The organism is Streptomyces sp. NPDC088785, from assembly GCF_044750685.1.
Classification (GTDB): Bacteria; Actinomycetota; Actinomycetes; order Streptomycetales; family Streptomycetaceae; genus Streptomyces.
Genome location: NZ_JBIVKH010000011.1, coordinates 1 through 111396, shown reverse-complemented (window position 1 = coordinate 111396; position 111396 = coordinate 1). Strand labels below are relative to the sequence as shown.

The 111396-nt window shown below is 72.1% G+C and carries 108 protein-coding genes, 4 tRNA genes and 1 riboswitch (1 of these 113 only partly in view); of the genes, 74 read left to right on the top strand and 38 right to left on the bottom strand.

The features are described 5' to 3' along the window. The 5 genes from ACIP5K_RS26435 to ACIP5K_RS26415 form a co-directional block, all read left to right on the top strand. Window positions 1-624, top strand: the end of a protein-coding gene (locus ACIP5K_RS26435; protein ID WP_401413324.1) for a beta-N-acetylhexosaminidase. The gene continues 1002 nt to the left of window position 1, outside the view; the window shows 624 of its 1626 coding nt (coding positions 1003-1626); its start codon lies off the left edge, out of view; its stop codon occupies window positions 622-624. A 320-nt stretch (window positions 625-944) separates the two neighbouring features. Beyond that, entirely contained in the window at window positions 945-1841 is an 897-nt protein-coding gene (locus ACIP5K_RS26430) for an FAD binding domain-containing protein (protein WP_401413323.1), read from the top strand. Continuing rightward, window positions 1838-3628 carry a 2Fe-2S iron-sulfur cluster-binding protein gene (locus tag ACIP5K_RS26425; protein WP_401413321.1) on the top strand — a complete coding sequence of 597 codons (1791 nt, stop codon included), beginning with the start codon at window positions 1838-1840 and terminating at the stop codon, window positions 3626-3628. The genes ACIP5K_RS26430 and ACIP5K_RS26425 overlap by 4 nt, the downstream gene beginning before the upstream one ends. After that, complete coding sequence (locus ACIP5K_RS26420) at window positions 3625-5952, top strand: xanthine dehydrogenase family protein molybdopterin-binding subunit (protein ID WP_401413319.1); 2328 nt, start codon at window positions 3625-3627, stop codon at window positions 5950-5952. The genes ACIP5K_RS26425 and ACIP5K_RS26420 overlap by 4 nt, the downstream gene beginning before the upstream one ends. Before the next feature lie 48 nt (window positions 5953-6000). Then, window positions 6001-6141 carry a hypothetical protein gene (locus ACIP5K_RS26415; protein ID WP_401413318.1) on the top strand — a complete coding sequence of 47 codons (141 nt, stop codon included), beginning with the start codon at window positions 6001-6003 and terminating at the stop codon, window positions 6139-6141. Window positions 6142-6184: 43 nt separating this feature from the next. On the opposite strand, the gene ACIP5K_RS26410 is transcribed toward ACIP5K_RS26415, so the two are convergent. After that, a tRNA-Cys gene (locus tag ACIP5K_RS26410) sits at window positions 6185-6259 on the bottom strand. 196 nt (window positions 6260-6455) lie between these two features. Here ACIP5K_RS26410 and ACIP5K_RS26405 point away from each other — a divergent pair. From ACIP5K_RS26405 to ACIP5K_RS26390, 4 genes are all read left to right on the top strand, one after another. Further along, window positions 6456-7895, top strand: a complete 1440-nt coding sequence (locus ACIP5K_RS26405; protein WP_401413316.1) for an MFS transporter — start codon at window positions 6456-6458, stop codon at window positions 7893-7895. A gap of 152 nt (window positions 7896-8047) precedes the next feature. Beyond that, window positions 8048-9871 (top strand): DEAD/DEAH box helicase, encoded by a 1824-nt coding sequence (locus ACIP5K_RS26400; protein WP_401413315.1) that lies wholly within the window; start codon window positions 8048-8050, stop codon window positions 9869-9871. 309 nt (window positions 9872-10180) lie between these two features. Then, window positions 10181-10822 carry an IclR family transcriptional regulator gene (locus ACIP5K_RS26395; protein WP_401413313.1) on the top strand — a complete coding sequence of 214 codons (642 nt, stop codon included), beginning with the start codon at window positions 10181-10183 and terminating at the stop codon, window positions 10820-10822. 415 nt (window positions 10823-11237) lie between these two features. Next, window positions 11238-12029 (top strand): S16 family serine protease, encoded by a 792-nt coding sequence (locus tag ACIP5K_RS26390; protein ID WP_401413311.1) that lies wholly within the window; start codon window positions 11238-11240, stop codon window positions 12027-12029. A 34-nt stretch (window positions 12030-12063) separates the two neighbouring features. Here ACIP5K_RS26390 and ACIP5K_RS26385 read toward each other — a convergent pair whose 3' ends face one another. The 5 genes from ACIP5K_RS26385 to ACIP5K_RS26365 all read right to left on the bottom strand — a co-directional run bounded on the left by ACIP5K_RS26385 (window position 12064) and on the right by ACIP5K_RS26365 (window position 16398). Then, complete coding sequence (locus tag ACIP5K_RS26385) at window positions 12064-13041, bottom strand: glycine betaine ABC transporter substrate-binding protein (protein WP_401413310.1); 978 nt, start codon at window positions 13039-13041, stop codon at window positions 12064-12066. Then, window positions 13038-13850 (bottom strand): ABC transporter permease, encoded by an 813-nt coding sequence (locus ACIP5K_RS26380; protein WP_401413479.1) that lies wholly within the window; start codon window positions 13848-13850, stop codon window positions 13038-13040. The genes ACIP5K_RS26385 and ACIP5K_RS26380 overlap by 4 nt, the downstream gene beginning before the upstream one ends. A 74-nt stretch (window positions 13851-13924) precedes the next feature. Further along, a complete protein-coding gene (locus ACIP5K_RS26375) occupies window positions 13925-15190 on the bottom strand; it encodes a betaine/proline/choline family ABC transporter ATP-binding protein (protein ID WP_401413477.1) in 1266 nt (421 codons plus the stop codon). A 31-nt stretch (window positions 15191-15221) separates the two neighbouring features. Further along, window positions 15222-15869 (bottom strand): ABC transporter permease, encoded by a 648-nt coding sequence (locus ACIP5K_RS26370; protein WP_401413308.1) that lies wholly within the window; start codon window positions 15867-15869, stop codon window positions 15222-15224. Between the two features lie 58 nt (window positions 15870-15927). Continuing rightward, on the bottom strand, window positions 15928-16398 hold the full coding sequence (locus tag ACIP5K_RS26365; protein WP_401413306.1) for an Lrp/AsnC family transcriptional regulator: 471 nt from the start codon (window positions 16396-16398) through the stop codon (window positions 15928-15930). A gap of 122 nt (window positions 16399-16520) precedes the next feature. Here ACIP5K_RS26365 and hppD point away from each other — a divergent pair, with 122 nt between their 5' ends. Then, the gene (gene hppD / locus ACIP5K_RS26360) at window positions 16521-17666 is read left to right on the top strand and encodes a 4-hydroxyphenylpyruvate dioxygenase (protein WP_401413305.1); all 1146 of its coding nucleotides are present in this window, start codon (window positions 16521-16523) and stop codon (window positions 17664-17666) included. A gap of 99 nt (window positions 17667-17765) precedes the next feature. Here the strand turns inward: hppD and ACIP5K_RS26355 are convergent, their stop codons facing one another. Further along, window positions 17766-19295: a tetratricopeptide repeat protein gene (locus ACIP5K_RS26355; RefSeq protein WP_401413303.1), complete on the bottom strand. Its 1530-nt coding sequence runs from the start codon at window positions 19293-19295 to the stop codon at window positions 17766-17768. Window positions 19296-19382: 87 nt separating this feature from the next. Between ACIP5K_RS26355 and ACIP5K_RS26350 the strand changes: the two genes are divergently transcribed. Continuing rightward, complete coding sequence (locus tag ACIP5K_RS26350) at window positions 19383-20753, top strand: FAD-binding oxidoreductase (protein WP_401413301.1); 1371 nt, start codon at window positions 19383-19385, stop codon at window positions 20751-20753. A 24-nt stretch (window positions 20754-20777) separates the two neighbouring features. On the opposite strand, the gene ACIP5K_RS26345 is transcribed toward ACIP5K_RS26350, so the two are convergent. Beyond that, on the bottom strand, window positions 20778-21248 hold the full coding sequence (locus ACIP5K_RS26345; RefSeq protein ID WP_401413300.1) for an SsgA family sporulation/cell division regulator: 471 nt from the start codon (window positions 21246-21248) through the stop codon (window positions 20778-20780). Between the two features lie 270 nt (window positions 21249-21518). Here ACIP5K_RS26345 and ACIP5K_RS26340 point away from each other — a divergent pair, with 270 nt between their 5' ends. Beyond that, entirely contained in the window at window positions 21519-22844 is a 1326-nt protein-coding gene (locus tag ACIP5K_RS26340; protein ID WP_401413298.1) for an RDD family protein, read from the top strand. Window positions 22845-23477: 633 nt separating this feature from the next. Continuing rightward, window positions 23478-24134, top strand: a complete 657-nt coding sequence (locus tag ACIP5K_RS26335) for an RDD family protein (RefSeq protein ID WP_401413297.1) — start codon at window positions 23478-23480, stop codon at window positions 24132-24134. Between the two features lie 33 nt (window positions 24135-24167). Here ACIP5K_RS26335 and ACIP5K_RS26330 read toward each other — a convergent pair whose 3' ends face one another. Further along, window positions 24168-24425 (bottom strand): hypothetical protein, encoded by a 258-nt coding sequence (locus tag ACIP5K_RS26330; protein WP_401413295.1) that lies wholly within the window; start codon window positions 24423-24425, stop codon window positions 24168-24170. Window positions 24426-24771: 346 nt separating this feature from the next. Here ACIP5K_RS26330 and ACIP5K_RS26325 point away from each other — a divergent pair, with 346 nt between their 5' ends. After that, window positions 24772-27117 (top strand): immune inhibitor A domain-containing protein, encoded by a 2346-nt coding sequence (locus ACIP5K_RS26325; RefSeq protein ID WP_401413293.1) that lies wholly within the window; start codon window positions 24772-24774, stop codon window positions 27115-27117. Between the two features lie 123 nt (window positions 27118-27240). Next, the gene (locus ACIP5K_RS26320; RefSeq protein ID WP_401413291.1) at window positions 27241-27558 is read left to right on the top strand and encodes a hypothetical protein; all 318 of its coding nucleotides are present in this window, start codon (window positions 27241-27243) and stop codon (window positions 27556-27558) included. A gap of 30 nt (window positions 27559-27588) precedes the next feature. On the opposite strand, the gene ACIP5K_RS26315 is transcribed toward ACIP5K_RS26320, so the two are convergent. Then, the gene (locus tag ACIP5K_RS26315; protein WP_401413290.1) at window positions 27589-28179 is read right to left on the bottom strand and encodes an isochorismatase family protein; all 591 of its coding nucleotides are present in this window, start codon (window positions 28177-28179) and stop codon (window positions 27589-27591) included. Between the two features lie 133 nt (window positions 28180-28312). Further along, entirely contained in the window at window positions 28313-29641 is a 1329-nt protein-coding gene (locus ACIP5K_RS26310) for a nicotinate phosphoribosyltransferase (protein WP_401413288.1), read from the bottom strand. 80 nt (window positions 29642-29721) lie between these two features. Here ACIP5K_RS26310 and clpS point away from each other — a divergent pair, with 80 nt between their 5' ends. From clpS to ACIP5K_RS26275, 7 genes are all read left to right on the top strand, one after another. Next, the gene (gene clpS, locus ACIP5K_RS26305) at window positions 29722-30039 is read left to right on the top strand and encodes an ATP-dependent Clp protease adapter ClpS (RefSeq protein ID WP_401413287.1); all 318 of its coding nucleotides are present in this window, start codon (window positions 29722-29724) and stop codon (window positions 30037-30039) included. Beyond that, window positions 30040-30642 carry a DUF2017 domain-containing protein gene (locus ACIP5K_RS26300; RefSeq protein WP_401413285.1) on the top strand — a complete coding sequence of 201 codons (603 nt, stop codon included), beginning with the start codon at window positions 30040-30042 and terminating at the stop codon, window positions 30640-30642. It abuts the gene before it with no gap. Window positions 30643-30960: 318 nt separating this feature from the next. Then, the gene (locus ACIP5K_RS26295; protein WP_401413284.1) at window positions 30961-32421 is read left to right on the top strand and encodes an amino acid permease; all 1461 of its coding nucleotides are present in this window, start codon (window positions 30961-30963) and stop codon (window positions 32419-32421) included. Window positions 32422-32512: 91 nt separating this feature from the next. Continuing rightward, window positions 32513-32929, top strand: coding sequence for a Mov34/MPN/PAD-1 family protein (locus ACIP5K_RS26290; RefSeq protein WP_401413283.1), 417 nt, complete (start codon window positions 32513-32515; stop codon window positions 32927-32929). 101 nt (window positions 32930-33030) lie between these two features. Next, window positions 33031-33132, top strand: coding sequence for a putative leader peptide (locus tag ACIP5K_RS26285; protein WP_401413281.1), 102 nt, complete (start codon window positions 33031-33033; stop codon window positions 33130-33132). 92 nt (window positions 33133-33224) lie between these two features. Next, window positions 33225-33503, top strand: a complete 279-nt coding sequence (locus ACIP5K_RS26280; RefSeq protein ID WP_401413279.1) for a MoaD/ThiS family protein — start codon at window positions 33225-33227, stop codon at window positions 33501-33503. 20 nt (window positions 33504-33523) lie between these two features. Beyond that, a complete protein-coding gene (locus tag ACIP5K_RS26275) occupies window positions 33524-34474 on the top strand; it encodes a PLP-dependent cysteine synthase family protein (RefSeq protein WP_401413278.1) in 951 nt (316 codons plus the stop codon). Between the two features lie 566 nt (window positions 34475-35040). On the opposite strand, the gene ACIP5K_RS26270 is transcribed toward ACIP5K_RS26275, so the two are convergent. After that, window positions 35041-35475, bottom strand: coding sequence for a type II toxin-antitoxin system PemK/MazF family toxin (locus ACIP5K_RS26270; protein ID WP_401413276.1), 435 nt, complete (start codon window positions 35473-35475; stop codon window positions 35041-35043). 205 nt (window positions 35476-35680) lie between these two features. On the opposite strand from ACIP5K_RS26270, the gene ACIP5K_RS26265 reads away from it, so the two are divergent. Next, window positions 35681-36433, top strand: coding sequence for an MBL fold metallo-hydrolase (locus ACIP5K_RS26265; RefSeq protein ID WP_401413274.1), 753 nt, complete (start codon window positions 35681-35683; stop codon window positions 36431-36433). A gap of 80 nt (window positions 36434-36513) precedes the next feature. Here ACIP5K_RS26265 and ACIP5K_RS26260 read toward each other — a convergent pair whose 3' ends face one another. Together ACIP5K_RS26260 and ACIP5K_RS26255 are read right to left on the bottom strand one after the other, a co-directional pair. Continuing rightward, complete coding sequence (locus ACIP5K_RS26260; RefSeq protein WP_401413273.1) at window positions 36514-37770, bottom strand: PTS transporter subunit EIIC; 1257 nt, start codon at window positions 37768-37770, stop codon at window positions 36514-36516. A gap of 239 nt (window positions 37771-38009) precedes the next feature. Then, window positions 38010-39296, bottom strand: coding sequence for a PTS transporter subunit EIIC (locus ACIP5K_RS26255; protein WP_401413271.1), 1287 nt, complete (start codon window positions 39294-39296; stop codon window positions 38010-38012). Window positions 39297-39530: 234 nt separating this feature from the next. On the opposite strand from ACIP5K_RS26255, the gene ACIP5K_RS26250 reads away from it, so the two are divergent. From ACIP5K_RS26250 to rdgB, 4 genes are all read left to right on the top strand, one after another. Continuing rightward, window positions 39531-39764: a glucose PTS transporter subunit EIIB gene (locus ACIP5K_RS26250; protein ID WP_100593980.1), complete on the top strand. Its 234-nt coding sequence runs from the start codon at window positions 39531-39533 to the stop codon at window positions 39762-39764. Between the two features lie 100 nt (window positions 39765-39864). Continuing rightward, window positions 39865-40602 (top strand): ribonuclease PH, encoded by a 738-nt coding sequence (gene rph / locus ACIP5K_RS26245; RefSeq protein ID WP_401413268.1) that lies wholly within the window; start codon window positions 39865-39867, stop codon window positions 40600-40602. 138 nt (window positions 40603-40740) lie between these two features. After that, on the top strand, window positions 40741-41133 hold the full coding sequence (locus ACIP5K_RS26240) for a hypothetical protein (protein ID WP_401413267.1): 393 nt from the start codon (window positions 40741-40743) through the stop codon (window positions 41131-41133). Between the two features lie 22 nt (window positions 41134-41155). Continuing rightward, window positions 41156-41761, top strand: a complete 606-nt coding sequence (gene rdgB, locus ACIP5K_RS26235; protein WP_401413265.1) for an RdgB/HAM1 family non-canonical purine NTP pyrophosphatase — start codon at window positions 41156-41158, stop codon at window positions 41759-41761. Window positions 41762-41831: 70 nt separating this feature from the next. On the opposite strand, the gene ACIP5K_RS26230 is transcribed toward rdgB, so the two are convergent. The 3 genes from ACIP5K_RS26230 to bcp all read right to left on the bottom strand — a co-directional run bounded on the left by ACIP5K_RS26230 (window position 41832) and on the right by bcp (window position 44095). Next, window positions 41832-41915: transfer RNA gene (locus ACIP5K_RS26230), tRNA-Leu, on the bottom strand. A gap of 83 nt (window positions 41916-41998) precedes the next feature. Further along, on the bottom strand, window positions 41999-43501 hold the full coding sequence (gene proP, locus ACIP5K_RS26225) for a glycine betaine/L-proline transporter ProP (RefSeq protein WP_401413263.1): 1503 nt from the start codon (window positions 43499-43501) through the stop codon (window positions 41999-42001). Between the two features lie 126 nt (window positions 43502-43627). Then, window positions 43628-44095, bottom strand: coding sequence for a thioredoxin-dependent thiol peroxidase (gene bcp / locus ACIP5K_RS26220; protein WP_401413261.1), 468 nt, complete (start codon window positions 44093-44095; stop codon window positions 43628-43630). Between the two features lie 136 nt (window positions 44096-44231). On the opposite strand from bcp, the gene ACIP5K_RS26215 reads away from it, so the two are divergent. From ACIP5K_RS26215 to sugE, 3 genes are all read left to right on the top strand, one after another. Next, entirely contained in the window at window positions 44232-44567 is a 336-nt protein-coding gene (locus tag ACIP5K_RS26215) for a DUF3618 domain-containing protein (RefSeq protein ID WP_401413260.1), read from the top strand. 82 nt (window positions 44568-44649) lie between these two features. After that, on the top strand, window positions 44650-44952 hold the full coding sequence (locus ACIP5K_RS26210) for a co-chaperone GroES (protein WP_086020378.1): 303 nt from the start codon (window positions 44650-44652) through the stop codon (window positions 44950-44952). Between the two features lie 43 nt (window positions 44953-44995). Further along, a riboswitch (guanidine-III (ykkC-III) riboswitch) is annotated at window positions 44996-45066 on the top strand. Window positions 45067-45098: 32 nt separating this feature from the next. Next, the gene (gene sugE / locus ACIP5K_RS26205; protein ID WP_401413258.1) at window positions 45099-45419 is read left to right on the top strand and encodes a quaternary ammonium compound efflux SMR transporter SugE; all 321 of its coding nucleotides are present in this window, start codon (window positions 45099-45101) and stop codon (window positions 45417-45419) included. Here sugE and ACIP5K_RS26200 read toward each other — a convergent pair. Next, window positions 45364-47667 carry a transglycosylase domain-containing protein gene (locus tag ACIP5K_RS26200; protein WP_401413254.1) on the bottom strand — a complete coding sequence of 768 codons (2304 nt, stop codon included), beginning with the start codon at window positions 47665-47667 and terminating at the stop codon, window positions 45364-45366. The two genes, sugE and ACIP5K_RS26200, sit on opposite strands and share 56 nt — an antisense overlap. 78 nt (window positions 47668-47745) lie before the next feature. Between ACIP5K_RS26200 and ACIP5K_RS26195 the strand changes: the two genes are divergently transcribed. From ACIP5K_RS26195 to ACIP5K_RS26180, 4 genes are all read left to right on the top strand, one after another. Continuing rightward, window positions 47746-48600, top strand: coding sequence for an ABC transporter permease (locus tag ACIP5K_RS26195; RefSeq protein ID WP_401413253.1), 855 nt, complete (start codon window positions 47746-47748; stop codon window positions 48598-48600). A 43-nt stretch (window positions 48601-48643) separates the two neighbouring features. Further along, a complete protein-coding gene (locus tag ACIP5K_RS26190; RefSeq protein ID WP_401413475.1) occupies window positions 48644-49420 on the top strand; it encodes an ABC transporter permease in 777 nt (258 codons plus the stop codon). 102 nt (window positions 49421-49522) lie between these two features. Then, window positions 49523-50506 carry an ATP-binding cassette domain-containing protein gene (locus tag ACIP5K_RS26185; protein ID WP_401413251.1) on the top strand — a complete coding sequence of 328 codons (984 nt, stop codon included), beginning with the start codon at window positions 49523-49525 and terminating at the stop codon, window positions 50504-50506. A 19-nt stretch (window positions 50507-50525) separates the two neighbouring features. Continuing rightward, window positions 50526-51392 carry a DUF1707 domain-containing protein gene (locus ACIP5K_RS26180; RefSeq protein ID WP_401413249.1) on the top strand — a complete coding sequence of 289 codons (867 nt, stop codon included), beginning with the start codon at window positions 50526-50528 and terminating at the stop codon, window positions 51390-51392. A 265-nt stretch (window positions 51393-51657) separates the two neighbouring features. Here ACIP5K_RS26180 and ACIP5K_RS26175 read toward each other — a convergent pair whose 3' ends face one another. Continuing rightward, the gene (locus tag ACIP5K_RS26175; RefSeq protein ID WP_401413247.1) at window positions 51658-52488 is read right to left on the bottom strand and encodes a helix-turn-helix transcriptional regulator; all 831 of its coding nucleotides are present in this window, start codon (window positions 52486-52488) and stop codon (window positions 51658-51660) included. 102 nt (window positions 52489-52590) lie between these two features. Between ACIP5K_RS26175 and ACIP5K_RS26170 the strand changes: the two genes are divergently transcribed. From ACIP5K_RS26170 to ACIP5K_RS26160, 3 genes are all read left to right on the top strand, one after another. Then, window positions 52591-53439, top strand: coding sequence for an NAD(P)-dependent oxidoreductase (locus ACIP5K_RS26170; protein WP_401413245.1), 849 nt, complete (start codon window positions 52591-52593; stop codon window positions 53437-53439). 34 nt (window positions 53440-53473) lie between these two features. Continuing rightward, a complete protein-coding gene (locus ACIP5K_RS26165; RefSeq protein ID WP_401413243.1) occupies window positions 53474-53662 on the top strand; it encodes a hypothetical protein in 189 nt (62 codons plus the stop codon). A 124-nt stretch (window positions 53663-53786) separates the two neighbouring features. Further along, on the top strand, window positions 53787-54563 hold the full coding sequence (locus tag ACIP5K_RS26160) for an SDR family NAD(P)-dependent oxidoreductase (protein WP_401413241.1): 777 nt from the start codon (window positions 53787-53789) through the stop codon (window positions 54561-54563). A gap of 86 nt (window positions 54564-54649) precedes the next feature. On the opposite strand, the gene ACIP5K_RS26155 is transcribed toward ACIP5K_RS26160, so the two are convergent. After that, window positions 54650-55810: a low temperature requirement protein A gene (locus ACIP5K_RS26155; protein WP_401413240.1), complete on the bottom strand. Its 1161-nt coding sequence runs from the start codon at window positions 55808-55810 to the stop codon at window positions 54650-54652. A 234-nt stretch (window positions 55811-56044) separates the two neighbouring features. Then, window positions 56045-57367 (bottom strand): SGNH/GDSL hydrolase family protein, encoded by a 1323-nt coding sequence (locus ACIP5K_RS26150; RefSeq protein WP_401413238.1) that lies wholly within the window; start codon window positions 57365-57367, stop codon window positions 56045-56047. Window positions 57368-57592: 225 nt separating this feature from the next. On the opposite strand from ACIP5K_RS26150, the gene ACIP5K_RS26145 reads away from it, so the two are divergent. The 4 genes from ACIP5K_RS26145 (at window position 57593) to ACIP5K_RS26130 (ending at window position 61993) form a co-directional block, all read left to right on the top strand. Continuing rightward, window positions 57593-58951, top strand: coding sequence for a DUF445 domain-containing protein (locus tag ACIP5K_RS26145; RefSeq protein ID WP_401413237.1), 1359 nt, complete (start codon window positions 57593-57595; stop codon window positions 58949-58951). Window positions 58952-59065: 114 nt separating this feature from the next. After that, on the top strand, window positions 59066-60604 hold the full coding sequence (locus ACIP5K_RS26140; RefSeq protein WP_401413236.1) for an MFS transporter: 1539 nt from the start codon (window positions 59066-59068) through the stop codon (window positions 60602-60604). 13 nt (window positions 60605-60617) lie between these two features. After that, a complete protein-coding gene (locus ACIP5K_RS26135) occupies window positions 60618-61595 on the top strand; it encodes a GlxA family transcriptional regulator (RefSeq protein ID WP_401413234.1) in 978 nt (325 codons plus the stop codon). Between the two features lie 5 nt (window positions 61596-61600). Next, window positions 61601-61993: a VOC family protein gene (locus ACIP5K_RS26130; RefSeq protein ID WP_401413232.1), complete on the top strand. Its 393-nt coding sequence runs from the start codon at window positions 61601-61603 to the stop codon at window positions 61991-61993. 19 nt (window positions 61994-62012) lie between these two features. On the opposite strand, the gene ACIP5K_RS26125 is transcribed toward ACIP5K_RS26130, so the two are convergent. Beyond that, on the bottom strand, window positions 62013-62321 hold the full coding sequence (locus tag ACIP5K_RS26125; RefSeq protein WP_401413231.1) for a hypothetical protein: 309 nt from the start codon (window positions 62319-62321) through the stop codon (window positions 62013-62015). 245 nt (window positions 62322-62566) lie between these two features. Between ACIP5K_RS26125 and ACIP5K_RS26120 the strand changes: the two genes are divergently transcribed. From ACIP5K_RS26120 to ACIP5K_RS26105, 4 genes are all read left to right on the top strand, one after another. Further along, window positions 62567-62995, top strand: coding sequence for a hypothetical protein (locus tag ACIP5K_RS26120; RefSeq protein WP_401413230.1), 429 nt, complete (start codon window positions 62567-62569; stop codon window positions 62993-62995). A gap of 19 nt (window positions 62996-63014) precedes the next feature. Further along, the gene (locus ACIP5K_RS26115) at window positions 63015-63608 is read left to right on the top strand and encodes a VanZ family protein (RefSeq protein ID WP_401413228.1); all 594 of its coding nucleotides are present in this window, start codon (window positions 63015-63017) and stop codon (window positions 63606-63608) included. 310 nt (window positions 63609-63918) lie between these two features. Continuing rightward, a complete protein-coding gene (locus tag ACIP5K_RS26110) occupies window positions 63919-65130 on the top strand; it encodes a DUF262 domain-containing protein (protein ID WP_401413226.1) in 1212 nt (403 codons plus the stop codon). An 8-nt stretch (window positions 65131-65138) separates the two neighbouring features. Further along, window positions 65139-65756, top strand: coding sequence for a HEPN domain-containing protein (locus tag ACIP5K_RS26105; protein WP_401413473.1), 618 nt, complete (start codon window positions 65139-65141; stop codon window positions 65754-65756). 47 nt (window positions 65757-65803) lie between these two features. On the opposite strand, the gene ACIP5K_RS26100 is transcribed toward ACIP5K_RS26105, so the two are convergent. Further along, window positions 65804-66274: a very short patch repair endonuclease gene (locus tag ACIP5K_RS26100; RefSeq protein WP_401413224.1), complete on the bottom strand. Its 471-nt coding sequence runs from the start codon at window positions 66272-66274 to the stop codon at window positions 65804-65806. A gap of 19 nt (window positions 66275-66293) precedes the next feature. Continuing rightward, a complete protein-coding gene (locus ACIP5K_RS26095; protein ID WP_401413223.1) occupies window positions 66294-67331 on the bottom strand; it encodes an SEC-C metal-binding domain-containing protein in 1038 nt (345 codons plus the stop codon). Window positions 67332-67524: 193 nt separating this feature from the next. On the opposite strand from ACIP5K_RS26095, the gene ACIP5K_RS26090 reads away from it, so the two are divergent. Genes ACIP5K_RS26090 through ACIP5K_RS26080 form a run of 3 tightly spaced genes read left to right on the top strand, consistent with a single transcriptional unit; the run spans window position 67525 to window position 70143 of the window. After that, window positions 67525-68412 carry a class E sortase gene (locus tag ACIP5K_RS26090; RefSeq protein WP_401413221.1) on the top strand — a complete coding sequence of 296 codons (888 nt, stop codon included), beginning with the start codon at window positions 67525-67527 and terminating at the stop codon, window positions 68410-68412. Between the two features lie 26 nt (window positions 68413-68438). Next, complete coding sequence (locus tag ACIP5K_RS26085) at window positions 68439-68663, top strand: DUF3311 domain-containing protein (RefSeq protein ID WP_401413219.1); 225 nt, start codon at window positions 68439-68441, stop codon at window positions 68661-68663. Further along, window positions 68656-70143: a sodium:solute symporter gene (locus ACIP5K_RS26080; protein WP_401413218.1), complete on the top strand. Its 1488-nt coding sequence runs from the start codon at window positions 68656-68658 to the stop codon at window positions 70141-70143. Before ACIP5K_RS26085 ends, ACIP5K_RS26080 begins: the two co-directional genes overlap by 8 nt. A 544-nt stretch (window positions 70144-70687) precedes the next feature. On the opposite strand, the gene ACIP5K_RS26075 is transcribed toward ACIP5K_RS26080, so the two are convergent. Beyond that, window positions 70688-72115: an MFS transporter gene (locus ACIP5K_RS26075; protein WP_401413217.1), complete on the bottom strand. Its 1428-nt coding sequence runs from the start codon at window positions 72113-72115 to the stop codon at window positions 70688-70690. Window positions 72116-72225: 110 nt separating this feature from the next. Between ACIP5K_RS26075 and ACIP5K_RS26070 the strand changes: the two genes are divergently transcribed. The 5 genes from ACIP5K_RS26070 to ACIP5K_RS26050 all read left to right on the top strand — a co-directional run bounded on the left by ACIP5K_RS26070 (window position 72226) and on the right by ACIP5K_RS26050 (window position 76632). After that, window positions 72226-72753 carry a winged helix-turn-helix transcriptional regulator gene (locus ACIP5K_RS26070; RefSeq protein WP_401413216.1) on the top strand — a complete coding sequence of 176 codons (528 nt, stop codon included), beginning with the start codon at window positions 72226-72228 and terminating at the stop codon, window positions 72751-72753. Between the two features lie 127 nt (window positions 72754-72880). Then, window positions 72881-73198 carry a DUF6412 domain-containing protein gene (locus ACIP5K_RS26065; protein WP_401413213.1) on the top strand — a complete coding sequence of 106 codons (318 nt, stop codon included), beginning with the start codon at window positions 72881-72883 and terminating at the stop codon, window positions 73196-73198. Between the two features lie 88 nt (window positions 73199-73286). Further along, window positions 73287-74051, top strand: a complete 765-nt coding sequence (locus tag ACIP5K_RS26060) for a YidC/Oxa1 family membrane protein insertase (RefSeq protein ID WP_401413212.1) — start codon at window positions 73287-73289, stop codon at window positions 74049-74051. A gap of 146 nt (window positions 74052-74197) precedes the next feature. Further along, window positions 74198-75055: a fumarylacetoacetate hydrolase family protein gene (locus ACIP5K_RS26055; RefSeq protein ID WP_401413210.1), complete on the top strand. Its 858-nt coding sequence runs from the start codon at window positions 74198-74200 to the stop codon at window positions 75053-75055. Between the two features lie 203 nt (window positions 75056-75258). Continuing rightward, on the top strand, window positions 75259-76632 hold the full coding sequence (locus tag ACIP5K_RS26050) for a choice-of-anchor A family protein (RefSeq protein ID WP_401413208.1): 1374 nt from the start codon (window positions 75259-75261) through the stop codon (window positions 76630-76632). On the opposite strand, the gene ACIP5K_RS26045 is transcribed toward ACIP5K_RS26050, so the two are convergent. Together ACIP5K_RS26045 and ACIP5K_RS26040 are read right to left on the bottom strand one after the other, a co-directional pair. Further along, window positions 76616-77095 (bottom strand): heme-degrading domain-containing protein, encoded by a 480-nt coding sequence (locus ACIP5K_RS26045; RefSeq protein WP_401413206.1) that lies wholly within the window; start codon window positions 77093-77095, stop codon window positions 76616-76618. The two genes, ACIP5K_RS26050 and ACIP5K_RS26045, sit on opposite strands and share 17 nt — an antisense overlap. After that, on the bottom strand, window positions 77092-78174 hold the full coding sequence (locus ACIP5K_RS26040) for a Gfo/Idh/MocA family oxidoreductase (RefSeq protein ID WP_401413204.1): 1083 nt from the start codon (window positions 78172-78174) through the stop codon (window positions 77092-77094). The genes ACIP5K_RS26045 and ACIP5K_RS26040 overlap by 4 nt, the downstream gene beginning before the upstream one ends. Window positions 78175-78230: 56 nt before the next feature. On the opposite strand from ACIP5K_RS26040, the gene ACIP5K_RS26035 reads away from it, so the two are divergent. The 11 genes from ACIP5K_RS26035 to ACIP5K_RS25985 all read left to right on the top strand — a co-directional run bounded on the left by ACIP5K_RS26035 (window position 78231) and on the right by ACIP5K_RS25985 (window position 89480). After that, complete coding sequence (locus ACIP5K_RS26035; RefSeq protein WP_401413202.1) at window positions 78231-79388, top strand: ROK family protein; 1158 nt, start codon at window positions 78231-78233, stop codon at window positions 79386-79388. Between the two features lie 223 nt (window positions 79389-79611). Then, on the top strand, window positions 79612-80415 hold the full coding sequence (locus ACIP5K_RS26030) for a hypothetical protein (protein ID WP_401413200.1): 804 nt from the start codon (window positions 79612-79614) through the stop codon (window positions 80413-80415). 226 nt (window positions 80416-80641) lie between these two features. Beyond that, a complete protein-coding gene (locus ACIP5K_RS26025) occupies window positions 80642-81418 on the top strand; it encodes a GntR family transcriptional regulator (RefSeq protein ID WP_401413198.1) in 777 nt (258 codons plus the stop codon). Window positions 81419-81619: 201 nt separating this feature from the next. Beyond that, window positions 81620-82684, top strand: coding sequence for an ABC transporter ATP-binding protein (locus tag ACIP5K_RS26020; RefSeq protein WP_401413196.1), 1065 nt, complete (start codon window positions 81620-81622; stop codon window positions 82682-82684). Beyond that, window positions 82677-83567, top strand: a complete 891-nt coding sequence (locus ACIP5K_RS26015) for a 2-aminoethylphosphonate ABC transporter permease subunit (RefSeq protein ID WP_401413194.1) — start codon at window positions 82677-82679, stop codon at window positions 83565-83567. The genes ACIP5K_RS26020 and ACIP5K_RS26015 overlap by 8 nt, the downstream gene beginning before the upstream one ends. An 87-nt stretch (window positions 83568-83654) precedes the next feature. Beyond that, entirely contained in the window at window positions 83655-84452 is a 798-nt protein-coding gene (locus ACIP5K_RS26010; RefSeq protein WP_401413193.1) for an ABC transporter permease, read from the top strand. Between the two features lie 57 nt (window positions 84453-84509). After that, window positions 84510-85571 (top strand): 2-aminoethylphosphonate ABC transporter substrate-binding protein, encoded by a 1062-nt coding sequence (locus ACIP5K_RS26005; protein ID WP_401413191.1) that lies wholly within the window; start codon window positions 84510-84512, stop codon window positions 85569-85571. 219 nt (window positions 85572-85790) lie between these two features. Beyond that, window positions 85791-87290 (top strand): alkaline phosphatase family protein, encoded by a 1500-nt coding sequence (locus ACIP5K_RS26000; RefSeq protein WP_401413189.1) that lies wholly within the window; start codon window positions 85791-85793, stop codon window positions 87288-87290. 83 nt (window positions 87291-87373) lie between these two features. After that, complete coding sequence (locus ACIP5K_RS25995; RefSeq protein ID WP_401413187.1) at window positions 87374-88153, top strand: HAD-IIA family hydrolase; 780 nt, start codon at window positions 87374-87376, stop codon at window positions 88151-88153. A 72-nt stretch (window positions 88154-88225) separates the two neighbouring features. Continuing rightward, window positions 88226-88804: a hypothetical protein gene (locus tag ACIP5K_RS25990; RefSeq protein WP_401413186.1), complete on the top strand. Its 579-nt coding sequence runs from the start codon at window positions 88226-88228 to the stop codon at window positions 88802-88804. 7 nt (window positions 88805-88811) lie between these two features. Then, complete coding sequence (locus ACIP5K_RS25985; protein WP_401413184.1) at window positions 88812-89480, top strand: class F sortase; 669 nt, start codon at window positions 88812-88814, stop codon at window positions 89478-89480. A 284-nt stretch (window positions 89481-89764) separates the two neighbouring features. Here ACIP5K_RS25985 and ACIP5K_RS25980 read toward each other — a convergent pair whose 3' ends face one another. Beyond that, window positions 89765-90517, bottom strand: coding sequence for an ANTAR domain-containing protein (locus ACIP5K_RS25980; RefSeq protein ID WP_401413182.1), 753 nt, complete (start codon window positions 90515-90517; stop codon window positions 89765-89767). Window positions 90518-90679: 162 nt separating this feature from the next. Between ACIP5K_RS25980 and ACIP5K_RS25975 the strand changes: the two genes are divergently transcribed. Next, a complete protein-coding gene (locus ACIP5K_RS25975; protein ID WP_401413180.1) occupies window positions 90680-91684 on the top strand; it encodes a glycoside hydrolase family 6 protein in 1005 nt (334 codons plus the stop codon). A 9-nt stretch (window positions 91685-91693) separates the two neighbouring features. Here the strand turns inward: ACIP5K_RS25975 and ACIP5K_RS25970 are convergent, their stop codons facing one another. From ACIP5K_RS25970 to ACIP5K_RS25960, 3 genes are all read right to left on the bottom strand, one after another. Beyond that, window positions 91694-93634 (bottom strand): galactose oxidase-like domain-containing protein, encoded by a 1941-nt coding sequence (locus ACIP5K_RS25970; RefSeq protein WP_401413178.1) that lies wholly within the window; start codon window positions 93632-93634, stop codon window positions 91694-91696. Next, entirely contained in the window at window positions 93631-95565 is a 1935-nt protein-coding gene (locus ACIP5K_RS25965; RefSeq protein WP_401413176.1) for a glycosyltransferase family 2 protein, read from the bottom strand. The genes ACIP5K_RS25970 and ACIP5K_RS25965 overlap by 4 nt, the downstream gene beginning before the upstream one ends. 579 nt (window positions 95566-96144) lie before the next feature. Further along, a tRNA-Lys gene (locus ACIP5K_RS25960) sits at window positions 96145-96218 on the bottom strand. A 207-nt stretch (window positions 96219-96425) separates the two neighbouring features. Between ACIP5K_RS25960 and ACIP5K_RS25955 the strand changes: the two genes are divergently transcribed. From ACIP5K_RS25955 to ACIP5K_RS25930, 6 genes are all read left to right on the top strand, one after another. Then, window positions 96426-97730: a peptidoglycan-binding protein gene (locus ACIP5K_RS25955; protein ID WP_401413174.1), complete on the top strand. Its 1305-nt coding sequence runs from the start codon at window positions 96426-96428 to the stop codon at window positions 97728-97730. 56 nt (window positions 97731-97786) lie between these two features. Continuing rightward, the gene (locus tag ACIP5K_RS25950) at window positions 97787-98887 is read left to right on the top strand and encodes an SPFH domain-containing protein (RefSeq protein ID WP_401413173.1); all 1101 of its coding nucleotides are present in this window, start codon (window positions 97787-97789) and stop codon (window positions 98885-98887) included. Window positions 98888-99058: 171 nt separating this feature from the next. Continuing rightward, window positions 99059-99655 carry a lytic polysaccharide monooxygenase gene (locus ACIP5K_RS25945; protein ID WP_401413172.1) on the top strand — a complete coding sequence of 199 codons (597 nt, stop codon included), beginning with the start codon at window positions 99059-99061 and terminating at the stop codon, window positions 99653-99655. A 117-nt stretch (window positions 99656-99772) separates the two neighbouring features. Next, window positions 99773-100264 carry a DUF3592 domain-containing protein gene (locus tag ACIP5K_RS25940; protein ID WP_401413170.1) on the top strand — a complete coding sequence of 164 codons (492 nt, stop codon included), beginning with the start codon at window positions 99773-99775 and terminating at the stop codon, window positions 100262-100264. Between the two features lie 26 nt (window positions 100265-100290). Further along, on the top strand, window positions 100291-101961 hold the full coding sequence (locus tag ACIP5K_RS25935) for an AMP-binding protein (protein ID WP_401413168.1): 1671 nt from the start codon (window positions 100291-100293) through the stop codon (window positions 101959-101961). Window positions 101962-102023: 62 nt separating this feature from the next. Further along, window positions 102024-102097 (top strand) — tRNA-Lys (locus ACIP5K_RS25930). Window positions 102098-102197: 100 nt separating this feature from the next. On the opposite strand, the gene ACIP5K_RS25925 is transcribed toward ACIP5K_RS25930, so the two are convergent. The 5 genes from ACIP5K_RS25925 to ehuB all read right to left on the bottom strand — a co-directional run bounded on the left by ACIP5K_RS25925 (window position 102198) and on the right by ehuB (window position 106265). Beyond that, window positions 102198-102968, bottom strand: a complete 771-nt coding sequence (locus tag ACIP5K_RS25925; protein ID WP_401413166.1) for an IclR family transcriptional regulator — start codon at window positions 102966-102968, stop codon at window positions 102198-102200. A gap of 172 nt (window positions 102969-103140) precedes the next feature. Beyond that, on the bottom strand, window positions 103141-103956 hold the full coding sequence (ehuA, locus tag ACIP5K_RS25920; protein ID WP_401413164.1) for an ectoine/hydroxyectoine ABC transporter ATP-binding protein EhuA: 816 nt from the start codon (window positions 103954-103956) through the stop codon (window positions 103141-103143). Beyond that, window positions 103946-104614: an ectoine/hydroxyectoine ABC transporter permease subunit EhuD gene (ehuD, locus tag ACIP5K_RS25915; RefSeq protein ID WP_401413162.1), complete on the bottom strand. Its 669-nt coding sequence runs from the start codon at window positions 104612-104614 to the stop codon at window positions 103946-103948. The genes ehuA and ehuD overlap by 11 nt, the downstream gene beginning before the upstream one ends. Next, the gene (ehuC, locus tag ACIP5K_RS25910; RefSeq protein WP_401413160.1) at window positions 104611-105360 is read right to left on the bottom strand and encodes an ectoine/hydroxyectoine ABC transporter permease subunit EhuC; all 750 of its coding nucleotides are present in this window, start codon (window positions 105358-105360) and stop codon (window positions 104611-104613) included. The genes ehuD and ehuC overlap by 4 nt, the downstream gene beginning before the upstream one ends. Beyond that, window positions 105357-106265: an ectoine/hydroxyectoine ABC transporter substrate-binding protein EhuB gene (ehuB, locus tag ACIP5K_RS25905; protein WP_401413158.1), complete on the bottom strand. Its 909-nt coding sequence runs from the start codon at window positions 106263-106265 to the stop codon at window positions 105357-105359. Before ehuB ends, ehuC begins: the two co-directional genes overlap by 4 nt. Window positions 106266-106374: 109 nt before the next feature. Between ehuB and ACIP5K_RS25900 the strand changes: the two genes are divergently transcribed. Beyond that, on the top strand, window positions 106375-106896 hold the full coding sequence (locus ACIP5K_RS25900) for a DUF3830 family protein (RefSeq protein WP_401413156.1): 522 nt from the start codon (window positions 106375-106377) through the stop codon (window positions 106894-106896). Window positions 106897-106928: 32 nt separating this feature from the next. Here ACIP5K_RS25900 and ACIP5K_RS25895 read toward each other — a convergent pair whose 3' ends face one another. Both ACIP5K_RS25895 and ACIP5K_RS25890 read right to left on the bottom strand, forming a co-directional pair. After that, entirely contained in the window at window positions 106929-108323 is a 1395-nt protein-coding gene (locus ACIP5K_RS25895; protein ID WP_401413154.1) for an amidase, read from the bottom strand. A 44-nt stretch (window positions 108324-108367) separates the two neighbouring features. Then, window positions 108368-109342, bottom strand: coding sequence for a D-2-hydroxyacid dehydrogenase (locus tag ACIP5K_RS25890; protein WP_401413152.1), 975 nt, complete (start codon window positions 109340-109342; stop codon window positions 108368-108370). A 273-nt stretch (window positions 109343-109615) separates the two neighbouring features. On the opposite strand from ACIP5K_RS25890, the gene ACIP5K_RS25885 reads away from it, so the two are divergent. Together ACIP5K_RS25885 and ACIP5K_RS25880 are read left to right on the top strand one after the other, a co-directional pair. Then, a complete protein-coding gene (locus ACIP5K_RS25885; RefSeq protein ID WP_401413150.1) occupies window positions 109616-110419 on the top strand; it encodes an aspartate/glutamate racemase family protein in 804 nt (267 codons plus the stop codon). Between the two features lie 3 nt (window positions 110420-110422). Next, window positions 110423-111154 (top strand): decarboxylase, encoded by a 732-nt coding sequence (locus ACIP5K_RS25880; protein ID WP_401413148.1) that lies wholly within the window; start codon window positions 110423-110425, stop codon window positions 111152-111154. Window positions 111155-111396: the final 242 nt, after the last annotated feature.

The following is a 111396-nucleotide window of genomic DNA, read 5'->3' as shown; positions in this document are numbered from 1 at the left end:
GGCCTGAAGGACGAGGACGAGCTCCAGTCCTGGTTCATCCGGCACTTCGACACCTGGCTGAGCGAGCGCGGCCGCCGGCTCGTCGGCTGGGACGAGATCCTGGAGGGCGGGCTCGCCCCGGGCGCGACGGTCTCCTCGTGGCGCGGCTACGAGGGCGGGATCACCGCCGCCCGCGCCGGCCACGACGTCGTCATGTGCCCGCTCCAGCAGGTCTACCTGGACTACCGGCAGTCCGACGGCGCCGACGAACCCGTGCCCATCGCGTACGTGCGCACCCTGGAGGACGTCTACCGCTTCGAGCCGGTTCCGCCGCAGCTCACCGAGGACGAGGCCCGCCATGTCCTGGGCACCCAGGCCAACCTGTGGACCGAGGTGACGGAGAACGCCCAGCGCGTCGACTACCAGGCCTTCCCCCGGCTGTCCGCCTTCAGCGAGGTGGCCTGGAGCGCACTGCCCGGGCCGGCCGAGCGCGACTACGCGGACTTCGAGCGCCGGATGACCGCCCACTACCGCCGACTTGACGCCCTGGGCGTCGACTACCGGCGCCCCGAGGGCCCGTTGCCGTGGCAGCGGCGCCCCGGCGTGCTCGGCCGGCCGCTCGAAGGGGAGCCGCCGAACGTGTGAGCCGGACCGCCTCACCCGCCGCCCGCGCGGGTGAGGCACCCGCACGAGGACGCCCCATATGTCACCGAAGAGTGCCAATTCGTGCGCACGGGTGATGTGCTGCCATTTCAGTCATCTCCCAGGTGGAAGGGGCGAATGCCTCCTACCGGACCCCCTCTCCGGGCTCCGGGGAAGATGTGCCAGAGTTGCCACGTCCGGCCTGTCAGCACGTACCGTACGGCGGAACAGGCGTAACGGCGGGAACGGCGGTCGCACGCGGACCACGCGGGGACCGGCGCGCCGCCCGGCGCGCGGCCGGACATCGGGAAGGGGCAGCCGGTTTGACCACGCACGCACCGCAGGCGACACAGGCCGCGGTACTTCCGGGTTCGCTGGACGAGGCGGTCGCGGCGCTCGCCGCCATGCCCGCGGCCGTCCCCGTGGCCGGCGGCACCGACCTCATGGCGCAGGTCAACGCGGGTCAACTCCGCCCGGCCGCGCTGGTCGGCCTCGGCCGGATCAGCGAGATCCGCGGCTGGCAGTACCAGGACGGGCACGCGCTGCTCGGCGCCGGTCTGACCCACGCGCGCATGGGCCGCCCCGACTTCGCCGCGCTCATCCCGGCCCTCGCCGCGTCCGCCCGCGCCGCGGGCCCGCCGCAGATCCGCAACGCGGGCACGCTCGGCGGGAACATCGCCTCGGCCGCCCCGACCAACGACGCGCTGCCCGTACTGGCCGCCCTCGAAGCCACGTTGATCATCGCGGGGCCCGGCGGCGCGCGCCGCGAGGTGCCCGTGTCGCACCTGCTCGCGGGCATGGAGGTGCTCCGGCCCGGCGAGCTGATCGGCTTCGTGCGGGTGCCGCTGCTGCACGCCCCGCAGGTGTTCCTGAAGGCGACCGGGCGGACCGGCCCCGGCCGGGCGACCGCCTCGGTCGCGCTCGTCCTCGACCCGGCCCGGCGCGGGGTGCGCTGCGCGGTCGGCGCCATCGCGCCGATGCCGCTGCGCCCGCTGGAGGCCGAGCAGTGGGTGGCCTCGCTCATCGACTGGGACGGCGAGCGCGGCGCGCTCGTGCCGGAGGCGGTCCAGGCGTTCGGCGAGTACGTCGCCGCGGCCTGCATCCCGGACCCGGCGCCGGCCCCGGACGGCACGCGGGAGGCGCTGCCGCCCGCCGTACTGCACCTGCGGCGCACCGTCGCCGCGCTGGCCCGACGGGCACTCGGGAGGGCGCTGTCGTGACGAACGAGTACCCCGGACCCGACGAGGGCGACGGCTGGCAGCCACTGCCGCGGGGCGAGTACGACTCCGACGCCACGGCCTTCGTGCAACTGCCCCCCGACAGCTTCCCGGACGCGCCGCTGGCCGCGCCCGGCCACGGGTACGTCCCGCCGCAGATAACGGTCGGCCCGGCCACCGGCGCCGCCGCCACCGACCCGGCGGCGACCGGCGTGTGGGTGCTGCCGCCCGGCCTGACCGGCGTCGCCCCGCAGCAGTCCGACCCGCAGCAGTCCGACCCGCGGCATCCCGACCCGCAGCAGTCCGCCGGGAGCCGGGACGTCAGCTGGCCCGAGGCGAACCGGGACCCGTACGGGAGCGGCGCCGCCGGGGCCGCGCAGGGGGCCACCGGCCAGTGGTCGATCCCCCTCGCGGGCGGTGAGATCCCCGACGACTCGGGGGAGTTCACGACGTCGGCGCCGGCCTCCCGGTGGGGGGACCGGACGCCGCCCGCGACGCTGCCGGGCGGCGCGCCCGCACCGTGGGCGACGCAGGAGTGGGCCGCCGAGGCGCCGCCCGCACCGCTTCCCGACCACGCGCCGCGTCCCGACCACGCACCCCTTCCCGACCACGCACCGCGTCCCGACCACGCACCCCTTCCCGACCACGCACCGCGTCCCGACCACGCACCGGGTCCCGACCACGATTCGTTCACCGGCCACGAGCAGTTCCCCGACCGCGAGCAGTTCCCCGGCGCCGGGCCGCTTCCGGACGCCGCGCAGCTGCTCGACCGCGGGCCGCTCGCCGGCCCCGGCCCGCTGCCGGAGCCCGTCGAGCGGGCCGAACCCGCCGTGCTGCCCGAGCCGCGGGCGCCGGAGCCGCAGGTGTCCGCCCGGGCGTGGGTCCAGGAGGCGCCCGAGGCCGTCGCCGACGAGCCGGAGCCGGAGCCGGACCCGCAGCCGGACCCGCAGCCGGAGGCCGCGCCCGAGCCGGTCGCCGACGAGCGGCCCGCGCCCGACGGACCGGCCGAGCCCGCCGCCGAACCATCCGGGCCCGCGGCCGAGGAGCCGGAGCCGGTCGCCGACGGGCGGACCGGCACGGACCGGCCCGAACCGGCCGCCGAGCCCGCGCCCACGCCCGAGCCCGCGGCCGAACCGGAGCCGGAGGCCGGGCCCGAGCCGGCCGCCGCACCCCTGCCCCTCCACGACGACCACCCCCTCGCCAGCTACGTCCTGCGGGTCAACGGCGCCGACCGCCCCGTCACGGACGCCTGGATCGGCGAGTCGCTGCTGTACGTGCTGCGCGAGCGCCTCGGCCTCGCAGGCGCCAAGGACGGCTGCTCGCAGGGCGAGTGCGGCGCCTGCAACGTCCAGGTGGACGGCCGGCTCGTCGCCTCCTGCCTGGTCCCGGCGGCGACGGCGGCGGGCAGCGACGTCCGGACCGTCGAGGGCCTCGCCGAGGAGGGCCGCCCCTCCGACGTGCAGCGCGCGCTGGCCGCGTGCGGCGCCGTCCAGTGCGGGTTCTGCGTCCCCGGCATGGCGATGACGGTGCACGACCTGCTGGAGGGCAATCCGGACCCCACCGATCTGGAGGCCCGCAAGGCGCTGTGCGGCAACCTGTGCCGCTGCTCCGGCTATCGCGGCGTCCTGGACGCGGTGCGCGAGGTGGCGGCCGAGCGCCGGGCGTCCCGCGCGGCGGCGGCCGAGCAGGGCGAGCCGGGCGAGCGGACCGAGGACGGCGAGGAGCCCCGCATCCCGCGGCAGGCGGGACCGGCCAGTGGTGACCTGTTCCAGGACGGAGGCCAGGCGTGACGAACGAGACCACCGAGGCCCCTGCGGGCCTGACCCCCGAGGCGGAGGGGATCCCGCACGGCCTGGGCACCACCCTGCCCTCCGCGGAGGCCAGAGCGAAGGCGGAGGGCACCTTCCCCTACGCCGCCGACCTGTGGGCCGAAGGGCTCCTGTGGGCGGCGGTGCTGCGTTCGCCGCACGCGCACGCGCGCGTGGTCTCCATCGACACCTCCCACGCGCGCGAGATGCCCGGCGTGCGCGCGGTCGTCACCCACGAGGACGTGCCCGGCGGCCCGCCGGCCGGCCACCGCACCGCCGACCGCCCGGTCTTCGCCGCCGACGTCGTCCGGCACCACGGCGAGGCGCTCGCGGCGGTGGCGGCGGACCACCCGGACACCGCGCGGATGGCCGCCGCGGCGATCATCGTCGAGTACGAGGTCCTCGAACCGGTCACGGACCCCGAGCAGTCCTTCGGCGCCGAGCCGCTGCACCCCGACGGCAATCTGGTCCGGCACATCCCGCTCAGCCACGGCGACACCGAGACGCAGGGCGAGGTGATCGTGGAGGGCCTGTACCGCATCGGCCGCCAGGACCCGGCGCCGATCGGCGCCGAGGCGGGGCTCGCCGTGCCGCGCCCCGACGGCGGCGTCGAGCTGTACATCGCCTCGAACGACCCGCACGGCGACCGCGACGCGGCGGCCGCCCGCTACGGCCTGGAGCCGGAGCGCGTCAAGGTCGTCGTCACCGGCGTGCCCGGCGCGACCGGCGACCGCGAGGACCCGAGCTTCCACCTCCCGCTGGGCCTGCTGGCCCTGCACACGGGCTGCCCGGTCAAGCTGACGGCGAGCCGCGAGGAGTCCTTCCTCGGCCACCCGCACCGCCACCCGACCCTCCTGAGATACCGCCACCACGCCGACGCCGAGGGCAGGCTGGTGAAGGTGGAGGCGCAGATCCTGCTGGACGCGGGCGCCTACGCCGACACCTCGTCCGACGCGCTCGCGGCGGCCGTCGCCTTCGCCTGCGGCCCCTACGTCGTGCCGCACGCCTCGATCGAGGGCTGGGCGGTGCGCACCAACAACCCGCCCTCCGGGCACGTCCGGGGCGAGGGCGCGATGCAGGTCTGCGCCGCGTACGAGGCCCAGATGGACAAGCTGGCGAAGAAGCTCGGCGTCGACCCGGCCGAGCTGCGCATGCGCAACGTGCTGGCGACTGGCGACGTGCTGCCCACCGGCCAGACCGTGACCTGCCCCGCGCCGGTCGCCGAACTCCTCGACGCCGTACGGGAGTTCCCGCTCCCGGCGCTGCCCAAGGACACCCCGGAGGAGGACTGGCTGCTGCCCGGCGGGCCCGAGGGCGCGGGGGAGCCCGGCGCCGTCCGGCGCGGGGTCGGCTACGGCATCGGCATGGTCCACATGCTCGGCGCCGAGGGCGCCGACGAGGTCTCCACCGCCACGGTCAAGGTCCACGACGGCGTCGCCACGGTCATCTGCGCCGCCGTCGAGACCGGCCAGGGCTTCGCGACGCTGGCCCGCCAGATCGTCCAGGACACGCTCGGCGTCGACGAGGTGCACGTCGCCCCCGTCGACACGGACCAGCCGCCGGCCGGGCCCGGCTGCCGGGGCCGGCACACCTGGGTCTCGGGCGGCGCCGTCGAACGCGCCGCGAAGATGGTCCGCACCCAGCTCCTGCAACCGCTGGCCCACAAGTTCGGCATGTCCACGGAGCTGCTCCAGATCGCCGACGGCAAGATCACCTCCTACGACGGCGTGCTGTCCACCACGGTCGAGGAGGCCATGGACGGCAAGGAGCTGTGGGCGACGGCCCAGTGCCGCCCGCACCCGACGGAGCCGCTGGACGCGCAGGGCCAGGGCGACGCCTTCGTGGGGCTCGCCTTCTGCGCGATCCGCGCGGTCGTGGACGTCGACATCGAGATCGGTTCCGTACGGGTCGTGGAGCTGGCGGTGGCGCAGGACGTCGGCCGCGTCCTGAACCCCGGGCAGCTCGCCGCCCGCATCGAGGCCGGGGTCACGCAGGGCGTGGGCGCCGCCCTCACCGAGAACCTGCGCACCCCGAAGGGCATCGTGCGCCGCCCCGACCTGACGGGCTACGCGCTGCCCACCTCTCTGGACGCCCCGGACATCCGGATCGTGAAGCTCGTGGAGGAGCGCGACGTGGTGGCCCCCTTCGGGGCGAAGGCGGCCGGCGCGGCGCCGGTCGTGGCGTCCCCCGCGGCGGTGGCCTCGGCGGTGCGCGCGGCGACGGGCCGCCCCGTCAACCGCCTGCCGATCCGCCCGCAGGCGGCCGTGGTGACCCCGGACCCGGCGCCGGTCATGGAGCCCCAGTAGCGGGTGCCCGGTGCCGGCCCGCTCCGGGCGGGGTCCTACGGTGGAGCCATGCCATCCGACCCGGATCCGGAGCAGCCCAGGTCCTACGAACCGGCCCCCTCGGCGGGAAAGCTGTTCCTCTTCGTGCTCGCGTTCGTCGCCTTCGCGATCGTCGTCGTGGGCGGCGGCGTGCTCCTCGTCACGGGCTGAGCACGCGAGGACCCCGGCGCCCTGAGGGCTGACGGGGTCCCGGTGGAGGCCGTAACCGGAATCGAACCGGTGTGCTTCGCTTTGCAGGCGAATCCCTAAGCCACTCGGGCATACGGCCAAGCTGTTGCTGCTGTCCCCGACCGTAGGCGCTGCTCCCGCGGGCCTCAAGGGTTCCGGCCGCCCCGCAACGGGACCGCCACACGCCGTTCATGAACGCGCGGGCCGCGGGACCCGGGGTCGTACGACCAAGGGACCAGGGGATGCCCGACTCCGGACAGGGGTCAAGGTCGCCCACGCCCCTTACGCTGAGCGGCATGACCGCCCTCGACGACGCCGACACCGCCGCCCCGGCCACCCAGGCCCCCGCCCCCGACGGGGGCGTTCTCGGGCACGGGTACCGGGCGCTGAGCATCGGCATCGTCACCGTCGTCGTGCTCATCGCCTTCGAGGCGACCGCCGTCGGCACCGCGATGCCGGTCGCCGCGCGGGACCTGGACGGGGTGCCGCTGTACGCGTTCGCCTTCTCCGCGTACTTCACCACCAGCCTCTTCGGCATGGTCCTCGCGGGGCGGTGGGCCGACCGGCGCGGGCCGCTCGGGCCCGTCGGCGCCGGGATCGGCGCGTTCGCGGCGGGACTGCTGCTGGCCGGGACCGCGACGAACATGTGGACGTTCATCGCGGGCCGCGCCGTGCAGGGCCTCGGCGGCGGGCTCGTCATCGTCGCGCTGTACGTCGTCGTCAGCCGCGCCTACCCGGCACGGCTGCGCCCCGCGATCCTGGCGGCGTTCGCGGCGGCCTGGGTCGTGCCGTCCGTCGTGGGGCCGCTGGCCGCCGGGGCCGTCACCGAGCACCTCGGCTGGCGCTGGGTCTTCCTCGGCATCCCGGTCCTGGTCCTGCCGCCGCTCGGCCTGGCGCTGCCACAGATCCGGCGGCAGGCGGGCGGCCCCCCGCGGGGCGGCGCGCCCGAGCCGACCGGGCGGCGCCGGATCGTGCTCGCGCTGGGCATCTCGGCGGGCGCCGCACTGCTCCAGTACGCGGCCCAGGACCTGCGCCCGCCCGCCCTGCTGCCCGCCGCCGCGGGCGCCGCCCTCCTCGTGCCGTCCGTGCTCGGCCTGCTGCCGCGCGGCACCTGCCGGGCCGCGCGCGGACTGCCGTCCGTGGTGCTGCTGCGCGGCATCGCGGCGGGCTCGTTCATCGCGGCGGAGTCGTTCGTGCCGCTGATGCTCGTCACCCAGCGGGGCGTGTCGCCGACGATGGCCGGGTTCTCCCTCGCCGCGGGCGGCGCCACCTGGGCGATCGGCTCATGGGCGCAGTCCCGGCCCCGCATGGAGCCCCACCGCGAGCGCCTGGCGGCCGCCGGCATGGTGCTGGTCGCCGCCGCCATCGCCACCGTGCCGCTGGTGCTGCTCGACGGCGTCCCGGTCTGGCTGGCCGCCGTGGCCTGGGCGTACGGCTGCCTGGGCATGGGCGTCGTGACCTCGGCCACCAGCGTGCTGCTGCTCCAGCTGTCCGCTCCCGAGGAGGCGGGCACGAACTCCGCCGCCCTCCAGATCTCCGACGGCCTCTCCAACGCCCTGCTGCTCGCCGCGGGCGGCGCCGCCTTCGCGGCGCTCGGCGGGGGAGCGGTCGGCCACGGGACGGTCGGGGGCGCGGGCGGCGCGCACCCGGCCGCGTTCGTCGCCGTGTTCCTGCCGATGGCGGCCGTCGCGCTGATCGGCGTAGGGGTGGCGACCCGGCTGCGGGCGTCTCGGTGACGCCCTCCTGACTACCGGTGAAATGCGGGGAGTTGATCTGTGACACACATCGCACCCGGCGTCCGCCCGGCCTCGTGAGGCGCGATCGCCGACCTCCCCACCGGTAGGGTGGACCGGTTGTCATACGCCCCCGATGTGCCGAGCCGGAGACCGTGACCACCGCCAACGACGCCAGCGCCGCCGCCCCGACCACCGCCCCGACCCCGTCCAGCCACCTCTCGCCCGCCTTCCCCGGCCGCGCCCCCTGGGGCACGGCCAACAAGCTGCGTGCCTGGCAGCAGGGGGCCATGGAGCGGTACCTCCAGGAGCAGCCCCGCGACTTCCTCGCGGTCGCCACCCCGGGCGCCGGGAAGACCACCTTCGCGCTCACCCTCGCCTCCTGGCTGCTGCACCACCACGTCGTGCAGCAGGTGACCGTGGTCGCGCCGACCGAGCACCTGAAGAAGCAGTGGGCGGAGGCGGCCGCGCGCATCGGCATCAAGCTGGACCCGGAGTACAGCGCGGGCCCGCTCAGCAAGGAGTACGACGGCGTCGCCATCACGTACGCGGGCGTCGGCGTGCGCCCGATGCTGCACCGCAACCGCAGCGAGCAGCGCAAGACCCTCGTCATCCTCGACGAGATCCACCACGCTGGTGACTCCAAGTCGTGGGGCGAGGCGTGCCTGGAGGCCTTCGAGCCCGCCACCCGCCGGCTCGCGCTGACCGGTACGCCGTTCCGCTCCGACACCAACCCGATCCCCTTCGTCCAGTACGAGGAGGGCAACGACGGCATCCGGCGCTCCTCGGCCGACTACACCTACGGCTACGGCAGCGCGCTCGCCGACGGCGTCGTGCGGCCGGTGATATTCCTCAGCTACAGCGGCCAGATGCGCTGGCGCACCAAGGCCGGCGACGAGATCGCCGCCCGCCTCGGCGAGCCGATGACCAAGGACGCGGTCAGCCAGGCGTGGCGCACCGCGCTCGATCCGCGCGGCGAGTGGATGCCGAGCGTGCTGCGCGCCGCGGACGCCCGCCTCACCGAGGTCCGCAAGGGCATCCCCGACGCGGGCGCCCTCGTCATCGCCTCCGACCAGGAGCAGGCCCGTGCCTACGCCAAGCTGATCCGCGAGATCACCGGCACGAAGGCGACCCTGGTCCTGTCCGACGACACCGGCGCCTCCAAGCGGATCGATGCCTTCAGCGCGAGCGAGGACCGCTGGATGGTCGCCGTCCGCATGGTGTCCGAGGGCGTCGACGTCCCGCGCCTGGCGGTCGGCGTGTACGCGACGACGATCTCCACGCCCCTCTTCTTCGCGCAGGCCGTCGGCCGTTTCGTGCGCTCCCGCCGGCGCGGCGAGACCGCGTCCGTGTTCCTGCCGACCGTCCCCGACCTCCTCGGCCACGCCAACGAGATGGAGGTCGAGCGCGACCACGTCCTCGACAAGCCGAAGAAGGAGGGCGAGGAGGACCCCTACGCCGAGTCCGAGAAGGAGATGGACGAGGCCAACAAGGAGCAGGACGAGGACACCGGCGAGCAGGAGCAGTTCTCCTTCGAGGCCCTGGAGTCCGAGGCCGTCTTCGACCGCGTCCTCTACGACGGCGCCGAGTTCGGCATGCAGGCCCACCCGGGCAGCGAGGAGGAGCAGGACTACCTCGGCATCCCCGGCCTGCTCGAACCCGACCAGGTGCAGCTGCTGCTCCAGAAGCGGCAGGCCCGGCAGATCGCGCACAGCAGGAAGAAGCCCGACACCGAGGCCGACCTGCTCGAACTGCCCGCCGAGCGGCGGCCCGTCGTCTCCCACAAGGAGATGATGGAGCTGCGCAAGAAGCTCAACACGATGGTCGGCGCGTACGTGCACCAGAGCGGCAAGCCGCACGGCGTCGTCCACACCGAGCTGCGCCGGGTCTGCGGCGGCCCGCCGAGCGCCGAGGCCACCGCGGGGCAGCTGCGCCAGCGCATCACCAAGGTCCAGGAGTGGGCGACCCGGATGAAGTGAACCCGGTTGCCAAGTGCGGGCAATCAGCCACAACTCCGGCTCGCCGCTGACCGGATTCTGGACGGAGTCTTCCGCTCAGCGGGACGACCTCGCTACATTCCGGGCAACGCACACGCCCCGTGGCAGCGCCGCCGCGGAGCGCAGCCGGTATGCACGGAATGTGGAACGTACGCAGAAGTGGTCGCATGCAGCCGTATGCAGCCCAGCGCCTGATATCCGACCGGCGGCCTCTGACGCGCGTCGCCACGGGACCGGCGGCGCGACCGCCGCACAGGGACCGCCGACCCTCACCACTAAGGAGTGGGCGTCGTGACCGCGGAGACCTCCCAGACGCTCGACCGGGGACTGCGCGTCCTCAAACTGCTCGCCGACACCGACCACGGGCTGACCGTGACCGAGCTCTCGACCAAGCTCGGCGTCAACCGCACGGTCGTCTACCGTCTGCTGGCCACGCTCGAACAGCACGCCCTCGTCCGCCGCGACCTGGGCGGCCGCGCCCGGGTCGGGCTCGGGGTGCTGCGGCTCGGCCGGCAGGTGCATCCGCTGGTGCGCGAGGCCGCGCTGCCCGCGTTGCGGTCGCTCGCCGAGGACATCGGGGCGACGGCGCATCTGACGCTGGTCGACGGGACCGAGGCCCTCGCGGTCGCCGTCGTCGAGCCCACCTGGACCGACTATCACGTGGCGTACCGCACCGGGTTCCGGCATCCGCTCGACCGGGGTGCCGCCGGGCGGGCCATTCTCGGGGCGCGGCAGGGCGTCCTGCCCGAGACCGGATACACCCTCACCCACGGTGAGCTGGAGGCCGGGGCCAGTGGGGCCGCCGCGCCGCTGCTCGGGGTGAGCGGGGTCGAGGGCAGTGTCGGGGTCGTCATGCTGGCCGACGCCGTTCCCGAGCGGGTCGGGCCCCGGGTCCTGGACGCGGCCCGAGAAGTCTCCGACGCCCTCCGCTGACCCACGCCCCCGGATCCGTCCTCGAGGCGCGCCACCGTCGTGGCCGGTCGCGCAGTTCCCCGCGCCCCTGGGCCCGTCTTCGAGGCGCGCCACCGTCGTGGCTGGTCGCGCAGTTCCCCGCGCCCCTGGGTCCGTCTTCGAGGCGCGTCACCGTCGTGGCTGGTCGCGCAGTTCCCCGCGCCCCTGGGTCCGTCTTCGAGGCGCGCCACCGTCGTGGCTGGTCGCGCAGTTCCCCGCGCCCCTGAGGCATGCGCTGCGCGCAGCCTCCCCGGGCCGAGGGAGGGCCCGGCGATGAGATGGCGCACGCAGTGCGCATCTCAGGGGCGCGGGGAACTGCGCGAGAAGCGGCCACCGGGCCGCGCGGGGGGAAACGACCCGGAGGGAGCCGTGATGCGGAGGGCGTTAGATTGGGGGCGTGCTCAATCGCCTCAGTCGTCCCAAGGCCCTCGCCCTCTGCGCGCTCCCGGCGATCGCGCTGCTCGCGATCACCGCCCTGGCCCCGCTGCCGTTCTCGGTGGCCCAGCCGGGCCCCACGACGAACGTGCTGGGCACCTCCGACGGCAAGCCCGTCATCAAGATCTCCGGCGCCGGCACCCGCGACACCAGCGGCCAGCTGCGCGCGGTGACGATCCTTGCGACCGGCCCCGACGCCCCGATCCACCTGTCGGACGTGCTCGACAGCTGGTTCCGCGACGACCGCGCCGTCATGCCCCGCGACGCCGTGTACCCGGCGGGCGACTCCACCCGGGAGATCGAGCGGCACAACCAGCGGGAGATGAAGGGCTCGCAGGACGCCGCCACCGAGGCCGCCCTCGGCTACCTCGGCGACCGCGGCGACGACGTGCGGGTCAGCCTCCAGCTCGGCGACGTCGGCGGCCCCAGCGCGGGCCTGCTGTTCTCGCTCGGCATCGTCGACATGCTCGACGGCGACGGCAGCGGCGGCGACCTGACCGGCGGGAGGTCCATCGCGGGCACCGGCACGATCGACGCGGGCGGCAAGGTCGGCGCGGTCGGCGGCGTCTCGATGAAGGTGCAGGCCGCCGACCGCGACGGCGCCACCGTCTTCCTCGTACCGAAGGCGGAGTGCGCGGACGCGAAGGCGTCGGCGCCCTCGTCGATGCGCCTGGTCCCGGTGACCACGCTCAAGGGCGCGGTCACCGCGCTGACCCACCTGGAGAAGAAGACCGGCGCGGTCCCGGCCTGCTGACCGGCCTGCCGGTCGGCCTGGAGGAGGAGAACGGCTAGCCGTCCCCCTCCTTCACGAACCCCTCCTTCACCAGCCAGTCCAGGGCCACCTCGTGCGGGTCCTGGCCGTCGACGTCGACCTTGGCGTTGAGCTCCTGCGCGACCGGGTTGGTCAGCTTCTTCGAGATCGGGTCGAGCACCCCGGCCAGCTCGGGATGCTTGTCGAACGCCTTGGAGTTGATCGCGGGCGCCGCGTTGTAGTTCGGGAAGAAGTGCTTGTCGTCCTCCATGACGTGCAGGTTCATCGACTGGATGCGGCCGTCGGTGGTGTACACCTCGCCGAAGGTGCAACTGCCCTTCTTCACCTGCGTGTAGATGATGCCGCTGTCCATCTGGGTGATGTTCGACGCCGGAATGCTCATCCCGTACGCCTTCTCCATGCCCCGCAGCCCGTCGGCCCGGTTGGCGAACTCGCTCTCCACGCACACCGAGACGGCCTTCGGGTCCGACTTCGCGAGCGCGGCGACCTCGGAGAGCGTCCGCGTGCCGTACTTCTTGAAGTTGGCCGAGTTCATCGCCAGCGCGTAGGTGTTGTTCAGCGGGGCGGGCGGCAGCCAGGTGATGCCGTTCCGGGCGTCCGCGTCCTTCACCGCCCGCCACTGCCGCTGCGGGTCGGCGATCGGGTCCGAGTTGCCGAGGTACGTGATCCAGGCGGTGCCCGAGTACTCGTACATGGCGTCGGCGTCCCCGCTGCGGATCGCCTCGCGGGCGCCGACCGAGCCCTGGATGCCGGTGCGGTCGATGACGTCGGCGCCCGCCGCCTCGAAGGCGATGCCCATGATCGCGCCGAGGATCAGCTGCTCGGTGAACTCCTTGGAGGTGACGACGAGGTCAGCGCCCTTGAGCGGCTCGCCCTTGCCGATGGAGCCGGGGGAGACGTCGTCGACCATCGGGCTGCCGCTGGTCAGCCCGCACCCGGCGAGCAGGGCGAGGCCGGCGGCCGCCGCCGCGGTCACGCGTACGCGGTGCTTCATGTTCGCGCCTCCAGTCCGCGCGGGCTGAGCAGCACCTCGGCCAGCGACGCCAGCCAGTCCACCAGCAGCGCGAGCGCGATCGTCAGGATGGAGCCGAGCACCAGGATCGGCATGCGCTGATTGGTGATGCCGGCCTGGATGAGCGTGCCGAGGCCACCGCCGCCGCCGAACACCGCGAGGGTGGCGGTACCGACGTTGAGGACGAGCGCGGTGCGCACCCCGGCCAGGATCAGCGGCACCGCCAGCGGCAGCTCCACCCGGGCCAACACCATCGCCGGGGACATGCCGATGCCGCGCGCCGCCTCCATCAGGGTCGGGTCATTGGCCTTCAGGCCCGCGATCGTGTTGGAGAGCACCGGCAGGATCGCGTAGATGATGATGCCGATGAGCGCCGACCGCTGCCCGGTGCCCAGCCAGATCACCAGCAGCGCCAGCAGGCCGATCGCGGGCGTCGCCTGCCCCATGTTGGCCAGCGCCAGCGCGAACGGCGTCGCCCTGCGGAACATCCTGCGCGTCAGCAGGATCCCCAGCGGGATCGCGATGATCAGCACGAAGAACGTGGAGATGACGGTCAGCTGGACGTGCTGCCTGAGGTCCTTCCAGACCTGTCCGCCGGAGAGCGCGTTCTTCGAGATGGTGTCGAGGTCGGCGTTGCGGAACCACAGCCAGGTCAGCAGCAGCACCACGGCGATCAGCGCGGGCAGGAACGTCAGCTTCTGCCAGGTGAGGCGGCGCGGCTCCTTCGGCGCGGGCGGGGTCGCCTCCCGCTCGGCGGCGTCCTCGCCGTCGTCGCGGAACGCGAGGCCCATCACCTCGTGCTCGCCGTCGGGCCTGGCTCCCTTCGGGGGCGCGCCCTTGCGGTGCCGGCCGGTCGGGGTGTCACTCACGCCTGCGCCTCCCCGTCCGGGGCGCTCACGCCCTCCTGTTCCGCGTGCGTCTGCTGGGCGCGGACGTTCTCCAGCTCGTGCTGGCTCTCGATGGCCTCCAGGCGGTCGGCCTCCAGCAGTTCGTGCACGGAGTTCATCAGCGTCTCCATGTCGACGACGCCCTCGTACTCGCCGCGCCGGCCGGTGACCGCGACCCGGCCCGCGTTGTCGGTGAGGACCGCCTCCAGCGCGTCGCGCAGCGTCGCGTCGTAGGTCACCGTGTCGTGGACCAGGGTGCCCGCGCGGGCCAGCGAGCCCTTGGCGCGCATCAGGTCGCCGCGCCGCAGCCACTTGTAGGGGCGGCCGCGCCGGTCGAGCAGCAGCAGTTCGTTGGTGCCCGCCGCGCGCAGCTTGTTGAAGATGTCCTGGAGCGGGTCGTCGACGCTCACCGTCGGATAGTCGGTGACCTCCACGTCCCGTACGCGGCTGAGGTTGAGCCGCTTCAGGGCCGCGCCCGCGCCCACGAACCCGGAGACGAAGTCGTCGGCCGGGTTGGTGAGGATCGCCTCCGGGGTGTCGAACTGCGCGATGTGCGAGTGCTCGCGCAGCACCACGATCCGGTCGCCGAGCTTGATCGCCTCGTCGAAGTCGTGGGTGACGAACACGATGGTCTTGTGCAGCTCGTGCTGGAGCCGGATCAGCTCGTCCTGGAGGTGGTCGCGGGTGATCGGGTCCACGGCGCCGAACGGCTCGTCCATCAGCAGCACCGGCGGGTCGGCGGCGAGCGCCCGGGCCACGCCCACGCGCTGCTGCTGACCGCCGGAGAGCTGGCGCGGGTAGCGGCCCTGGAACTCGCCCGCGTCCAGCCCGACCAGGTCGAGCATCTCCTCGACCCGCGCCTTCACCCTCGACTTCGACCAGCCGATCATCTTCGGCACCAGCGCGATGTTCTGGGCGACCGTCATGTGCGGGAAGAGCCCGGAGGACTGGATCGCGTAGCCGACCTTGCGGCGCAGCTTCACCGGGTCCATGTCGGTGACGTCCTCGCCGCCGATCCGGATGCGGCCGCTCGACGGCTCGATCAGCCGGTTGATCATCTTCAGGGTGGTGGACTTACCGCAGCCCGAGGGGCCGACGAAGATGATGAGTTCGCCCGCCTTGATCTCCATGTTGACGCCGTCGACGGCGGGCTGCGGGTTGCCCGGGTAGATCTTGGTGAGGTTCTCCAGCTCGATGGAGGCGCCGGAGGCCGCCGGGGCCGGGGCCGGCTCGCCGGCGGGCATGGTCGGTGGGGCAGGCGTGGACGGCGTGGTCTCAGACACGGATCCCCCTCGGGATGGTCAGCCGCCCGATCAGGACGTAGACGGCGTCGAAGAGCAGGGCGAGGATGATGATGCCGAGGGTTCCGGCGAGGACCTGGTTCAGCGCGTTCTTGCTGCCCAGCGAGGCGATCCCGCGGAAGATCTCGTTGCCGAGCCCCGGTCCGGAGGCGTAGGCGGCGATCGCGGCGATGCCCATCAGCATCTGGGTGGAGACCCGGATGCCGGTCAGGATCGGCGGCCACGCCAGCGGCAGCTCCACCCGCACCAGCCGGGCCGTGCGGGACATCCCGATGCCCTTCGCCGCGTCGATCAGCGCCGGGTCGACGCCGCGCAGGCCCACGATGGCGTTGCGGACGATCGGCAGCAGCCCGTACAGGGTCAGCGCGATGACGGTCGGCGCCACCCCGATGCCGACGACCGGGATGAGCAGACCCAGCAGGGCCAGCGAGGGGATGGTCAGGATGGTGGAGGTCGCCGAGGTGGCGAGATTGCCCGCCCAGTCGCTGCGGTACGTGACGACGCCGATCAGCGCGCCGATCACGGTCGCCAGCAGCATGCACTGGAAGACCTCGCTGGCGTGCTGGTACGCGTCGAACAGCAGCTGCTGGTGATGGCTGCCGAGATAGTCCCAGAAGTTCATCGCGCCTCGCGCCGGGCGCTGTTCGTACAGCCGCCGGGAATCTCCCGGCGGCCCCACGTCAGGAGTCGCCCGACGCCTGCTCCACCAGCGGGATCACGCGCAGTGGAACGGGGTTCTCCATGACGATCGCGGTGGAAGCCCGGACAATGCCATCAAAACCGACAACCAGGTCGATCACCCGCTGGAGATCGGCGTTGGAGCGGGCCACCAGCCGGCACAGCATGTCGCCGCTGCCCGTCGTCGTGTGCAGCTCCAGCACCTCCGGGACGGTCGCCAAGTGGGCCCTGACGTCGGCCCCTTGCCCCTGCCGGATCTCCAGCGTGGCGAACGCCGTGACCGGGTAGCCGAGCGCCGCCGGGTCCACCTGCGGACCGAATCCCCGGATGACTCCGTTCGAGGTAAGCCGGTCGAGCCGCGCCTGCACCGTGCCGCGCGCCACCCCGAGCCGCCGGGACATCTCCAGGACCCCGATCCGCGGCTCCCGCGCCAGCAGCACGATGATCCGGCCGTCCAGTCGATCGATCGCCATGCCCGCCTCCGCAGTGGTCACCCTGTACACAAAGCCCGCCGATACCGGCCGTTTACTGGCCGGATTGTCCAGTGGATACGCAAACTATTGCGCACCTTGTGGATCGGCGGGAGCCTCCAGACATGACTGAGACAGCAGCCCACACTCCCAGCACCGCGCGCGAGGCCGACCCCTTCCCGGTGAAGGGAATGGACGCCGTCGTCTTCGCCGTCGGCAACGCCAAGCAGGCCGCGCACTACTACTCCACCGCCTTCGGCATGAAGCTCGTCGCCTACTCCGGACCGGAGAACGGCAGCCGCGAGACGGCGTCCTACGTCCTGACCAACGGCTCCGCCCGCTTCGTGTTCACCTCCGTCATCAAGGCCGCCACCGACTGGGGCCACTTCCTGGAGGAGCACGTCGCGGCGCACGGCGACGGCGTCGTCGACCTCGCCATCGAGGTGCCGGACGCGCGCGCCGCGTACGCCTACGCCGTCGAGCACGGCGCCCGCGGCGTCGTCGAGCCGCACGAGGTCAAGGACGAGCACGGCACCGTCGTCCTCGCCGCCATCGCCACCTACGGCAGGACCCGGCACACCCTGGTCGAGCGCTCCGGCTACGAGGGCCCGTACCTGCCCGGCTTCCAGGCCGCCGCCCCGATCGTCGAGCCGCCCGCCAGGCGCACCTTCCAGGCCGTCGACCACTGCGTCGGCAACGTCGAACTCGGCCGGATGAACGAGTGGGTCGCCTTCTACAACGAGGTCATGGGCTTCACGAACATGAAGGAGTTCGTGGGCGACGACATCGCCACCGAGTACTCCGCCCTGATGTCCAAGGTGGTCGCCGACGGCACGCTCAAGGTCAAGTTCCCGATCAACGAGCCGGCCATCGCCAAGAAGAAGTCCCAGATCGACGAATACCTGGAGTTCTACGGCGGCGCCGGCGTCCAGCACATCGCGCTCGCCACGAACGACATCGTCGCCTCGGTCCGCACCATGCGCGCCGCCGGCGTCCAGTTCCTCGACACCCCCGACTCGTACTACGACACCCTCGGCGAGTGGGCGGGCGAGACCCGGGTGCCGGTCGAGACGCTGCGCGAGCTGAAGATCCTCGTCGACCGCGACGAGGACGGCTACCTGCTCCAGATCTTCACCAAGCCGGTCCAGGACAAGCCGACCGTCTTCTTCGAGATGATCGAGCGGCACGGGTCGATGGGCTTCGGCAAGGGCAACTTCAAGGCGCTCTTCGAGGCGATCGAACGCGAGCAGGAGAAGCGCGGCAACCTCTGATCCCCGCTTCCCCGCTTCCCCGGCTTCCCCGGCTTCCCCGGCTTCCCCGCGCCCCCGCCCAGGGGTGCGGGGAAGCGCGCGGGCGGGACCGGGTCCCGGTCAGCGGCGCTTCGGCGGGGTCTGGGCGCGGGCGGGGACCGCCGCCGGCTTCGGGGGCCACATCTGCGGAACCCCGCCCTCGGGCGGCGAGCCCAGCGCGGTCAGCGCCGCCCGCGCCTCGGGCCCGTACAGCGGCGAGAACCCGGGATTGATGCGCAGCGCCTCCCCGAGATGCCGCCGGGCCGCCCCGTACAGCCCCGACTCCCGCTCCACGGCGCCCAGATGGAACGAATACCGGGCGTTGCGCACCGTCCCGCCCTTCTGCCGGTCGGTGGCCCGCCGCAGGAACCAGCGCGCCGCGTCGTCGTCCCCGGCCCGGTGGTACGCCCACCCCAGCGCGTCCGCGACCGCGATCCCCGGCGCCCGCGACCACTCCGCGCGCAGCCGCGCCACGGCCGCCTCCGGATCCCCGTGATCGGCCTCGAACCGCCCGAGCACCAGCGCGTCGTCCACCCCGTCCGCCCGCTGCGCGGCGACCCGCGCCCGCAGCGCCGCGTACTGCGCGCCGGCGGCCCGCTCGTCGCCCAGCGACTGGTACAGCTCGCCCAGCTCCAGCGCGTACCCCGGCTCCGGCCGCCGCGCCAGCGCCGCCCGGTACGCCGTCACCGCCTCGGCCGTGCGCCCCAGCGAGGCCAGCGCCCGGGCCCGCCCGGCCAGCGCCCCGTGCGCGGCCGGATCGGCGGCGAGCGCCGCGTCCTGGTGCCGCAGCGCGTCGGCCGGCTCCCCCCGCTCCCAGGCGAGGTCACCGCCCCGCTGCGACAGCGCCGCCCGCTCCGCGGGCGTACCCGCCCGCGCCGTCGCGTCGGCCAGCACGGCGGCGGCGTCCTCCCGCCAGCCCCGGTCCCCGTACACGGCGGCCGTGCGCAGCGTCACCGAGGTCCCGGCGCCCGAGGACAGCCCGGTCAGCTTCTCCAGGGTGCGGTCCGCCGCCTTGTAGTCGCCCACCCCCCGATAGGCGTCCACCAGCGCGACGTACGACGACCAGCGCTTCGGCGCCACCCGCACGGCAGCCTCGCCCCACTGCCGGGCCCCGCGCCAGTCGCCGCGGGCCGCCGCGAGGGCGGCGAGCCCGTCGAGCGCCTCCACGTTCCCCCCGGGCCGCACGGCCAGCGAACCGCGCAGCGCCCGCTCGGCCCTCGGGTAGTCCGTGGTGCGCGCCGTCCGCGAGCCGCGCTCGACGTAGGCGGCCCCGAGCGCCGCCCACGCCAGCCCGTCCCGCGGCCGGGCCCGCACCCGCGCCTCCTGCTCGCCGATCAGCGCGGCCAGGTCCGGCAGCGCGGCCGGCGCCCCCGCGGCGGCCGCGATCACCGCCCGCCCGGCCGGCCCGGGCAGCGCCGCGGGCCGCTCCGCCCCGCCCGGCAGCAGCACCAGGACCCCGCCGAGCACGGCGCACCCGGCGACGGCCGCGACGAGAGCGCGCCGCACGGCGGGGGAGCGGCGGCGGGGGGCGACGGGCCCCGGCACGGGCGCCACGGCCCGCGCGCAGGCCTGGACGTCCTCGGCGTTCTCGACGTTCTCGGCGATCTCCATGGCGCATACTGTGCGTCAATACGAAGAGCACACGGTGGAGGCCACCGACGGGTTCACACCGATGGCCCCGGGTGCGACGCTGTGATCATGAGCCGCACCCTCATCGAACTGCTCGGCGACGGGCTGCCCGCCGAGGCCCTCCTCACCGACCCCGACGTCACCGCCGCCTACGCCCACGACATGGCGAGCTTCTGCGCCGCGGGTGCCCCGGCCGTCGTCGTCCTGCCCCGCACGGTCGAACAGGTCCAGCACGTGATGCGCACGGCCACCGCGCTGCGCGTCCCGGTCGTCCCGCAGGGCGCCCGCACGGGCCTGTCCGGCGCGGCCAACGCCAGCGACGGCTGCGTCGTGCTCTCCCTCGTCAAGATGGACCGCATCCTGGAGATCAGCCCCGTCGACCGGATCGCCGTGGTCGAGCCGGGAGTGATCAACGCGACGCTCTCGCGGGCCGTGGACGAGCACGGCCTGTACTACCCGCCGGACCCCTCCAGTTGGGAGATGTGCACCATCGGGGGGAACATCGGCACGGCCTCCGGCGGCCTGTGCTGCGTGAAGTACGGGGTGACGGCGGAGTACGTGCTCGGGCTCGACGTCGTCCTCGCCGACGGCCGCCTGCTGTCCACCGGCCGGCGCACCGCCAAGGGCGTCGCGGGCTACGACCTCACCCGCCTCTTCGTCGGCTCCGAGGGCAGCCTCGGCATCGTGGTCCGGGCGACGCTGGCGCTCAGGCCGCGCCCGCCCCGGCAGCTGGTCCTCGCCGCCGAGTTCGCCTCCGCCGCGGCCGCCTGCGACGCCGTCTGCCGGATCATGGAGGCCGGCCACGGCCCCTCACTCCTCGAACTCATGGACCGTACGACGGTCGAGGCCGTCAACGACATGGCCCACATGGGACTCCCCGAGACCACCGAGGCCCTCCTCCTGGCCGGCTTCGACACCCCGGACCCGGCGGCCGACCTCGCCGCCGTCGGCGCCCTGTGCGAGGCCGCGGGCGCCACCCAGGTCGTGCCCGCCGAGGACGCCGCCGAGTCCGAACTCCTGCTCCAGGCGCGGCGGCTGTCCCTCACCGCGCTGGAGGCGGTCAAGGGCACGACGATGATCGACGACGTGTGCGTGCCGCGCTCCCGGCTCGGCGAACTCCTCGACGGCGTCGAGCGGATCGCCGAGAAGTACGCGCTGACCATCGGCGTCTGCGCCCACGCGGGCGACGGCAACACGCACCCCACGGTCTGCTTCGACGCGCAGGACGCGGACGAGGGCCGGCGGGCCCGCGAGTCCTTCGACGAGATCATGGCGCTCGGCCTGGAACTGGGCGGCACCATCACCGGCGAACACGGCGTCGGCGTCCTGAAGAAGGAGTGGCTGGCCCGCGAACTGGGCCCGGTCGGCGTCGAGATGCAGCAGGCGGTGAAGGCCGCCTTCGACCCGCTCGGCCTCCTCAACCCCGGCAAGCTCTTCTGACCGCCCCGCGGACACGTCCGCCCCTCACTGACCGTCCGACTCGTCCGACCCCCACGGGTCGCGCAGATAGAGGTCGTCGGCCGGGGTGGGCGTGAGCAGCTCGGCGAGGCCGGCGTCGATGCCGAGCTGCTCGGACTCAGAGCCCGGGGGGACCGCCCGCAGCGTCCGCTCCAGCCAGGCCGACACCTGGGCGGTGGGCGCCTCCAGCAGCGCGTCGCCGTCCGGTGACGTCAGCGCCATCAGCACGACCGCGTGCCCGTCCACCGTCGTCGGCCACACCCGCACGTCCCCGTGCCCGCACGGCCGGAACACGCCCTCCACCAGCAGCTCGCGCGCGAACGTCCAGTTGACCGGGTGCTCGGACCCGATGTGGAACGTGATGTGGACGGCGTAGGGGTCGTCCGTCCGGTACGTCAGCCGGGCCGGGACGGGGATGCTTCGCTCGGGCGACAACACCAGCTTCAGCTCTAGTTCGCGTTCCACCACGGAGTGCATGTCGTGCGCTTCCTCTCCACGCGTACGAGTCCTGCTCGCACGAGGTCCGTACGGGGCCACGAGCGGGCCCGTACCGAGTGAGAGGCCGATGCGGCCGTGGCATTACGCGAGTTCGCCGAAGTTTTTTCGCGGCCGGCCGGGACGGCCCGCCGCCGGGTTCACGAATGCCCGGAAAGTGGTCCGTAACGGCGGAGCGGCACGGGCGGGCGCGGCGGTCTGATAGACGTAGAGGCCACAACAAGACCCCCGAGCAGATACGGGACGACGGACATGAGCGCCCCAACCCCGGCCCCCGGTGACGACAGGCCCCGCGAAGGCTATTACCCCGACCCGTCCATTCCCGGATATGTCCGGTACTGGAACGGGGCCGCCTGGGTCCCCGGCACCAGCCGCCCCGCCCCGTCCGACGGCGAGAACCTGCCGGCCCCGGCGGGCGCGGGCGCCCGGCCCGGGCCCGTGGCACCGCCGTCCGCCCCCACCACCGAGGAGACCGGGCCGGTCTTCCTCGACGAGGAGCCCTCCGTCCGCACGGTGACCGGACCGGACGAGCCCGCCGCCCGGCCGGAGCTCCCCGCGCCGGAGACCGCCGCGCCGCCCGAGCCGGCGTCCGTCTGGCAGGCCGACGCGTCCCGCCAGACCGGGTTCGGCGGTGAGCAGGACCGCCGGGTGTCCTGGGGCGCGGCCGATGCCGGGGCGGTCGCGGACGAGCCGCAGCAGCGGCCGGACAGCACCGTCTCGATCCGCGCCGTGCGGCCGGGGGCGGCGGCTCCCGTGCGCACCGAGGGGACGATGGCGATGCGCGCCCTGCCGAAGCAGCAGTCGGCGCCGGCCCCGGCGCCCGCGCCCGTCCAGCCGCAGCAGCCGGCATACGGCTACCCGCCCCAGCAGCAACAGCCGCAACAACAGACGCCCTCGCCCACTCCCACTCCCTCGCCCACTCCTTCTCCTGTGACGCAGGGGCCGGGGGGCGGGCAGCCGTCCTGGGCGCAGCAGGTGCATCAGCTGGCGACGCCGGAGACCGGGGGGCAGATCGGGGGGCAGGCCGGGGGTCCGGTCACCCCGTTCAAGCCGGTGGTCACCGATCCGTTCCTCGCCGCCGCGCAGGCCCAGGCGAGTGCGCGGCCCGCGGGGCTCGGCAAGCGGTTCGCGGCGCGGCTCATCGACTCGGTGGTGCTGGGGGCGGTCACGGCCGGTGCCGCCGTGCCGCTGAGCGGGCGGGCCGTCGATCACATCGACGGGAAGATCGACGCGGCCAAGGCCTCCGGCCGGCAGGTCACCGTGTGGCTGCTCGACGGCACCACGGGCGCCTATCTCGGCATCGTCGTCGGGGTCCTGCTGGTCTTCGGGGTGCTGTACGAGGCCGTGCCGACCGCTCGCTGGGGGCGCACGCTCGGCAAGAAGGTGCTGGGCCTTTCCGTCCGCGACATCGAGGAGCACAGCTCCCCGACCTTCGGCGCGGCCCTCAAGCGCTGGCTCGCCTACAGCGTGCCCGGGGTTCTGGTGATCGGGGTCGTGGGCGTCCTGTGGTGCACCTTCGACCGTCCGTGGCGCCAGTGCCTCCACGACAAACTGGCCCGCACTTTCGTGTCCGACTGACCCCTCGGCGCAGCCAAGCCCCGCGCCGTGGGCCTCAGTTGGTCTTCTGCGGCCCGGTGCGGGAGTTCCCCGCGCCTCTGGCCAGTCGTCCACCTGCGACCCGGTGGCCGCGTCGCGCGCAGTTCCCCGCGCCCCTGAGTCGTCCGCGGGCCCGTCGTGGCTGGTCGCGCAGTTCCCCGCGCCCCTGAGGCATGCGCTGCGCGCAGCCTCCCCTTGAGGCTGCGCTCCGCGCGCCTCTCTAAAGAGGCGGGACGGTGACGCGCCTCTCTGATGAGATGCCGCACGCAGTGCGCATCTCAGGGGCGCGGGGAACTGCGCGCCCAGCCACGGCGGTGGTGCACCCGGAAGACGGCCCCAGGGGCGCGGGGAACTGCGCGCCCAGCCACGGCGGTGGTGCACCCGGAAGACGGCCCCAGGGGCGCGGGGAACTGCGCGCCCGGCCACGGCGGTGGTGCACCCGGAAGACGGCCCCAGGGGCGCGGGGAACTGCGCGGCCGGCCGCGGCGGTGGTGCAGCCGGGAGACGGACCTGGGGCGCGGGGTGTCGGTGGGGGTGGCCGGAAAGGGGTGGGTGGGTCATCCGGACGGCGGCCCGCCGGGTGCGTTCATGGACGGATCGCGGTCCACTCGGGCCATGAGTACCGAACCGCCGCCCACCGGATCCGGCCAGCCGCCGGACGACGACCCGTTCCGCAAGCCGCCGCCGACGAACCAGGGTGGCGGCTCGCCGTACGACAGCGGACCGGGCCAGAACCCCTACGACAACACCGCCCCGCCCCCGCCCCCGTACGGCGGCACCCCGTACGGAGCCGGAGGCCCGGGTCAGGGCGACCCCCTGGCCGGCATGCCCCCGCTGGCGGAGAGCGGCCGCCGCGTCCTCGCCCGCATCATCGACATGATCCTGGTCGGCATCGTCGTCGGCCTGCTGTCCTGGGCGTTCGACATCACCAGCTTCAGCACCGACGGCGACAGCATCAACGCCGGCAAGCAGGCCGGGTCCTCGATCCTGACGGCCGTCCTCTACATCGCGTACGACGTGTTCCTCACGGCGAGGACCGGCCAGACTCTCGGCAAGCGCCTGATGAAGCTGCGCGTGGCCAACCTCGACAACGGCGCCACACCGAACATGCAGGCCAACCTGATCCGGGCGCTCGTGCTGTGGGTCCCGTTCGCCTTCTGCTGCGCCTGCATCTGGACCGCGATCTGCGGCGGCTGGAGCTTCTTCGACAAGCCCTACAAGCAGGGCCTGCACGACAAGGCGGCCAAGACCGTGGTGGTCAGCAGCGGCTGACCGCGCGGCGCGTACGACCGGCGGGTCCGTGGCTCACGGGCCCGCCGTCTCGTGCACCGGCTCCCGCTCCCGCTCCCGCGCGGCCCCCGGCGGGTCGGCGGGCTCCGGCGCGGACGGCTGCTTCGGCCTGGGCACGCTCAGTGCCACGAACAGGCCCAGGATGACCGCCGACATGGCGATGACACCGACCCCCGGCCCCGAACTGGTCTGCGACAGCAGCAGCATGGCGAGGGTGGAGAGCACGACGGTGGCCGAACCGTAGGCGAGCTGTGCGACAGTCGGTCGAGGCATGACGACACATCCGTCCTCGTGACAGCGGGGGAGCAGTGCGGGACGTCCGGGGGCGGTGACCCACCGCGCCCGACTCTAATCCGACGTGTGCCCGACTGGGACGACCAGTAAGCGTCACCTTACCCTCGGTGCAGGGGCACGGGGGGCGCACGGAGTCATTCAGTCCACCAAGTGGACGTTCGAGCGCGCCCGTTGTACTGGCAGGGCCGTCCGGATACCGGATCCGCCGCGCTGCATAATGCAACTCACATGTCACAGTCAAGGTCTGTTAATTCTTTCCCGCCTCCGGTCAAATGGCGTCACTTGTGATGCGTGGCTTTCCGCCACGGAGGAGGGAAACACCCAAGTGACCACGAAGAGACGGGCGTTGAGATCCGCCGCCGTGCTGGTGACCCTGGCCGCCACCGCTGCCACCGGCTCCATAGCGGCGACCACCGCGCAGGCCGACAGCCCGGCCGCGCCGCCGAGCGGCTCGCACGGTGACAGCTACCAGGGCAAGGGCCACGTCATCGACGGCCCCTTCAGCCGGCAGCAGTCCGAGCAGCGGCAGACCGCGCTCGAACAGGTGATCAAGGGCAGTTCGAAGGTCGAGGAGAAGAACGGCTCCAAGGTCGTCAGGCTCGGCAAGGACAAGTACGTCGAGCTGGGCCGCGAGCGCACCGACCAGATCTTCACGATCCTGGTCGAGTTCGGCGACAAGGTCGACAGCAAGTACGGCGGCGACGCCGGCCCGCTGCACAACGAGATCGCGGAGCCGGACCGCAGCAAGGACAACAGCACGGCCTGGCAGTCGGACTACAACCGGGACCACTTCCAGGACCTGTACTTCGGTTCCGGCAAGGGCGTCGACTCCCTCAAGACCTACTACGAGAAGACCTCCTCGGGCCGCTACTCGGTCGACGGCGAGGTCTCCGACTGGGTCAAGGTCGACTACAACGAGGCCCGGTACGGCTCGAACTTCTGCGGCGCCTCCAACTGCCCCACCGTCGAGGACCTGGTCCGCGACGGCGTGAACGCCTGGGTCGCCCAGCAGAAGGCGGCCGGCAAGTCGGACGCCGCCATCAAGGCCGACCTCGCCACGTACGACCAGTGGGACCGCACGGACCACGACAACGACGGCAACTTCAACGAGCCCGACGGCTACATCGACCACTTCCAGATCGTGCACGCCGGCGAGGACGAGTCCGCGGGCGGCGGCGTCCAGGGCGAGGACGCGCTGTGGGCCCACCGTGGTTACGCCTACAGCCGCGACGACGGCGACACCGGCCCCACCGGCTTCAAGGCGGGCGGCACCCCGGTCGGCGACACCGGCATCTGGGTCGGCGACTACACGATGCAGCCGGAGAACGGCGGCCTCGGCGTCTTCGCCCACGAGTACGGCCACGACCTGGGCCTGCCCGACCTGTACGACACCACGTACATCGGCGAGAACTCGGTCGGCTTCTGGTCGCTGATGTCGGCCGGCTCCTGGCTCGGCACCGGCAAGGACGCCATCGGCGACATGCCGGGCGACATGACGGCCTGGGACAAGCTGCAACTGGGCTGGCTCAACTACGGCAAGGCCAAGGCCGCCACCACCTCGGTGCACAAGCTGGGCGTCTCGGAGTACAACACCAAGCTGAAGCAGGCGCTGGTCGTCGAACTGCCCAAGAAGAACGTCACCACGAACATCGTGCAGCCCGCGCAGGGCAGCAAGCAGTGGTGGTCGGACTACGGCGACGACCTCGACAACACCCTGTCGCGCACGGTGGACCTGACCGGCAAGACGTCCGGGTCCCTCGAACTCGACGGCTGGTACGACATCGAGAAGGACTACGACTACCTGTACACGCAGGTGTCCACCGACTCCGGCGCCAGCTGGAAGACGATCGACGGCACCGCCGACGGCCAGCCCATCCCGCGCGACGGCGGCGACAAGCCGGCCCTGACCGGCACCAACGGGAAGTTCCAGCACCTGGTCTACCCGCTGAACGCCTACGCGGGCCAGAAGATCGACGTCCGCTTCCGCTACAAGACCGACGGCGGCGTCGCCCAGATGGGCTTCGCCTTCGACAACCTCGCGGTCAAGGCCGACGGCGCGACCCTGTTCGCCGACGACGCCGAGACCGAGCAGGCGGGCTGGACCTCGCACGGCTTCTCCCGGGTCGGCGCCTCGGTCAACGGCGACTTCCCGCAGTTCTACATCGCGGAGAACCGCCAGTACGTCAGCTACGACAAGACCCTGAAGGTCGGCCCGTACAACTTCGGTTGGCGCGACGGCGGCGCGAAGAACAACTGGGTCGAGCACTACCAGTACCGTCCCGGCCTGGTCGTCTGGCAGTGGGACACCTCGCAGCGCAACAACAACGTCGGCCAGCACCCGGGCGAGGGCCTGATCCTGCCGATCGACGCGCACGCGAAGCCGATGAAGTGGGCGGACGGCAAGCTGATCTCCAACAAGATCACGCCCTACGACGCCGCCTTCGGCTGGTACCCGGTGCCGGGCATGACCCTGCACAAGCTGGGCGTCGCCACCAAGATCAAGGCGCAGCTCGGCAACCCGGTGTTCGACGACCACAAGGGCACCTACTGGTACGCGGAGAACCCGACGGGCAGTGTCAAGACAACTGACACCAACACCCGGCTCACCGTGCTGAACCAGCCCCTGGACGGCTCCTCGATCACGGTCGCGGTGGGTCGCTCCACTCGCTGATCTTGTAAAGCCGCAGGTCAAAGACGTATCGGCCGTGACCCCCTGGCGGGTCGCGGCCGATCGTGTTTAGGTGCGTCCTGTGAGTTCCTTATTGACGCGACGTCTCACGGGGGTGTGACAGGTATGTCCGCAGGAGGGTTCTGCAAGCTGCCCGGCGGCAGTGTGGTGGTGGCGCTGACGCTGCCCGCGCCCGGCCCCGGGGAGGGCGCCGTGCGGGTCCTGGTGCACGCCGTGAACCGCGCCCGTGCCCTGACCCGCCTGCGCAATCTGGGCCTGCGCGCCGTCTACCTGCGGGGGAACTCGCACCCGCCGACCCCGGACGAGATCACGGCGGTCCTGCACCATCCGGACGGCCTGGTGTGGCGCGAGGCGCCGGACCTGTCGGAGGCGGCCCTGTGGCGCTCGATACGCGCGCTGAAGATCAGCCACTCCGGCGTCTGAGGAGCCGGGTCCGGGATACGGGCCCGCGGCCTACGCCACGACGGGACTGCCGCTCAGTGCGACCCCGGCGTCCTTCATCTCGGACAGCGCGGCCTCGGTGGTGGCGGCGGCGACCCCCGCGGTGAGGTCGAGCAGCACCTGCGTACGGAACCCCTCGCGCGCGGCGTCCAGCGCGGTGGCCCGCACGCAGTGGTCGGTGGCGATCCCGACCACGTCCACCTCGGTGACCTCCCGGCGGCGCAGCCAGTCCGCCAGCGGCACCCCGTTCTCGTCCGCGCCCTCGAACCCGCTGTACGCGGCCGCGTACGCCCCCTTGTCGAAGACGGCGTCGATCGCCCCGGAGGCGATGACCGGCGCGAAGTTCGGGTGGAACCCCACGCCCTCGGTCCCGGCGACGCAGTGCGCGGGCCACGAGTGCCGGTAGTCCGGGGCGTCCGCGAAGTGGTTCCCCGGCGCGATGTGGTGGTCGCGGGTGGCGACGACGTGCTGGTAGCCGCCCCCGCCGGCCTGCCCGATGAGGTCGGTGATCGCGGCAGCGACGTCGGCACCTCCCGCCACCGCGAGGCTGCCGCCCTCGCAGAAGTCGTTCTGCACGTCTACGACGATCAGGGCGCGGCGCATGGGCGGATTCCTTAGCGAGAGGGTGTGACCGTGGGGCTACGAGCGTAGAAGCTTCACGTGGCTTGCGGGAGGGGGCGGTCGGGCCCCGCCGGTGCGCCGCGCGGCGGACCGGCGGACCGGCAGGACCGGCGGGTTAGAGGTACTCCGTCGGGATCACGGCCTCGCCGCGCGACAGCTGCGTCGCCGACAGCGGCAGCCCGTCGCGCACGGCGATGTGCCGCTCGCGCACCGCGTCGAGGGGCTCGCGGGCGACGACCTCGCCGCCCTTGACCAGCTCGACGAGGAGCTGGCGGTCGGCCAGCTCGGCGGGGACGGCGCCGGTGCCCAGCACCTCGGCCTCCGCCACCCCGTCCCGGTCGACCCGGCGCGCGGCCCACTTGCGGCCGCCGACGGACGTCTTGCCGCCCGCCGACTTCTTCGCGACGGCCGTCAGCGGCGCGTCCGGATCGGCGGACTCGGCGCGCGCCACGAGCTTGTAGACCATGGAGCAGGTCGGGTGCCCCGAGCCGGTCACCAGCTGGGTGCCGACGCCGTACGCGTCCACCGGCGCGGCGGCGAGCGAGGCGATGGCGTACTCGTCGAGGTCGGAGGTGACCACGATCCTGGTGTCCGTGGCGCCGAGGTCGTCGAGCTGCTGGCGCACCCGGTGCGCGACGAGCAGCAGGTCGCCCGAGTCGATCCGGACGGCGCCGAGCCGCGGCCCGGCGATCTCGACGGCCGTGCGGACCGCCTCCTGGACGTCGTACGTGTCCACGAGCAGCGTCGTGCCCTCGCCGAGGGAGTCGATCTGGGCCCGGAAGGCGTCCCGCTCGGAGTCGTGCAGCAGGGTGAAGGCGTGCGCGCTGGTGCCGACCGTCGGGATCCCGTACCGGAACCCGGCCGCGAGGTCCGAGGTCGTCGCGAATCCGCCCACGTAGGCGGCGCGCGAGGCGGCGACGGCGGCCAGCTCGTGGGTGCGCCGGGCGCCCATCTCGATCAGCGGGCGGTCCCCGGCGGCCGAGGACATCCGGGAGGCGGCGGCGGCGATCGCCGAGTCGTGGTTGAGGATCGAGAGGATCACCGTCTCCAGGAGCACGCACTCGGCGAAGGAGCCCTCGACGCGCAGCACGGGGGAGCCGGGGAAGTACACCTCGCCCTCGGGGTAGCCCCAGATGTCGCCGGAGAACCGGTAGTCCGCGAGCCAGGCGAGGGTCGGCTCGTCCACGACGTTCCGCTCGCGCAGGAAGCCGAGGACGTCCGCGTCGAACCGGAAGTTCTCCACGGCGTCCAGGACGCGCCCGGTGCCCGCCACGACGCCGTAGCGGCGGCCCTCGGGCAGCCGGCGGGTGAAGACCTCGAAGACCGATCGCCGCTCGGCGGTACCCCCGTGCAGGGCCGCCTGGAGCATGGTCAGCTCGTACTGGTCGGTGAAGAGCGCTGTCGACGGAACATCCACCGGCAGGCCAAGGTCCGCTGTGTTCATGACGATGATGCTACCCCGGATTAGCGTCAGTGTGACGATTTCTGGGTCCGTTTGTGCGATGCGCCCCTCCTGGTGGCAGCATGGGCCGTGTGACGGCTCCAGCACCCCTTGAGATCGAAAGCCCCGAGACGACGGAGGATCTCTCCGTGGTCCCCGAGCCGGACGTCCCCTGGATCACGCTCGTCCACAACGACCCGGTCAACCTCATGAGCTACGTGACGTATGTCTTCCAGTCGTACTTCGGGTACTCCAAGGACAAGGCCACCAAGCTGATGCTGGACGTCCACCAGAAGGGGCGCGCGGTCGTCTCCTCCGGCAGCCGCGAGGAGATGGAGCGGGACGTCCAGGCCATGCACGGCTACGGCCTGTGGGCCACGCTGCAACAGGATCGGAAGTAGATGCCCGGGCACTTCGAGCCGGTCCCCGGCGGCGGCGCGGCCGTCGCCCTCGACGAGGTCGAGATCTCCATCATCCGCTCGCTGGCCGTCCAGCTCCTGGAGCTGATCGGGCCCGGCCCCGGCGGCGAGGTGTCCGACGACCCGCTCGCCGAGCTGTTCGCCGAGGGGCCCAGCGAGCCGCCCGCCGACCCGGTGCTCCACCGTCTCTTCCCGGACGCCTACGGCGGCCCGGGCGCCCCCGAGGGGCGGGCCGCGCAGGACGAGTTCCAGGCGCACTCCGCCGAGTTCCGGCGCTTCACCGAGAACGACCTGCGGGCCGGCAAGCGCGACGACGCCCTCGCGGTGGTCCGCTCCCTCGACGGCCTCGGCCCGGTGGCCGGCGCCGGCGCGGTCCTCCAGCTCACCCCGGAGGACTCGGTCCGCTGGATGCGCGCGCTCAACGACCTGCGGCTGGCCATCGGCACCCGCCTCGACATCACCGACGAGGAGGACACCGACCTCCTCTACCGGCTGCCCGACGAGGACCCGCGCAAGCCGATGGTGATGGCCTACCTGTGGCTCGGCGGCCTCCAGGAGACGCTCGTGGAGACCCTTCTCCCGTGACCCCGGTGTTCGCTCAGCGGACGCTCAAATCCGGATAACGATCAGGTCACCGCCCCGGCTGCCTATGACGCGCCAAGGGCAGTTTGACCGCTTTTTCCTGTGCCGTACGCCACAGTCGGCGGAGTCGATCACCGAGAACGGCGTGATAGATCTTCACGACCGCCCGGCGGACGCCACCCCTGTCCGGCGGGGGCGCCCTTGCCGGCCGACCCCGGCAGGCAACAGCTCCATCCATCCAGGGCCGCAGCGCCCTAAGGATCGTCACAGTCGATCCGAGCCGCGTACGGCACGGATCGGCATGGAGAAAGGCGCAACAACATGACCTCAGCGCAGGTCGAGCAGGACGGCAAGGACTCTGCCGGCAATGAGGCCGTGCGGGACGACGCGGCGTCCCCCGGGTCCGGCGAGGGCTACCAGCGGGGCCTCGGCTCCCGGCAGATCCAGATGATCGCCATCGGCGGCGCCATCGGCACCGGCCTCTTCCTCGGCGCGGGCAAGGGCATCTCCAAGGCCGGGCCCAGCCTGATCCTCGCCTACGCCGTCGCGGGCGTCGTCATCTTCTTCATCATGCGCGCGCTCGGCGAACTCCTCATGTACCGGCCGGTCTCCGGCTCCTTCTCGGAGTACGCGCGCGAGTTCATCGGCCCCTTCGCGGGGTTCGTCACCGGCTGGACGTACTGGCTGTTCTGGGTCATCACCGGCATGACCGAGGTGACGGCCGCCGCCGTCTACATGACGTTCTGGTGGGACATCCCGCAATGGCTGTCCGCACTGGTCTTCACCGTCATCCTCTACGGCGCCAACCTGATCTCCGTGAAGCTCTTCGGCGAGCTGGAGTTCTGGTTCTCCACGGTCAAGGTCACCGCCATCATCGGCATGATCCTGATCTGCGCCGGCATCCTCACCATCGGGTTCTCCGACGCCGGTGACACCGCGTCCGTCACGCACCTGTGGGACCTCGGCGGCTTCTTCGCCGGCGAGAACGGCATCGGCTCGACGCTGATGACCCTCCAGATGGTCATGTTCGCGTTCCTCGCGGTCGAGCTCGTCGGCGTCACCGCGGGCGAGGCCAAGGACGCCAGGACCGTCCTGCCGCGGGCCATCAACACCGTGCCGTGGCGCATCGCCGTCTTCTACGTCGGCGCGCTCATCATGATCCTCTCCGTCGTGCCGTGGACGTCCTTCAAGGCCGGCGAGAGCCCGTTCGTGCACGCCTTCGACGAGATGGGCCTGGGCATCGGCGCCGCCATCGTCAACTTCGTCGTGCTGACCGCCGCCCTGTCCTCCTGCAACTCGGGCATGTACTCCACCGGCCGGATGCTGCGCGACCTCGCGCAGAACGGCCAGGGCCCGGCCCTCTTCACCCGGCTGAGCAGGAACGGCCTGCCGGTCGTCGGCACCACGTTCTCCGCCGCGATGATGATGATCGGCGTCTGGATCAACTACCAGTGGCCGGGCGAGGCGTTCAACTACGTCGTCTCCTTCGCCACCATCTCCGGCATGTGGGCCTGGATCGTCATCCTGATCTCCCAGATCCGCTACCGCCTCAAGTCCGACCGCGGCGAGCTGCCCAGGTCCACCTTCCGCGCCCCGGGCGGCGTCTGGACGAGCGGCTTCTCGCTGGCGTTCATCGCGCTGGTCGTCGTCACGATGGGCATGGACAAGGACAACCGGGTCGCCCTGTACGGGGCCCCCGTGTGGGGCGCGATCCTCGCCGTCTCCTACCTGGTCCTCAAGGCGCGCAGGCCCGCCGACGCCGCGCCCGCGCAGCAGCCGTAGTCCCCGCGGGCGCCGCGACCGGCGTCTCACCAGCCGGGCTGTCGCATATCGCACACCGATACGCGGCGGCCCGGCTGCTTATCCTGACGGCATGCTGACAATCTCCCAGGCCCTGTACGACCAGATCGTGGAGCACGGCCGCAAGGACCACCCCGACGAGGCCTGCGGCGTCGTCGCCGGACCGGTCGGCGAGGGCCGCCCCGAGCGCTTCATCCCGATGCTGAACGCCGCGCGCTCGCCCACGTTCTACGAGTTCGACTCCGCCGACCTGCTCAAGCTCTACCGCGAGATGGACGACCGCGACGAGGAGCCGGTGATCATCTACCACTCGCACACGGCGACCGAGGCCTACCCCTCCCGCACCGACATCTCCTATGCCAACGAGCCGAACGCCCACTACGTCCTGGTCTCCACCGCGGACACCGACGGCGAGGGCCCCTTCCAGTTCCGCTCGTTCCGCATCGTCGACGGCGCCGTGACCGAGGAAGAGGTCCAGGTCACCGCCTGATCCGGCCGCTCTCGCCCCCCGGTCTCGACCGGCGGACGCTTTTCGACCGCATGGTGAGATCACACTCCGGGGTCCGGGCCGGGAATCGATACGATGAGCCCATGGTTTTCCACGACGTGAGCGAAAAGACGCCGGGCGCCCTGCTCGTGGCGCGGCTGCACGTCGACCTGTGCCGCCTCGCCAGCGCCGTCTGTCCGCGCTGAGCCGCACCGCCGTACGTCCGGACGCCCGCCCGTACGCAAGCGCCCACCGCGCGCTCATCCACTCGACTTCCGACTCCTGACAGGAGCCCAGCATGGCCATCGAGGTCCGCATCCCGACCATCCTCCGCACCTACACCGACGGCGCCAAGGCCGTCGAGGCGAGCGGGGACACCCTCGCCCAGCTCTTCGCCGACCTGGACGCGCGGCACGCGGGCATCGCCGACCGCATCGTGGACAACGGCCAGCTGCGCCGGTTCGTGAACGTGTACCTGAACGACGAGGACGTCCGCTTCCTCGACGGCATCGACACCAAGGTCGCCGACGGCGACAACGTCACCATCCTGCCGGCCGTGGCCGGCGGCATGCGCTGAGCGCGGGAACGAAGCAACCCATGCGCTACGACAGCCCGTTGGCCGCGGTGGGCAACACCCCTCTGGTGCGCCTGCCGCGGCTCAGCCCGTCCGACGACGTGCGGATCTGGGCGAAGCTGGAAGACCGCAACCCGACCGGCTCGATCAAGGACCGGCCCGCGCTCCACATGATCGAGCAGGCCGAGAAGGACGGCCGGATCAAGCCCGGGGACACCATCCTCGAACCCACCTCCGGCAACACCGGCATCTCGCTGGCGATGGCGGCCCGCCTCAAGGGCTACCGCATCGTCTGCGTCATGCCGGAGAACACCTCGCAGGAGCGGCGCGAGCTGCTCGCCATGTGGGGCGCCGAGATCATCCCCTCGCCGGCCGCGGGCGGCTCCAACACCGCCGTCCGCATCGCCAAGGAACTGGCCGAGCAGCACCCGGAGTGGGTGATGCTCTACCAGTACGGCAACCCCGACAACGCGGGCGCGCACTACGCGACGACCGGCCCCGAGATCTTCGCCGACCTGCCGTCCGTCACCCACTTCGTCGCCGGGCTCGGCACCACCGGCACCCTCATGGGCGTCGGCCGCTACCTGCGCGAGCAGAAGCCCGACATCAAGATCGTCGCGGCCGAGCCGCGCTACGACGACCTGGTGTACGGCCTGCGCAACCTCGACGAGGGCTTCGTCCCCGAGCTGTACGACGCCTCCGTGCTGACCACGCGCTTCTCCGTGGGGTCCGCCGACGCCGTGACGCGCACGCGCGAGCTGCTCCAGCAGGAGGGGATCTTCGCCGGGGTCTCCACCGGGGCCGCGCTGCACGCCGCGATCGGGGTGGGCCGCAAGGCCGTGCGGGCCGGTGAGTCCGCCGACATCGTGTTCGTCGTCGCCGACGGCGGCTGGAAGTATCTGTCGACGGGGGTGTACACCGCCGCGACGACGGAGGACGCCATCGAGGTCCTCCACGGCCAACTCTGGGCCTGACCCCCCACGGTGCCCCGCGCCCCTGGACGGTTCTTCGTCCGCGGGCCGGTGGCCGCGTCCCGCGCAGTTCCCCGCGCCCCTGGAATGCGCACTTCGTGCGACATCTCCAGGGCCGCGGCAGGGGAGCCCGCGCGCCAGCGCACGCCTCAGGGGCGCGAGGAACTGCGCGAGAAGCGGCCACCGGGCGTCAGTCGACCGACCAGCTCATCAGGGGCGCGGGGAACTGCGCGAGAAGCGGCCACCGGCCCGCGGGTGATCGGCTACCTCAGGGGCGCGGGGAACTGCGCGAGAAGCGGCCACCGGGCGTCAGTCGACCGACCGGCTCATCAGGGGCGCGAGGAACTGCGCGAGAAGCGGCCACCGGCCCGCGGGTGGCCGGCAACCTCAGGGGCGCGAGGAACTGCGCGAGAAGCGGCCACCGGCCCGCGGGTGATCGGCTACCTCAGGGGCGCGGGGAACTGCGCGAGAAGCGGTCACCGGGCGTCAGTCGACCGACCGGCTCATCAGGGGCGCGAGGAACTGCGCGAGAAGCGGTCACCGGGTCGCAGGCAGCCGATCGGAGGAGGTCACCAGCCCTGGCGGCGGACCTGGTCCCAGAGCGTCGGATCGACCACCCCGGCCCGCCGCCGGAAATCCCGCACCGGAACCTCCCGCACCTCATCGGTCTCCAGAAAACTGGCCCGCCCCCGCGCATCCCCCACGGCCCCCGGCGGCAACGGAATCACCCCGGGCCGCTCGGCGTGGTTCCGGCTCGTGATCTTCGCGACGAGCACCGTGCGCCCCCGGGGATCGAGCACCAGACAGGGCCGGTCCTTGCCGCCGGGCCCGTCCTCGTAGGGCACCATCGCCCACCAGATCTCCCCGGCCGCCGGCCCACCCGGCACCCGCCCCCGCCGCCCGGAGCGCCGCAACCGCGAACCGCGCCCCCACCCGTCGACGAGCGTGGCGACCAGCGCGAGGAGAACGACGGCCGCGAGCGCCAGCCACCATGACGTGTCCATACGGATAGACGGTACCGGCGGCGCGCACGGCGCGCGCTGCCGACCACCCCGCGAACGCACGCCCCCCGAACCGGTGACAGCGCAGGTGAGTTCGCCCACAACAGCCGGTGACGGAGGAGCCACCCGCGCTTTCGCGCCTTACGCTCGAAAGAATCCACAGGTTCCACCCCGCATCCCGACCGCCAGCGCGGAGGTTCCCCTTCCTATGAAGCTCACCGTCGTCGGCTGCTCAGGGTCGTTCCCGTCCGCGGAATCGGCCTGCTCGAGCTACCTCGTAGAGGCCGACGGCTTCCGGCTGCTCCTCGACATGGGCAACGGCGCCCTGGGCGAGTTGCAGCGCCACACCGGTCTGTACGACCTGGACGCGATCTTCCTGAGTCACCTGCACGCGGACCACTGCATCGACATGTGCGCCTACTTCGTCGTCCGCTACTACCGGCACGACGGCGGCCGTTGCGCCCCGATGCCGGTCTACGGCCCCGAGGGCACCGAGCAGCGTCTGACGACCGCGCACGCCGACACCCCCTCGGCCTCCGCCTTCAGCGAGGTCTTCGACTTCCACACCGTGAAGCCGGGCTCGTACGAGATCGGGCCGTTCTCCGTGCGGATGGAGAAGGTCTGCCACCCGGTCGAGTCGTACGCCATCCGCATCGAGCACGGCGGCCGCTCCCTGACGTACTCCGGTGACACCGGCCCGTGCGAGGCGCTCGACGAACTGGCCACGGACAGCGACCTGTTCCTGTGCGAGGCCGCGTTCACGCACGGCAAGGAGAACATCCCGGCCCTGCACCTCAACGGCGTGGAGGCGGGCGAGGCCGCGCAGCGGGCCGGCGCGCGCAAGCTGGTCCTCACCCACATCCCGCCGTGGACCGACCCGCAGGTGAACCTGGCGGACGCGCGCACGGTGTACGACGGGCCGGTGGACCTGGCCCGCCCCGGGCTGACCTTCGACCTCTGAGGCACGCGGAAGGCCCCCGGAACCTTCGCGGTTCCGGGGGCCTTCTGCGTACGGGGGGAGGGATCACCCGTGAGCGGGGCTCACTTGGTGATGTCCTCGATCTCCTCCTCGGGCTCGCGGCCCGGGGTGGTGAGGTTGAACTTGGTGATCGCGAAGCGGAACAGGACGTAGTAGATCGCCGCGAAGACCAGGCCGATCGGGATGATCAGCCAGGGCTTGGTCGCCAGGTTCCAGTTCAGCGCGTAGTCGATGAAGCCCGCGGAGAAGGTGAAGCCCGCGTGGACGCCGAGCGCCCAGGTGATCGCCATCGACAGGGCGGTGAGCACCGCGTGGATCGCGTACAGCAGCGGCGCGATGAACATGAACGAGAACTCGATCGGCTCGGTCACACCGGTGACGAACGAGGTCAGGGCCAGCGAGACCATCATGCCCATCACGGCCTTGCGGCGCTCGGGGCGGGCGCTGTGCGCGATGGCGAGCGCGGCGGCCGGCAGGCCGAACATCATGATCGGGAAGAAGCCCGACATGAACTGGCCGGCGGTCGGGTCGCCCGCGAAGAAGCGGTTGAGGTCGCCGTGCACGACCGCGCCCGTGGCGTCCTTGAAGTCGCCCAGCTGGAACCAGGAGACGGTGTTCACGAACTGGTGCATGCCGACGGGGATCAGCGCGCGGTTGATCAGGCCGAACAGGCCGGCGCCGACGGCACCGAGGCCCGTCATCCACTCGCCGAAGTTGGAGATGCCCTCACCGATCGGCTCCCAGATGAGGCCGAAGAAGACACCCATGACCACGCCGACGAAGGCCATGATGATCGGGACGAGGCGGCGGCCGTTGAAGAAGCCGAGCCAGTCGACCAGCCGGGTGCGGTGGTACTTCTGCCACAGCATCGCGGCCAGCAGGCCCATGATGATGCCGCCGAGGACACCCGGGTTGTTGTAGGTGGCCGCGACGTCGACACCCTTGTTCGCCGTCGTGTTGACGACGGCGTCGGTGACCGGGAACGCCTTCAGCACGTTGCTGTAGACCAGGAACCCGACGAGGGCGGCGAGCGCGGTGGAGCCGTCGGCCTTCTTGGCGAAGCCGATGGCCACGCCTATGCAGAAGAGCATCGGCAGGTTGTCGAAGACGGCGCTGCCCGCGGTCGCGAAGACGGCGGCGACCTTGTGCCAGCCCAGACCGTCGTCGCCGAACACGTCGGGCTGCCCCAGCCGGAGCAGGATGCCGGCGGCCGGCAGCACCGCGATCGGCAGCTGCAGGCTGCGACCCACCTTCTGAAGGCCCTGGAACAGGCCGGAGCCCCGCTTCTTTGCGGGTGCCGCCGTAGCGGTGCTGCTCATGAATTTCCTCCATGTGCTGGGGTGCTGCCGGGGACGGTAAGGAAGAAAAACGGGGGTGGGCAGCAGCCAGATGGTCTACACCACCTCAGTGGTGTAGACCTGTTGTAGCACGGTGAAGGCGGGATAAGGAACCCGTCTTTTTTGTGGGCTGGAACATATGTGGGGCGTACGACTCATACGTGACGAAGGGCCCCCGGACCGATGGTCCGGGGGCCCTTCGCGTGGGGCTGACGGCGGGGTCAGGCCTTGGTGATGTCCTCGACCTCCTCCTCGGGCTCGCGGCCCGGGGTCTTGAGGTCGAACTTCGTGATCGCGAACCGGAACACCGCGTAGTAGACGACCGCGAAGACCAGGCCGATCGGGATGATCAGCCAGGGCTTGGTCGCCAGGTTCCAGTTGATCAGGTAGTCGATCAGGCCCGCGGAGAAGCTGAAGCCGTCCTTGACGCCGAGCGCCCAGGTCACCGCCATCGAGACACCGGTCAGCACCGCGTGGACCGCGTAGAGCATCGGCGCGATGAAGACGAACGAGTACTCGATCGGCTCGGTGATGCCGGTGACGAACGAGGTCAGGGCCAGCGAGAGCATCATGCCGCCGACCGCCTTGCGGCGTTCCGGGCGGGCGCAGTGCACCATCGCCAGGCAGGCGGCCGGCAGCGCGAACATCATGATCGGGAAGAAGCCCGACTGGTAGATGCCGGCGCTCGGGTCGCCGCTGAGGAACATGTTGATGTCACCGTGCACGGTCGTGCCGTCCGGCTTCGTGTACGAGCCGAACTGGAACCACAGCGGCACGTTCAGGAACTGGTGCAGGCCGATGACCAGCAGCGCACGGTTGGCGACACCGAAGATGCCGGACCCGATCGCGCCCAGGCCCTCCAGCCAGTTCGAGAAGCTCTCCAGTGCGTCGCCGATCGGCGGCCAGATCCACAGGCAGATGACCGCGAAGAGGATGCCGATGAACGCCATGATGATCGGCACGAGCCGGCGGCCGTTGAAGAAGCCCAGCCACGAGACCAGCTTCGTGCGGTGGAAGCGGACCCAGAAGAACGACGCCAGCAGCCCCATGATGATGCCGCCGAACACGCCCGGGTTCTGGAACTGGAACGCCGAGACGGTGTTGTCCGCCGCCTGGCAGCCCACCGCGACGGCCTTCGCGCCGTCGGCGCAGTCGATCGGGAACTGGCGCAGCACGCCCCGGTAGACGAGGAAGCCGGCCACCGCGGCGAGCGCGGTCGAACCGTCCGCCTTCTTGGCCATGCCGATCGCGACACCGATGCAGAACAGCAGCGGCAGACCGAGGTCGGCGTCCAGCAGCGCGCCACCCGCACCCGCGAACACCTTGGCCACATTGGTCCAGCCGAGACCGTCGTCGCCGAACACGTCGGGCTGGCCGAGCCGGTTGACGATACCCGCGGCCGGAAGCACGGCGATGGGCAGCTGAAGACTGCGCCCCATCTTCTGGAGCCCCTGGAAGAAGGAGCTCCAGGGGCTCGGCCGAGGTACGGCGGCGGCGTTCGTGCTCATGGACGGTCCTCCCGGAACAAGCCACGATGGGCGGGTGTTGGGTACTCTGGCGACTGGTGTAGACCAGTTGCGGGGCGTTGTGGCCGGACACGGCACGCACGCCTGGCACAGACACGGCGCCGTGATCGTCATCATTCGGCACAGGTCACTTGACCGCCCGCGAAGTTGGGCCAACCGTGGGTTACCGTGACAAAGCGGCCCAAAGGCGGGCCCGGGAAAAACAGGGAGAACGAAATGGCCACCAAGGCTGAGAAGATCGTCGCCGGGCTCGGCGGGCTCGACAACATCGAAGAGGTCGAGGGCTGCATCACCCGCCTGCGCACCGAGGTCATCGACCCGTCCAAGGTCGACGAGGCCGCCCTCAAGGCCGCCGGCGCCCACGGCGTCGTCAAGATGGGCACCGCGATCCAGGTCGTCATCGGCACCGACGCCGACCCGATCGCCGCCGACATCGAAGACATGATGTGATCCGGTCCGCCGCCGCCCGCTGACCGCGGACGACAGCACGCCGAAGGCCCCGCCCCTTCACCGGAGTGGGGCCTTCGCCGTACCGGATACGCTCGACCCCATGTCTCGCATCGACGGCCGCACCCCCGACCAGCTCCGCCCGATCACCATCGAACGCGGCTGGAGCAAGCACGCAGAAGGCTCCGTCCTCGTCTCCTTCGGCGACACCAAGGTCTTCTGCACCGCCTCCTTCACCGAAGGCGTCCCCCGCTGGCGCAAGGGCAGCGGGGAGGGCTGGGTCACCGGCGAGTACTCGATGCTGCCCCGCGCCACCAACACCCGCGGCGACCGCGAGTCCGTCCGCGGCAAGATCGGCGGCCGCACCCACGAGATCAGCCGCCTCATCGGCCGCAGCCTGCGCGCCGTCGTCGACCCCAAGGCCCTCGGCGAGAACACCGTCGTCCTCGACTGCGACGTCCTCCAGGCCGACGGCGGCACCCGCACCGCCGCCATCACCGGCGCCTACGTGGCCCTGGCCGACGCCGTCGCCTGGGCCCAGGGCAAGAAGATCGTCAAGGCCGGACGGCAGCCCCTCACCGGCACCGTCTCCGCCGTCTCCGTCGGCATCGTCGGCGGCGTCCCGCTCCTCGACCTCTGCTACGAGGAGGACGTCCGCGCCGACACCGACATGAACGTCGTCTGCACCGGCGACGGCCGCTTCGTCGAGGTCCAGGGCACCGCCGAGGCCGAGCCGTTCGCCCGCGACGAGCTCGACTCCCTGCTCGACCTCGCCGTCGCGGGCTGCGAGGACCTCGCCGCCGCCCAGCGCAAGGCCCTGGACGAGATCCTCGCCGGGTAACGCGGCGCCCGCCAGGTAAAGGGATCCCCAAGCGGGGTGGCAACCGAACCGCCACCCACTGCGTCACTACGAACGGGTGGACGGCATGCGACACGGCCCGCCGTCCGCCCGATTCGTACCTCAGGGGAGGACCGTTCCATGGCCGCGCGCCGTCACCGTCGTATCGCACTGCTCGCCGTCGCGGCGGCCCTGACGGCGGTCCCGGCCGCCGTCGGCTGCTCGGCCGTCGACAAGGCACTCGACTGCGTACAGACCGCCGACTCCATCGCCGACAGCGTCACCGACCTCCAGCAGGCCGTGGAGAACGCGTCGAACGACCCGTCACGGACGGACGAGGCGCTCGCCTCCATCGACCGCAACCTCGACGACATCGGCGACCGGACCGACAACGCCGACGTGTCCCGGGCCGTGGGCGACCTCGGCCGGGCCGTCGGCGACGTCCGTACGTCGATCAGGAACGGCGACGAGACCCCCGACGTCACCCCGGTCACCGACGCCGCGGGCGAACTGACCAAGGTCTGCACGCCGTAGCGCTCCTCGTAGGCTGGTCGGCATGACCCGCCTCATCCTCGCCACCCGCAACACCGGCAAGATCGTCGAACTCCGCGCCATCCTCGCCGCCGCCGGCCTGCCGCACGAGCTGGTCGGCGCCGACGCCTATCCCGAGATCCCGGACGTCCGCGAGACCGGCGTGACCTTCGCCGAGAACGCCCTGCTCAAGGCGCACGCCCTGGCCCGGGCCACCGGACTGCCCGCCGTCGCCGACGACTCCGGCCTCTGCGTCGACGTCCTCGGCGGCGCGCCCGGCATCTTCTCCGCCCGCTGGGCCGGCCGCCACGGCGACGACCGGGCCAACCTGGACCTGCTCCTCGCCCAGCTCGGCGACATCGACGAGGACCGCCACCGCGGCGCCCACTTCGCCTGCGCCGCCGCCCTCGCCCTGCCCGACGGCACCGAGCGCGTCGTCGAGGGGCAGCTCCGCGGCACCCTGCGGCACGCCCCGGCGGGCACGGGCGGGTTCGGCTACGATCCGATCCTCCAGGTCGAGGGCGACACCCGCACCTGTGCCGAGCTGACCGCCGACGAGAAGAACGCGATCTCCCACCGCGGCCAGGCGTTCCGCGCGCTGGTGCCGGTCGTGCGGGAGCTGCTGGGCTGAGACACCCCCAGTCATCGGGGGGCACACGAATGGCCTGTGTTTCGAACCTTCGAAACACAGGCCATTTAAGTGCGGCGGAAGGGATTCGAACCCTCAAGCCCGATCAAGGGCCACAGATCCTAAGTCTGCTGCGTCGCCGTTGCGCCACCGCCGCTCGGCCGCCATGCTACCCGGCACGCTTCTGCCCGCGGCACCGGATTTCCGTCCCGGCATGACGGCCCTACGAGGGCGGCGCGGTCAGAACTTCGGGGACGGGGACTGGGACTCGACCAGCTCCGCGGCCTCTTCGTCGGTCTCCACCGACGGCGGCGAACCGGCGAGCGGCTTCTGCGCCGTCTCCTTCATGCAGGCCACCGCGATGACGCCGACGAGGGCCGCGGCCATCGAGTAGTAGGCGGGCATCATCTCGGAGCCGGTCAGGCCGATCAGGGCGGTGATGACCAGGGGGGTCGTGCCGCCGAAGATCGAGGCCGAGAGGTTGTAGCCGACCGAGAGGGAGCCGTAGCGGACCTGGGTCGGGAACAGCGCGGGGAGCGCGGCCGACATGGTGCCGAGGAGGCAGACCAGGGAGAGGCCGAGCAGCACCATGCCCAGCGAGACGGCCCACAGGGCGCCGTTCTGGACCAGGAGGAAGGACGGGATCGACAGGACGAAGAAGCCGAGCATGCCGGTCATCAGGAGCGGCTTGCGGCCGAAGCGGTCGGAGAGCTTGCCGATCTGGCTGATGATGCACATCAGCAGCACCATGGTGCCGATGAGGATCAGCAGGCCGTGCGCCTCGGAGTAGCCCATCTCGTCCGACAGGTACGTCGGCATGTACGACAGCAGCATGTAGTCGGTGATGTTGTACGCGCCGACCAGGCAGATGCACAGGATCAGGGTGGGCCAGTAGTCGCGGAAGATCGTGGCCAGGTCGCCCTTGGCGGTGGTCTCCACGGTGGAGGCGGCGTCGGACGCCTTGTGGGACGACTCGTCCTCCAGCTTCTGGAAGGCCGGGGTCTCGTCGAGCTTCAGCCGCAGGTAGAGGCCGACCAGGCCGATCGGGCCCGCGACCAGGAACGGCACGCGCCAGCCCCAGGACTCCATGCCGTCGCTGCCGAGCCAGGCGGTCAGCGCCGTGACGAGACCGGCCGCGCCGACGTACCCGGCGAGCGTGCCGAACTCCAGGAAGCTGCCGAAGTAGCCGCGGCGCTTGTCCGGCGCGTACTCGGCGATGAAGGTGGACGCGCCGCCGTACTCGCCGCCGGTGGAGAAGCCCTGGACCAGCCGGAAGAGGATCAGCAGCACCGGCGCCCAGAAGCCGATGGTGGCGTAGGACGGGATCAGGCCGATGGCGAAGGTGCCGACCGCCATCAGGATCATGGTCATCGCCAGGACCTTCTTGCGGCCGATCTTGTCACCCATCGGCCCGAAGACCATGCCGCCGATCGGCCGTACCAGGAAGGAGACGGCGAAGGTGGCGAACGAGGAGATCAGCTGGACCGTGTCGTTCCCGGACGGGAAGAAGACATGGCCGATGGTGACGGCGAGGTAGGAGTAGATGCCGAAGTCGAACCACTCCATGGCGTTGCCGAGCGAGGCCGCCTTCACCGCCCGCTTGACCGCCGACTCGTCGGTGACGGTGATGTCGGTGCGGCGCAGGGGCGGGTTCTTGCGCCTTCTGACGGCGCGGAACAGCGCCCGGTGACGCTTGACCGCCTCCGGGTCGGGCGCCTGCCCTTCCTCGGTGTCGGTGGTCATGGGGTGGATCCCTTCTCTGGACATGGAACGTATCCAGGGGATCACTTGCTCGATCGTGGCGCCTGCAAACGAAAGTCCCCGGGCGGGGGGACTTTCGTCACAGGGCGGGTACCCGGGCGGGCCGGTTCAGATGCCGAGGTCCTTGATGATCTTCGCCACGTGTCCGGTCGCCTTCACGTTGTACAGGGCGTGCTCGACCTTGCCGTCCTCGTCGACGACGACCGTGGAGCGGATGACCCCGGTGACGACCTTGCCGTAGAGCTTCTTCTCGCCGAAGGCGCCGTAGGCCTCCAGGACCTTCTTGTCGGGATCGCCGACCAGAGTGACCCTGAGCTGCTCCTTCTCGCGGAACTTGGCGAGCTTCTCGGGCTTGTCGGGAGAGATTCCGATGACGTCGTAACCGGCCTCGGCGAACACGTCGAGGTTGTCGGTGAAGTCGCAGGCCTGCTTGGTGCAGCCCGGGGTGAGCGCGGCCGGGTAGAAGTAGACGATCGTCTTGCGGCCCCTGTGGTCGGCGAGGGAGACCTCGTTGCCGTCGGCGTCGGGCAGGGTGAAGGCGGGGGCCGTGTCGCCGGGCTTCAGTCGCTCGCTCATGTCGCTCGTTCTCCTCGCGGTAGGGGACTCCCGTTGAGCGTAATGGGGGTGCCGAGGGGTAACCGTGGCGGCGAGCTGACAGACTGTCCATCACCACACACACAGCTAGTTACGCAGCGACCACGGAGGCAGCGCGGTGTCGGACACGGATACGCCGGATACGCGGACGCCGGCGCAGATCGAAGCGGACATCAGGCGCCGCCGCGAGACCCTGGCCGAGACGCTCGACGAGCTCGGGGTGCGGGTGCACCCCAAGACGATCGTCGGCGACGCGAAGGCCAGGTTCGCCGCCCAGGTGGACCACACGGTCGGCCGGGCCTATGTCAGTGCCAATCGGCTGGTCTCGGACGTGAAGGGGCAGCTGGTCACGGAGGAGGGCGCGCCGCGTCTGGAGCGGCTGGTGCCCGCCGCGCTGGTCGTGGTCGGCGTCGTCGGCCTGCTCACGCTGACCACCCGGCGCCGCAAGCGCTGACCCGCGCGCACCCGGGAGCGGGCGGGGCGGGTATTTTCGTGGCGTGAGCGAGAAGAGCCAGCACGACAAGTTGCCCATCCGGATGCTGCACGACCGCGTGCTCGTGCGGCAGGACTCGGCCGAGGGCGAGCGGCGCAGCGGCGGCGGCATCCTGATCCCCGCGACGGCGGCCGTCGGCAAGCGCCTGGCGTGGGCCGAGGTCGTCGCCGTCGGGCAGAACGTGCGGGCGGTGGAGCCGGGCGACCGGGTGCTGTTCGACCCGGAGGACCGGGCGGAGGTCGAGGTGCGCGGTGTCGCGTACGTGCTGATGCGCGAGCGGGACCTGCACGCGGTGGCGGCCGACCGGTTCGAGGGCTCGGAGGACTCGACGGGCCTGTACCTGTAGAACGCCGCGCAGGGGCTGGTGACCATGGTCACCAGCCCCTTTTGCACGCCCTTTGCTACCGTGGGGGGTACCCGACGAGACGCGCCGTACCGGGATCCGCAAAGACGACGCACCCCTGTTGAGAACCACTGACGGAGGTGCCAGTCATGGCCTGGATCCTGATCGTGATCGCCGGATTTCTCGAAGTCGCCTGGTCGATCGGCATGAAGTACACCGACGGTTTCACCCGGCTCTGGCCGAGCGTGTTCACCGGCGCGGGCATCGTCGCGAGCATGATGCTGCTGTCCTACGCCGCCAAGTCGCTGCCCATCGGTACCGCGTACGGCGTCTGGGTCGGCATCGGCGCCGCGGGCGCGGCCGTGGTCGGCATGCTGCTGCTGGGGGAGCCGGCGACGGCCGCGCGGATCTTCTTCATCGGTCTGCTGCTCGTGGCGATCGTGGGCCTGAAGGTGACGTCAGGCCATTGAGCACGTCGCCGCCGTCGCCGCCCCCGTCGCCCTCGTCCGGCCGGTCCGGGTCGGGCTCGTCGGTCTGCGGGCTCTCGGGGGGCCGCGACGACGCGTCCGTCGGGGAGGCCGGTTCGCCGGTGGGCTCCCCGGACGGCTCGTCGGAGGCGGACGGCTCCTCGGACGCGGGCGCCGAGGAGGTCCCGGGCGCGGTGGCGGTGGGCAGGAGGGGCGGCTGTCCGGCGCCCTCCTCCAGCTCCAGGTCGAAGTCGCCGACCGGGGTGCCGGACAGCGCCGTGCGGGTGAACTGCGCCCAGATCTGCGCGGGGAACCCGCCGCCGTTGATCCGGGGCAGGCCCGCGGCGCCGTAGAGCGAGGTGTGCGCGCCGGACTGCGGGTCCTGGCCCATGACGGCGACGACGGTGGCGAGCTCGGGGGTGTACCCCGCGAACCAGGCCGCCGTGTCCTCCTCCGCGGTGCCGGTCTTGCCGGCGGCGGGGCGGCCCGCGGCCCGGGCGGCGGTGCCCGTGCCGGAGTCGACGACCGACCGGAGCACCGAGGTGGTGGTGTCGGCGGCCTCCCGGTCGACGGCCCGCCGGGTGTCCCGCTCGGGCAGGCCGACCTTCTCGCCGTCCTTGCTGACGGAGGCCAGGATCGTGTACGTGCCGTGCCGGCCGTGATGGGCGAGGGTCGCGTACGCCTCGGCCATGTCGAGGACGCTGGCGGTCGCCGGGCCGAGCGCGATCGAGGGGGAGGCGGTGAGGTCCGGGGTGTTCTCCGGCAGCCCGAGGCCGACCGCGGTCCGCTTCACCTCGGCGGGGCCGACGTCGACGGCCATCTGGGCGTAGACGGAGTTGACGGACCGGTCGGTGGCGGTGCGCACGGTGATGTCGCCGTAGGAGACGCCGTCCTCGTTCTCGGGGGCGTAGTAACCGCCGTCCCAGCCCTGGACGGGGCGCTTGTCGGTGCCGTCGTACAGGGTGTCGGGCGTGATGGTGCGGCCGTCCTGCGTCGTCGAGCCGTCGGCGACGGCGGAGGTGAGGACGAACGGCTTGAAGGTGGAGCCGACCTGGTAGTCGCGGCGGGTGGCGTTGTTGACGTACTGCTTCGTGTAGTCGACGCCGCCGTACATGGCGACGACCCTGCCGGTGGCGGGGTCGATGGCGGCGCCACCGGCCCGTACGTTCTTGTCGACGTCGCGCGCCGAGGTGTCGAGCCGCGACATCAGCTGGTCGTCCACCGCGTCGACGAAGGCGTCCTGCTTCTTCTTCTGGAGCGTGGTGGTGATGCGGTAGCCGCCGGTGGCCAGGGTGTCCTCGTCGAGGATCTTGTTGCTGGTGATGTAGTCCTTGACGGCCTGCACGATGTAGCCGCGCTGGCCGGACATGCCGGCCGCCCCCTTGGCCTCCTTCGGCATCGGGAACGTCGTGTTGCGCCGGTCGGAGGCGCTGAGCCACTTCTTCTTGACCATGCCGTCGAGCACGTAGTTCCAGCGGGCGAGGGCGCGGGCCTTGTTCTCGGGGTGCGCGACCACGTCGTAGGCGCTCGGCGCGTTCAGCAGGGCCGCCAGGTAGGCGCCCTGGGCGGTCGTCAGGTCCCCGACGTCGACGCCGTAGTAGGCCTGGGCGGCGGCCTGGATGCCGTACGCGTTGCGGCCGAAGTAGCTGGTGTTGAGGTAGCCGGTGAGGATCTCGTCCTTGGACGCCTCGCGGTCCAGCTTGATGGAGATGAAGAACTCCTTCACCTTGCGCGTGACCGTCTGCTCCTGGCCGAGGTAGTAGTTCTTCACGTACTGCTGCGTGATGGTCGAGCCGGACTGCTTGCCCCGGCCGCGCAGGGTGTTCCAGGCGGCGCGCAGCATGGCCTTCGGGTCGACGGCCGACTCGGAGTAGAAGTCCCGGTCCTCGGCGGCGAGCGCGGCGTGCTGGACCGTCCTGGGGATCTGGGCGAGCTGGACGTTCTCGCGGTTGACGTCGCCGTCGCGGGCGATCTGGGCGCCGTTCGCGTACAGGTACACGTTGCTCTGCGCGGTGGCCGCCGAGTTGGCGGGCGGGATGTCCACGAGCGCGTAGCCGAGGGCGAACAGGCCGCAGCACAGCACGACGAGGCCGATGAGCGTGCCGAGCGCCATCCGCCAGGTGGGGATCAGCCGCCGCCAGCCCGTGCGCCGGGGGCGCCTGCCCTTGCCCTTGCCGGTGGGCCCGGCGGGGTCCCGGTCCGGCCCGGGACCGGGGCCGGGGTCCTGCGGGGGCGGCTCGTCGCTGCTCATGTCCTGTGGAACTCCTGTTTCGCGTCGTACGTCACGTACGCCTCGTATGACACATAAGCCTCCTACATCACTGGAAAAATGCATGGCAGGCGAGGCCAGGCCGCCCCTAGGCTGGCGCCGGTGGACGCTCTCCGGCTATACGCGGCCGTCGCCGCCGGTGGACTGCGCAGGTACGCCACCTATCGCACGTCCACCGCGGCCGGCGTCGTCACCAACACCGTCTTCGGCGTGATCATCGCCTCCACCTATCTGGCGCTGTGGGACGAGCGCCCCCACCTCGGCGGCTACGACCAGTCGCAGGCGCTCACCTTCGTCTGGGTCGGCCAGGCGCTCTTCGCCGTGATGATGCTCGGGATGCCGTCCGGCGTGGAGGCCGAGCTGATGGCCCGGATCCGCAGCGGGGACATCGCCGTCGACCTGTACCGGCCCGTCGACCAGCAGTGCTGGTGGCTCGCCCTGGATCTGGGACGGGCGCTGTTCCAGCTGCTCGGGCGCGGGGTGGTGCCGCTGGCCGTCGGCGCGCTCGCCTTCCCGCTCGCGCTGCCGCACGACGTCCTGCGGTGGGCGGCTTTCCTGGTGGCGGTGGCGCTCGGCTGCGTGGTGAGCTTCGCACTGCGCTATCTCGTGGCGATGTCCGCGTTCTGGTTCATGGACGGCAACGGCGCGGTGCAGATGTACGGCATCGTCGGCACGTTCTTCTCCGGGATGCTGCTGCCGCTGAACGTGTTCCCGGGCACGATCGGCGACGTGGCCCGGGCGCTGCCCTGGTCGGCGCTGCTCCAGGTGCCGGCGGACGTACTGATGGGCACGCACCCCGGGCGGGGCGTGCTCGGCAGCTTCCTCTTCCAGGCCGTGTGGGCGGCGGGGCTGCTCGGGGCGGGCCGGCTGGCGCAGCGGGCGGCGACCCGGCGGGTGGTGGTGCAGGGTGGCTGAGCGCCTCCGGGAGCGGGTGCTGACGGCCTCGCGGGTGTTCCGCATGATCAGCGGGGCGTGGATCCGCTCCACCATGTCCTACCGGGCGTCGTTCGCGCTGACCGCCTTCGGCAACTTCGCGATGACCGGCCTGGAGTTCTGCTCCATCCTGCTGATGTTCTCGCAGGTGGACCGGCTCGGCGGGTACGCGCTGCCCGAGATCGCCTTCCTGTACGGCACCGCGGGCGCCGCCTTCGGGCTCGCCGATCTGGCCGCCGGGTCGCTGGGGCGGACCGGGCAGCGGGTGCGGGACGGCACGCTCGACGTGTTCCTGGTGCGGCCCGCGCCGGTCCTGGTGCAGCTCGCCGCGGACCAGTTCGCGCTGCGCAGGACCGGCCGGATCACCCAGGGACTGGTGGTGCTGGTGTGGTCGGCGGTGGCGCTGGACGTGTCGTGGACGCCGGTGAAGGTGCTGCTCGTGCCGCTGCTGGTGGTCAGCGGGGCGGCCATCTTCGTCGCGGTGTTCATCGCGGGCGCGGCGTTCCAGATCGTGGCGCAGGACGCCGCCGAGGTGCAGAACGCGGCGACGTTCGGCGGCAACGCGCTGTTGCAGTACCCGCCGACCGTCTTCGGCGACGGCCTGCTGCGCGGCGTCACGTTCGTCCTGCCGCTGGCCTTCGTGAACTGGGTGCCCGCGCTCTACGTCCTCGGCCGCCCCTACCCGCTGGAGCTGCCGCGCTGGGTCGCCTTCGCGCCGCCGCTGGTGGCGGCGGTCTGCCTGGCGGCGGCGGGGTGGGCGTGGCGGGCGGCGCTGCGGGGTTATCGGAGTACGGGGAGCTGAGCGCCGGTGCCGGGCCCGGTGCCGCACGCCGGTGCCGCTCGGGGAACGCGAAAGGCGCAAAAGGCGCGAAGGGCGCGAAGGGCGCGAAGGGAAGGAGACGGCATGGTGGCCGGTCCGGGCGAGCCGCTCATCGAGGTGGACGGGATCGAGAAGGTCTTCGACGTGCGCCGCAGGACGGGGTTCCTGCGGCGGGAGCGGCGCGAGGTGCGGGCGGTGGACACGCTGACGTTCACGGTGCCGCGCGGCGAGATGGTCGGCTACATCGGGCCGAACGGCGCGGGCAAGTCGACCACCATCAAGATGCTGACCGGCATCCTGACGCCGAGCGCGGGCCGGCTGCGCGTCGCGGGCATCGACCCCTCGCGCGAGCGGGCCCGGCTCGCGCACCGCATCGGCGTCGTGTTCGGCCAGCGCACCACGCTCTGGTGGGACCTGCCGCTCATCGACTCGTACCGGCTGATGCGCCGCATGTACCGCATCCCCGACGCCCGGTATCGGGAGAACCTCGACCGCTGTGTCGAACTCCTGGAGATGGCAACGCTGTTGGAGGTGCCGGTGCGGCAGCTCTCGCTGGGCCAGCGGATGCGCGGCGACATCGCGGCGGCGCTGCTGCACGACCCGGAGGTGCTGTACCTGGACGAGCCGACGATCGGCCTCGACGTCGTCTCCAAGGTCAAAGTACGGGGATTCCTGCGGGACTTGAACGCCGAGCGCGGCACCACCGTGCTGCTGACCACGCACGACCTCACCGACATCGAGCAGCTCTGCCGCCGCGTCATGGTCATCGACCACGGGCGTCTGATGTACGACGGCGATCTGGACGGGCTGCACGAGCGGGGCGGCGGCGAACGCACCCTCGTCGTGGACCTGGAGCGTGAACTCCCGCCGATCGAGGTGGAGTCGGCGCGGGTGGTGAAGGTCGAGGGGGTGCGGCAGTGGCTGGCGTTCCCCGCCGCGCACTCCGCTGCGCCGCTGGTCGCCGCGATCGCCGGGCGCTATCCGCTGGCCGACCTGTCCGTGCGCGAGCCCGACATCGAGAGTGTGATCGCACGGATGTATGCCGGGGGAGCTTCCCTGACGTGGTGACGCCCGTAGGCTGAAACCCATGACGGACGCAGCGCTCCCGGACCGCCCCGACGAGTCCGGCCCCCAGGACGACGGCCTCGATCTGCGGGCCTCCGACGCCGACCGCGAGCAGGTCGCCGAACGGCTGCGCGACGCGCTGGCCGAGGGCCGCCTCGACATGGAGGAGTTCGGCGAGCGGCTGGAGGAGACCTACAAGGCGCGCACGTACCGGGAGCTGCTGCCGGTCACCCGCGACCTGCCCGGCGCGCGGACGCCCGCGCCGGTCAACCTGACGAAGGAGCCGCTGCCCGCCGGTGCCGCCGACTGGGCGGCCCGGATCGGGGGGACGGCGGGCGGGTCCGCGTGGGGGGTCGGCATCCTCTCCGGGTTCGAGCGCAAGGGGCGGTGGACGGCGCCGAGCCGGTTCGACTGCGTCGCGATCATGGGCGGCGGTGAACTCGACCTGCGCGAGGCGAACTTCGCGTCCCGCGAGACCGTCATCAACTGCGTCGCGATCATGGGTGGCGTCAATGTGGTCGTGCCGCCGGGCGTCGAGGTCGTCGTGCGCGGCATCGGCATCATGGGCGCCTTCGACCACAGCGAGTCCGGGGTGCCGGGGGAGCCCGGGGCGCCGCGCGTGATCATCACCGGGTTCGCCTTCTGGGGCGGCGTCGGCGTCGAGCGCAAGCTGCCCCGGTCCGAGCGGCAGCGCCTGAAGGAGGAGCGGCGCCGGGAGCGTCTGGAGCGCCGGGAGGAGCGTCGCGGGCTCCTCGGGGGCCATGGTCAGGGCCCTCATGACGCCCGGCTCGAACGCCACCTGGAGCGTCACCGCGAGCGCATGGAGGAACACCTGGACCGCCTGGACCAACGCCGAGAACGCCGCCAACGCCCCCGCGACGACATCTAACCCACCGCCCCCTGACCACCCGGGCCGCGTCCGTCCCTGCCGGGGGAGTCATGGTGCGGGCTGCTTCCGGCGAGTCCTCGATCCCGGCCTCCGCCCGTACGAGGTTCAGCCGGTCGGCAGCCGTCATCGGATCTCAGGGGATCTGCGCCGCCGTCAGACCCGCGAGATACCGGGTCCATTGGACGCCCCGGTGCCTGTCGTTCCTCGTTCGTCCGCCGACAGGGTGGTCGGTTTCGCAGGAGGGAGCTGCGGTGGCGTGCGGGTTTCAGCCGGTGAGTGTCTGGATTCCCAGGACGGAGAGCAGGGCGAGGCGTTGGGCGTCCTCCGTGGCGGGCTTGGCGGTGTAGGCCATGATGCGCAGGTGGTTTCCGGCGACGTGGAGTACGTCGCAGTCCAGGGTGAGGGTGCCGACGGTGGGGTGGTCGATGGTTTTGCGGCTCGACCGGTGTTCGGCGGTGGTGCCGGTGTCCCAGAGGTCGGCGAAGCGGGCGCTCCGCCGTCGGAGCCGGGTGATCAGTTCGGTGAGCGCGGCGTCGTCCGGGTAGAGGGCCCTGGTGCGGCGGAGGTCGGCGGCGAGGAGCTGTTGGAGGGCGCCATTGGATTCAGGGGTGTGGCGTACGCGGGTGGTGGAGGTGACGAAGGCGCGCCAGGCGGCGTTGAGGTCGGGGCCGGTGCACTCTCCTATGAGGGCGGTGTGGAGGGGGTTGGCGAGGAGCTGGGTCCAGGTGGCGTCGTGGACGGCGACGGGGGTGGTGGTGAGGCGGTCGAGGATGCGGTGGACGCCGGGGGTGATGTGACGGGGGACCGTGCCGGGGCCGGGCACGGCGAGTCCGGCGAGGCGGAAGAGGTGTTCGCGTTCGCTGCTCTCCAGGCGCAGGGCGCGGGCGAGGGCTTCGACGATCCGGACCGAGGGATGGTGGGCCCGTCCCTGTTCGAGGCGGACGATGTAGTCGGCGGAGATCCCGGCGAGGTGGGAGAGTTCTTCGCGCCGCAGCCCCGGGGCACGTCGGCGGCCACCGGCGGGAAGGCCCGCCTGGTCGGGTGTGACACGGTCGCGCCAGGCGTGCAGGGCTTCGCCGAGTTCGGTCGAGGACATGCCGTCATTGTGGCAAAGGTGAATATTGCTTTTCCTGGTACTGATAGTCCCAGGAAGGCGGGTCTACTACCTAATGATGTGAATCGTGCTCATGCTGAATGCATGAGCGAAACGAGAGCACCCCAGGACACTCCCGTCGTCGGCTTCATCGGCCTGGGTGATCAAGGTCTGCCGATGGCTCGGGCGATCGCCGGGGCCGGATTCCCCTTGCGTGTGTGGGCCCGCCGCCCGGCCTCTCTCGAACCGCTGGCCGATGTCCCGCACGAGGCGGCCGACTCGGTCGAGGCGCTGGCTGCCGCGTGCGACGTCGTCGCGCTGTGTGTGGGCACGGACGAGGACGTCGAGCGGCTGGTCGGGCAGATGCTGCCCCGCCTGCGAGAGGGCGCGGTCGTCGTCAACCACGGCACGGGCGTTCCGGCCACCGCCGCCCGTCTGGCCGAGCGGTGCTCGGCCAGGGGTGTGGCGGTCCTGGACGCCCCGGTCAGTGGTGGACGCCCGGCGGCCGAGGAGAAGCGCCTGATCTGCATGGTCGGCGGTCCGCATTCCGCTGCCGAGCGGTGCCGGCCGGTGTTCGAGGCATTCTCCGCGCACGTCGTGCACCTCGGGCCGTCCGGTGCGGGGCAGACGGCGAAGCTGTTCAACAACGCGCTGCTGATGCTCAACCAGCGGTCCATCGCCGACATCGTCACCCTGGCCGCCCGGATGGATGTCGAGCTCGGCCCGCTGGTGGAGGTCCTCGAACTCGGCAGTGCCTCCAGCGCCGCGCTGAGCCTGCTGAACACGATGGTCCGCCCCGACAACGTCGAGCACCTCTCCCAGGTCGAGGCCCTGGACATGGAACTGTTCGACCGGGCCGTGCGCGATGCCGGCACCGACCCGGGCGAGGTCACCGAGCGGGGCCTGTCCGGGGCCCGCGGCCTGCCCGCGCTGCTGTCCCGCCTGAACGGCTGACCCGGACATGGGCAGGGACACGAGCATCGCCGAGGTGACCCAGCTGGTTCCGCGTGAACGACACAACCGCGGCGATATCGCCGTGCACCGGTTGGACCCGCCCGCCGTCCATGTGGCCGGCGACGGGGCGCCGGCCGAACTGCCGCTGGTCATCGAGTGGCGTATCGACGTGAACGGCGTCGAGGCCGACCCCGCTTCTTCCTGCCCCTCCCCGTACGGGTGACGGCCTGGGCGACGACCGGCCCGGACACGTCCGCCGACCAGTACCGCCGCGCGTTCGCCTGGCCGCACCACACCCCCACCGCCCCGGCCGCCCGAGCCGGACCTCTCGAAAGGAAACACTCCCCATGAGCAAGCTTGCCCTCGTCACCGGCGCGACCTCCGGCATCGGCAAGGCGTTCGCCGAGCGTTTCGCCGCCGACGGCTACGACCTGATCATCGTCGGCCGCCGCCAGGAACGCCTGCACGAGTTCGTCTCCGCCCACCCCGAAGTCGACGTCCGCGCCGTCACCGCCGATCTCTCCACCGAAGAAGGCATCGACACCCTCGCGGCACTGTGCGCCACTGAGCCGCTGGACATGCTCGTCAACAACGCCGGCGTCTCCCACTACATGCCGTTGGCCGACCTGCCCGCCGACCGGGCCCGCGAACTGGTCAACGTCAAGGTCCTCGCCCCCACTCAGCTGATGCGCGCCGCGGTGGGCCCCATGCAGCAGCGCGGAACGGGCACCATCCTCAACGTCGCCGGCATGATCGCCTTCTCCGGTCCGGCGGGACCCGAGGTCATGCCGCGCCGGGCCGTGTACGCGGGAACCCTGGCCTACCTGGTCGCGATGACCCAGACGCTGGCCGCCGAGGTCGAGGGTTCCGGCGTCACGGTCGGCGTGGTCTGCCCCGGCGTGGTGGCCACCGAGTTCCACTCCTCCCAGGGCCTGGACATGAGCGCCGTGCCCCGCATGAGCGCCGACGACCTCGTCACCGGCGCCCTGCGTGGCCTGGAACTCGGTGAGACCGTCAGCGCCCCGGGCGTCGAGGACTCCCAGCTCCTGAAGGACGTGTTCACCGCCGACCTCGCCGCCTTCGGCGGCCAGTCCCCGGCCCTCGCCACCCGCTACACCGAGTAGCCTCAGCGGGCGACGGCCCTGGGGCCGCACCCTCGCCCCGTCCGGGCGCCACACCCTCACCCGGGGTGGCGGCGCCCGCCGCCTGCTCAGCCGGCGCGGGAACCGGAAGCCTCGTCGATGATCTGGGCCGCGAGCAGCACGGCGAGCGCCGCGCAGACCGCCGCCAGCGCCCACACCGGCCCCCACGACCCCGCGCCCGTCCCCGCGCCGAGCACCACGGCGGCGGCACACAGCCACCAGCCCCGCAGCCGCGCCCCGGCCGCCGCGCGCATCAGCGAGGCGATGAGAAGGAACACGCCGACCGGCGCGGCCAGCGTCAGCCCCACACCCCAGCCCGGCAGCGCCGACTCCGTCTCGGCGATGGCGTCGATGAGCGCCCCGAGAGCCCCGTCCGCCGCCGCCAGCGACGCGAACACGAAGTAGTGCCCGAATCCCCAGATGAACGCCGTCCGGTTGTCACCGAGGTCGTAGTGGCCCAGGAACCCGAAGTACAGCCACCACAGCAGAAAAGCGAGCACCGCGCAGAGCACCGCCGCCGTCACCAGCGGCCACGAATGGGCGTGGTCCTCCAAGGCGCCGTTGAACGCCTCGGACGCGCCCAGCACCATCTCACCCAGGATGATCAGCGTGAACAGCCCGTACCGCTCTTCGATGTGCTCCGGATGCGTCACCGCACGCCGCCCCGGCGGCAGCCGGTTCGCCCACACCGGCACCGCCAGCTCTCCCGCACACCCGACCAGCACCATCACCACCGCCACAGCCCCCGGCCAGTGGCCGAAGGCGAAGACGACCCAGAAGACCTGACACGTCCAGATCCCCGACGCCCACCGCAGGCTGTACCGCCGCAGCTGCGGGTTCGCGCGGCCCGCACGCAGCCACTGGACGGACATCGCCACACGCAGCAGCACGTAACAGCCGGTCATGACCCGGAAGTCATCGTCCTGGAACACGTACGGGATCCCGGAGGCCAGACCCAGCGACGCCAGCAACTGCACGAAGACCAGCAGCCGGTAGGCGACGTCATCGGTGTCGAAGAAGTTCGCGAACCACGTGAACCCCATCCACGCCCACCACACCGCGAACATCACCACGGCCAGCGACACCAGCCCCGACGCGACATCCCCGCCCGCGATCGCGTGATGCCACTGCCCGGCGATCGCACTGACCGTCACCACGAAGACCAGGTCGAAGAACAACTCCAGATTCGTCGCCGTGCGCCCCTCCTCGGAGGGATCACGCAACATCATCCGCCGTACGAATCTCCCAGAAGGTGGCATTTCGGTATCAAATCACCCATGCTCAGCTGCCCGCTCCGTGTCGGCGGCGGCGCTGCCCATCGGTCCGCGGGCCGCCCGGACGGACCGAGCCCGCGCCGCCCTCCGGCCCCAGGCAAAGGTGCCGGTTCATGTCCGGCTCGAACCGACCGCGGGGATTCACGTGCGTCCGGAACGGCGGAGACGGTGCGCGCCGGTCCGCGGCCCCTACAGCTCGGCCCCGGTCGAACCCCTCAGTGAGGCCAGGTCGAAGGACTCGGCCATCTTGCGGTACCCGGCATCGCTCGGGTGCAGATGATCACCCGAGTCGTACTGCGGCAGCAGCTTGCGCGGGTTGTACGGATCCCGCAAAGCCCGGTCGAAGTCGACATAGCTGTCGAACACCTTCCCGGCGCGGATCTGCTCGTTGACCCCCTGCCGGACGACCTCGAGCCGGGGCTCGTACCCCCGATGCCCCTCGAACGGCATCAGGGTCGCCCCCACCACGCGCAGCCCGCGCGCATGCGCCTGCCGTACCAGCTCCCGCAGCCCCTCGGTGATCCGGTCGGGGTCGGTCTGCTGCGGGTTGCGCAGGATGTCGTTGATCCCGAGGTCGATGACGACGGCCCGCACCCCGGCGCGGTCGAGCGCGTCGCGACCGAACCGGGAGAGCCCGCTCGGATTGTTGGCGGGGCGCCCGAGCCCGTCGGACAGCACGCGGTTGCCGCTGATGCCCTGGTTCACGACGCCGTAGCGCGGCGCGCCCGCCTCGGTGCGCAGCCGGTCGGCGAGTACGTCCGTCCAGCGGCGGTTGGCGCCCATGGTGGAGGTGATGCCGTCGGTGAGCGAGTCGCCGAGGACGACGACACTGCCCGCGGTGTCGCTGCTGAGCACGTCGAGCGAGGTGACGTAGCGCCAGTACGGGCTCTGCTCGGTGTACGGGGTCCCGGTCGGGTCCTCGACGGCGTCGCCGCCCGCCACGTACGACATCTGCCGGGCCTGCGGGTGGAACGTGACCGGACCCGACGCGGTCGGCGAGTACGTGCTGACGAGCATGTCCGAGTCGCCCGGCACCCGCAGCCGTACGCCGTCGCTGACGACCTGCGCCCCGGCCGCGATGACCACCGAGGTGTTCCCGGAGAAGGTCAGCCGCCGCACGGTGCCGGTCAGCGCCGTCGGGTCGTTCGGCGCCGCGGCCACGGCGACCGAGGCGTGCGTGATGCTGAGCGGCTGCTGACCGTAGAGGTTGGAGAGGGTGACGCGGGCACCGGTGCCGCCGATGCTCGTGTGCACGACATTGCGGATGGAGCGGCCGGAGAGACCATTCGTCTCCGTGCCGGGCTCGGCGCCGGCCGGAGCGGCCGACCAGCTGCCGGTCCAGGAGCCGGTGGAGGCGGGAGCGGCGGAGCCGTGCGGGTGGGCGCCGCCCGCCTGGATGGTGTCGTCGCCGCTCCGGAGGACGCCGGAGAAACCGACGTAGATGGCGGCAGAGAACACTACGGCGACCGCGACGAGCGCGGCCAGCAGCACATAACCGTGACGCCTGGTCATGCGGTGTGTGTCTCCTCGTGCAGGGGGAGCCGAGGCTCCGGTGTGAATATCCCATGATGCGTCATGGGGCGAGACGAGGCCGACACTGCCCCCCTCCGCCCTGTGAGACGCCGGGAACTTGTCGTTCGTTCCGTTTGTAGGTCAGGAAGGGACAATGTGTGAGCGGGATGACATGGGTGACATGGCAGCGGTGGACGCGGCGGCGACGAGTGAGGCGGACGAGCGATGAGCAATCCGGATAAAAGGGGTGAATCGGACGGAGTGGGTCTGGGGCAGTATGCCCCCGGACCCCCCGCGGAGCCCCGCACCGCCCGCCGCTCCGTCACCGAGTTCACCGAGGCCGACGAGGAGAAGCGCCGCGGTGTGCGCCGGATGAAGGCGACGGCGACGGGCCTGCTCGTCCTCGTCGCGTTCGTCTACGCCCTGACCACCTGGGCGGAGCACACCGGCGCGGGCGCCTGGACCGGCTACGTCGCGGCCGCCGCCGAGGCCGGCATGGTCGGCGCGCTCGCCGACTGGTTCGCGGTCACGGCCCTCTTCCGCCACCCGCTGGGCATCCCCATCCCGCACACCGCGATCATTCCGCGCAAGAAGGACCAGCTCGGACTCTCGCTCGGCGAGTTCGTCGGCGAGAACTTCCTCTCCGGGGACGTCGTCCGCGACCGCCTGCGCTCCGTCGGCATCGGCTCCCGGCTCGGCGCCTGGCTCGCCGAGCCCAGGAACGCGGACCGGGTCACCGCCGAGCTGGCCACCGCGCTGCGCGGCGCCCTCACCGTGCTGCGCGACTCCGACGTCCAGGCCGTCGTCGGCGAGGCCATCACCCGCCGCGCCGACAACGCCGAGATCGCCCCCGGCATCGGCAAGATGCTGGAGAAGGTCGTCGCCGACGGCGGCCACCGGCGCGTCGTCGACCTGGTGTGCGCGCGGGCCCACGACTGGCTCGTCCTGCACTCCGACTCCGTGATGGACGCGGTGCAGGGCGGGGCGCCCGGCTGGACCCCGCGGTTCGTGGACAAGCGGGTCGGCGAGCGGGTCTACAAGGAGCTGCTGCGCTTCGTCACCGAGATGCGCGACATGCCCGAGCACCCGGCGCGCGGCGCCGTGGACCGTTTCCTGCGCGACTTCGCGGGCGACCTGCAATCGGACTCGGACACCCGCGCGCGCGTCGAGCGCCTGAAGTCGGACGTCCTGGGCCGCTCCGAGGTGCAGGACCTGATCGCCTCCACCTGGTCGGCGGTCCGCTCGATGATCGTCGCGGCGGCCGAGGACGAGCGCAGCGAGCTGCGCCTGCGGGTGCGGGCGTCGCTGCTCTCGCTCGGCCGGCGGATGGCGTCGGACCCGAAGGTGCAGGGGAAGGTCGACGGCTGGGTGGAGGGCGCGGCGGTGTACGTCGTGACGACGTACCGCACCGAGATCACCTCGCTCATCACCGACACCGTGGCCGGCTGGGACGCCGAGCACACCTCCCGCAAGATCGAGGCCCACATCGGCCGCGACCTCCAGTTCATCCGGATCAACGGCACGGTGGTCGGTTCGCTGGCGGGCCTGGTGATCTACACGGTGTCGAAGGCGCTGGGGGCGTAGGACCGGCCCCGGGCGCGGCCGCGCGGCGTGCGCGGCCTGTGTGGCGTGAGCCGGGGCCTGCGGGGCAGACGGGTGAAGCCTGTTCACCCCACTCCCTCGACGAGGAGGGGCGCCATGTCCCCGGAACAGCAGAAGGACCCCGGCACCGGCGGATCAGCCCCCGGCACCGACAAAGTCCCCGGCACCGACGGATCAGCCCCCGGCACCGGCACCGGCACCGTCACCACCGCCGTCCCCGCCCGCCTCGACCGCCTCCCCTGGTCCCGCTGGCACTGGATGGTCGTCATCGGCCTCGGCACGGTCTGGATCCTCGACGGCCTGGAGGTCACGGTCGTCGGCAACATCGCGGGCCGCCTCTCGGAGTCCGGCAGCGGCCTGCCCATCTCCTCCGCGCAGGTCACCGGCCTCGCGGCCGCCCTGTACGTGGCGGGCGCCTGCGTCGGAGCCCTGTTCTTCGGCTGGCTGACCGACCGGTTCGGCCGCAAGAAGCTGTTCCTGGTGACGCTCGCGGTCTACCTGGCGGCGACGGCCCTGACCGCCGTCTCCTTCTCCACCTGGTGGTTCCTCCTCTTCCGCTTCTTCACCGGCTTCGGCATCGGCGGCGAATACGCGGCCATCAACTCGGCGATCGACGAGCTGATCCCGTCGAAGTTCCGCGGCCGCGTCGACCTCATCATCAACGGCAGCTTCTGGCTCGGCGCGATCGGCGGCTCGCTGCTCTCGATCGTCGCCCTCGACACGGACCTGTTCGCGAAGAACATCGGCTGGCGCCTCACCTTCGCCCTCGGCGTCGTCCTCGGCCTGGTCATCCTCCTCGTCCGGCGCAACGTCCCCGAGAGCCCCCGCTGGCTCTTCATCCACGGACGTGGAGAGGAGGCGGACACCCTGGTCACCCAGGTGGAGGACAAGATCCGTACGGAACGCGGCGAGACGGCCCTGCCGCCCCCGGCCGGCGAGATCACCATCCACCAGCGCAAGAGCGTCGGCTTCCTGGAGATCGCCCGCACGGTCTTCCGCTCCTACCCGCGCCGCACCACCCTCGGCCTCGCCCTCTTCATCGGCCAGGCGTTCCTCTACAACGCGATCACCTTCGGCTTCGGCGCGATCCTCACCACCTTCTACGACGTGCCGACCGGCTCCACCGGCTACTACTTCGCGGTGATCGCGGCCGGCAACTTCATCGGCCCGCTGCTGCTGGGCAAGCTCTTCGACACGCTCGGCCGGCGCATCATGATCTCCTCCACCTACCTCCTGTCCGGGGTGCTGCTGTTCGGCACGGCCTGGCTCTTCGACCGCGGCTCGCTCACGGCGACGACCCTGACGGCCTGCTGGTCGGTGGTCCTGTTCTTCGCGTCGGCGGGCGCCTCCAGCGCGTACCTCACCGTCTCGGAGATCTTCCCGATGGAGACGCGCGCGATGGCGATCGCCTTCTTCTACGCGATCGGCACGGCGGCCGGCGGCATCAGCGGCCCGCTGCTCTTCGCCGACCTCACCAAGAGCGGCAAGGTCGGCGACACCGTCCTCGCCTTCCAGGTCGGCGCCACGCTGATGTGCCTGGCGGGCCTGGTCGCCGTGGCGTTCGCGGTCAAGGCGGAGGGCAGGTCGCTGGAGGACGTGGCCCGGCCGCTGTCGGCGGTGTCGCCCTCCGGGTGACAGCATCGGGGCCATGGCAGAGCCGCGCGGACCGCGCACCACGGTGGCCGTCCTGATCAGGGACGGTGTCCTGCCCATGGAACTGGGCCTGGTCCACCAGCTGTTCGGCGCCGCCCGCGACCCCGCGACGGGCGAGCCGCTCTACACCGTCCGCACGTGCGCGCCCCGGCCCGGCAGGATCCGTACCGACGCCGACTTCCCAGTCTACGCCGCACACGGCCTGGAAGCGGTGCGCACGGCGGACACGGTCCTGGTCCCGGCGTCGCACGAGACGGACGAGACGCTCCGCGCGGGCACCCTGGACGCCGGGCTGGCGGAGGCCGTCGGCGCGGTGCGGGGCCGGGTGGCGTCCATCTGCACGGGGGCGTTCGTGCTGGCGGCGGCGGGCCTGCTGGACGGGCGCCGGGCGACGACGCACTGGATGGCGTCGGCGCACTTCGCCCGCGCGTTCCCGGCCGTCACGGTCGACGCCGACGTGCTGTACGTGGACGAGGGCCCGGTGCTGACCTCCGCCGGGGAGGCGGCCGGCATCGACCTGTGCCTGCACATGATCCGCACGGACCACGGCGCGGCGGTGGCGGCCGACGTCGCCCGGCGCACCGTCGTGCCGCCCTACCGGGAGGGCGGGCAGGCCCAGTACGTCCGGCGCCCGGTGGGGACGACGGACCTGACGACGACGTCGGCCTCCCGGGCCTGGGCCCTCGACCACCTCGCCGAGCCGCTGACCCTGGCCGGCCTGGCGGCGCGCGACGGCATGTCGGTGCGCACCTACAACCGCCGCTTCCGCGAGGAGACCGGCGTCACCCCCATGGCCTGGCTGACCGTCCAACGCGTCGACCGGGCCCGGGAGTTGCTGGAACGCACCGACCACACCGTGGACCGCGTCGCGGCGGAGACCGGCTTCCGCACGGACGTCTCGCTGCGCCGCCACTTCCGGCGGACGGTCGGGGTGTCGCCGGGGGCGTACCGGGCCACGTTCCGGGGACGATGACCGGCATGACACAGATCCGCAGAGCGGTCCCGAACGTACAGGTGGAGCCCGGCGAGCAGGCCGCCGACGCCAACCGCGCCTTCTACGGCACCCTCGGCTTCGAGGAGGTCATGAACCTCGGCTGGGTGACGACCCTGGCCTCCCCGTCCCACCCCGCCGCCCAGCTCACCTTCCTCACCCACGACGCGACGGCCCCGGTCGTCCCTGACGTCAGCGTGGAGCTGGGCTCGGTGCAGGACGTCGACACGGCGTACGAGACGCTGCGCGCGTCCGGCGCCGAGATCGTCCACCCCCTGTCCGACGAGGACTGGGGCGTCCACCGCTTCTTCGTCCGCGACCCGCAGGGCCGCGTCGTGAACGTCCTGGCCCACCGGGAGCAGGGGGCGGCCCCGTCCTGACCCCTCGGGGGGAGGGGGCTCAGGCGGCCTTGCGGTCCACGACCACGTACGACGCGGCGGCGACCGCTCCGGCCACCCCGAACACGGCGGGCCAGGCACCGACCTTCTTGGCCAGCGGGTGCGACCCGGCGAACGCGACGACATAGGCCCCGGTCAGCGCTCCGGCCACTTTCCCGCCCCGCACCTTGGTCCACTGCGTGGCGGCGGCCGCCCCGGCGACGGCGAGCACGGCGCCCCCCAGCTGCCGCTTCCTGGTGAAGCGGGCGGTGGCGTACCCGCCGATGAGGCCGGCGGCGGCGAGCGGGGCGGTGGGCAGGGTGCGGGCCATCGAATCTCCCGGAGGGCGGAACGCCGGGCCGAATGCCCGGCCATGCACGGAACGGCGCCGTTTGACGCCGTTCGCGAGGTTACGCCGTGTGCCCCGGCCCGGGGCGCGGAGGGCGACGACTGTGCTCCGGCTCACGCCGGCGACGCGGCGGGGCGGGACGCGCCCGGCAGCGGCGCTGCCCCGGTCGGGTGGACCTGCCGCCGAACGGCCCCGAACGGCCCGCCCCGGCCGCGAGGATCGACGACGTGAACCTGCGCCCCCTCCTCGCCACCGCCGCCCTGCTCCTCGCCGCCACCACCTTCGCGGCGGCCCCCTCCCTCGACGCGCGACAGCCGCGCGGCGGCACGGCACCGTCGCACCGGTCGTCCCCCGACGGCTGCGGCGAGACCGACCACGGGCACCTCTGCATCAGCGGACCGAGCCCGAGGTCGGGCACGTACAAGATCGCCTACAACCGGTACGACGACGTCGGCGAGATCACGGTGAAGCTGGGCTACGAGATCAAGATGATCCGCGACGGCAGGATCCACGAGTCGCGGTGGATCGGCTCGAAGAGGACGAGGAACGGCTACGCGTACGTCAAGAAGCACCTGACCATGGGTGAGAAGGACTGCGTCCGGGCGAAGATGGAGTACCGGGGCAGGAAGTACATCTCCAAGTGGCTCCCCTGCTGAGCGCACCGCGGCGGCCCGCATGTGGCGCGTAGTCCTGTACGTCACCCCGCTGACGGCCGCCCTGTCCGTCGCGGCGGCGGCCGCGCTGGCCCTCGTCCTGGCCCGGTGGCGGGCCCGCGCCCCGCAGACCGCCCGCCGGGCCGCGCGCGCCCTGGGCTTGGCCTGGCTGACCCTGGTCCTCGCGGCGACCCTGCTCCCCACCCAGCCGCTGGGCTCCGGCGGCAGGTCCGTGTTCCGGACCCCGGGGGAGGGCCTGTGGGGCCCCCGCCCACCGTTCGTGGACGCCGACGAACGCCACCTGATCGTGGCGCTCCAGACCGCCAACGCGGCGATGTTCGTACCGCTCGGCATCCTGACGTCCGCGTCCGCACGCAGACCGTCGACACCACGGGCCACCCTCCTGTGCGCCGCCCTGAGCGTGTCCGTCGAACTGGCCCAGCTCGTGATGGCGGCGGGCCGGGTCGTCGACGTGGACGACGTGCTGTTCAACACGGCGGGGGCCCTGCTCGGAGCCGCACTGCTCACCACGTCGAACCACCTCACCGGAAGCCTCCACACGATCTCTGGCTCCCGCGGGGGGCGGGGGGCTCGGCGTCGCCCGTTCCGCGCCTGAGGGGTCTGCCCCGTGCGCAGCCGCAGCACTTCCCCGAGCCGGGTCCGTGCTCATGGGAGACGAGCCGGACGATTCCGCTGACACGAGTCGGTCCTCGAGGACTGGTTGGATCTTGCCCGACTCAGAGGCCGGCGAACGCCACCAGCCTCATGAGTCCGGAGGTCTCGCCCGTGTTACTGGGCGCTCTCCGACACAAGCAGGCGCAGAGGGGACTCGCACTGCCAACGGAAGCTCAACCTGTGGACTGAGCCCCAAGAACGTTCTGGGCGAGGCACCATGGTCCTCAACAGCCACAGGGAATCGAGGAGCCATGGCGGACTACGTAGAGCCGGAGTGGGATGACGCGGATGGAGAAGAAGACGACACCAGCGAATCGGTCACCTCAGAGGAGGTTACGCGTGCGGTTGTCACCGATACAGATTGGACTGCTGAGACGATCCTGAGCCAGCTGCGACGAGGGAATATTCAACTCAACCCACGTTTTCAGCGACGTGATGCCTGGAACAGGCCCCGGAAGAGTCGATTCATCGAGTCACTCATTCTCGGGCTGCCAATTCCGCAAATCGTTCTCGCGGAGGACAAGAATCGGCGCGGGAAATTTATAGTTTTGGATGGGAAACAGCGCCTTTTGGCTCTTCGTCAGTTCGCGGCCGGTTCATCATTTGCCGCGTCTGACGAGGAAGAAGGTTTCAAGGGTTTCTCGCTTTCAGGGCTTGAAGTGCGCGAGGACCTGAGACTCGTGACGCTGAAGCGGATGGAGAAGGAGGCGAAGTATGTAGATGACTTCAATTCTCTACTCAATGAGACGATCCGAACGGTTGTCGTGCGACGTTGGCCGAGTGAGGATTTTCTCAACCTGGTATTTCTTCGTTTGAATACAGGCAGCGTCAAGCTTTCCCCTCAAGAGCTTAGGCAAGCGTTGCATCCCGGGAAGTTCACTGATTTTCTGGATGATTTCGCTTCTGAGAGTGAATGGCTACGCAGGGCACTGCGTATCGATAAGCCGGACTTTCGTATGCGGGATGTCGAGATACTTTTGCGCTACTTCGGGTTCCGGTATTCGCTGGACGAGTATACGGGAAACCTGAAGAAATTCCTGGATGACACCGTAAACGTGCTTAACGCTCAGTGGGAGAGTGAAGAGGGCGGAATTAGGGCCAGGGGAGAGGAATGTGATAAGGCTATCGAGGCGACGTTCGAGATCTTCGGCGAACAGTCCTTCTACCGTTGGGCTCGCGGGAAGTATGAAGGGAGGTTCAACCGGGCAGTTTTCGATGTAATGACCTACTATTTCACAGATTCCGAGGTTCGAGAGCTCGCAATTGGACGGTCGGGTTCAGTTGAGGCAGCATTCCGGCATCTGTGCGAATCGGATCAGAGGTTTGTGGAGTCAATTCAGACCACTACAAAGACTCCGCTGGCAACTCATCGCAGGCTCGCTGCGTGGGGGGAGGCTCTGGAGCGGGTGATCGATCGAAGTCTCCGGATTCCTGAGCTGCGCGACAACCGTCTCGTTCCGTAGGCCGAGTGATGGCATCAGTCCGTTTCGAGGAACTGTCTCTGAGGATAGGCGAGTTGAGGCAGTACTTCCTCCCAGAGCGATTCGAGCCCACGGGTTCATATGAGCAGTGCGTGCATGAGCATGCGCGTGCATTTCGTGTGCTTGCGCACGCGGAGTTCGAATCCTTCATTGAGGATCGTGTGGTCGAAGTTATTGACCTGGCGGTAACTCAGTGGCAGGCGGGGAGCGAGGTTTCGTCTGTTCTGGTCGCCGCGTTGGCGTATCGAGAGTCCGCTTTCTCGATGCCCGCTTCCCTTGCGGACGCCAACGCGAAGCGCGGCAAGTATCCGGAGCTTGCGGAGAGAATTGAGCATACGCGTACGGAGATATATAGGTACGCACGTCACCAGAATCATGGAATAAAGGAGCGGAACCTCCTGAGGATGCTACTTCCTGTGGGCGTCTTGGAGTCGGACTTGAATACTACGTGGCTTAGTCAGACGGACGCTTGGGCTACGGAGCGAGGAGAGGCCGCCCACAAGGCAGGTAAGGTGCAGGTGCAATTGGATCCGCGAAAAGAATTCCTCACTGTTTCCAAAATACTCGATGGATTTCGAGAGGTTGATGAAATGCTTGCCGCGAAATAGGGCAAGATGAGGCCTGTCAGCCCTATTAATTTCCTCGGTATTTATCGTTAGCGCGTATCGCGCTCGTGAGGCTTCGCGGGTCTCCCTCGGGTGTCGGCGATGGTACGCGCTACGGCTGCTGGATCCTCGTGCTCCCAGAATCGCAGCACAGTCCAGCCCGACTCCTCCAAGTGCCGCGTGGTCTCGCGGTCGCGGGTCATGTTCTTGTCGAGCTTGGTCCGCCACCAAGTGGCGTTGGCCTTCGGCTTTGTACCGTGCTGTGGACAGCCGTGCCAGAAGCAACCGTCCATGAAGACCGCGATTCTGTTCTTTCCGAAGGCGATGTCAATGGTGCGGCGTCGCATCCCGGGGACCGGGACGTTCAAGCGGTAGCGCAGGCCCGCCGCGTGGAGGAGACGGCGAACCGCCAGCTCGGGCGCGGTGTCGCGGGAGACCTGACGGCTCATACGGGCCGAGACGGATGCGGACGAAGGGATGGGGCGGGACACATCAGCATTGTGCCCAAGAGGTCCCGCCATGCGCCCGCTGATACTCGGATCAGTTGACGGTGCCGTGACAGGCACCGTAGTTCGTGCCGCTTCCGCACCAGCACCCCGCATCGGAAGCCGGCGGCCAGGCCGTGGCGCGGCCTCGGGCCGCCAGGGTCGTCGCGTACTGGGGGAGCAGGGACGCGTCGTCGGGGGACGAGGCCTCCGAGGCCGCGAAGGCCTCGTAGGACGGGACCGTGCCCGTGACGATGCCGAGGTTGGCCGTGCCCGACGCCGCCAGTTCGCGCAGGGAACCCTCTATCGACGTCAGGTGGGACTCGTACGTCGGGTACTCCGAGGTCAGCGCAGGGTAGGCGGCGATCAGTTCCGCGTACTCCGTCGACGGCCAGTGCAGGACGGCGACCGGGAACGGGCGGGACAGCGCCTCGCGGTAGGTGCCCAGTTCGGCGCGGAGGCGGGAGATCTCGGCCTGGAGCTCGGCGGGGTTCTCCGAGCCGAGGGCCCACAGGCGCTTGGGGTCGTGGAGTTCGTCGAGGGAGACCGGGGTGCGGTTGGCCTGGTCGGCGAGGGCGTCCCAGTCGTCGTGCGGGGTGCCCAGGAGGCGGCGCACGCGGTGCCGGCCCAGGAGGAGGGGGTGTTTGGCGAGGGGCACGCCCGACGCGCGCTCCGGCTCCGGGACGAGGAGTTCCAGCGCCTCCGTGAACGTCGCGTGGGCCTGTTCCAGCTCGTCGTGCTGCTCCAGGGACTCCGCGACGATCACCCACGGCGCCGGGGACCGTGGGGCGGTGGCGCGCAGGCCCGTGATGATGGCGTTGGCCTCCGCCTCGTGCCCGTACTCCCACAGGTTCGCGGCCTTGAGGGCCCGGATCAGGGACGGGTCGTGGACGTCCGGCGCGGCGAGCAGACCGTCGTAGAGCGTCGTGGCGCGCTCTCGGTCGTCGGCGAGTTCGTAATGGGCCGCGGCCTGGAGGAGCAGGGGTTCCGCGTCCTCGGGATACATGTCCGCCGTGCGTTCCAGACGCTCGGCTTCCGCTACGTGGTCGGCACGGTCGTTCTCTGCGGGTGTGGCAGGCGTGTCGGGGCGCATGAGGGACACCGTACTGCCGGAATCCGTGCGGCGGACCGTCCGTATCGCAGTGTGGTGGCCTGCTCCGTCGCCGGTGAACGCCCCCGGGAAGCCGTTCCGGGGCCCGGTCACCGGCACCGCCCCACGGCCGGGCGGCCCGTCCGGTCCGGGTCCTTCTCTGGCTAGTTGGCGCCCCGGGACCTATCTTGCGCCCGTGCTGGAGCGGATACGGATGCAGATGCGGATGGGGATACGGGCGCGTACGCGGACGGGTGCGCGGGGTGGGCCCCAGGTCGTGGCCCAGGGGCGTCCCCGCCGGTCGGCCGGCGTGCGTGTGCTGTGGGGCGGCGCAGAGGTCGCCGTCACCTGCGGGGTGATCCTCCTGCTGCTCGTCGTGCACCAGCTGTGGTGGACCAACCGGCAGGCCAGGGCCGGCGCCGAACGACAGGTCCACTCCCTCGAACGGCAATGGGACCAGGACAAGGGCGGCGACCAGGGCGGGGACGGCGACGAGGGCGGGGACGGGGACGGGGTCAAAGAGGAGGGAGAAGGAGGGAGCCGGGGGGACGCCTCCTCCGATGCCGGCAGCGGGGGTGGGGGTGGGGGCGGGAGTGCCGGGGCGCGGGGGCGGGCCGGCGCGCGGCCCGCCTACGACCAGGCGTACGCCGTGCTCTCCATCCCGCGCCTCGGCCTGCGGGTGCCCGTGGCGCAGGGGGTCAGCAAGCCGAACGTCCTCAACCACGGCTATGTGGGCCACTATCCGGGCACGGCCCAGCCGGGCGGCGTCGGGAACTTCGCGCTCGCCGGGCACCGCAACACCCACGGCGAACCGTTCCGCTACATCAACCGGCTGCGCCGCGGTGACACCGTCTCCGTGCGGACCCGGGACGCCACGTACACGTACGTCGTCGACAGGACGCTCGGGCGGACCTCGGCGCGCGACGGGGGTGTGATCGCACCCGTGCCGCGCAGCCGGGTCGTGCCGTCGGCCGGGTACGCGAGCGCCGGGTACTACATCACGCTCACCACCTGTACGCCCGAGTTCACGTCCCGGTACCGGCTGGTGGTGTGGGGGAAGCTGAGCCGGATGACGCCCCGGTAGGCCGCCAGGACCTAGGCTGGCTGCTCGTGATCAAACGGCCGCATCTGCTCTGGCTCCTCGTGCCCTTCGTGCTGTACATCGTCGCGCTCCCGTTCGTGAACCGGGTCGAACCGGTGCTGCTCGGGCTGCCGTTCCTGTTCGTGTGGCTGCTCGGGGCGACGCTGCTGACGCCCGTCGCCGTGTGGCTGACCTGGCGCGGCGACCGCAGACTCGCCGGTGGGCCGGGGAGCGAGGGGGCCGGGGATGAGTGACGGGGCCGTCGCCACGACGCTGTTCGGCGTCTTCATGGTCGCCACCGTCGCGCTCGGGCTGCTCGCCGTGCGGGGCAGGGGCGGCGGCGGGGGGCTCGCCGAGTGGTCGGTGGGCGGGCGCTCGCTGGGCGCCGTGTTCATCTGGGTGCTGATGGCGGGCGAGGGGTACACGAGCTTCAGTTATCTCGGGGCGGCCGGCTGGGGGTACAACTTCGGCGCGCCGGTGCTGTACGTCGTCGCCTACATGTCCTGCGGATACGCCGTCGGGTACGTGGTGGGGCCGATGCTGTGGGCCTACGCGCGCCGGCACGGGCTGGTGTCCATCACCGACATGGTCGCCCACCGGTTCGGGCGGCCGTGGGCGGGCGCCGCGGTGGCCGTGCTGGTGACGGTCTTCCTGCTGCCCTACATCCAGTTGCAGATCACGGGGATGGGGGTGGTCGTGTCGACGATCTCCTACGGCGCCATCAGCCTGAACTGGGCCTACTTCATCGGGTTCGCCGTCACGACGGTGTTCGTGGTGGTCAGCGGGCTGCGCGGCAGCGCCTGGGTGTCCGTCCTGAAAGACGTGCTGGTCATCGTGACGCTGGCGTTCCTCGCGCTGTACGTCCCCGTGCACTACTTCGACGGGTACGGGGACTTCCTCGGGCGGCTCGTCGACGAGAAGAGCGCGTGGCTGACGCTGCCGGGGAGCGGCGGGTCGCCGTACGGGGAGGGGTGGTTCGCCACGACGACGTTCCTGAACGCGCTGACCGTCGTGATCTTCCCGACGACCGTCGCGGGGTATCTGGGGGCGCGCAGTGCCGACGGGCTGCGGCGCAACGCCGTCTGGCTGCCCGCGTACAACGTGCTGCTGTTCGTGCCGATGCTGCTGGGGATGGCGGCGCTGTTCGTGGTGCCCGGGCTGACCGGGGCCGAGTCCAATCTGGCGCTGTTCAAGCTGGTCGTCGACTCGCTGCCGGCCTGGGCCGTCGGGATCATCGGGGTCGCGGCCGCGCTGTCGTCGATCGTGCCGATGGCGGTGTTCATGCTGGTCATCGGCACGATGTGGGGGAGCAGCGTCTTCTCGCTCGTGCCGCGCTGGCGGGGGTCGTCGCAGGCGCAGAAGACGTGGTCGCAGGTGGTCGTGGTGGTGGCCGGGGGGCTGGCGCTGGTGTTGACGTACTCGGCGCCGAACACGCTGGTGCGGCTGTCTCTCATCTCGTACGAGGGGATGGCGCAGTTGGTGCCGATGTTGTTGGTGGGGCTGGTGTGGCGGCGGATGAGTCTGGTGGGGGCGTTGAGCGGGGTTGTGGTGGGGGTGGGGGTCGTCTGTGGGCTGGTGTTCAGTGGGCGGGATCCGGTGTTCGGGGTGAACGCCGGGATCGTCGGGCTCGCCGCCAATGGGGTGGTCATGTTGGTGGTGACGTACGGGCGTCCGGCTGATCGGGATGAACGGTCGGACGGCGATGTCCTGGCCCGGGATCCGATCGTCGGGTGACACCTCCGGTGGGCGCGTCCCCTTGAAGCCTTGCGCTGCACGCGGCTTCCCTGTTGTTCGCCGACTGGCTGATGGGAGCTTCTCGCGCGGTTCCCCCCGCGCCTGGGTTGGTTCGTCGTCTGCGGGCTGGTGGGGGCTGGTCGCGCAGTTCCCCGCGCCCCTGGGTCCGTCGCCGACTCCCGGCCGGTGGCCGCTTCTCGCGCAGTTCCCCGCGCCCCTGAGGCGTGCGCTGCGCGCTGCCTCTCCTTGAGGCTGCGCTTCGCGCGCCTCCACTGAGAGGCGAGACGGTAGCGCGCCTCTCCCGAGAGGCCGGACAGTGGCGCGCCTCTCCTGGGGGGTGGGTCGGTGGTGCGCCTCTCCGATGAGATGGCGCACGCAGTGCGCATCTCAGGGGCGCGGGGAACTGCGCGATCAGCCACGACGAGAGCCGCGCCCGAAAGGCGGCCCCAGGGGCGCGGGGAACTGCGCGATTAGCCACGACGGTGGCGCACCCGAAAGACCACCCAGGGGCGCGGGGAACCGCGTAGGGCGTGGTTGTCGGGCGTCAGGTGGTCGGGGGGTGGTTCGGGGAGTGGAGGGTTAGGAGGAGGGTCAGGGCCGTTACCGACAGGGCGGCCGAGACGATGAGGGACGTGTTCATGCCCTCGGCCAGCGCATGCGCGGACGTGCCGGTCGCGGTCGAGACGGCGATCATCAGGGCGACCCCGGCCGCCGAACCGATGTAGCGCGCGGTGTTGCCGGCCCCCGACCCCATCGCGGCACGCCCCGCCGGGACGGACTCCACGGCGAGCATCGGCAGCGCGGCGTTGAGGAGCCCGCTGCCGATGCCGGAGACGAGCAGGCCGGGCAGGAGGCGGGCCCAGTGGCCCGAGCCCGCCGCGCCCAGCAGCGTCAGCACGGCCAGCGCGTGCAGGGCGAAGCCGATGACGAGCTGGTGGCGCGGGGAGACCCGGCCGGCGAGGCGGCGCACCTGGAGGGCCGTGGCGAAGCCCGCGCCGGACCAGACCACGAACAGGCCCGCCGTGCCCATCGGGCTCACCCCCATGGTGCGCTGGACCAGGGTCGGCACGTAGCTGAAGAGGGCGATGACCGACAGCCCCGTGAAGAACGCGCCCGTCGTCGACGCCAGGAACAGCGGCCGGCGCAGCAGCGACAGGTCCAGCATCGGGGCGGCGCCCCGGCGTTCGACGACGACGAACGCCGCGAGCAGGACGACGGCGGCGGCCAGCAGCGCGGCGACGGGCACGCGCAGCCAGCCGTCGCGGCCCAGCGTCAGCGCGGCGAGCAGCGCGGCCAGCGCCAGGCCGAGGGTGAGGGCGCCGGGCAGGTCCGGCCGGCCGCCCCGGGGCGAGCGGGACTCGGTGAGCGCACGCGGCGCCACCGCGGCGACCAGCAGGGCGGCCGCCGCCAGCGTGCCGTAGGCCCAGCGCCAGTCGGCGAGCTGGGCGACGTAACCCGACACGACCGGACCGAGCGCGATGCCGCCGCTGACGAACGCGCCCCAGACCCCGGTCGCCCGGATCCGCCCGGTCAGGGTCGGGTAGGCGTGCACGAGCAGGCCGAGGCTCGCCGCGAGGATCGCCGCCGACGCCGCCCCCTGCGCGACGCGGGCGAGGGTGAAGAGCAGGGTGTTCGGGGCGAGCGCGCCCAGCGCCGTCGTCACGCCGAGCGCGAGGACGCCGAGGAGGAACGCGCGCCGCCGCCCGTAGTCGTCGGCGAGGCTGCCCGCGACCAGCAGCAGGGCGGCGAGGCCGAGCGGGGTGCCGTTCAGGAGCCAGGCCTGTGCGGAGAGCCCGGTGTGCAGGGAGGCGGCGGTGTCGCCGAGCGTGACCATCGGCGCGGTGTACGCCATCAGGGCCACGGCGGTCGCCGCGCTGGTCACGGCGAGCGTGGCGGCCGGCCGCGGCTCGGGCCCCGCGGGCCGGGCGAGGTCGGGGACGGGCGCTGATGCCGTACGGACGGGCTGGGACATGGGTCGGCCATCCAGATGGGTTCAGTGAATGAACTTGGGGTGCCTCCCGAACGTAGCACGGTAAGTTCGGTCATTGAACCTTGAGCCGGTAAATGACTACAGTGGCAGGCATGGCTCTCGGCAAGGACTACGTGACCCAGGAGTGCTCCATCGCCCGCGCGCTGGAGATCGTCGGCGAACGCTGGACGCTGCTCGTCGTGCGCGACGCCTTCTACGGCGTGCGGCGCTACAACGACTTCCTCGTCCACCTGGGCATCCCGCGCGCCGTCCTCGCCTCCCGCCTCCAGGCGCTCACCGCCGCCGGGGTCCTGGAGAAGCACCGCTACCAGGACTCGCCGCCGCGCGAGGAGTACGTGGTCACCGACCGCGGACGCGAACTGTGGCCGGTCCTGCGCTCGCTCGGCGCCTGGGGCCGCGGCATCCCGGGCGCTCTGCCGATGCGCGAGTTCCGGCACGCCCCGTGCGGCACCCCGGTCGGCGTCGTCGGGGAGTGCCCGGCCTGCGCGGGCCCGGTGCCGCTGGAGGAGATCGAGATGCTGCCCGGCGAGGGGCTCGACCGCGACCCCGCCGACCCGGTCAGCCGCGCCCTGCTCGCGCCCCGGCGCCTCCTCCAGCCGGTCGTGACCGGGACCGCGTAGAACCGGGGCCGGGGGCCGGAGCCGAGGCCGTCGGCGAAACCGAGGCTGTATAAAGAAGGGGCGGAGAAACAGAGAGCCGGAGAGCCGGAGAGCCGGAGAACCGGAGAGCCGGAGAGGAGGACGCCGCATGACGCGTACGAGCACCTGGGCCACGACCCTGCGCCCGGCCGCGCTGCTGCTCTTCCTCCTCGTCGAGTCCGTCCTGGTCGACACCGGCAGCCTCGCCGGGGCCGTCGCGCTCGCCGCGACCGCCGCCGCGGGCTCCGCGCTCGCCGTCTGCTCCCTGCTCACCGCCCGGTCCGCGCCCGCCGTGCCGCCCACCAGCGTGCGCACCGCGATGCGGGACCGCGAGCACCGCACGGCGTTCCTGCCGCAGCGCGACCCCGACGCGCGGGGGCGCACCCGGCCCCGAGCACCCGGACGTCTCGTCCCGACGGTCCGCTGACCCCGCCGTTCCTCCTGCCGGGCCCGCGGTCCGTCATGCCGAAACCCTGCTTCTCCCCGGCACGACGAGACCCTCGGAGGGCTCACCCATGTCGTCGTTCATGTCCGTGTTCGCGAGCCTGGTCGAGCACCTGGCGACCCTGCTCCAGCCGCTCTTCCACGCGTCGGCGACCGCCGCCGCGATCGTCCTGTTCACCGCGTTCGTCCGGCTCCTCGTGCACCCCCTGTCCCGGGCCGGCGCCCGGGGCCAGCGCGACCGGCTGAAGCTGCAACCGCGCATCGCCGAACTGCGCGCGAAGCACAAGAAGAATCCCGAGGCGCTCCAGAAGGCGATCATGGAGCTGCACCGCGAGGAGAAGGTCTCCCCGCTCTCCGGCTGCCTGCCGATGCTGTGCCAGATGCCGGCGTTCTTCCTGCTCTATCACCTGTTCTCCAGCGCGAGCATCGGCGGCGACCCCAACGGCCTGCTCGGCCACACCCTCGGCGCCGCCCCGCTGGGCGGGCGTTTCAAGGACGCCCTCGCGCACGGCGGGCTCCTCGGCGCGCAGGGGCTCGTGTACGTGGCGCTGTTCGCGCTCGTCGCGGTCGTGGCCACCTTCAACTACCGGCGCACGAAGCAGCAGATGGCACGGTCGGCGGCCGCCGCGCCCGCCGCGGACCAGCCGCAGCTGCCGGGCATGGGCGCCATGACGAAGTTCATGCCGCTGATGTCCTTCATGACGCTGTTCTCGGTGGCGTACGTGCCGCTCGCCGCCGCGCTGTACATCATCACCTCGACGACGTGGAGCGCCGTCGAACGCGCCGTCCTCTACCGCGACATGCCGTACGCGGGCGCCGCGGCGCTCCCCGTGTAGCGCACGGCGCGCGGGTGCGGCCCGGGTCCAGTCCGTGAACGGGGTATTGCGGACTGGACGCCGAACTTGGAGGATCGACCAGACCTCCGATGGCTGAGGCCGCACCTTGCCATGGAGGCTCCTCCTAGATCAGAGGGAGTTACACCATGAAGCTGCTGCGAGTCGGACCCGCCGGAGCCGAGCGCCCCGCGCTCCTCGACGCCGGGGGAACCCTCCGCGACCTGTCGGGACTCGTCCCCGACGTCGACGGGGCGCTGCTCGCGGACGACGCCGCGCTGGACCGGGTACGGGCCGCCGCCGCCGCGGGGGAGCTGCCCGCACTCGACCCGGCGGGCCTGCGCGTCGGCGCGCCGGTGGGCCGGATCGGCAAGGTCGTGTGCATCGGCCTGAACTACCACGACCACGCCGCCGAGACCGGCGCCGAGGCGCCCGCCGAGCCCGTCGTCTTCTTCAAGGCGGCGGACACGGTGGTCGGCCCGGACGACACGGTGCTCGTGCCGCGCCGCTCCACCAAGACCGACTGGGAGGTGGAGCTGGCCGTGGTCATCGGACGTACGGCCCGCTACGTCGAGTCCCACGAGGCGGCGCTGGCCTGCGTCGGCGGCTACGCGGTCGCGCACGACGTGTCCGAGCGCGAGTTCCAGATCGAGCGCGGCGGCACCTGGGACAAGGGCAAGAACTGCGAGACGTTCAACCCGCTCGGGCCCTGGCTGGTGACGCCCGACGAGGTCCCCGACCCGCAGGCGCTCGGCCTGCGGCTGTGGGTCAACGGCGAGCTGAAGCAGGACGGCAGCACCGCCGACCAGATCTTCTCCGTGGCGGAGGTCGTGCGCTACGTCAGCCAGTTCATGACGCTGTACCCAGGCGACGTCATCAACACCGGTACGCCGGCGGGGGTCGCCATGGGGCAGCCCGAGCCGAAGCCGTACCTGCGGGCCGGGGACGTGGTGGAGCTGGAGATCGAGGGGCTGGGGAGGCAGCGGCAGGAACTCAAGCCGGCGTAGGCGCACCGCCGCCCGGGGCCGGGGAGCGGTGCGGGGGTCGTCGTGGGCGCTCGCGCCGCCCCCCCGCCCCCCCCGCCCCCCCGCCCCCCTCGCCCCCCCCCGCGCCCCCGAGCCCGCGCTGCGGGTGGCTCGTCCGGGACCGTTCGGGGGTGGTGCTCGCGTGTCTGCCCGGGGACGGGGTGCGGTCTTCACATAGTGCGCCTATGGGAAAAATCAGCGCGCGTGTGCGTGGCGGTCGCCGGCCCCTGTCCGTTGCCGCCCTGGCGGCCCTGCTGGCCGGGGGCGCCGCCGGGACGGCCGTCGCGGATCCGCTGCCGGGCGGGCTCGGGCCCTGCCTGGGGAGCCAGTGCCCCGACACGTACCCGGACCCGAACAACGGCGCCCCGACCGGGCGGGACGGCAACATCAACGTCTTCGTCGGCGGGGACATGCGCGTCCGGCGCTCCGCCGCGGAGGCCGAGGGCAAGGTCGTCGTGCTCGGCGACTTCGACCAGGACAAGGACCCCGGGGTCTCGCAGATCTACAACGTGGGCGTCGCGGGCGTCGGCTCGCGCGTCCCGCCGCCCGACGGAACGGACTTCCTCACCACCGGCGGGAGCGTCACCGTCGCGCCCGGCGAGCGGCTCGCCGTCGAGGACGCCACCGCGCACGGCGTCGTACGGCACGCGGGCCCGCTGACCGGCACCGTCGAGACCGACCACGTCCGCGACGCCGGTGCCGCCGCGCCGTACACGGCCCTGCGCGAGCAGCTGCGGGACGCCAGCCGCTGCTACGCGTACGTGGCCGGCGCCCACCGCGCCGCGACCGGCACGGCCGTGAACGACGGCAGCACCACGGTCTTCACCGGCGACGGCCGGTCCGCGATCCAGGTCTTCGACGTCGGCTTCGACCTGGTCGCCAGGGGCGGCGGCCAGGAGGGCCTGACCTTCACCGGGATCCCGTCCGGCGCCACCGTGCTCGTCAACGTCTACGGGGACGCGCGCGAGGTCAACACGTACGAGTCGCTGCTGCCGGCCGGGCTCCGGGACCGGCTGCTGTGGAACTTCCCCGACGCCACGGACGTGACCCTCGCGGGCACCACGCAGTTCTCCGGCAGCACCCTGGCGGGCAACCCGGCCGGTACGGCCACGGTCACCATGTCCGGGTTCAACGGCCGCTTCTACACCGCCGGTTCACTGACCCACGCGTCGGCGGCGACGGGCGGCGGCGGCCAGGAGTTCCACGCCTATCCGTTCGTCGGCGACCTGCCGTCCTGCGACGACGACGGCACCCCGACACCCAGCCCGACACCCACCCCCACCCCCACTCCCTCCCCGACCCCGACGCCCACACCGACTCCGACGCCCACGCCCAGCCCCACGGACAGCACGCCCGCGACGAGCGGGGGCGGTACCGGGGGCGCGGGTGGGACCGGTGGCGGGCAGGGCGGTGCCGGTGGCGGCGGCGGTGAGCTCGCCGAGACCGGGTCGGCCGAGAGCGTCGCCGTGCTCGGCGGGATCGCCGCGGCCACCCTGGCGGCGGGCGCGGCGATCGCCGGTGCGGCGCGCAGGCGGCGCGGGGTCAGCCCGCGTCGATGAAGCGGCCCAGGGCCTCCACCACGAGGGCGTGGTCCTCGACCTGGGGGAGCCCCGAGACGACGACGGCGCCGACGACCCCCGTGCCCCGCACGGTGATCGGGAACGCGCCGCCGTGGGCCGCGTACGTGTCCGGGTCGAGGCGCGAGGAGTCCTCGAACGTGGTGCCCTTGGCCCGGAACCGGGTGCCGACCAGCAGCGACGACACCTGGTAGCGCTCCACGACCCGGCGCTTGCGGGCGATCCACGCGTCGTTGTCCGGCGTCGAGCCGGGCAGCGCCGCGCGGAAGAGCTGCCGGCCGCCGCGCGTGATGTCGACCGCGACCGGCGCCCGGCGCTCACGGGCCAGCTCCACCAGCAGGTTCCCGAGCCGCCAGGCGGCGTCGTCGTCGAAGCCGGCCAGGACCAGCCGGGCCTCCTGCTCCTCCAGGGTCGCGATGTCGGGGGCGGCGGAAGGGGTGCTCACAGGGTCACCGTCACCTTCTGGTCGGCGGAGCGGCGGGCCGCCTCCAGGACGTCGAGGGCGTCCGCCGCCTGGGTGGCGGGCACCGGGTTCGGGCCGCCGTCGCGCAGGGCCGCGACGACGGCGGCGTAGTACGCGGGGTAGTCGCCGTCGACCGTCGGCTGCGGGCGGCCGCCACCGGTCAGCGGGGACTCGCCGGACCCGACCCGGCCCCACATCGACTCGCACTCCACGCCCCACGGCGCGCCGGCCACCGGCCGCTTGCCGTCGCGCAGGGCCGCCTCCTGGGGGTCGAGGCCGTACTTCACATAGCCCGCCTGCGAGCCGAGCACGCGGAAGCGCGGGCCGAGCTGGGCGGTGGTCGCCGAGACGTAGAGGTGGGAGCGGACGCCGTTCGCGTGCGTGATCGCGAGGAACGTGTCGTCGTCGGCCTCGGCGCCGGGGCGCCGCACGTCGGACTCGGCGTAGACCGCGACGGCCGGGCCGAAGAGGACCAGGGCCTGGTCGACGACGTGGCTGCCGAGGTCGTAGAGCAGCCCGCCGATCTCCTCCGGGTTCCCGGACTCGCGCCAGCCGCCCTTGGGCTGCGGACGCCAGCGCTCGAAGCGCGACTCGAAACGCCACACGTCACCCAGCTCGCCGTCCTTCAGGAGGGTCCGGAGGGTCAGGAAGTCGTTGTCCCAGCGGCGGTTCTGGAAGACCGAGAGCAGCAGGCCGCGCTCGTCGGCGAGCGCCGCCAGCTCGCGGGCCTCGGCGGCCGTGCCCGCCACCGGCTTGTCGACGACGACGGGCAGCCCCGCCGCGAGCGCCGCCTTCGCGAGCGCCACGTGCGTCTTGTTCGGGGACGCGATGACGATCAGGTCGAGCTCGTCGGCGCGCGCCCACAGCTCGTCGGGGGAGGCCGCGAAGCGGAGCCCGTCGCCGTGCTCGGCACGGGCCTGGGCCTGCCGCTCCGGGTTCGACGTGACGACCGTGTCGAGGGTCAGGCCCTCGGTCGCGGCGATCAGCGGGGCGTGGAAGACGGAGCCCGCGAGGCCGTAGCCGATGAGGCCCACGCGGAGGGAAGCACTCGTACCAGTCATGCCGTCCACTTAAACAACGCTGTTGCCAAAGTGCAAGCGGGAGGGACAATGGCAGGGTGAACACGCATGTCGCGCATGCCCAGCAGGTGAAGCCCACCGCGGGTGTGAACCTGACCGCCCTGCGCGGGCACAACGCCGCGCTCGTCCTCGACCTGCTGCGCACGGCGGGCGGCGCCGGGATCAGCCGGCTCGAACTGGCCGAGCGCACCGGGCTCACCCCCCAGGCCGTCAGCAAGATCACCGCGCGGCTGCGGGAGGAAGGCCTGGTCGTGGAGGCGGGCCGGCGCGCCTCCACCGGCGGCAAGCCGCGCACCGTCCTCGGGCTGGTCCCGGAGGCCGGGCACGCGATCGGGCTGCACCTGGACCGCGACGAGCTGCACACCGTCCTGACCGACCTGTCGGGGACGGTCGTCGCGAACCGGCGGGCCCCGCTCGACCTGGGCGCGGGCGCCGGGGCGGTGCTCGGCGCCGCCGCCTGCGAGGTGGACCAGCTGCTCGACGGGGTGCCCGTGCGGCAGGCGCTCGGCGTCGGGGTCGCCGTGCCCGGGCCGCTCGACCACACCGACGGCGTGCTGCACCGGGTGACCGGCTTCCCGCAGTGGGACGGCTTCCCGCTGCGCGACGCGCTCGCCGAGCGGCTCGGGCTGCCGGTCGTCGTCGACAAGGACACCAACGCGGCGGCGCTCGGTCTCGCCCTCGGGGCCGACGGCGACGGCGCCCGCTCCTTCGTCTACCTCCACCTCGGCAGCGGGCTCGGCGCCGGGCTCGTCCTGGGCGGCAAGCTGTACCGCGGGGCGCGGACCGGGGCGGGGGAGTTCGGCCACCAGGTGATCCAGCTGGACGGCCCGCCCTGCGACTGCGGCAACCGCGGCTGCATCGAGGCGCTGTGCCTGGCCGCCGTGGCGCGCGGCACCGCGGGCGGCCTGGACGAGGCGGCGCGGGTGCTCGGCGAGGGGGCCGGGAATCTGGTGAGCCTGCTCGACATCGACGCCGTGCTGCTCGGCGGGCGGACCGTGGCCGGCGCCGAGGAGCGGTTCGTGCGGGGCGTCGGCGCGGTGCTCGGGGAGCGGGCGCGGCGCGGGGGCGGGGGGCGGGCGATACCGGTGCGCGGGGCGCCCGGCGGCACCACCCTCGTCGTCGAGGGCGCCGCCCAGCTGATCCTCGCGCCGCTCTTCGGCCGGGGCGACGGGGCCTTCCTCGCCCCTCAGGGCTGAGCCCCCCTTCCCCAGGGGGCCGGGTGCCGGGTGCCCCGGCGTCGGGGCGCTGCTCCGACAGGGGGCCGTTCCGGTGCTATGTGATGACGGTGCGGTCGTATGCCGTCGTGGCGCGGCCGGTGCGCCGGGCGGGCGTGGCAGCGTGCGGGGGCACGGCGGGCGCTGGGCCCGCGACCGCCCGACCCCGGACCAGCACTCGACCCCGGACCAGCAAAGGCCCCGCATGCGACTGCGCCGCCCGATCGCTCTCGGTATCACCGCGGCCGCCGCCGCGCTGGCGGTCGCCGGACCGCCCGCCGCGACCGCGCACGGCGGGACCCCGGCCGCCCGCGCCGCCGCCCGCGAGGCCTCCTGCGACGCGGCGGCCGACGGCACCCGCTTCCCCGTCGACGCCCGCGTCCACCCGGGGCCGGACGCCTACCAGCCCGGTGACGCCCCGCGCCGCTGGTCGATCGACCTCACCAACACCACCGGCACCGACTGCGCCGCCATCCACCCCGTCCTGGTCCTCGTCGACCGGGACCGCGGGCTGCGGCCCGGCCAGATCCGGATGGAGTTCCACGACGGCACGCGCTGGCGGCCCGTGTCCTTCGAGCACACCGCCGAGGACGAGAACATCGGCGTCCTCGACGACGGCTTCCCCGGCTTCCCGGTCGGCGCGGGCCGGACGGTGACCGTCGGGATCCGGCTCGCCTTCACCGCCGCCGCGCCGCCCGGCCGGGTCGTCGCCGACGCCGCCGTCGTCCAGCGCCGGGGCGACGACGGAGACTGGGTGGGGGAGTCCGGCAGCTACCGGTTCGCGATCACCGAGGCCGCCGCCGACGAGACCGGGGGGACGGCGGAGACCGGCGAGGCCCCGCGGCGCGAGGGGACCGACGCACCCGCGCCGTCCCGCCCGGACCAGCTCGCGCGGACCGGCCGCCGCGACGCCTCCCTGCTCGCCCTCGGGGCCACGTCCTGCGCCCTCCTCGCCGCCGGCACCGCCCTGCTCCTCGCCTCCCGCCGCCTGCGCCTGCCACGGCTCTGACCCGGAGTATCGAAGGACGCCGGGGGCGCGGGGAACGGCGCGAGCGACCCACGACAGCGGGACCCCGGCACCGCGCCACCCGTATCCCTGGCCACCCGCACCCCGCACCATCCGCCCCCCGGGGGGGCCACCCACGCCCCTCCCCACCCGCCCGGAACCGGCCGTTCCGGCGCCGTCGGGCGGCCGGTGACCCGGTCCGTTCACCCGCGTCTGGGACCATCCCCGCGTGGACCACCCGAACTACCCGCACGCCCAGGCCCCCGGCGCCCCCGTGCGCGACGGCATTCCCGAGCACGGCCGGATCCCCAAGTACTACGCCGTGAAGGCGCACCTCGGCGCGCTCATCGCCGAGCTCGGCGAGGGCGAGGCGCTGCCCACCGAACGCGATCTCGCCGTGCGGCACAGCGTGGCGCGCGAGACCGTCCGGCAGGCGCTGCGCGAGCTGCTGCTCGAAGGACGGCTGCGCCGCCGCGGCCGGGGCACCGTCGTCGCCGGGCCCAAACTGGAGCAGCCCCTCTCCCTGGCCTCGTACACCGAGGGCGTGCGCCGCCAGGGCCGCCGCCCCGGCCGCACGCTCATCGGCCTCGACCGCTTCCCCTGCCCGCCCGCGCTGGCGCCGGAGATCGGCGTGGAGCGCGGCGCGCCGGTCTGGCACATGGAGCGGGTGCTGCTCGCCGACGACGAGCGGGTCGGCCTGGAGTCCACCTATGTCTCCGTGGCCCGGATGCCGCGCCTGGACCGGGACTTCGACCCCGACTCGTCCTTCTACTCGTACGTCCACGAACGCCTCGGCATCGACTTCGGCTCCGCCGACGAACGCATCGAGACGGTGCTCGCGACCCCCCGCGAAGCGCTGCTCGTCGGCACCCCGCCCGCGCTCCCGATGCTGCTGATCCACCGCGTCTCCTACGACACCGGCGGCGACCCCACCGAGCGGGTGCGGACGCTGTACCGGGGCGACCGGTTCTCCTTCACCACCCGGCTCGGCGGAGACGGGCGCTAGGCGACGGCCGCGAGCGGGAGCGGCGGCACCCCGGCGCCGGGCGAGGCGGATCGACGCATATTGATAACGGGAACGTAACGGGTCTAGGCCAACCTTGGGAGCCCGTTCACCGTCCCGTTGCCGGGTGGACCGGCCCGGGACACCCGCCTTGAGGAGCGTGGGTGCCGTGAGAGCACCGCAGGACACAGGAGTGGAGACCCGATGACGCAGGGCCGCAGCGGCATCCGGTTCGACCGGGTCCGGGTCGCGTACGGCGGGAACACCGTGCTCGACGGCCTGGACCTGACCGTCGAGCCCGGTGAGGTGATGGCCCTGCTCGGGCCCTCCGGATCCGGCAAGACCACCGCCCTGCGCGCCGTCGCGGGGTTCGTCCGCCCGGCGTCCGGCCGGGTGTTCATCGGCGGGCGCGACGTCACCGGCCTGCCGCCGCACCGGCGCGGGATCGGCATGGTCGTCCAGAGCTACGCGCTCTTCCCGCACCTGCGCGTCGCCGACAACGTCGCCTTCGGGATGCGCGCGCAGAAGGTGCCGAAGGGCGAGATACCCGGCCGGGTCGCCGAGGCCCTGGACCTCACCGGCATGGCGGCCTACGCGCGCCGCTACCCGCGCGAGCTCTCCGGCGGCCAGCAGCAGCGCGTCGCCATCGCGCGGGCCCTCGCCATCCGGCCCGGGGTGCTGCTCCTCGACGAACCGCTGTCCGCGCTGGACGCCCAGCTCCGCTCCGGCATGCTGGCCGAACTGGCGCGGCTGCACCGCGAGTTGCCCGACGTGTCGATCCTGTACGTCACCCACGACCAGATCGAGGCACTGACCCTGGCCGACCGGATCGCCGTCATGGACAGGGCGCGGCTCCAGGACGTCGGCACCCCGCAGGAGCTGTACCGCACCCCGCGCACCGAGTTCACCGCGTCCTTCGTCGGCGGCGCCAACCTCCTTCCCGTACAGGTGGGTTCGGGGTCCGTGGCCTTCGGGCAGGCCGAGCTGAAGATCCCCACGGACGGCGTCGCGGCCGGCGCCGGCGCCACGCTCTGCGTCCGCCCGCACCTCGTCGGGCTCGGCGACGGGCCCAACGCCCTGACCGGCACCGTCACCGAGGTGCAGTGGCGTGGCGCCACCCACCGGCTGCACGTCGACGTCGACGGCCGCCAGGTGAAGGCGGACGTCCGCGAACTGCGGCGGCCGCCCGCGCTCGGGGAGCGGGTCACCGTGCACTTCGCGCCGGAGGACGCGGTGCTGCTGCGCGCGGGGGTGGGCCAGGATGGCTAGCGCCACGCTCGACGCCCCGGCCCCGACCCCGGCCCCCGCCCCGGCCGCGTCCGCACCGCCCCGGTGGCGCGGCGCGTGGGTGTGGGCGCTGCCCCCGGTCACCGCCCTCGCCGTCGTCTTCCTCTACCCCCTCTTCCTCGTCGTCCGGCAGTCCCTCCGGCCGGACACCGGCGGCACCTCCCTGACGCCGTACACCGACGTCTTCGCCTCCACCGCCTTCCGCGAGGCGCTCGGCACGACGGTGTGGCTCGCCGCCGGATCGACGGCCGGCTGCCTGGTCCTCGGGTTCGTGCTCGCGCTGATCGTCGCGTTCGTGCCGTTCCCCGGCGCCCGGGCCGTCGCCCGGTTCGTCGACGTCTTCCTCTCCTTCCCGTCCTTCCTGATCACGCTCGCCCTGCTCTTCGTGTACGGGCAGGTGGGCATGGCCAACGGCCTGTGGCGGGACGTCACCGGCGCCACCGGCGGGCCCTTCCAGTTCCTCACCACGCCCTGGGGCGTGCTGCTCGCCGAGATCACCTACTTCACGCCGTTCGTGATGCGGCCGCTGCTCGCCGCGTTCTCCCAGGTGGAGACCGCGCAGCTGGAGGTCGCCGCTTCGCTGGGGGCGCGGCCCGCGCGGATCGTGCGGCAGGTGATCCTGCCCGAGGCGCTGCCCGCGCTGGCCGCCGGCGGGTCCCTGGTGCTCGTGATGTGCCTCAACGAATTCGGGATCGTGCTGTTCACCGGCGCCAAGGGCGTCACCACCCTGCCGATGCTCGTCTACGGCAAGGCCATCCTGGAGTCGGACTACCCGGGGGCCTGCGTGGTCGCCGTGGTGAACGTGGCCCTCTCCGTCGGGCTGTACGGGCTGTACCGGGTGGTGAGTCGCCGTGTCGGTGGCTGAGCGTTCCCCGACCGCGGGCGCCCCGTGCCCGCCCGCGCCGTTCCCCGCGCCCCCGGGGCGCCCGTTCCGGTCCGGAGAGGACAGCTGATGCTCGTACACGGAAAGCCGGGCAGGTGGGCCGCCTGGGCCGTCTTCTTCGTCCTCTTCCTGCCGCTCTTCGCCCTGCCGCTGCTCGTCATCGTCGCCGCGTCCTTCGCGACGAACTGGTCCGGCGCCCTGCCGTCGGGCTTCACCGGCGGCCACTACACCGCCGCGACCAGCGGCGACTCGCTCACCGCCCTCACCACCAGCCTCGTCACCGCCGTCACGGCGAGCGTCCTCGCGCTGGTGGCCGGCGGCTGGGCGGCGCTGGCCGCCGCGGCGCTGGGCAGGCGCGGGCGGCGCGTCATGGACGCGCTGTTCGTGCTGCCGGTCGCGGTGCCGTCCGTGGTGGTCGGCCTCGCCGTCCTCGTGGCGTTCAGCAAGCCCCCGCTGCTGCTCAACGGCACCCGCTGGATCGTCATCATCGCGCACACGATTCTTGTCACGGCGTTCGCCTACCAGTCGGTCTCGGCCGCCATCGTGCGTCTGGACCCGGTGTACGAACAGGCCGCCGCGTCGCTCGGCGCCCGGCCCGCGTACGTCCTGTGGAAGGTGAAGCTGCCCCTGCTGCTGCCGTCCCTGAACGCGGCGGCCGGACTCTGCTTCGCCCTGTCCATGGGCGAGTTGAGCGCCACCATGATGCTCTACCCGCCGGACTGGATGCCGCTGCCGGTGCAGATCTACGCGACCACCGACCGCGGCTCGCTGTTCACCGGCTCGGCGATCGCGGTGGTCCTGATGGCCGCGACGCTGATCGTCCTGCTCGCCGTCTCACGGATCCGCACCAGAGCCTCGTACCGCTGAGCCACCCGCGTCCCGCGCACCCCGACAGCCATGATCCTGCTAGGAGTTCACCTCGCCATGCGCAGAAACACGCTCACCACCGTCGGCGCCGTCGCCGGCAGCCTCGTCCTCGCCGCCACGCTGACCGCCTGCGGCGGCAGCTCCGCGGCCTCCGACGCGAAGGTCGTCACCGTCTACAGCGCCGACGGCCTCAAGGGCGAGAACGGCGACGGCTGGTACGACAAGGTCTTCAAGGACTTCACCGCCGAGACCGGCATCGAGGTCAAGTACGTGGAGGGCGGCTCCGGCGAGGTCGTCCAGCGCGCCGTGCGCGAGAAGACGAACACGCAGGCCGACGTCCTCGTCACGCTGCCGCCGTTCATCCAGCAGGCCGACGGCAAGGGCCTGCTCGCCCGGTACAGCCCCGAGGGCGCCGAAAAGGTCGACGGCGCGGACAAGGGCGCCGACGGCACCTGGACCTCCGTCGTCAACAACTACTTCGGCTTCGTCTACAACAAGAAGGAGCTGAAGACGCCGCCCGCCACCTGGGAGGAGCTGCTCGACGGCGCGTACAGGAACAAGCTCCAGTACTCCACCCCGGGGGTCGCCGGCGACGGCACCGCCGTGGTCGTCAAGGCGATGCACGACTTCGGGGGCAAGGAGGCCGCCCTGGCCTACCTGAAGAAGCTCCAGGCCAACAACGTCGGTCCGTCCGCCTCCACCGGCAAGCTCGCCCCCAAGGTCGACAAGGGCGAACTCCTCGTCGCCAACGGCGACGTGCAGATGAACTACGCCCAGTCCAAGGACATGCCCCACCTCGGCATCTGGTTCCCGAAGACCGAGGGCGGCAGGCCGACCTCCTTCGCGCTGCCCTACGCGGCCGGGCTCGTGAAGAACGCCCCGCACACCGCCAACGGCAAGAAGCTCCTCGACTTCCTGCTCGCCGCGAAGCAGCAGCAGGAGGTCAGCGCCATCGGCGGCGGCTTCTCCGCCCGCACCGACGTCAAGGCCACCGACGAGAACGCCATCGCCCTCGCCAAGATCATGGACGGCGTGGAGATCTTCGAGCCGGACTGGGCCGACATCGACAAGAACCTGACGGCGTACGTGGACGACTGGAAGTCCGCGACCGGCAGTTGAGCCCACCGGGCGGTGCCGAATGTCCCTGGCCATTCGCGTCCGCGTCACCAGAAGATAACGGGTCTGGCCCAACGCCCCTGTGTACTGGCGGAGTTGGACCAGGCCCGCCCGCTCCCGCGGGACCGGGCAGAAGCATCACCGTTCGATAACGGGTCTGGACCGAGACCGTGCTCCCGCCGGGCGCCGCCCCCGCCGCGCCCCCTCGAACCGGAGGACCGCATGTCGCGCACCACCCCCGGCATTTCCCGACGCACTCTCCTCATCGGCACCGCCACCGCGGCCGCCGCCCTCGCCGTCCCCGCCACCGCCCTCGGCGCCGCCCGGACGCCCAAGGTCCTGGTCATCGGCCTCGACGGCACCCTCCTCAACAGGATCAAGGACGCCGACGCCCCGCGCCTGAAGGCCCTGATGGCGGCCGGCCTCACCGCCCCCAGCGCGCTCTACGCCAACCCGCTGGCCCCCACCCTCTCCGGGCCCGGCTGGTCCACCCTCATCACCGGGGTGTGGCCCGACAAGCACAACGTGAAGGACAATGACTTCACCGGCCACAGGTTCGCCCAGTACCCGGACTTCCTCACCCGGATCGAGACCGCGAAGCCCGCCCTGTCGACGTACGCCGTCTCCTCCTGGGCGCCGCTGACCGACACCGTCTTCTCCGCGAAGGTCGACACCCGCGTCTCCACGCCGAGCGCCGAGTACGACACCGGCACCACCAGCCGCGCCGTGGCCCGGCTGAAGAGCGCCGACCCCGACGCGGTGTTCGTGCAGCTCGACAACGTCGACCACGCGGGCCACAGCTACGGCGCCGCCAGCCAGCAGTACCTGGACGCCGTCCACGGCGTCGACGGACAGGTCGGCCAGCTGGTCGACGCGGTCACCTCCCGCACCACGTACGCGACCGAGGACTGGCTGATCCTCGTCACCGCCGACCACGGGCACACCGACGCGGGCGGCCACGGCGGCTCCACCTGGCCCGAGCGGCAGACGTTCATGATCGCCGTCGGCGGCACCGTCACCGCCGGATCCACCCGCTACGACGTGAAGATGCCCGACATCGCGGCGAGCGCCCTCGCCCACCTCGGCATCGCCCTCGACCCGGCCTGGGGCCTGGACGGCCGCCCGATCCAGCAGCCGCGCCCCGACGACTTCGACAGCCTGCGCGCCAAGCTCACCGGACCGGTCGACGAGAGCGGCATCGGCGCCGGCGTCGTCGGCTTCACGCACACCCCGCCGAGCGGCTGGTCGGTCGACAACACGCGGATGGGCACCGGCGGCGTCACCGAGTGGCGCGGCTGGACCTTCACCACCGACGAGTTCTGGACCAAGGCCGAACGCGACCAGCAGCGCGAGTCCAACGTGCGGGCCCGCGGCGTCTTCGCGGTCGCCGACGGCGACGAGTGGTCCGACAGGGCGGTGACGGGCTCCTTCGACTCCACCCTGATCAGCCCCGCCTACCCGGTCACCGCGGGCCGCCCGGCCACCCTCACGTACACCACCTACTACCGCCAGGAGTCCCCGCAGAAGGGCGAGGTCCTCGTCTCCTACGGCGGCGCCGCCCCCGTCGCCGTGAAGACGTACACCGCCGACACCTCCTCCCGCACCGAGACCGTCGCCCTCCAGGTGCCCGCCGGTGCCACCACGGCCCAGGTCCGCTTCCGCTACACCGGCGGCAACAACTGGTTCTGGACCATCGACGGGGTCGCGATCACCCAATCCTGATTAGGGTGTGGGGCGTCGGCACAGCGTGGTCCCGGCGCCCCACAGTTCACTTGTTTCGCAGCGAGACCGCAGGAGTGCACCCCATGGCAGAGCGCAAGCCCATCGAATCGTGGCTCACCGACATGGACGGGGTGCTCATCCACGAAGGCGTGCCGATCCCCGGCGCCGACGCGTTCATCAAGCGGCTGCGGAACTCCGGCAAACCCTTCCTGGTGCTGACGAACAACTCCATCTACACCGCCCGCGACCTCCAGGCCCGCCTGACCCGCATGGGCCTGGAGGTCCCGGTCGGCAACATCTGGACGTCCGCGCTGGCCACCGCCAAGTTCCTGGAGTCCCAGCGGCCCGGCGGCACCGCGTACGTCATCGGCGAGGCGGGCCTGACGACGGCCCTGCACGACATCGGCTACGTCCTCACCGACCACGCCCCCGACTACGTGGTCCTGGGCGAGACCCGCACCTACTCCTTCGAGGCCATGACCAAGGCGGTCCGGCTGATCAACGCCGGGGCCCGCTTCATCTGCACCAACCCCGACGAGACCGGCCCCTCCACCGAGGGCCCGCTCCCCGCCACCGGCGCCGTCGCCGCCCTCATCACCAAGGCCACCGGCAAGAAGCCCTACTTCGCGGGCAAGCCGAACCCGCTGATGATGCGCACCGGCCTGAACGCGATCGGCGCGCACTCCGAGTCCAGCGCCATGATCGGCGACCGGATGGACACCGACGTGCTGGCCGGTCTCGAGGCGGGGATGCAGACCTTCCTCGTCCGCACCGGACTGACCAGCGACGCCGACATCGCGAAGTACCCGTTCACGCCGTCGCACGTCGTCGACTCCATCGCGGACCTCGTCGACCTGGTCTGACCTCCGCCCGGCGGCTCCCGGGATGCGGAATGCCGCCGGACGCGTGAACCTGCCAGTAACAGGAGGTTCACGATGCGTACTGGTCTGCTCGCTCTCCGTGCCGCCGGCGCGGCCGCCGTACTGCTGACGCTGCCGGTCACCGCGGCCCCGGCCCACGCGGAGGGCGGCGGATCCGTCACCGTCACCCCCTTCGGCGTCCCGCCGGGCACCGACGTCGACCTGCGGGTCTCCGGCTGCGACGGCAGGACCGGCAGAGCCACATCGGCGGCCTTCGCGGGGCCCGTGCGGCTCGGGCCCTCCGCCGACCGCCCCACCCTGTTCGGCGAGGCCCGGGTGAAGTCGTCCGCCGCCCCCGGCACCTACGACATCCTCGTGGTCTGCCCCGGCCACGACATCGTCTCCGAGATCAGGGGCAGCGTCCGGGTGCTGCGCGGCGGCCACACCCCCGCGCCGACCCCGACCGCGCCCGTGCACGCCGGCGGCGGCGGCACCGCGGCCCACCCGGCGGCCGCCCCGCACACCGGCCGCGCCGCCGTGACCAGCGAGGGCCCCGGCACCCGGCACGCCGTCATCGGGCTGGTCCTCGCCGCGGTCGCCGCCGTCGCCGTGGCCTTCCGCAGCGTCCGGCGCCGCCGGTCCGCACGGCAGTGAGCCCGCCGTGAGCAAGCACTCCGGCACCGGCCGGCTGATCACCGGGTTCGCCTGGGCCGTGCTCCTGCTCGGCCTGTGGCTGTGGGGCCGCGGGGCCACCGACGTCTCCCTTTCGGGGCCCGCCACCGGCGACGCCGCCGCCGTCGGCCGCCCCTTCGGGACCGAGCTGCCCGCGCCCCACAAGCCCGTCGGGGGCGCGAAGCCGCAGCGCGTCGACGTCGCCGCGCTGCACATCCAGGCACCCGTCGTCGCCCGCGGCCTCGACGGCGGCGGCGCCGTCGACCCGCCGCCCTACGACCAGGCGGGCGTCGTCGGCTGGTACGGCGCGGGCGCGAGGCCGGGGGAGCGGGGCACCTCCCTGTTCGTCGGGCACGTGGACACCGAGACCCGGCCGGCCGTCTTCTACCACCTCAGCGAGGCCGAGCCCGGGGACACCGTGAGGGTGACGCGCGACGACGGCTCCGCCGTCGCGTTCACCGTCGAGGAGGTCCAGGTCTACGACCGCGCCCACTTCGACCCGGCCAGGGCGTACGGCCCGCACGACCCGGCCCGCGCCGAACTGCGCCTGATCACCTGTGGCGGCACCTTCGACAAGGCGTCGCGGACCTACACGGCCAACGTCGTCGTCTCCGCGTACCTGTCCGGGGTCGAGGAGCCCGCGCGCCGGGCGCGGTGACGGGCCGGTCGCACCTGACCGGCCGGCGGCCCGCTCCCCCTGGAGCCGCCGGCCGGGCCGGTCCTCGACCGCGCGCGGCGGGCTGCGGGAGTTGCCCGGCGACGGCGCGGGAGGCGGGTGGAGAACCACTCTCCGCGCGCGGAGAGCCTTCCCGGTCCTGCGGGCCGAAGTCTGGGGCCACTGACACCGACTCTAAGCCGGAAGCGGCGCACTGGGTAGAGGGCGTTCGAGCCGCGCACGGGCAGGCCCGCCGCCGCGGTCCCGGCGCGCGCGGGCGGCGCCGCTCAGCCGGTCCCCGGCCCGCCGGGCCGCAACTGCGCGTCGGTCAGCGCCCGGTGCACGACCGCCCGGGCCACCTGGTCGAGCGGCAGCCGGTGCCCGCGCGCGTACCCGCGCAGCGTCTCGAACGCGTCGTCCGGTGACACGCGCCAGCGCTCGGCGAGCATCCCCTTCGCCTGCTCGATCCGCACCCGGCTGGCGAGCGCCTCCCGCAACTGCCCCGACAGCGTCCGGTGCCGCGCGTGGGCCCGCTGGTTGAGCAGCCCCACGGTGGTCGCGGCGGACAGGCTCCGCACGATCGCCAGGTCCTCCCCGGCGGCGGCCGGGCGGGCGGTGTGCACGCTGACCGCGCCGGCCAGCGTCGCGTGCCGCCGCAGCGGGACCGCGTACACGGCGCCGATCCCGGACCGGCGTGCGGCCGTGGTGAATTCCGGCCAGCGGGCGGCGGCCTCCCGCGACGCCAGGGGCGCGGCGAGCACCTCCGTGCCGGACACCAGGCTGTCGCGCACCGGCCCCGACTCCCGCTCCCGCTCCAGCAGTTCGCGCACGGGCGGCGGCTGCCCGGCGCCGTGCACGACCGGGCCGGGCCGCCCGTCCGGCTCCAGCAGGGTCACGCCCGCCCCGCGCGCGCCCACGAACTCCACGCAGGCGTCGGCCAGCCGGCGCGAGTGGAGCGCCGGGTCGAAGTCGCCGGTGAGGGTGTCGGTGAACTCCACCAGCGTTGCGGCGAGCCGCAGTTCGCGGGATTCGTGCGGCATGTGCGTCACCTCTTCCGCCCCGGGGGCCAGGCCCCCGACGACCGGCGCCTACCCTGCTCCGGCGTGCTGTAACAGCCGTTCGGCGAGCGCGGTCCGCCCGCCGGGCGGGACCGGCGCGTATGCAACGATTGAAGGCCAGACAGGGCACCCGAGGGGGAGTGGATGTACCGGAAGCTGAGGGCTGGAGCGGTCGTCGTGGGGGCGGCGCTGCTCGTGTCCGCGTGTTCCTCCGGCGGCGGGGACGGCGACGACGGCCCGGCCCGGCCCCTCGGGCAGCGGCCGAAGAGCGCCGATCCGTTCTGGGTCAACCCCGACAGCAAGGCGGCCGACGCCGTGGCCGCGCTGGAGAAGGACGGCAAGGACGGCGACGCGGCGGCGGTCCGCCGGATCGCCGAGCAGCCGAGCGGCGAGTGGATCCTGCCGGACAACGCCGAGTCGCAGGCGCGCGGCTACACGCAGGCCGCCCAGCGGGCGGACCGGGACGCGCTGCTCGTCCTCTACAACATCCCGCACCGCGACTGCGGCAACTACTCGCGGGGCGGCGCCTCGGACGGCGACACCTACCGGGCGTTCATCGACCAGGTCGCCGCGGGCATCGGCGACCGTCCGGCGACGGTGGTCCTGGAGCCGGACGCGGTGCAGCACATGGTGGACAACTGCACGCCCGCGCAGTTCCACGAGGAGCGCTACGACCTGCTCAACGGCGCGGTGGACAAGCTCAAGTCGCTGAAGGACACCAAGGTCTACCTGGACGCGGGGAACGCGGGCTGGGGGAAGCCCGAGCAGATCTTCCAGCCGCTCCAGCGGTCCGGCGTCGCCCGGGCCGACGGCTTCTCGGTGAACGTGTCGAACTTCTACTCCACCGAGGACTCCATCGCCTACGGCAAGGAGCTGTCGGCGAAGGTCGGCGGCAAGCCGTTCGTCATCGACACCAGCCGCAACGGCAACGGGCCGTACACGGGCGGCGATCCGGACGAGCGCTGGTGCAATCCGCCGGGCCGGGCCCTCGGCAGGACCCCGACCACGAGGACCGGCGACCCGCTGGTGAAGGCGTACTTGTGGGTCAAGCGGCCGGGCGAGTCCGACGGCACCTGCAAGGGCGGCCCCCGGGCGGGCGCCTGGTGGGGCGCGTACGCGGTGAAGCTGGCCGGCGCGGCGCGGCGGTGACGGCCACGGCTAGGGGACGTGCACCCACTGCGCCTTGCTGGGCGTCCCCCGGCCGTCCGTCACGAACAGCATGTACCAGCCCGATTCGACCAGCGCCCGGCTCCGGGGCACCGTCACGGTGACCGAGTCGCCGGACTTCTTCAGGTCCAGCGCGATGGACGTCTGGTCGACGTCCGTGACGTGCGTGGACGCGCTGGGCCTGATCAGCCGCGCCGTCTTCACGGAGGCGGCGCCGGTCACCCGGTACGTGGCCGAGGCGCCGCGCCGGACGGTCCGCTCGCCGCTCTCCAGGGTCGGGCGGGAGTCCCGGTACAGGTACGGCGGCGTGTACATCTCCAGGCGCTGCTCGAACACGCCGGGCTTGGTGCCGGCCTTGTCCGCGTAGAGCGGGTCCGAGCCGAAGAACAGCACCCGGCCGTCGGGCAGCAGCAGCGAGCCCGAGTGGTAGTTGCGGCCGACCGCGGGGTCGGCGACCCGCTTGAACGCGTTGGCCCGCGGGTCGTAGAGCCGTGCCTGGTGGATGTCGGAGTCGCCGCGCCCGCGGTAGTCCTGCGAGCCGCCGGAGACGAGGACCGAGTCATCGGGCAGGACGGACGCCTGCGGGTAGCGGGTGCCCTTCTCCAGCGTCGGGCCGTCGGTGAACCGCGGCTGCTTCGCCTTCAGGTCGACGATCCGGGTCCTGGCGCTGGACAGCTTGGACTCGCCGACGCCGCCGCCGCCGATCACCATGTATTTCTGGCTCTGCGCGGGCGGCAGCTCGACCGTGTTCGACGTCTCCATCAGGGTCGGGTCGGACAGGCCGGGGATCTTCCGGAACGAGTTGTCCGCCAGGTCCCAGACGCCCGGCTTGCGGCCGACGTCGTCGGGTCCGTAGCCCGCGTTCGACCCCGAGTAGAAGATCTTGCCGTTCTCCATCTGGAACAGCGCGGGGTAGGTGGGGAACTGGCGGACGTCCTTGGTCAGGTAGGTCCACTTCTTCGTCCTCGGGTCGTACACCTCGTTCTTGCCGGGCACCAGCTGCCCGATCTCGTCGAGGCCGGAGACGGAGAGCACCCTGCCGTCCGAGAGCGTCGTCAGCGTGGGGTACCAGCGCGCCTCGTTCATCGGGTCGACCTTGATGTACTTCTCGGCGACCGGGTCGAACTCGTAGGAGTCGCGGATCCCCTGGAAGTCCTTCTTGTCGAGCGCGAGCTTCTGCGCGATGCCGTACACGTTGCGCGCGTCGGCGCCGGTGAGGCCCTGCACCCGGTAGTTGTCCTGGGTGCCGGTCTCGTACCGGGTGCCGGAGCGCTGCGCCTCGACGTAGACGCGGCCGAGTCCGGGGTCGTTGCGCTGGAAGACGCCGGTGGCCGGGTCGAAGACCTTCTTCGCGCGCGGGACGACGATGTTGTCCTTGGCGACGAAGGTCTTGCCGCTCTCCTTGCCGGTGAACCGGGTGCCGGCCCTGATGGTCTTCGGCGCGTCCGGGTCCTCGTTGTGCACGATCATCAGGCCGCCGGCCTTGGTGACGTCGCCCTTCAGCTTCTCGTAGCGCTTGGTGCCGCCCGCGATCAGCAGATTGCCGTTGGCCAGCTGGGTGTGGCCGGTGCAGAACAGGTCGGTGGGGGTGTCGATCTTCTTGATGGTGTTCTTCACCGGGTCGTAGAGCCGGGTGTCGAACTTCTTCGCGTCGAAGTTCTTCTGGTTGTTGCCCGACCCGGCGATCAGCAGGATCTTGCCGGTGTGCAGCAGCGCCGCGTGGATCGTGTTGAGGCGCAGGTCGGCGGGGAAGTCGATGACGTCCCAGTGCCCGTTCTCGGCCTTGTAGTCCGGCCGGTTGATCGTGTACTCGTGATATTTGGCCGTGCCGAAACGGTACAGCCAGGGGCCGTTGGTCCCGGCTATCGCCAGGACCACCACCGTGCCGATGGTGATGCGCCGGGCGCGGCGGCGGCTCGCACCGTCTTTCACTTGTTACGTCCCCCCAGGGAGATCTGCATGGTCTCGTCGTTGCCCCCACCCGTGGTCCGGGTGGGCTGCGGTGCGCCGGGCTGCGGCGCGGCGTGGCGGGGCACGTACGGCCGGTCCGGCTGCCGCTCCGCGGGCGGCTTCGGCTTCTTCCTGTCCTGGCGCAGCATGTAGCGCCAGGCGAACATCGGCAGCGCGGTGATCAGCAGCGCGAAGCAGGCCCAGGTGATCATCGCCGGGTGCGCGTGCCCGAGCACGAGGCCGGCCGTGATCGACGCGGCGAAGATGAGGATGAAGTACCAGTGGTAGCGGAAGGTGCCGAACCAGCGGTCGGGGCTGGCCGAGTCGCCCTTCGGGGTCACCACGAACTTGCTCTTGCGCCGCAGCAGGGAGTCGATGAGCGCCTTCGCGTACAGCGGCGCGGACAGCGCGGACATCACCATGCCGGCCACACCGCCGGAGCCCTCGGGCTCGTGCGGCGAGACGTTGTGCCGGCGGTTCCAGATGTAGAGGCCGATCTGGAGCGCCGAGGCGTTGCCGTACAGCATCAGCCAGACCGTCGGGTCGATGTTCACGCCGGAGGCGCCGAGGCCCAGGAACAGGGCGCAGCTCAGCGCCGCCAGGATCCAGTTCATGGCGGCCATCGGATAGAAGATGATCATCATGGTGTAGTTGAAGAGCTTGCTCGGCGGGAGCGTGAAGAAGCCCTTCCAGTACTGCTTGAGGATCGTCTCGTAGGTCCCGCGCGACCAGCGCATCTGCTGCGTGAAGAAGTCGGTCCAGGCGCTGGGGCCCTCGCCGACGGCCAGCACGTCCGGGGTGTAGACGGAGCGCCACTTCCGGCCCGTCGCCGGGTTCTTGTGGCGGTGGATCTCGAAGCCGGTGGCCATGTCCTCGGTGATCGAGTCGTACAGGCCGCCGATCTGCTTCAGGGCGCTGATCCGCACCGCGTTCGAGGTGCCGACGAACATGGGCGCGCCGTAGCGGTTGCCCGCGCGCTGGATCAGGGCGTGGAAGAGGAACTGCTGGGACTCGGCCGCCTTGGTGACGAAGTTGTCGTAATTGCCGTACACCTGGGGGCCGATGACGAACCCGACGTCGGGGTCGCGGAAGAAGCCGAGCATCCGCTCCAGGTAGTTGGGCATCGGCACGTGGTCGGTGTCGACCGAGGCGAAGAAGTCGTAGTGGCCGCCGTGCGCGTCCAGCCAGGCGTTGTAGTTGCCGTGCTTGGTCTTCGCGCGGTGCGGGCCCTTGGCCTGGTTCCACTTCGCGACGCCCTTGCGGGAGAAGTGCCGGACGCCGAGGCGCGCGCAGACCTCCTTGACCTCGGGGTCGTCGCCCTCGTCGAGCAGCCATACGTGCATCAGGCCCCGGTGGCGGAGCCTGACCGCCGCCTCCAAGGTCTTCGTCACCATCTCGATCGGCTCCTTGCCGGGCACGAACGAGGTCAGGAACGCCACGCGCGTGCCGGTCTCGGGCACGACCGGGATCGGGTCCCGGGCGACGAGCGTCGCGTGCGCGTTCGACAGGACGTTCATGCAGCGGAAGAACTCGATGAGCCCGATCGCGACCAGCATGACGATGTCGAGCGCGGGCAGGAAGTCGTACTGCACGTAGTCGCGCTCGGTCCAGTGCTCGGGCTGGAGCAGCCAGAACAGCAGGACGAGCGAGAGCAGCGGGGCGGCGCCCAGCATGAGCGCCGCGCGTATCCGGTGCGGCTCCTGCGAGAGCAGGGAGCGGTACTGGACGGTGTACGGCTTGTTCGGATCGGGCTGGGTGAGGGGCCCGGCCAGCCGGCTGTAGTGCTCGTAGTCGTAGCGCGGCAGCGACTTCTTCAGGCGCCGGGAGCCTCCGGCGCGGTGCGGCGGCACCCGCAGCTGGGTCGTCTCGGACGGGTCGGACTGCCCGTGGGCACCCGTCGGCGTCGACGTCATCTTGAGTCATCCCCCCGCACGCGAGTCACCGCGTGGTCGTCGGTCCTGCGCCCGTGCCGGGTCCTCCCCCTCGACCATCCCGGGCGTATCCGTGGCTGGCCACCGTCCCACCCCTACTAAGACCGGAACGACGACCTTCCGGTTGCATGATGCCTTCCCGTGCCGCGTTTCGTGAACGGGCCCCCCGTCAGCACCGCATGCCGGTACGGTTCGCCCAGCTCAGCCCGCGTGCCCGCCAACTGCCGCGGGTGGCAGGGGAGAAGGGCGGCGAAAGGTGCCGCTTGTCGGGGTTGTCGAGGTGGCCCTGTATCTCCCACTGGCCGGTGGGTGATCAGGAGAGCGATTCTCGGACACGTGAACGACTCGGCAACGCCGAAGGCCCCCACGTGAGGTGGAGGGCCTGCACGCCGAAGGCCCCCCACAAGAAGTGGAGGGCCCTCGTCGTGCTGTGCGCCATCAGGGACTCGAACCCCGGACACGCGGATGCTGCATCTCCCGGGGGCAACCCCCGGACCCCCGGCCGACTGTCCGGCAACGACCAAAGCCCCCCACAAGAAGTGGAGGGCCCTCGTCGTGCTGTGCGCCATCAGGGACTCGAACCCCGGACACGCGGATTAAGAGTCCGCTGCTCTAACCAACTGAGCTAATGGCGCCCGCTGACCTGCATAACTTTACCCGAACTCCCGGGGTGCTCCGGACCGCCGTTGGCCAGTCGCCGCGCCGGGCAGTAGGGGGTTTTATGCGGATTTCCATCTTTCGCACCGTCAACATGCGGTTTGTCCTCACAGTTGAGAGGCTGCCTGCGTGCGAAGGCGAGGCTCGTCAGGTGATGGGCGGCTCTGGAGTGTGAGGGGAATCGCATGGAGGCTCCGGTATTCGAGGACTACGACCCGGCGGGCGACTGCACCTGCGCGGGCTGCGCCGAGTGGCGGCGCACCACACCGCCCCCGGGGCGGACCCGGCTCGGCGCCCGGCACGCCCTGGCCGTCGCGGCGGCGGCCGGCACGGTGATCGGCGGCGTCCAGCTCACCCCGGCCGCGGCGGCCGGCCAGCACGAGGCGCGGCCGGGCGACCCGGCGCCGGGCGACGACGACGTCACCCCGCAGGGCGGCACCGGCCCGCTGCACGGAGCGCCGGGCGAGGCCGCCCACGCGGTGGACCTGACGCAGCAGGCGGCGCTGCGCGCCACGACCCGGGACGCGATCATCAACCGGGCCGGGACCTGGGTGGCCGCCAAGGTCCCGTACAGCATGAACGCCTTCTGGAAGGACGGGTACCGCCAGGACTGCTCGGGCTTCGTCTCCATGGCCTGGGACCTGCCGGGCAACGAGTGGACGGGCAGCCTCGCGGCGTTCGGCACCCGGATCACGAAGGCGCAGCTCCAGCCCGGCGACATCCTGCTCTTCCACAATCCGTCCGACCCGGAGAAGGGGTCGCACGTCACGATCTTCGGCGGGTGGACGGACGCCACGCGCAGTCACTACCTCGCCTACGAGCAGACCCGCCCGGGCACCAGGAAGCAGTCCACCCCGTACGCGTACTGGAGCAATTCCAGCAAGTACCTCGCCTACCGCTACAAGGGCCTGAAGGCGGGGACCACCTCGGGCGCGGGCACCTCGACGACGCGCTTCCCCGGCGCCGGCTCGTTCGGCCCCGGCGCGGACAACGCCTACGTCACCCAGCTCGGGCGCCTGCTCGTGGAGCGCGGCGGCAAGCGGTTCTACCGCCAGGGTCCCGGGCCGCGCTGGAGCGACGCGGACCGCCGGGCGACCCAGGCGTTCCAGCGGGCCCAGGGCTGGACCGGCTCCGACGCCGACGGCATCCCCGGCCCGACGACCTGGTCGTACCTGGTCACGGGCAGGGGCAAGGACATCCCGGCGGCGGGCAAGGGCGCCTCGGGTGCCAAGAGCACCGCCGCCGCGAAGACCCCGGCCTACCCCGGCCGGGCCGCCTTCCGCCCCGGCGCGAGCGGCGCCGCCGTCACGAAGCTCGGCGCGCAACTCGTGAAGAAAGGATTCGGCAAGTACTACGCCCAGGGTCCGGGCCCGCGCTGGGGCGAGGCGGACCGCCGGGCCGTCGAGGCGTTCCAGCGCGCGCAGGGCTGGCGCGGCGCGTCGGCCGACGGCTATCCCGGGCCGGAGACCTGGCGACGGCTCTTCTCATGAACACGACCGGGGCCGGGGCGACGGCCGGCACAGAGCGAGCGAGCGGCGAGGAAGCGATGACGGACACCACCGAGACCGGGGAGCGGCCGCGCGGCACGCGCCTCATCCAGAACGAGGCGACCACCGAGATCCCGGTCCACCTCCTCTTCCGCGACGACCCGGACCCGGTCGCCGTGCCGCTGCGCCCCGCCGTGGTCGGCACCGGCCGGGCCGCGCCCCCGCGCCGGATGCCGCCGCGCGCCCCCGCCCGCCCGGCCCCGTCCGTCGACCCCGGGCTGGCGGAGCGCGGCGGGCGCGCGCTGCCCGGCGCGCTCGGGGTGCTCGGCGGCCTCACGGGCGCGGCCGGCGCCGTGGCCGCGCTCGGCTGGGCCGGGGCGCTGCCGCAGATCGTCACCGGGCTCGCCGGGCTGCCCCGGTACGCCGGCACCGGGCTCGGCCCCGCGCAGTGGGCGGCGGTCGCGGGCTCCGGCGCGCTCGGCCTGTTCGGCTTCGGCGGGCTGGCGCGCGGCCGCACCGGGCGGGCCTGGGTGCTCACCCTCTTCGGCCGCTACCGGGGCACGGTGCGCAAGTCCGGGCTGCTGTGGGTGAACCCGCTGCTGCTGCGCCGCCGCACCGACGTGCGGCTGCGCCACTGGCGCAGCGAGCCGATGCCCGCGGTCGACGCGAACGGGGTCGCGCTGCGCGTCGTCGTCCTCGTGGTCTGGCGGATCAAGGACACGGCGCGCGCCGCGTTCGGCGTCGAGGACCACGAGACGTATCTGCGCGAGTGCGTGGAGGCGGACCTGGCGCGGGTGCTGTCCCAGCTGCCCGCCGACGCCTTCCACGACGACGCGCCGACCCTGCGCAACGCCGAGGCCGTCGGCGACCTGCTCACCCGCAAGCTGGCCGTGGACGCCGAGCCCGTCGGCATCGAGGTGTTCTCCGCGCAGCCCACCCGGATCGAGTACGCGCCGGAGGTGGCGGCCGCGATGCAGCGCCGCCGGATCGCCGCGATCGACGCGCAGCACCGGGACAGCGTGCTCACCTCGGTCGTGGACTCGGTGGAGGACACGGTGACGCGGCTGACCACGCGGGGTCTGGTCGAGCTGGACGACTACGAGCGCAAGGCGCTGGTGAAGGATCTGACGGTCGCGTTCTACACGGGCCGCGGGGAGTGAGCCCGCGGGCGTGAGCGGGAGCGGCCGGCGGCCACTGGTATGGACAAGCCCTCAACTGTGTATGGACACGGCCAAGTCCCGCCCATACATTGGTGGTTGGTTGGTCTAGACCTGAAACATCGCTGTGCGCACAGCTTCCGGCACTCCCCCACTTCCCCCAGGAGCGGCAGCATGCGAAAGAAGATCTACGCGGCCCTGCTCGGCCTCACCACCGCAGGGGCGTTCGCCCTGTCGGCGGGCGGCGCGAGCAGCCACGGCTACACCGATCTGCCCATCAGCCGGCAGAAACTCTGTGCCAACGGCACCGTCGCGAACTGCGGCAACATCCAGTGGGAGCCGCAGAGCGTCGAGGGCCCCAAGGGCTTCCCGGCGTCCGGCCCCGCCGACGGCCAGATCTGCTCGGGCAACCACGGCGAGTTCGGCCAGCTCAACGCGGCCAAGCAGCCGAACGGCTCGGCCTGGCCGACCACCAAGGTGACGGGCGGTCAGAGCTACACGTTCAGATGGCAGTTCACCGCGCGGCACTCCACCACGGACTTCCGCTACTACGTCACCAAGAACGGCTGGGACGACAGCAAGCCGCTCACCCGGGCGGCCCTGAACACCACCCCGTTCCTCACGGTGCCCTACAGCGGCCAGCCCCCGGCGACCCTCTCGCACTCCGGGGTCCTGCCCACCGGCAAGTCCGGCCACCACGTGATCCTCGCGGTGTGGACGATCGCCGACACGGCGAACGCGTTCTACGCCTGCTCGGACGTCACGTTCTGACCCGGGATGTTCTGAGCTTTCCTTGAGCGACTTCCGCTCCGGACCCCGGTAGCTTCCCTGTACGCCGACGAGCTGTCGTCGGCGTACGGGGGAGTGTTCGACCACGGGGGTGGGGGCATGGAGTTCTTCCTGGCCGGAATCGCGGCGGTCATGGCGGCGGGCATCCTGGCGATGGGGGTGGCGCTGCTGCGCCGCGCGCTGCGGATACGGCGTGCCTGGCACGGCGGGCGCACGTCCGAGGCGCGCTGCCTGCGGGTGTTCACCAGCACGACCGGCGGCGACCGGCCGACCACCCATCGCAGCCGCGTGTACGAGTTCACCACGCGCGAGGGCCGCACCGTCCGCTTCACCGCGGACGGCGGGCCCGACACGGTCCTGGAGGGCGACACCGTCATGGTGCGCTACGCGGCCGACGCGCCCGAGCAGGCCACGGCCGAGCCCTACCGGCCGGTCGCGCTCGCGGTGGGCATGGGCTGCGTCGCGCTGTTCGTGACGGCCGCCCTCTCCCTGTGCGTCGTCTTCGCGGTCGTCGTGCTGGGCGCGACGTCCGACGAGGGGTCGACGCCGGACGACTTCCCCGAGGAATACTCCACGGATCTCCCTTTCTGACGAACCGTCAATTATGGTGCGCGGCCATGGGATCCGACACGCGCACCTTCGCGGAACTGGTCCAGCGGCGCTGGGGCGACCACCGCCCGGGACTCGCGTACGAGGACCGGCTGCTCAGCCACCACCAGGTGGCCGCCGCCGCGGCCGCCCGCGCCGCGCTCCTCACCGACCTGCTGCCGCGCGGCGCGGAACCGCACGTGGGCGTGCTGCTCGACAACACCCCGGAGTTCCCGCAGTGGCTGAGCGCCGCCGCGCTCGCCGGCGCCGCCGTCGCCGGGATCAACCCCACCCGCCGCGGCGCCGAACTGGCCCGCGACATCCTCCACACCGAGTGCCGGGTCCTGGTCACCGACCGCGCCCACCTCCCGCTGCTCGACGGCCTCGGGCTGCCCGGCGTCCGCGTCCTGGTCACCGGCACCGACGCCTACGAGGACCTGCTCGCCCCCTACGCGGGCGCCGAGCCGGAGATCGCCGCGCGCGTCGGGCCCGGCTCGCGCATGCTGCTCTACTTCACGTCCGGCTCGACCGGCGCCCCGAAGGCCGCCCTGTGCAGCCAGGGCCGGCTCGCCGCCGCCGGCCACTCCCTGGTCGCCACCTTCGGCGTACGCCCCGACGACGTGCACTACGTCTGCATGCCGCTCTTCCACGGCAACGCGGTCATCGCCGACTGGGCGCCGGCCGTCGCCGCGGGCGCGGGGGTGGCGCTGCGGCGCCGCTTCTCGGCGACCGGGTTCCTGAGCGACGTACGCCGGTTCGGGGCGACCTACTTCACGTACGTCGGCCGGGCCGTGCAGTACCTGCTGGCCACCGAGGAGCGCGCCGACGACCGGGACAACCCGCTGCGGGTCGGATTCGGCACCGAGGCGGGCGCCGTCGACGCGGCCCGCTTCGAGGCCCGGTTCGGCGTGCGGCTCGTCGAGGGGTACGGCTCGTCGGAGGGCGGCGCCGCCGTGCAGCGCACCGCCGACACCCCGCCGGGCGCGATCGGCCGGGCGGCGCCCCACGACGACCTCGTCGTCCTCGACCCCGCGACCGGGGCGCCGTGCCCGCCCGCCGTCTTCGACGCCGGCGGGCGGCTGGTCAACGGCGCCGAGGCCATCGGCGAGCTGGTCAACCGCGGCCGCTCGCCCTTCGAGGGGTACTGGCGCAACGACGCGGCCTACGCCGAGCGGGTGCGCGAGCACGGCTGGTACTGGACCGGCGACCACTTCTACCGGGACGCCGCGGGCTTCCTGTACTTCGCGGGGCGCGGCGACGACAGGATCCGGGTGGACAGCGAGAACCTCGCCCCCGCCATGATCGAGAACATCCTGGCCCGCTGGCCGGACGCGGCCGCCGTCGCCGTGTACGGGGTGCCCGATCCCGTCGCCGGGGACCAGGTGATGGCGACGCTGGCGCCGCGCGCGGGGGCGTCGTTCGACCCGCTGGCCTTCGGTGAGTTCCTGCTCGGCCAGGGCGACCTCGGCACGAAGATGGCGCCCCGCTTCCTGCGGGTGGTGGACCGGATGCCGGTCACCGCCACCAACAAGGTGCGGCGCGGGGAGCTGCGCCGGGAGGGCTTCTGGAGCGGCGCCGACGAGCTGTGGTGGCGGCCGCCGGGCGCGGACGCGTACCGGATCCTGTCCCCGGCCGAGCGCGCCGACCTCGCCACGGCCTTCCGCGAGCGGGGGCGCGAGCATCTGCTGGGCCCCGGGTGACACCTCCCCGCGCCTGGTCGGGACCACCCCCACGGACCAGGTAGTATTTACCTCGTCAACCGGCGCCATTAGCTCAGTTGGTTAGAGCAGCGGACTCTTAATCCGCGTGTCCGGGGTTCGAGTCCCTGATGGCGCACAGCACACCGAAGGCCCTCCACTTCTTGTGGAGGGCCTTCGGCGTGCAGGCCCTCCACCTCACGCGGGGGCCTTCGTCGTGGGCTCGGATGGGTGGGGGCTCAGATGGTCAGGGAGAGCAGGAGCGGGGCCGCGCTCTGGTTGAGGCGGTCGGCGGCGTCGTGGAGGCGGTGGGCGTGCTCCACCGGGAGGGAGAGCGCCAGGCAGCCGACCGAGGTGCCGGCGGTGATGGGGACGGCCGCGCAGACCGTGCCCACCGCGTACTCCTGGAGGTCCAGGACCGGGACGGTCGCGGCCTGAGCGGCGAGCTTGGACAGCAGCACCTTCTCGTTGGTGATCGTGCGCGAGGTGAGGCGGGCCATCTTGTGGCGGGAGAGATGGTCCCGCCGCCCGTTCACGTCCAGCTGGCCGAGCAGGCTCTTGCCCACGGCGCTGGCGTGCGCCGACACCCGGAAGTCGACCCACTCGTTCACCGGCGGGGCCTCGGGCCCGGCCGCGTACTGCGTGATGCGGACCTCGCCGTCGATGTACCGGCTCATGTAGACGGCGGCGCCGACACTGTCGCGCAGCTCGTCCAGCGTGTGCTGGAGCGTCGCGGTCAGCGCGGCCTCGTGGCCGTCGGCCGCGCCGAGCCGGTCGAGCGTGGCCCCGGCGACGTACGCCCCGTCGACGGTCTGCTCCACGTACCCCTCGCGCCGCAGCATGCGCAGCATCGGGGCGAGCTGGTCCGCGGGCAGCCCGGTGGCCCGGGCCAGTTCGGTATCGGTGATGCCGACGCCCTGGTGGGCGACGGCCTCCAGCACGCGCAGCGCGTACTGCACCGACTGGTGCGGCTGGTACGACGACGCGTCCTTGTCGTGCTTCAGCGCCACGGCATCCCCCTGCATGGAACGGTTCCGGACAGCTGGCTCCGTCCACGATAGCCGCCAACAGGGCCAATAGGGGCGCCGGTTGAGGACATTGGTGGCGCGTTCCGTACCCTCTCAACAGGAACGCGCCACTCTGGCATATGCCAATGTCATGCACCGGAACGGGCGCGGCTGGTCACAGGACCGCGCTCAGGAACTCCCGGGTGCGCTCGTGCTCCGGCTCGGTGAAGATCTTCTCCGGCGACCCGGACTCGATCACCCGGCCGGCGTCGAACATCAGGACCTGGTCCGAGATGTCCCGGGCGAAGGTCATCTCGTGGGTCACGCACAGCATGGTGATGTCGGTGGTGTGCGCGATGTCCCGCAGGACGTCCAGGACCCCCGCGACCAGCTCGGGGTCGAGCGCGGACGTCACCTCGTCGAGCAGCAGCACCTGCGGACGCATGGCGAGCGCCCGCGCGATGGCCACCCGCTGCTGCTGACCGCCCGAGAGCTGCGAGGGGTACGCGTCGCGGCGGTCGCCGAGCCCCACCAGGTCGAGCAGCTCGCGGGCCCGCTGCTCGGCCTCGTCCTTGGCCAGGCCGAGCACGGTGACCGGCGCCTCCATGACGTTGCGCAGCACCTTCATGTTCGGGAAGAGGTTGAACTGCTGGAAGACCATCCCGATGTTCTTGCGGACCTCGCGGACGTGCTTCTCGCCGGCCGGGACCAGCTTGCCGTTCTTCGTCTCGTGGGTGAGGTACTCGCCGCCCACCGAGATCGTGCCCCCGTCCGGCTTCAGCAGGGTCATCAGCAGCCGCAGGATCGTCGTCTTGCCGGAGCCCGACGGGCCGATCAGCGTCACGTGCTTGCCGGAGGCGACCGAGAAGTCCAGCTCGTCGAGGACGGTGTTGTCGCCGAACCGCTTCACGACCTTGTCGAAGCGGATCAGCTCGCTGCCGTCCACCTTCGGATTCGGCTGGTCCTTGGCGGGATGGGTGTCAGCGGACAAGGCGGCGCTCCAGGGCTCGGATCAGAAGGGACGACGGGTAGGCGATGAGGATGAAGGCGACACCGACGACCGTGAGGGCCTCCGTGTACTGGAACGTCTGGGCCGCCTCCAGGCGCGAGCGCTGGAGCAGCTCCAGCACGCCGATGCCCGCCAGCAGCGGGGTGTCCTTCAGCATCGCGATGACGTAGTTGCCGAGCGCGGGCACGACGCGGCGGATCGCCTGCGGCAGGATCACCGCGGTCCACGTCCTGCCGTACGGCAGGCTCAGCGCACGCGCCGCCTCCCACTGGCCGGCCGGGACTGCCTCGATGCCGGCCCGGTAGACCTGCGCGGTGTACGTCGAGTAGTGCAGGCCGATCGCGACGACGCCGGTGGTCAGCGCGGAGAACTGGATGCCCCGGTCCGGCAGCACGAAGTACAGGAAGAAGAGCTGGACCAGCAGCGGGGTGTTGCGGATGAACTCCGTGACGATCCCGACCGGCCAGCGCACGAAACGGGTCGGCGCGCGCAGCGCGAGCGCCCAGACGAGTCCGAGGCTGAAGGAGATGAGCGAGCCGAGGACCAGGATCTTCAGGGTCTCCAGGACCCCGTCCCAGAAGTGCGGCATGAAGTCGGAGACGGCGGACCAGTCCCAGTTCGCCGCGGCGGAGACGATCATGCGCCACCGCCTCCCGAGCTCGCCGGGACCTGTGACACGTCGGTCTGCTGTCGAAGGGTGAGCCTGTTGCCCATGATTCCGCCCCCGGTCGCGGGCCGCTGCCCGAGCGCCGCCTTGGTCCTGCGTTCCAGCGCGCGCATCCCGCGGGTCAGCAGGAAGGCGATCACGAAGTAGATGACGAGGGTGAGCGAGTAGATCTGGGCGCTCTCCGTCGTCGCGAGCCGCACCAGGTACGCGGCGAACGACACGTCGCCGATGCCGAGCAGCGAGACCAGGGCGGTGCCCTTGAGCAGCTCGACGAGCAGGTTCGAGAACGGCGGGATCATCTCCGGCACCGCCTGCGGCAGCAGGATGAGCCGCATCCGCTGCCACGGCGTGAAGCTCAGCGCGACCCCCGCCTCGCGCTGCGCGGGCGACACCGCGTTCAGGGCGCCGCGCACGATCTCCGCGCCGTACGCGCCGTAGGACAGTCCGAGGGCGAGGACGGCGGCCCACATCGGGACCAGCGACCAGCCGACGAGCTGCGGCAGCACGAAGAAGATCCAGAACATCAGGATCAGCGCCGACGTGCCGCGGAAGACCTCGGTGTACAGACCGGCGGCGAACCGCACGATCCACAGCCGGTGCGTGCGCGCCATGCCCGCGCCGAAGGCGACGGCGGTCGCCAGGGCGGCGCTGTAGAGGGTCAGCTGAAGGGTGATCCAGATGCCGGGCAGTACCCAGTGTTCCCACAGTCCGGAGGTCATCGGCACAGCTCCTCGGCGGTCAGCGTCGTCATCTCCGCCTTGGTGAAGCCGAACGGCTGGAGAATCCGGAACAGTTCGCCGCTCTTCTTCATCTTGTGGATCTCGACGTTGAAGGCGTCGCGCAGTTTCGTGTCGGTGGGCCGGAAGGTGAAGCCGCCGCCGTCCACGTGCTTCTTGCCGTCGACCGTCGGGGCGAACGGCGTGGTGTGCTCCGCCTTGCGGCTCTTGCGGGTGACCTCGCGCGTGGTGAGCGCCGTGCCCGCGAAGACGTCGATGCGGCCCGACTCGACCGCGTTGAGGCCGGCCACCTGATCCTGGAGGATCACGATGTCGGACTCCTTGTACCCGGCGTCGACGGCGTACGCGATCTCCGCGTATCCGGTGCCGGTGCCGAACCTGGCCCCGGCCTTCACCACGTCGGCGTAGTCGTGCAGGTTCTTCGGATTGCCCTTGGCGACGATGAACGAGTCCAGCATCTGGTACTCGGGGTCGGCGAAGATGACCTGCTCGCAGCGTTCCTTGTTGATGTACATCCCGGCGGACACGACGTCGAACTGCTGGGTGTTCAGGCCGGGGATGAGCGAGGCGAAGTCGGTGGCGACCGGCTGGACCTTGGCGACCCCCAGCCGCTTGAAGATCACTTTGGCCAGTTCCACCGCCTCGCCGGTGAACTTGCCGCTGTCGTCGATATATCCGTACGGCACCTCTCCCGCGATGCCGAGTCGCGCGGTTCCCTGCGACCGGAGCCGGGCGAGCGTGTCACCGCTCGGTATCCGGCTACAGCCCGCCGCGCCGAGCGCACCGGCCGCGCCGAGCGCTCCGACACCGGCGAGCAGCGATCGTCTGCGGACGCCCTGTCTTCCGACCGGTCTCCCGGTCGTACGTATCTCTATTGGTGGAGCCATGGGCGCGCGGCTACCCGAACGGAACCGATCCATGCCGATCAATTCACGCCCCTGGCGCGGCGGATGCGGTCTTGACCGCACGGGGTGACCGGGGCCGACCATGGCACGCATGGCTGACTCCACGACCGCATCCGGCGTCCGGCACATCGAAATCTCTCTGGCCAAAAGGGGAGTGGCCTGCACGGCGCGGCTCCTCGACGACCGCGCTCCACTGACCTGCGCGGCGGTCTGGGACGCGCTGCCGCTCGTCTCCGACGTCTACCACGCCAAATACGCGCGCAACGAGATCTACGCCCTGTTCCCCGCGTTCGCGGAGCAGGAGCCCCCGCTGGAGAACCCGACGGTGACCCCCATTCCCGGCGATCTCTGCTATTTCTCCTTCAACGGGACCCAGTTGGGCTCCCAGTCCTACGGGTACGGCAGCGGCGCGGGCCTGAGCGCCGGAGCGCCCGTGATCGACCTCGCCCTGTTCTACGAGCGCAACAACCTGCTCATGAACGGCGACGTGGGCTGGGTGCCCGGCATCGTCTGGGGCCAGGTGGTCGACGGCCTCGACGCGATGGCCGACGCGTGCCAGGACCTCTGGCGCAGCGGCGCGGTGGGGGAGACCCTGGGCTTCCGCCGGATCTAGGGCCCGCGCACGGAATCCCCCGGCGTCCTCCCTCAGGGGCGCGCGATCCCGGCCGCGCCCGCCTCGTACAGGGTGTGGGCCACGCGCAGCACCAGCGCGTCCTGGTGCCGGGCGGCGACGATCTGGAGGCCGACCGGCAGGCCGTCCCCGTCCACCCCGACGGGGACCGTCGCGGCGGGCTGCTGCGTCAGGTTGAACGGATACGTGAACGGGGTCCACCCCGTCCACCGCCGCAACCCCGACCGCCGCGGCACCTCCACCCCCGCCTCGAACGCGGTGACCGGCAGCGTCGGCGTCACCAGCACGTCGTACGCGGAGTGGAAGGCGCCCATCCGGCGGCCCAGCTCCATCCGGACGTCCACGGCGGCGAGATAGTCGAGCGCGCTCAGCCGCGCCCCCTGCGCACAGATCTCCCGCAGCCCGGGATCGAGCAGCTCGCGCTGCGCGGCCGACAGCCGCTGCACCACCCGGGCCGCCCCGCTGAACCACAGGGTGTGGAAGGCCGCCACCGGGTCGCTGAAGTCCGGGTCGGCCTCCTCCACGTACGCGCCGAGCCCGGCGAGCCGCTCGACGGCGGAGCGCACCGCGGCGGCGACCGGCGCCCGCACGGCGACCTGCCCGCCCAGCGTCGCCGAGAACGCGACGCGCAGGCCCCGCACCCCGCCCCGCAGCCCCTCGCGGAAGCTGCCCGTGGGGGAGAGCCCGGACCAGTCGCGCGGATCGGGGCCGGAGACCACGTCCATCAGCAGCGCCGCGTCTGCCGCGGTGCGCGTCATCGGCCCGACGTGCGAGAGCGTGCCGAACGCCGACGCCGGATACAGCGGCACCCGCCCGTACGTCGGCTTCAACCCGAAGATGCCGCAGAAGGCGGCCGGTATGCGCACCGAGCCGCCGCCGTCGGTGCCCAGCGACAGCGGGCCCGCCCCGACCGCGACCGCCGCCGCGCTGCCGCCGCTGGAACCGCCCGCGGTGCGCGAGGTGTCGTACGGATTGCGGGTCACCCCCGACAGCGGCGAGTCGGTGACGCCCTTCCACCCGAACTCGGGCGTGGTCGTCTTGCCGACGAACACCGCGCCGTGCTCGCGCAGCCGCGCGACGGACGGCGCGTCCTCCGCCCAGCTCCCCTCCGGCCGCACCGTCCGCGACCCCCGCAGAGTGGGCGCCCCGCGCTGCAACAGGATGTCCTTGACCGTCACCGGGACCCCGTCCAGCAGGCCCCGCGGCTCGCCGCGCCGCCAGCGCTCGGCGCTCTCCCGGGCCGCCGCGAGCGCCCCCTCGGCGTCGACGCGGACGAACGCGTTCAGCGCCGGCCCGGTCTCCTCGATCCGGGCGAGCACGGCCCCGGCGGCGTCGACGGGGCTGAACTCGCCCTTGCGGTAGCCGTCGAGCAGATCCTGCGCGGTCAGTCCGGTGAGCTCGGCCGTCATCCGTCCTCCAGTGCCAGGGGTCCGGTGCGTCAGTGGTTCATCGATCAGCTGCCGGGGACATACCCACGTTTCTTGTCGACTACATTCATCAGCGGCTCCCCGTTCTCCCAGCGGCCGAACAACTCCACGAACTGGCGGCCCAGTTCGTCCCGCCAGCCGACCGTGTCGCCACTCATGTGCGGCGAGACGAGCAGTCCGGGAGCGGTCCACAGCGGGCTGTCGTCCGGCAGCGGCTCGTGCTCGAAGACGTCCAGCGCGGCGCCCGCGATCCACCGCTTGCGCAGCGCGTCGACCAGGTCGGCCTCCACGACCAGCGCCCCCCGGCCCACGTTGACGAACCGGGCCGACGGCTGCATCATCCCGAACCGCCGCGCGTCGAACATCCCGCGCGTCTCGTCGGTCAGCGGCGCCGCGCACACCACCCAGTCCGCCCGGGCGAGCAGCCGGTCCAGATCGGCCGGGCCGTGCACCCCGGCCCGGGCCCGCCGCCCGACCAGCGCCGTGGTGATCCCGAGCGCCGTCAGCTGCCGGACGATCGCCTGCCCGATGGGGCCGGTGCCGACCACGCAGGCGCGGGTCCCGCCGATCCGCTGCGTCTCGCGGTGCCGCCACCGCCGGTCCGCCTGGAAGCCGATCGTGGCGGGCAGGTCCTTGCCCATCGCCAGGACGAGCGCGGCGACGTACTCCGCGATGGGCTGGTCGAAGACGCCCCGCGCGTTGGTCAACACCGCGTCCGAGGCGACGAGTTCGGGGAACATCAGCCGGTCCACGCCCGCGCTCGCCGTGTGCACCCACGCGGGGCGCGCACCCCGCCCCGGCCACGCCTCGCGCACCGCGTCCGACAGGAAGTCCCACACCAACAGGACGTCCGCGTCCGGGAGCCGGTCGCGCAGCTCGGCGGCGTCCGCGGCGTGCAGCAGCCGCGCCCGCCCGGTCAGCACCCCCAGCCGGGGCGGCGGGGCGGGCGGCGCGGCGCCGAGGACGAGCACCGTGGGCCGGCGCGCGTCCGGACCGGACATCGAGGGGTAATCGGTTCGCAACGAAGGTCCGCTTTCCTGGTGATGGACAAGTCCGAAACATCGGGATCATGAGCTGTGGGCGGAGTGCGCCGTCTCACGGCATCCCGACTGACATGCGCGGATTGACCACGCTGGCACCTGAACCTACCTTCGTCAACAGCGGTACCCCGTACGCGGGTTCCCGCCCTCGTCGCTGTCCCGACGTCCCGGCGCTCTGCCGGCTCAAGCACCGCATCGGCACTCATCACGTCAGCTGAACCTGGGGCATGCTCTATGGACGTCTCATTCCTGGGGGGACCGCAGCCGCAGCGCGGCGTCGGCGTTGTCGCACCGTTCGACTTCGCCCTCGACCGTGAACTGTGGCGCTGGGTACCCGACTCCATCTCCCTGCACCTCACCCGCACCCCGTTCGTGCCCGTCGAGGTCAGCCTCGACCTGGCCCGCCTGGTCAGCGAGCACCAGACGCTCGGCGAGGCGGTCCGGGCGCTCGGCGCCGCCGAACCGCAGGTCCTCGCGTACGCCTGCACCTCGGGCAGCTTCGTCGGCGGACTCGCCGGGGAGCGCGCCATGTGCGAGGCCATGAGCAGGGCCGGGGAGCTTCCCTCCGTGACCACCTCGGGGGCGCTGCTCGACGCCCTCGCCGACCTCGGCGCGCGCCGCATCGCGCTCGTCACCCCCTACACCCGCTCCGTCACCGAATCGCTGGAGGAGTATCTGGCGGAGGCGGGCATCACGGTGGCCGGCCGGGCCTACCTGGGGCTGACCCGGCACATCTGGAAGGTCCCCTACCGCGACGTCGCCGGCATGGCGCGCGCGGCGGTCGGCCACGGCGCGGACGCGCTGTTCATCAGCTGTACGAACCTGCCGACCTACGACGTCATCCCGCAGCTGGAGGCCGAGCTGCGGATGCCGGTGATCTCGGCGAATCAGGTCACGATGTGGGCAGCCCTCGCCCGACTGGGTACGCGAGCGGTGGGCCCCTACCAGGCGCTGCTCGATCCCGCTGCACGCCGGCAGTGGCCCGTACCGGATCAGGGGCTCCCGGAACTTCCGGAGGGCCAGGAAGGGTGGGCTTAGAGCATGACAGCGCTCGGATTTCTCTACCCCGGACACTCCGCGGAGGACGACTACCCGCGGATCGAGATGATGATCGACAGCGACGTACGGCTGGCCGTCGTGCACACCGACATCGGCGAGGACGCGCACCGCGTCGACGCGCTGCTGCGCATGGGCGCGCCGGAGCGGCTGACGGCCGGGGTCGAGGAGCTGCGGCTGTCCGGCGCCGAGGCGGTGGTCTGGGCGTGCACGTCCGGCAGCTTCGTCTTCGGCTGGGACGGCGCCCAGGACCAGGTCCGCGGCCTCGCGCAGGCCGCGGGGCTGCCCGCGTCCAGCACCTCCTTCGCCTTCGCGCACGCGATCGGTGAGCTGGGGGTGCGGCGGGTGGCGGTCGCGGCGACCTATCCGTCGGACGTCGCGGACCACTTCGCCGCGTTCCTGAAGGCGGCCGGCGCCGAGGTGCTCTCCGTGCGCGGCAGCGGTGTCATCACCGCGGCCGAGGTGGGGACCTGGGGCTGGGACGAGGTGCTCGCCATGGCGCGGGCCGGTGACCATCCCGACGCCGAGGCGGTGCTCCTGCCGGACACCGCGCTGCACACCGCCGCGTATGTCGCCGACCTCGAACGCGAACTCGGCAAGCCGGTGCTCACCGCCAACCAGGTCACCGTCTGGGAGGCGTTGCGGTTGGCGGGCCGCCGCCTGAACGCTCCCGCTCTGGGCGCCCTGTTCACCAAGGAGCCCCTGATCCAGGCCTAACCCCCCGCCGACGAACCCCGCCCCTCCCCACCGGAGCCCCCCGCGCCCCTGGGCCCGTCTTTCGGGTGCGGCTGGGTGGGGGGCTGGTCGCGCAGTTCCCCGCGCCCCTGGTGGGTCGTCTTTCGGGTGCGCCACGGTCGTGGCTGGTCGCGCAGTTCCCCGCGCCCCTGGTGGGTCGTCTTTCGGGTGCGCCGCCGTCGTGGCTGGTCGCGCAGTTCCCCGCGCCCCTGGTGGGTCGTCTT

Coding starts and splice junctions, on each gene's coding strand:
- ACIP5K_RS26255 (WP_401413271.1), bottom strand. CDS start 39,296: ATGAGCACGAACGCCGCCGCCGTACCTCGGCCGAGCCCCTGGAGCTCC.
- ACIP5K_RS25890 (WP_401413152.1), bottom strand. CDS start 109,342: ATGTCCGGTCCGGACGCGCGCCGGCCCACGGTGCTCGTCCTCGGCGCC.
- ACIP5K_RS25945 (WP_401413172.1), top strand. CDS start 99,059: ATGCGAAAGAAGATCTACGCGGCCCTGCTCGGCCTCACCACCGCAGGG.
- ACIP5K_RS26385 (WP_401413310.1), bottom strand. CDS start 13,041: ATGAAGCACCGCGTACGCGTGACCGCGGCGGCGGCCGCCGGCCTCGCC.
- ACIP5K_RS25990 (WP_401413186.1), top strand. CDS start 88,226: ATGCGTACTGGTCTGCTCGCTCTCCGTGCCGCCGGCGCGGCCGCCGTA.
- ACIP5K_RS26070 (WP_401413216.1), top strand. CDS start 72,226: ATGGCTCTCGGCAAGGACTACGTGACCCAGGAGTGCTCCATCGCCCGC.
- ACIP5K_RS26375 (WP_401413477.1), bottom strand. CDS start 15,190: ATGCCCGCCGGCGAGCCGGCCCCGGCCCCGGCGGCCTCCGGCGCCTCC.
- ACIP5K_RS26075 (WP_401413217.1), bottom strand. CDS start 72,115: ATGTCCCAGCCCGTCCGTACGGCATCAGCGCCCGTCCCCGACCTCGCC.
- rph (WP_401413268.1), top strand. CDS start 39,865: ATGTCTCGCATCGACGGCCGCACCCCCGACCAGCTCCGCCCGATCACC.
- ACIP5K_RS26275 (WP_401413278.1), top strand. CDS start 33,524: ATGCGCTACGACAGCCCGTTGGCCGCGGTGGGCAACACCCCTCTGGTG.
- ACIP5K_RS26095 (WP_401413223.1), bottom strand. CDS start 67,331: ATGCGCCCCGACACGCCTGCCACACCCGCAGAGAACGACCGTGCCGAC.
- ACIP5K_RS26065 (WP_401413213.1), top strand. CDS start 72,881: ATGACGCGTACGAGCACCTGGGCCACGACCCTGCGCCCGGCCGCGCTG.
- ACIP5K_RS25935 (WP_401413168.1), top strand. CDS start 100,291: ATGGGATCCGACACGCGCACCTTCGCGGAACTGGTCCAGCGGCGCTGG.
- ACIP5K_RS26180 (WP_401413249.1), top strand. CDS start 50,526: ATGACGGACGCAGCGCTCCCGGACCGCCCCGACGAGTCCGGCCCCCAG.
- bcp (WP_401413261.1), bottom strand. CDS start 44,095: ATGAGCGAGCGACTGAAGCCCGGCGACACGGCCCCCGCCTTCACCCTG.
- ACIP5K_RS26185 (WP_401413251.1), top strand. CDS start 49,523: ATGGTGGCCGGTCCGGGCGAGCCGCTCATCGAGGTGGACGGGATCGAG.
- ACIP5K_RS26265 (WP_401413274.1), top strand. CDS start 35,681: ATGAAGCTCACCGTCGTCGGCTGCTCAGGGTCGTTCCCGTCCGCGGAA.
- ehuC (WP_401413160.1), bottom strand. CDS start 105,360: ATGACCTCCGGACTGTGGGAACACTGGGTACTGCCCGGCATCTGGATC.
- ACIP5K_RS26295 (WP_401413284.1), top strand. CDS start 30,961: ATGACCTCAGCGCAGGTCGAGCAGGACGGCAAGGACTCTGCCGGCAAT.
- ACIP5K_RS25980 (WP_401413182.1), bottom strand. CDS start 90,517: ATGCCGCACGAATCCCGCGAACTGCGGCTCGCCGCAACGCTGGTGGAG.
- ACIP5K_RS26190 (WP_401413475.1), top strand. CDS start 48,644: ATGATCAGCGGGGCGTGGATCCGCTCCACCATGTCCTACCGGGCGTCG.
- ACIP5K_RS26365 (WP_401413306.1), bottom strand. CDS start 16,398: ATGGCGATCGATCGACTGGACGGCCGGATCATCGTGCTGCTGGCGCGG.
- ACIP5K_RS26080 (WP_401413218.1), top strand. CDS start 68,656: ATGAGTGACGGGGCCGTCGCCACGACGCTGTTCGGCGTCTTCATGGTC.
- ACIP5K_RS25950 (WP_401413173.1), top strand. CDS start 97,787: ATGACGGACACCACCGAGACCGGGGAGCGGCCGCGCGGCACGCGCCTC.
- ACIP5K_RS26380 (WP_401413479.1), bottom strand. CDS start 13,850: ATGGGCCTCGCGTTCCGCGACGACGGCGAGGACGCCGCCGAGCGGGAG.
- ACIP5K_RS26195 (WP_401413253.1), top strand. CDS start 47,746: ATGCATGGCAGGCGAGGCCAGGCCGCCCCTAGGCTGGCGCCGGTGGAC.
- ACIP5K_RS26110 (WP_401413226.1), top strand. CDS start 63,919: ATGGCGGACTACGTAGAGCCGGAGTGGGATGACGCGGATGGAGAAGAA.
- ACIP5K_RS26405 (WP_401413316.1), top strand. CDS start 6,456: ATGACCGCCCTCGACGACGCCGACACCGCCGCCCCGGCCACCCAGGCC.
- ACIP5K_RS26060 (WP_401413212.1), top strand. CDS start 73,287: ATGTCGTCGTTCATGTCCGTGTTCGCGAGCCTGGTCGAGCACCTGGCG.
- ACIP5K_RS26250 (WP_100593980.1), top strand. CDS start 39,531: ATGGCCACCAAGGCTGAGAAGATCGTCGCCGGGCTCGGCGGGCTCGAC.
- ACIP5K_RS26100 (WP_401413224.1), bottom strand. CDS start 66,274: ATGGCGGGACCTCTTGGGCACAATGCTGATGTGTCCCGCCCCATCCCT.
- proP (WP_401413263.1), bottom strand. CDS start 43,501: ATGACCACCGACACCGAGGAAGGGCAGGCGCCCGACCCGGAGGCGGTC.
- ACIP5K_RS26210 (WP_086020378.1), top strand. CDS start 44,650: ATGCTGCACGACCGCGTGCTCGTGCGGCAGGACTCGGCCGAGGGCGAG.
- ACIP5K_RS26170 (WP_401413245.1), top strand. CDS start 52,591: ATGAGCGAAACGAGAGCACCCCAGGACACTCCCGTCGTCGGCTTCATC.
- ACIP5K_RS26340 (WP_401413298.1), top strand. CDS start 21,519: ATGAGCGCCCCAACCCCGGCCCCCGGTGACGACAGGCCCCGCGAAGGC.
- ACIP5K_RS25995 (WP_401413187.1), top strand. CDS start 87,374: ATGGCAGAGCGCAAGCCCATCGAATCGTGGCTCACCGACATGGACGGG.
- ACIP5K_RS26050 (WP_401413208.1), top strand. CDS start 75,259: ATGGGAAAAATCAGCGCGCGTGTGCGTGGCGGTCGCCGGCCCCTGTCC.
- clpS (WP_401413287.1), top strand. CDS start 29,722: ATGGGCCGTGTGACGGCTCCAGCACCCCTTGAGATCGAAAGCCCCGAG.
- ACIP5K_RS26020 (WP_401413196.1), top strand. CDS start 81,620: ATGACGCAGGGCCGCAGCGGCATCCGGTTCGACCGGGTCCGGGTCGCG.
- ACIP5K_RS25955 (WP_401413174.1), top strand. CDS start 96,426: ATGGAGGCTCCGGTATTCGAGGACTACGACCCGGCGGGCGACTGCACC.
- sugE (WP_401413258.1), top strand. CDS start 45,099: ATGGCCTGGATCCTGATCGTGATCGCCGGATTTCTCGAAGTCGCCTGG.
- ACIP5K_RS26280 (WP_401413279.1), top strand. CDS start 33,225: ATGGCCATCGAGGTCCGCATCCCGACCATCCTCCGCACCTACACCGAC.
- ACIP5K_RS26175 (WP_401413247.1), bottom strand. CDS start 52,488: ATGTCCTCGACCGAACTCGGCGAAGCCCTGCACGCCTGGCGCGACCGT.
- ACIP5K_RS26115 (WP_401413228.1), top strand. CDS start 63,015: ATGTGGCGCGTAGTCCTGTACGTCACCCCGCTGACGGCCGCCCTGTCC.
- ACIP5K_RS26240 (WP_401413267.1), top strand. CDS start 40,741: ATGGCCGCGCGCCGTCACCGTCGTATCGCACTGCTCGCCGTCGCGGCG.
- ehuB (WP_401413158.1), bottom strand. CDS start 106,265: ATGGCTCCACCAATAGAGATACGTACGACCGGGAGACCGGTCGGAAGA.
- ACIP5K_RS26300 (WP_401413285.1), top strand. CDS start 30,040: ATGCCCGGGCACTTCGAGCCGGTCCCCGGCGGCGGCGCGGCCGTCGCC.
- ACIP5K_RS26000 (WP_401413189.1), top strand. CDS start 85,791: ATGTCGCGCACCACCCCCGGCATTTCCCGACGCACTCTCCTCATCGGC.
- ACIP5K_RS26270 (WP_401413276.1), bottom strand. CDS start 35,475: ATGGACACGTCATGGTGGCTGGCGCTCGCGGCCGTCGTTCTCCTCGCG.
- ACIP5K_RS26290 (WP_401413283.1), top strand. CDS start 32,513: ATGCTGACAATCTCCCAGGCCCTGTACGACCAGATCGTGGAGCACGGC.
- ACIP5K_RS26285 (WP_401413281.1), top strand. CDS start 33,031: ATGGTTTTCCACGACGTGAGCGAAAAGACGCCGGGCGCCCTGCTCGTG.
- ACIP5K_RS25895 (WP_401413154.1), bottom strand. CDS start 108,323: ATGACGGCCGAGCTCACCGGACTGACCGCGCAGGATCTGCTCGACGGC.
- ACIP5K_RS26030 (WP_401413200.1), top strand. CDS start 79,612: ATGCGACTGCGCCGCCCGATCGCTCTCGGTATCACCGCGGCCGCCGCC.
- ACIP5K_RS26135 (WP_401413234.1), top strand. CDS start 60,618: ATGGCAGAGCCGCGCGGACCGCGCACCACGGTGGCCGTCCTGATCAGG.
- ACIP5K_RS26310 (WP_401413288.1), bottom strand. CDS start 29,641: ATGAACACAGCGGACCTTGGCCTGCCGGTGGATGTTCCGTCGACAGCG.
- ACIP5K_RS26260 (WP_401413273.1), bottom strand. CDS start 37,770: ATGAGCAGCACCGCTACGGCGGCACCCGCAAAGAAGCGGGGCTCCGGC.
- ACIP5K_RS26105 (WP_401413473.1), top strand. CDS start 65,139: ATGGCATCAGTCCGTTTCGAGGAACTGTCTCTGAGGATAGGCGAGTTG.
- ACIP5K_RS26140 (WP_401413236.1), top strand. CDS start 59,066: ATGTCCCCGGAACAGCAGAAGGACCCCGGCACCGGCGGATCAGCCCCC.
- ehuD (WP_401413162.1), bottom strand. CDS start 104,614: ATGATCGTCTCCGCCGCGGCGAACTGGGACTGGTCCGCCGTCTCCGAC.
- ACIP5K_RS26320 (WP_401413291.1), top strand. CDS start 27,241: ATGTCCGCAGGAGGGTTCTGCAAGCTGCCCGGCGGCAGTGTGGTGGTG.
- ACIP5K_RS25880 (WP_401413148.1), top strand. CDS start 110,423: ATGACAGCGCTCGGATTTCTCTACCCCGGACACTCCGCGGAGGACGAC.
- ACIP5K_RS25975 (WP_401413180.1), top strand. CDS start 90,680: ATGTACCGGAAGCTGAGGGCTGGAGCGGTCGTCGTGGGGGCGGCGCTG.
- ACIP5K_RS26155 (WP_401413240.1), bottom strand. CDS start 55,810: ATGATGTTGCGTGATCCCTCCGAGGAGGGGCGCACGGCGACGAATCTG.
- ACIP5K_RS26160 (WP_401413241.1), top strand. CDS start 53,787: ATGAGCAAGCTTGCCCTCGTCACCGGCGCGACCTCCGGCATCGGCAAG.
- ACIP5K_RS26005 (WP_401413191.1), top strand. CDS start 84,510: ATGCGCAGAAACACGCTCACCACCGTCGGCGCCGTCGCCGGCAGCCTC.
- ACIP5K_RS26345 (WP_401413300.1), bottom strand. CDS start 21,248: ATGCACTCCGTGGTGGAACGCGAACTAGAGCTGAAGCTGGTGTTGTCG.
- ACIP5K_RS26125 (WP_401413231.1), bottom strand. CDS start 62,321: ATGGCCCGCACCCTGCCCACCGCCCCGCTCGCCGCCGCCGGCCTCATC.
- ACIP5K_RS26335 (WP_401413297.1), top strand. CDS start 23,478: ATGAGTACCGAACCGCCGCCCACCGGATCCGGCCAGCCGCCGGACGAC.
- ACIP5K_RS26370 (WP_401413308.1), bottom strand. CDS start 15,869: ATGAACTTCTGGGACTATCTCGGCAGCCATCACCAGCAGCTGCTGTTC.
- ACIP5K_RS26315 (WP_401413290.1), bottom strand. CDS start 28,179: ATGCGCCGCGCCCTGATCGTCGTAGACGTGCAGAACGACTTCTGCGAG.
- ACIP5K_RS25965 (WP_401413176.1), bottom strand. CDS start 95,565: ATGACGTCGACGCCGACGGGTGCCCACGGGCAGTCCGACCCGTCCGAG.
- ACIP5K_RS26355 (WP_401413303.1), bottom strand. CDS start 19,295: ATGGAGATCGCCGAGAACGTCGAGAACGCCGAGGACGTCCAGGCCTGC.
- ACIP5K_RS26055 (WP_401413210.1), top strand. CDS start 74,198: ATGAAGCTGCTGCGAGTCGGACCCGCCGGAGCCGAGCGCCCCGCGCTC.
- hppD (WP_401413305.1), top strand. CDS start 16,521: ATGACTGAGACAGCAGCCCACACTCCCAGCACCGCGCGCGAGGCCGAC.
- ACIP5K_RS26130 (WP_401413232.1), top strand. CDS start 61,601: ATGACACAGATCCGCAGAGCGGTCCCGAACGTACAGGTGGAGCCCGGC.
- ACIP5K_RS25940 (WP_401413170.1), top strand. CDS start 99,773: ATGGAGTTCTTCCTGGCCGGAATCGCGGCGGTCATGGCGGCGGGCATC.
- ACIP5K_RS26015 (WP_401413194.1), top strand. CDS start 82,677: ATGGCTAGCGCCACGCTCGACGCCCCGGCCCCGACCCCGGCCCCCGCC.
- ACIP5K_RS26040 (WP_401413204.1), bottom strand. CDS start 78,174: ATGACTGGTACGAGTGCTTCCCTCCGCGTGGGCCTCATCGGCTACGGC.
- ACIP5K_RS25900 (WP_401413156.1), top strand. CDS start 106,375: ATGGCTGACTCCACGACCGCATCCGGCGTCCGGCACATCGAAATCTCT.
- ACIP5K_RS26350 (WP_401413301.1), top strand. CDS start 19,383: ATGAGCCGCACCCTCATCGAACTGCTCGGCGACGGGCTGCCCGCCGAG.
- ACIP5K_RS25885 (WP_401413150.1), top strand. CDS start 109,616: ATGGACGTCTCATTCCTGGGGGGACCGCAGCCGCAGCGCGGCGTCGGC.
- ACIP5K_RS26330 (WP_401413295.1), bottom strand. CDS start 24,425: ATGCCTCGACCGACTGTCGCACAGCTCGCCTACGGTTCGGCCACCGTC.
- rdgB (WP_401413265.1), top strand. CDS start 41,156: ATGACCCGCCTCATCCTCGCCACCCGCAACACCGGCAAGATCGTCGAA.
- ACIP5K_RS26010 (WP_401413193.1), top strand. CDS start 83,655: ATGCTCGTACACGGAAAGCCGGGCAGGTGGGCCGCCTGGGCCGTCTTC.
- ACIP5K_RS26415 (WP_401413318.1), top strand. CDS start 6,001: ATGCCATCCGACCCGGATCCGGAGCAGCCCAGGTCCTACGAACCGGCC.
- ACIP5K_RS26150 (WP_401413238.1), bottom strand. CDS start 57,367: ATGACCAGGCGTCACGGTTATGTGCTGCTGGCCGCGCTCGTCGCGGTC.
- ACIP5K_RS26145 (WP_401413237.1), top strand. CDS start 57,593: ATGAGCAATCCGGATAAAAGGGGTGAATCGGACGGAGTGGGTCTGGGG.
- ACIP5K_RS26200 (WP_401413254.1), bottom strand. CDS start 47,667: ATGAGCAGCGACGAGCCGCCCCCGCAGGACCCCGGCCCCGGTCCCGGG.